This window comes from Olsenella profusa F0195, assembly GCF_000468755.1.
GTDB classification, from domain to species: Bacteria; Actinomycetota; Coriobacteriia; order Coriobacteriales; family Atopobiaceae; genus Olsenella_F; species Olsenella_F profusa.
Genome location: NZ_AWEZ01000029.1, coordinates 1 through 83,913, shown reverse-complemented (window position 1 = coordinate 83,913; position 83,913 = coordinate 1). Strand labels below are relative to the sequence as shown.

At 61.8% G+C, this 83,913-nt stretch carries 81 protein-coding genes, 1 tRNA gene and 2 pseudogenes; 11 read left to right on the top strand and 73 right to left on the bottom strand.

Features of this window, described 5'->3' with window-relative positions:
• The 5 genes and pseudogenes from HMPREF1316_RS03885 to HMPREF1316_RS03865 form a co-directional block, all read right to left on the bottom strand.
• Positions 1 to 313: pseudogene (locus HMPREF1316_RS03885) on the bottom strand (hypothetical protein); the annotation flags it as partial.
• 146 nt (positions 314 to 459) lie between these two features.
• Entirely contained in the window at positions 460 to 1,545 is a 1,086-nt protein-coding gene (locus HMPREF1316_RS03880) for a PTS fructose transporter subunit IIC (protein ID WP_021725612.1), read from the bottom strand.
• A gap of 51 nt (positions 1,546 to 1,596) precedes the next feature.
• Complete coding sequence (locus HMPREF1316_RS03875; RefSeq protein ID WP_040651256.1) at positions 1,597 to 1,911, bottom strand: PTS fructose transporter subunit IIB; 315 nt, start codon at positions 1,909 to 1,911, stop codon at positions 1,597 to 1,599.
• Between the two features lie 2 nt (positions 1,912 to 1,913).
• The gene (locus tag HMPREF1316_RS03870; RefSeq protein ID WP_040651254.1) at positions 1,914 to 2,363 is read right to left on the bottom strand and encodes a PTS sugar transporter subunit IIA; all 450 of its coding nucleotides are present in this window, start codon (positions 2,361 to 2,363) and stop codon (positions 1,914 to 1,916) included.
• A 322-nt stretch (positions 2,364 to 2,685) separates the two neighbouring features.
• Positions 2,686 to 3,564 carry an NADP-dependent phosphogluconate dehydrogenase gene (locus HMPREF1316_RS03865; protein ID WP_269594175.1) on the bottom strand — a complete coding sequence of 293 codons (879 nt, stop codon included), beginning with the start codon at positions 3,562 to 3,564 and terminating at the stop codon, positions 2,686 to 2,688.
• A 285-nt stretch (positions 3,565 to 3,849) separates the two neighbouring features.
• On the opposite strand from HMPREF1316_RS03865, the gene HMPREF1316_RS03860 reads away from it, so the two are divergent.
• Positions 3,850 to 4,644: a DeoR/GlpR family DNA-binding transcription regulator gene (locus HMPREF1316_RS03860; protein WP_021725561.1), complete on the top strand. Its 795-nt coding sequence runs from the start codon at positions 3,850 to 3,852 to the stop codon at positions 4,642 to 4,644.
• On the opposite strand, the gene HMPREF1316_RS03855 is transcribed toward HMPREF1316_RS03860, so the two are convergent.
• From HMPREF1316_RS03855 to HMPREF1316_RS03840, 4 genes are all read right to left on the bottom strand, one after another.
• On the bottom strand, positions 4,625 to 5,464 hold the full coding sequence (locus tag HMPREF1316_RS03855) for an HAD family hydrolase (RefSeq protein ID WP_021725546.1): 840 nt from the start codon (positions 5,462 to 5,464) through the stop codon (positions 4,625 to 4,627). The two genes, HMPREF1316_RS03860 and HMPREF1316_RS03855, sit on opposite strands and share 20 nt — an antisense overlap.
• Before the next feature lie 3 nt (positions 5,465 to 5,467).
• A complete protein-coding gene (locus HMPREF1316_RS03850) occupies positions 5,468 to 6,928 on the bottom strand; it encodes a citrate synthase (RefSeq protein WP_021725568.1) in 1,461 nt (486 codons plus the stop codon).
• A gap of 87 nt (positions 6,929 to 7,015) precedes the next feature.
• Positions 7,016 to 7,312, bottom strand: a complete 297-nt coding sequence (locus HMPREF1316_RS03845; RefSeq protein ID WP_021725590.1) for an ACT domain-containing protein — start codon at positions 7,310 to 7,312, stop codon at positions 7,016 to 7,018.
• A gap of 159 nt (positions 7,313 to 7,471) precedes the next feature.
• Positions 7,472 to 9,454, bottom strand: coding sequence for a subtype A tannase (locus tag HMPREF1316_RS03840; RefSeq protein WP_021725586.1), 1,983 nt, complete (start codon positions 9,452 to 9,454; stop codon positions 7,472 to 7,474).
• A 130-nt stretch (positions 9,455 to 9,584) separates the two neighbouring features.
• Between HMPREF1316_RS03840 and HMPREF1316_RS03835 the strand changes: the two genes are divergently transcribed.
• Positions 9,585 to 9,938, top strand: a complete 354-nt coding sequence (locus HMPREF1316_RS03835) for an acylphosphatase (RefSeq protein ID WP_021725595.1) — start codon at positions 9,585 to 9,587, stop codon at positions 9,936 to 9,938.
• Positions 9,939 to 9,956: 18 nt separating this feature from the next.
• On the opposite strand, the gene HMPREF1316_RS03830 is transcribed toward HMPREF1316_RS03835, so the two are convergent.
• The 3 genes from HMPREF1316_RS03830 to HMPREF1316_RS03820 all read right to left on the bottom strand — a co-directional run bounded on the left by HMPREF1316_RS03830 (position 9,957) and on the right by HMPREF1316_RS03820 (position 12,340).
• Complete coding sequence (locus tag HMPREF1316_RS03830) at positions 9,957 to 10,640, bottom strand: ATP-binding cassette domain-containing protein (RefSeq protein ID WP_232204422.1); 684 nt, start codon at positions 10,638 to 10,640, stop codon at positions 9,957 to 9,959.
• Positions 10,618 to 11,280: an ABC transporter transmembrane domain-containing protein gene (locus HMPREF1316_RS03825; protein WP_021725611.1), complete on the bottom strand. Its 663-nt coding sequence runs from the start codon at positions 11,278 to 11,280 to the stop codon at positions 10,618 to 10,620. Before HMPREF1316_RS03825 ends, HMPREF1316_RS03830 begins: the two co-directional genes overlap by 23 nt.
• Before the next feature lie 364 nt (positions 11,281 to 11,644).
• The gene (locus HMPREF1316_RS03820; protein WP_021725599.1) at positions 11,645 to 12,340 is read right to left on the bottom strand and encodes a hypothetical protein; all 696 of its coding nucleotides are present in this window, start codon (positions 12,338 to 12,340) and stop codon (positions 11,645 to 11,647) included.
• 157 nt (positions 12,341 to 12,497) lie between these two features.
• On the opposite strand from HMPREF1316_RS03820, the gene feoB reads away from it, so the two are divergent.
• Both feoB and tpx read left to right on the top strand, forming a co-directional pair.
• The gene (gene feoB, locus HMPREF1316_RS03815) at positions 12,498 to 14,876 is read left to right on the top strand and encodes a ferrous iron transport protein B (RefSeq protein WP_021725591.1); all 2,379 of its coding nucleotides are present in this window, start codon (positions 12,498 to 12,500) and stop codon (positions 14,874 to 14,876) included.
• A gap of 261 nt (positions 14,877 to 15,137) precedes the next feature.
• Positions 15,138 to 15,647, top strand: a complete 510-nt coding sequence (gene tpx, locus HMPREF1316_RS03810; RefSeq protein ID WP_021725557.1) for a thiol peroxidase — start codon at positions 15,138 to 15,140, stop codon at positions 15,645 to 15,647.
• A 72-nt stretch (positions 15,648 to 15,719) separates the two neighbouring features.
• Here the strand turns inward: tpx and HMPREF1316_RS03805 are convergent, their stop codons facing one another.
• The 3 genes from HMPREF1316_RS03805 to HMPREF1316_RS14005 are packed head-to-tail and all read right to left on the bottom strand — an operon-like array spanning position 15,720 to position 18,360.
• The gene (locus HMPREF1316_RS03805; RefSeq protein WP_232204421.1) at positions 15,720 to 16,847 is read right to left on the bottom strand and encodes an ATP-binding protein; all 1,128 of its coding nucleotides are present in this window, start codon (positions 16,845 to 16,847) and stop codon (positions 15,720 to 15,722) included.
• Between the two features lie 41 nt (positions 16,848 to 16,888).
• A complete protein-coding gene (locus HMPREF1316_RS03800; protein WP_021725578.1) occupies positions 16,889 to 17,275 on the bottom strand; it encodes a hypothetical protein in 387 nt (128 codons plus the stop codon).
• A complete protein-coding gene (locus HMPREF1316_RS14005; RefSeq protein WP_198009573.1) occupies positions 17,272 to 18,360 on the bottom strand; it encodes an XRE family transcriptional regulator in 1,089 nt (362 codons plus the stop codon). The genes HMPREF1316_RS03800 and HMPREF1316_RS14005 overlap by 4 nt, the downstream gene beginning before the upstream one ends.
• Positions 18,361 to 18,522: 162 nt before the next feature.
• On the opposite strand from HMPREF1316_RS14005, the gene HMPREF1316_RS03790 reads away from it, so the two are divergent.
• A complete protein-coding gene (locus HMPREF1316_RS03790; protein ID WP_021725624.1) occupies positions 18,523 to 20,277 on the top strand; it encodes an IS1634 family transposase in 1,755 nt (584 codons plus the stop codon).
• Between the two features lie 131 nt (positions 20,278 to 20,408).
• Positions 20,409 to 20,945, top strand: coding sequence for a nitroreductase family protein (locus HMPREF1316_RS03785; RefSeq protein ID WP_021725623.1), 537 nt, complete (start codon positions 20,409 to 20,411; stop codon positions 20,943 to 20,945).
• A 273-nt stretch (positions 20,946 to 21,218) separates the two neighbouring features.
• On the opposite strand, the gene HMPREF1316_RS03780 is transcribed toward HMPREF1316_RS03785, so the two are convergent.
• The 44 genes and pseudogenes from HMPREF1316_RS03780 to HMPREF1316_RS03570 form a co-directional block, all read right to left on the bottom strand.
• Entirely contained in the window at positions 21,219 to 22,532 is a 1,314-nt protein-coding gene (locus HMPREF1316_RS03780; RefSeq protein ID WP_198009572.1) for a helix-turn-helix domain-containing protein, read from the bottom strand.
• 201 nt (positions 22,533 to 22,733) lie between these two features.
• Positions 22,734 to 23,378 (bottom strand): L-2-amino-thiazoline-4-carboxylic acid hydrolase, encoded by a 645-nt coding sequence (locus HMPREF1316_RS03775; RefSeq protein WP_021725570.1) that lies wholly within the window; start codon positions 23,376 to 23,378, stop codon positions 22,734 to 22,736.
• 604 nt (positions 23,379 to 23,982) lie between these two features.
• Positions 23,983 to 24,615 (bottom strand): SdpI family protein, encoded by a 633-nt coding sequence (locus tag HMPREF1316_RS03765; RefSeq protein WP_198009571.1) that lies wholly within the window; start codon positions 24,613 to 24,615, stop codon positions 23,983 to 23,985.
• A gap of 34 nt (positions 24,616 to 24,649) precedes the next feature.
• Positions 24,650 to 24,934, bottom strand: coding sequence for an autorepressor SdpR family transcription factor (locus HMPREF1316_RS03760; RefSeq protein WP_021725571.1), 285 nt, complete (start codon positions 24,932 to 24,934; stop codon positions 24,650 to 24,652).
• A gap of 122 nt (positions 24,935 to 25,056) precedes the next feature.
• Positions 25,057 to 25,314, bottom strand: a pseudogene (locus HMPREF1316_RS15015) (TIGR04076 family protein); the annotation flags it as partial.
• An 82-nt stretch (positions 25,315 to 25,396) separates the two neighbouring features.
• Positions 25,397 to 26,008, bottom strand: coding sequence for a DNA-3-methyladenine glycosylase I (locus HMPREF1316_RS03755; protein WP_021725559.1), 612 nt, complete (start codon positions 26,006 to 26,008; stop codon positions 25,397 to 25,399).
• Between the two features lie 397 nt (positions 26,009 to 26,405).
• Positions 26,406 to 26,654 carry a hypothetical protein gene (locus HMPREF1316_RS03750; protein ID WP_156900988.1) on the bottom strand — a complete coding sequence of 83 codons (249 nt, stop codon included), beginning with the start codon at positions 26,652 to 26,654 and terminating at the stop codon, positions 26,406 to 26,408.
• A gap of 178 nt (positions 26,655 to 26,832) precedes the next feature.
• Positions 26,833 to 30,396, bottom strand: a complete 3,564-nt coding sequence (locus HMPREF1316_RS03745; RefSeq protein ID WP_084620840.1) for a DEAD/DEAH box helicase — start codon at positions 30,394 to 30,396, stop codon at positions 26,833 to 26,835.
• A 674-nt stretch (positions 30,397 to 31,070) separates the two neighbouring features.
• Complete coding sequence (locus HMPREF1316_RS03735) at positions 31,071 to 31,829, bottom strand: DeoR/GlpR family DNA-binding transcription regulator (protein ID WP_021725554.1); 759 nt, start codon at positions 31,827 to 31,829, stop codon at positions 31,071 to 31,073.
• A gap of 234 nt (positions 31,830 to 32,063) precedes the next feature.
• Complete coding sequence (locus HMPREF1316_RS03730; protein WP_021725606.1) at positions 32,064 to 33,434, bottom strand: dicarboxylate/amino acid:cation symporter; 1,371 nt, start codon at positions 33,432 to 33,434, stop codon at positions 32,064 to 32,066.
• 81 nt (positions 33,435 to 33,515) lie between these two features.
• On the bottom strand, positions 33,516 to 34,502 hold the full coding sequence (locus HMPREF1316_RS03725) for an aldo/keto reductase (RefSeq protein ID WP_021725587.1): 987 nt from the start codon (positions 34,500 to 34,502) through the stop codon (positions 33,516 to 33,518).
• 91 nt (positions 34,503 to 34,593) lie between these two features.
• On the bottom strand, positions 34,594 to 35,598 hold the full coding sequence (locus HMPREF1316_RS03720; RefSeq protein ID WP_021725613.1) for a carbohydrate kinase family protein: 1,005 nt from the start codon (positions 35,596 to 35,598) through the stop codon (positions 34,594 to 34,596).
• Positions 35,599 to 35,604: 6 nt separating this feature from the next.
• Positions 35,605 to 36,447 (bottom strand): ketose-bisphosphate aldolase, encoded by an 843-nt coding sequence (locus HMPREF1316_RS03715; protein WP_021725622.1) that lies wholly within the window; start codon positions 36,445 to 36,447, stop codon positions 35,605 to 35,607.
• Between the two features lie 146 nt (positions 36,448 to 36,593).
• A complete protein-coding gene (locus HMPREF1316_RS03710) occupies positions 36,594 to 37,664 on the bottom strand; it encodes an NAD(P)-dependent alcohol dehydrogenase (RefSeq protein WP_021725615.1) in 1,071 nt (356 codons plus the stop codon).
• A gap of 146 nt (positions 37,665 to 37,810) precedes the next feature.
• Positions 37,811 to 39,193: an MFS transporter gene (locus HMPREF1316_RS03705; protein ID WP_021725573.1), complete on the bottom strand. Its 1,383-nt coding sequence runs from the start codon at positions 39,191 to 39,193 to the stop codon at positions 37,811 to 37,813.
• A 47-nt stretch (positions 39,194 to 39,240) separates the two neighbouring features.
• Positions 39,241 to 40,404, bottom strand: a complete 1,164-nt coding sequence (locus HMPREF1316_RS03700) for a zinc-binding dehydrogenase (protein ID WP_021725605.1) — start codon at positions 40,402 to 40,404, stop codon at positions 39,241 to 39,243.
• A 466-nt stretch (positions 40,405 to 40,870) separates the two neighbouring features.
• The gene (locus HMPREF1316_RS03695; protein ID WP_021725592.1) at positions 40,871 to 41,707 is read right to left on the bottom strand and encodes an HAD hydrolase family protein; all 837 of its coding nucleotides are present in this window, start codon (positions 41,705 to 41,707) and stop codon (positions 40,871 to 40,873) included.
• A gap of 104 nt (positions 41,708 to 41,811) precedes the next feature.
• A complete protein-coding gene (ilvD, locus tag HMPREF1316_RS03690) occupies positions 41,812 to 43,452 on the bottom strand; it encodes a dihydroxy-acid dehydratase (protein ID WP_021725596.1) in 1,641 nt (546 codons plus the stop codon).
• An 82-nt stretch (positions 43,453 to 43,534) separates the two neighbouring features.
• Positions 43,535 to 44,911: a PTS galactitol transporter subunit IIC gene (locus HMPREF1316_RS03685; protein ID WP_021725617.1), complete on the bottom strand. Its 1,377-nt coding sequence runs from the start codon at positions 44,909 to 44,911 to the stop codon at positions 43,535 to 43,537.
• Positions 44,912 to 45,000: 89 nt separating this feature from the next.
• Complete coding sequence (locus HMPREF1316_RS03680) at positions 45,001 to 45,285, bottom strand: PTS sugar transporter subunit IIB (RefSeq protein ID WP_021725553.1); 285 nt, start codon at positions 45,283 to 45,285, stop codon at positions 45,001 to 45,003.
• A 64-nt stretch (positions 45,286 to 45,349) separates the two neighbouring features.
• The gene (locus HMPREF1316_RS03675; RefSeq protein ID WP_021725579.1) at positions 45,350 to 45,811 is read right to left on the bottom strand and encodes a PTS sugar transporter subunit IIA; all 462 of its coding nucleotides are present in this window, start codon (positions 45,809 to 45,811) and stop codon (positions 45,350 to 45,352) included.
• Between the two features lie 31 nt (positions 45,812 to 45,842).
• Positions 45,843 to 46,472 (bottom strand): bifunctional 4-hydroxy-2-oxoglutarate aldolase/2-dehydro-3-deoxy-phosphogluconate aldolase, encoded by a 630-nt coding sequence (locus HMPREF1316_RS03670; RefSeq protein ID WP_021725550.1) that lies wholly within the window; start codon positions 46,470 to 46,472, stop codon positions 45,843 to 45,845.
• Positions 46,473 to 46,850: 378 nt separating this feature from the next.
• Positions 46,851 to 47,882 (bottom strand): phosphoglycerate dehydrogenase, encoded by a 1,032-nt coding sequence (locus tag HMPREF1316_RS03665; RefSeq protein WP_021725589.1) that lies wholly within the window; start codon positions 47,880 to 47,882, stop codon positions 46,851 to 46,853.
• A gap of 812 nt (positions 47,883 to 48,694) precedes the next feature.
• The gene (locus HMPREF1316_RS15010) at positions 48,695 to 48,937 is read right to left on the bottom strand and encodes an ATP-binding protein (RefSeq protein WP_084620832.1); all 243 of its coding nucleotides are present in this window, start codon (positions 48,935 to 48,937) and stop codon (positions 48,695 to 48,697) included.
• 819 nt (positions 48,938 to 49,756) lie between these two features.
• Positions 49,757 to 50,248 (bottom strand): hypothetical protein, encoded by a 492-nt coding sequence (locus tag HMPREF1316_RS13105; protein ID WP_051332904.1) that lies wholly within the window; start codon positions 50,246 to 50,248, stop codon positions 49,757 to 49,759.
• A gap of 330 nt (positions 50,249 to 50,578) precedes the next feature.
• Positions 50,579 to 50,653: transfer RNA gene (locus HMPREF1316_RS03650), tRNA-Val, on the bottom strand.
• A gap of 214 nt (positions 50,654 to 50,867) precedes the next feature.
• Positions 50,868 to 51,068 carry a type II toxin-antitoxin system RelB/DinJ family antitoxin gene (locus tag HMPREF1316_RS03645; RefSeq protein WP_040651244.1) on the bottom strand — a complete coding sequence of 67 codons (201 nt, stop codon included), beginning with the start codon at positions 51,066 to 51,068 and terminating at the stop codon, positions 50,868 to 50,870.
• Between the two features lie 557 nt (positions 51,069 to 51,625).
• Positions 51,626 to 51,709: a hypothetical protein gene (locus HMPREF1316_RS15005; RefSeq protein WP_370873233.1), complete on the bottom strand. Its 84-nt coding sequence runs from the start codon at positions 51,707 to 51,709 to the stop codon at positions 51,626 to 51,628.
• 627 nt (positions 51,710 to 52,336) lie between these two features.
• Complete coding sequence (locus tag HMPREF1316_RS03640; RefSeq protein WP_021725620.1) at positions 52,337 to 53,266, bottom strand: ribokinase; 930 nt, start codon at positions 53,264 to 53,266, stop codon at positions 52,337 to 52,339.
• Between the two features lie 31 nt (positions 53,267 to 53,297).
• Positions 53,298 to 54,050: a type 1 glutamine amidotransferase gene (locus tag HMPREF1316_RS03635; RefSeq protein WP_021725585.1), complete on the bottom strand. Its 753-nt coding sequence runs from the start codon at positions 54,048 to 54,050 to the stop codon at positions 53,298 to 53,300.
• Positions 54,043 to 55,392 (bottom strand): MurT ligase domain-containing protein, encoded by a 1,350-nt coding sequence (locus tag HMPREF1316_RS03630; RefSeq protein ID WP_021725565.1) that lies wholly within the window; start codon positions 55,390 to 55,392, stop codon positions 54,043 to 54,045. Before HMPREF1316_RS03630 ends, HMPREF1316_RS03635 begins: the two co-directional genes overlap by 8 nt.
• A complete protein-coding gene (locus HMPREF1316_RS03625; RefSeq protein WP_021725567.1) occupies positions 55,393 to 55,944 on the bottom strand; it encodes an Asp23/Gls24 family envelope stress response protein in 552 nt (183 codons plus the stop codon).
• 18 nt (positions 55,945 to 55,962) lie between these two features.
• Complete coding sequence (locus tag HMPREF1316_RS03620) at positions 55,963 to 56,289, bottom strand: DUF2273 domain-containing protein (RefSeq protein WP_021725584.1); 327 nt, start codon at positions 56,287 to 56,289, stop codon at positions 55,963 to 55,965.
• 2 nt (positions 56,290 to 56,291) lie between these two features.
• Positions 56,292 to 57,017, bottom strand: a complete 726-nt coding sequence (gene amaP, locus HMPREF1316_RS03615; protein ID WP_021725572.1) for an alkaline shock response membrane anchor protein AmaP — start codon at positions 57,015 to 57,017, stop codon at positions 56,292 to 56,294.
• A gap of 121 nt (positions 57,018 to 57,138) precedes the next feature.
• Complete coding sequence (locus HMPREF1316_RS03610; RefSeq protein WP_021725547.1) at positions 57,139 to 58,146, bottom strand: J domain-containing protein; 1,008 nt, start codon at positions 58,144 to 58,146, stop codon at positions 57,139 to 57,141.
• Positions 58,147 to 58,268: 122 nt separating this feature from the next.
• Positions 58,269 to 59,066, bottom strand: a complete 798-nt coding sequence (locus tag HMPREF1316_RS03605; protein WP_021725562.1) for a YebC/PmpR family DNA-binding transcriptional regulator — start codon at positions 59,064 to 59,066, stop codon at positions 58,269 to 58,271.
• 137 nt (positions 59,067 to 59,203) lie between these two features.
• A complete protein-coding gene (locus HMPREF1316_RS13995) occupies positions 59,204 to 59,377 on the bottom strand; it encodes a hypothetical protein (RefSeq protein WP_021725577.1) in 174 nt (57 codons plus the stop codon).
• 63 nt (positions 59,378 to 59,440) lie between these two features.
• The gene (locus tag HMPREF1316_RS03600; RefSeq protein ID WP_198009569.1) at positions 59,441 to 60,655 is read right to left on the bottom strand and encodes an Mbeg1-like protein; all 1,215 of its coding nucleotides are present in this window, start codon (positions 60,653 to 60,655) and stop codon (positions 59,441 to 59,443) included.
• Between the two features lie 133 nt (positions 60,656 to 60,788).
• Positions 60,789 to 61,670 (bottom strand): hypothetical protein, encoded by an 882-nt coding sequence (locus HMPREF1316_RS03595; RefSeq protein WP_198009568.1) that lies wholly within the window; start codon positions 61,668 to 61,670, stop codon positions 60,789 to 60,791.
• Complete coding sequence (locus tag HMPREF1316_RS03590; RefSeq protein WP_021725603.1) at positions 61,645 to 61,929, bottom strand: hypothetical protein; 285 nt, start codon at positions 61,927 to 61,929, stop codon at positions 61,645 to 61,647. The genes HMPREF1316_RS03595 and HMPREF1316_RS03590 overlap by 26 nt, the downstream gene beginning before the upstream one ends.
• Before the next feature lie 11 nt (positions 61,930 to 61,940).
• Positions 61,941 to 62,219 carry a hypothetical protein gene (locus HMPREF1316_RS03585; protein WP_021725600.1) on the bottom strand — a complete coding sequence of 93 codons (279 nt, stop codon included), beginning with the start codon at positions 62,217 to 62,219 and terminating at the stop codon, positions 61,941 to 61,943.
• Entirely contained in the window at positions 62,216 to 62,608 is a 393-nt protein-coding gene (locus tag HMPREF1316_RS03580) for a hypothetical protein (protein ID WP_021725607.1), read from the bottom strand. The genes HMPREF1316_RS03585 and HMPREF1316_RS03580 overlap by 4 nt, the downstream gene beginning before the upstream one ends.
• Before the next feature lie 211 nt (positions 62,609 to 62,819).
• Positions 62,820 to 64,823, bottom strand: coding sequence for an excinuclease ABC subunit UvrC (gene uvrC, locus HMPREF1316_RS03575; RefSeq protein WP_021725560.1), 2,004 nt, complete (start codon positions 64,821 to 64,823; stop codon positions 62,820 to 62,822).
• 96 nt (positions 64,824 to 64,919) lie between these two features.
• Positions 64,920 to 66,149: a carboxylate--amine ligase gene (locus HMPREF1316_RS03570; RefSeq protein WP_232204420.1), complete on the bottom strand. Its 1,230-nt coding sequence runs from the start codon at positions 66,147 to 66,149 to the stop codon at positions 64,920 to 64,922.
• A gap of 182 nt (positions 66,150 to 66,331) precedes the next feature.
• Between HMPREF1316_RS03570 and cuyB the strand changes: the two genes are divergently transcribed.
• Both cuyB and HMPREF1316_RS03555 read left to right on the top strand, forming a co-directional pair.
• Positions 66,332 to 67,060, top strand: a complete 729-nt coding sequence (gene cuyB / locus HMPREF1316_RS03565) for a cysteate racemase (protein WP_021725574.1) — start codon at positions 66,332 to 66,334, stop codon at positions 67,058 to 67,060.
• Between the two features lie 387 nt (positions 67,061 to 67,447).
• On the top strand, positions 67,448 to 68,812 hold the full coding sequence (locus HMPREF1316_RS03555) for a DUF6630 family protein (RefSeq protein ID WP_021725619.1): 1,365 nt from the start codon (positions 67,448 to 67,450) through the stop codon (positions 68,810 to 68,812).
• Positions 68,813 to 68,826: 14 nt separating this feature from the next.
• On the opposite strand, the gene HMPREF1316_RS03550 is transcribed toward HMPREF1316_RS03555, so the two are convergent.
• Together HMPREF1316_RS03550 and HMPREF1316_RS03545 are read right to left on the bottom strand one after the other, a co-directional pair.
• Entirely contained in the window at positions 68,827 to 70,185 is a 1,359-nt protein-coding gene (locus HMPREF1316_RS03550; RefSeq protein ID WP_021725594.1) for a hypothetical protein, read from the bottom strand.
• Positions 70,186 to 70,295: 110 nt separating this feature from the next.
• A complete protein-coding gene (locus tag HMPREF1316_RS03545) occupies positions 70,296 to 70,943 on the bottom strand; it encodes an ABC transporter ATP-binding protein (protein ID WP_021725581.1) in 648 nt (215 codons plus the stop codon).
• 356 nt (positions 70,944 to 71,299) lie between these two features.
• Between HMPREF1316_RS03545 and HMPREF1316_RS03540 the strand changes: the two genes are divergently transcribed.
• The 3 genes from HMPREF1316_RS03540 to HMPREF1316_RS03535 all read left to right on the top strand — a co-directional run bounded on the left by HMPREF1316_RS03540 (position 71,300) and on the right by HMPREF1316_RS03535 (position 72,227).
• A complete protein-coding gene (locus tag HMPREF1316_RS03540) occupies positions 71,300 to 71,689 on the top strand; it encodes a hypothetical protein (protein ID WP_021725618.1) in 390 nt (129 codons plus the stop codon).
• A 146-nt stretch (positions 71,690 to 71,835) separates the two neighbouring features.
• A complete protein-coding gene (locus HMPREF1316_RS14835; protein ID WP_269594156.1) occupies positions 71,836 to 71,961 on the top strand; it encodes a hypothetical protein in 126 nt (41 codons plus the stop codon).
• A complete protein-coding gene (locus tag HMPREF1316_RS03535; RefSeq protein WP_021725549.1) occupies positions 71,958 to 72,227 on the top strand; it encodes an alpha/beta hydrolase in 270 nt (89 codons plus the stop codon). The genes HMPREF1316_RS14835 and HMPREF1316_RS03535 overlap by 4 nt, the downstream gene beginning before the upstream one ends.
• A 1-nt stretch (position 72,228) precedes the next feature.
• Here the strand turns inward: HMPREF1316_RS03535 and HMPREF1316_RS03530 are convergent, their stop codons facing one another.
• From HMPREF1316_RS03530 to hisG, 12 genes are all read right to left on the bottom strand, one after another.
• Positions 72,229 to 72,528 (bottom strand): hypothetical protein, encoded by a 300-nt coding sequence (locus tag HMPREF1316_RS03530; RefSeq protein ID WP_040651233.1) that lies wholly within the window; start codon positions 72,526 to 72,528, stop codon positions 72,229 to 72,231.
• Between the two features lie 15 nt (positions 72,529 to 72,543).
• Positions 72,544 to 74,175 carry a murein biosynthesis integral membrane protein MurJ gene (murJ, locus tag HMPREF1316_RS03525; protein ID WP_021725609.1) on the bottom strand — a complete coding sequence of 544 codons (1,632 nt, stop codon included), beginning with the start codon at positions 74,173 to 74,175 and terminating at the stop codon, positions 72,544 to 72,546.
• Between the two features lie 20 nt (positions 74,176 to 74,195).
• The gene (locus tag HMPREF1316_RS03520) at positions 74,196 to 75,347 is read right to left on the bottom strand and encodes a coiled-coil domain-containing protein (protein WP_021725575.1); all 1,152 of its coding nucleotides are present in this window, start codon (positions 75,345 to 75,347) and stop codon (positions 74,196 to 74,198) included.
• Positions 75,348 to 75,827: 480 nt separating this feature from the next.
• Entirely contained in the window at positions 75,828 to 76,145 is a 318-nt protein-coding gene (gene hisE / locus HMPREF1316_RS03515) for a phosphoribosyl-ATP diphosphatase (RefSeq protein ID WP_021725616.1), read from the bottom strand.
• A 2-nt stretch (positions 76,146 to 76,147) separates the two neighbouring features.
• The gene (hisI, locus tag HMPREF1316_RS03510; RefSeq protein ID WP_021725625.1) at positions 76,148 to 76,495 is read right to left on the bottom strand and encodes a phosphoribosyl-AMP cyclohydrolase; all 348 of its coding nucleotides are present in this window, start codon (positions 76,493 to 76,495) and stop codon (positions 76,148 to 76,150) included.
• 8 nt (positions 76,496 to 76,503) lie between these two features.
• Complete coding sequence (gene hisF, locus HMPREF1316_RS03505) at positions 76,504 to 77,274, bottom strand: imidazole glycerol phosphate synthase subunit HisF (RefSeq protein WP_021725544.1); 771 nt, start codon at positions 77,272 to 77,274, stop codon at positions 76,504 to 76,506.
• The gene (locus HMPREF1316_RS03500; RefSeq protein WP_021725626.1) at positions 77,256 to 78,020 is read right to left on the bottom strand and encodes a 1-(5-phosphoribosyl)-5-[(5-phosphoribosylamino)methylideneamino]imidazole-4-carboxamide isomerase; all 765 of its coding nucleotides are present in this window, start codon (positions 78,018 to 78,020) and stop codon (positions 77,256 to 77,258) included. Before HMPREF1316_RS03500 ends, hisF begins: the two co-directional genes overlap by 19 nt.
• An 8-nt stretch (positions 78,021 to 78,028) precedes the next feature.
• The gene (hisH, locus tag HMPREF1316_RS03495) at positions 78,029 to 78,697 is read right to left on the bottom strand and encodes an imidazole glycerol phosphate synthase subunit HisH (protein ID WP_021725610.1); all 669 of its coding nucleotides are present in this window, start codon (positions 78,695 to 78,697) and stop codon (positions 78,029 to 78,031) included.
• Entirely contained in the window at positions 78,697 to 79,284 is a 588-nt protein-coding gene (gene hisB, locus HMPREF1316_RS03490; RefSeq protein WP_021725548.1) for an imidazoleglycerol-phosphate dehydratase HisB, read from the bottom strand. The genes hisH and hisB overlap by 1 nt, the downstream gene beginning before the upstream one ends.
• 2 nt (positions 79,285 to 79,286) lie before the next feature.
• Entirely contained in the window at positions 79,287 to 80,375 is a 1,089-nt protein-coding gene (hisC, locus tag HMPREF1316_RS03485; protein ID WP_021725621.1) for a histidinol-phosphate transaminase, read from the bottom strand.
• Between the two features lie 2 nt (positions 80,376 to 80,377).
• Positions 80,378 to 81,775: a histidinol dehydrogenase gene (gene hisD / locus HMPREF1316_RS03480; protein WP_021725593.1), complete on the bottom strand. Its 1,398-nt coding sequence runs from the start codon at positions 81,773 to 81,775 to the stop codon at positions 80,378 to 80,380.
• Between the two features lie 9 nt (positions 81,776 to 81,784).
• Entirely contained in the window at positions 81,785 to 83,443 is a 1,659-nt protein-coding gene (gene hisG, locus HMPREF1316_RS03475; RefSeq protein WP_021725556.1) for an ATP phosphoribosyltransferase, read from the bottom strand.
• Between the last annotated feature and the right edge of the window lie 470 nt (positions 83,444 to 83,913).

Below are 83,913 nucleotides of genomic sequence, written 5' to 3'. Positions count from 1 at the left end.
CGGAGCGCCTCCAGGGGCCGTCCGCCTGGCGCGTGTAGGTGACGATCTTCGCGTCATCGGCCCCGAAGTTGGGAGAGAAGAACTTGTAGGTGGCCATGAGCTGGTCGCTGCGGCCGGGGGCCTGCATGACCGTCATGACGCCGCCGGGGCCGTCGCAGACGTCCCCCTCGGCGGTCCCGTCGAGCCTGAAGCGCCTGATGGGGCCCTCCTTCTCGGTCGCGACGACGAAGCCGTCGAAGTCGTCGCCATGGAGCATGCCGATGGCGTAGCACTTGGGCATGTCGGTCGCCAGTACCTTCTTCTCGTACCTCATGAGCTAATCTCCCTTCAGACCATCCAAGAGGAGCGAGATTGATACGCCGCATAAGCCAATCAACCTCGCTCCTCGAACATGTCCCTCCGATGAGGCCGCATCCAACACTCGCAACCTCTCTTGTCACTTATTCACGCATCAATCCATTACAGTTCGATGTCAATGTCAAGATCAGTAATCTCTTCAACCTTGTCCTCTGGCTCTTGCAACTTGGGCTTGATAATCGAAAGCAGTGTGCCCGTAATGCATGCGCCGATAAGCAGGGCAAGAGCGTATAGGAGCGGACTACTTGCCACAGGGATCGTAAAGATTCCTCCTGACAACAGGGGCACCGTAACACCCCATGACAGAATCAGACCATCAGCAATTCCCGAGCCAATAACAACACAGGGAACAACCCTCAAGGGATCTTTGAATGCGAACGGCAGTGCGCCCTCGGTCACTTGACACATGGACATGATGATGGCAGCAACAGCACTTTCCTTATCTGCTTCCTCCCACTTTTTCGGGGCAAATAGGAGCACGGAAAGAGCAACGCCCAGCGGAGGTGCCATTGCGGCAACATTCTTGCCCGCAGCAGGACCCCAAGCACCAGCAGCTGCAAAGGCGGTGACGATGGCAAAGGAGATCTTATTAACTGGGCCGCCCATATCAAAGCCCGTCATACCGCCGAGACAGAAGCCAAGCAGGAACTTTGAGCCCGTGTTCATGCCCATGAAGAAATCTGTTGCTGCGGCGGTAAGTGCCGCAAGCGGAGGTCCAACGATTTCGGCAATGAAGGCGACCTCGATCAGGCCCCCTACCATAGGAATGACCACAAGCGGGACGATTGTTCTCACGGACTTTGGCAGCGGGATACGGAGAAGCAGAATAGAGACAACACCTGCAATGAGGCCTGCAAAAATACCGCCAAGAAAACTAGACTTAACGGTGACGGATAAAAGGCCACCAAGAAAAGCAGGCGCAATGGCTGCTTTCCCTGCAATTGAATAGCCGATGCCAGCAGCCAAAACGGCTATCATGGCATTCAGTCCTGCATTTCCGGCTGTCAGCAGCCAGTATCCTACAGAACCCTCCACGTCTGTTCCGCCAATGATGCGACCGATTGCCGTACAAAATCCTGACATAATGATGACTGGAATCATGTAGGCAAGACCGGTCAGAAAATGCTTTTGGAGGTTCTGGGGGGTAAAGATTTCTTTCAGCTCTTTGCCCAAGGATTTTTCATCCATCTATCTTCCTTTCTTGCACTCTGCCCTTATGACATCCACCTCCCGGCGGGCTTACTTGGCAAGCTTCTTCTGGATAGTCAGTAGAAGACTCTTGGGATTTTGAATAGCAGTATTGGTGGGGACATGGACAAGAGGCATCTTGCCCTTAAAGCGATCCTCTCCCACCACTGCTACATCTGCAGCAATGATAGCGACATCTGCACCATTTACATTATCTTCAGTAAGGCCAAACTCAACGCCTGCGCTTCCCTGCGTCTCGACATAGCCTTCCATACCCAATTCCTTACCAGCCTCAAGTAGCTTCTCCCGAGCCATATAGGTATGGGCGATACCAACTGTACAAGAGGTAATTCCAACAAACTTCATAGCTACATGCCTCCAGCCATTTCCAATATCTCTTTGAACTTGTCACTATCGCTCTCTTCGCTCAGACGTTTCTGAATATCTGAATAGGCAAGAGCTGCTGCCAAGTGTCCTAGCATCTTGATGTATGCGGTATTACGATTCTCCGTTGGTACAACGAGCAAAAAAACCAGCGTTATGGGCTTGCCATCAAGGCTCTCCCAATCCAGGGGATTACTGGTCTTGAGAACTGCAATCCCTGCTTTAAGAGCGGCGCTTGACTCACCATGGGGAATGGCGATGCCGTTTTCCATTCCAGTGAGACCTAGGGCTTCACGCTTGTATACATCGTCGTGAAACAACTTCTTGTCTCTGATATAACCGCTCTTCTCAAGCATATCGCAGAGCTCTAGGATGGCTTCCTCCTTTGTCCTAGCCTTGGAATGCAAGTTGATATTGCTTCCTATCAAATCCATGTGCACTCACCTCCTAATCCTCTTTGTCGGGATACAGATTGTGTACGGGTGAGAAAACGAATATCTATGACCCGACTCCGTATAGGCCGAGCTATCCGTACTTATCGCAGTGAGCAGAATACGATTCCTAAACAGGTACACCCCATAAAAGAAGAAATAGCTGACAATGAATAGCAGTCCCAGGCACCATATGTTGTTTATGAGGGATACGATGCAAAAAGAGATAAGGATGATTCTTAGCCAACTACATAGGGGATTCCACTGGAAATACGTCCTTTTCCCCTCATGCCACGAATTGTAAAAGTAGAATATATGATGCGGTTTACTTTGACGGACGGTAGCCACCTATCTCCTTCCGGAGAGAGTTAATGACGCGAGCATTAAAAGAATCTCGTTGTTGAGTACCTTGGCGCATGACTTGTGCCACTTCCATCATGGGCACAGGTACATTTACATCGAGAGCCGACTTGATAGCCGTAGCACATGCGCTACTACTGTGGATGGTAGTTTCAACGTTATCCAACGTCTCGTTCTTATTAAACGCGTCAAACATGAGATCCATGAGCCAACCACGGATGACGGCAGACTTACTCCAGCCATAGGCCACGTCCTTGAGGTCATATTCAAAAGGACATGCCTGGAGAAGCTCGAATCCCTCACCTAGAATTTCAAGCTCAGAATGCAGGATGGCATTGTGGATTATTTTCAGGTAGTGACCGCTGCCCGTTCTTCCTGTATACAATAGGCCATCTTCTGCCGCTATGGCCTCAAGCAATGGCTTGAGTTCCTCGAATTTTTCGGCATCTCCGCCTGCCATAAAGCTCGCCCCATGACGAGCACCGTAAACACCACCCGACGTACCCACGTCAAAGAAGAAGACACCTTTTGCTCCGAGAAGTTCACCATTCCTTACAGAATCATGATAGTCAGAGTTTCCACCGTCGACGATCATGTCTCCCGATGTTGCATAATTGGCAAGATCCATTAAGGTTTCATTGGTAATTCTTCCAGCAGGGAGCATCACCCAGATGATCTTGACATCTTTGTCTTCGCCAATCGCGTGAAGACTGGTGATGGTTCTAAAGCCATCGTGAGCAGCTTTTGCCATAATTTCATCGCTCACATCAAAAGCGATTACATCATATCCATGTTCGCGCATGTTTAGGGCCAGGTTATAGCCCATCTTACCCATGCCAATCATATAAATCTTCATAAAGAAAATCCTCCATTCTCTCAAGAGTCGATAAACCGCACGTCCACAGTGCAGGCCAAGAACACACTTGGTTACTTATAAAAACGCTCGGTACTTGCCCTAGACCGAATTTACTAACAGATTCACACTTTGAGTATCCTCATACTGCCAATGGTAGATTTTCTGCTACAGATGGCTCTCAAATGAAAAGTATCTATATCATAACGGTCACATTATGCATAATTATCGTTAGTTTCTTTCAATCAGTCTTTCTGTACTGGTGGGGGTGTCACAATGAGTAGCTCATTTGTTGCTCGCAGACAATTTGCGATCCTTGACCTTCTAAGGAGAAAAAGTACGCTGTCCATCGCTGAGCTCGCTGAAGAATTCGGCGTTTCCGAAATCACAATTCGACGTGATATCAAGCACCTTGAGGAACGTGGGAAAGTCATACGCCGTTACGGATCCGTACGTGTCACTCAACATGACGACACCAACAGGTACCTCCAAAAGCAAGATACACAACGGCAGATAGCACAGATTGCGGCGAAGTTCATTGAGGATAACGATATTGTCTTCATTAACTCCAGCAGTACGGCCATTAAGACCCTTGCATACATCAGCGCAGCCAATGTCATGGTAATAACCAATAATGGCTCAGTGCTCAATCGGCCCTATGGCCAAAATATCAATGTCTTCCTAACCGGAGGAGCTGTCCATCCACTTAAGCATTCTCTCTCAGGCAACTCCACTCTATCCTTCCTGTCCTTAGTAAAGGCAAAGAAGTGCATCTTGGGGTGCGATGGCGTCTCTCCGGAAGGAGGCCTCACGACCAATGAATTCAGTGAGATGCAGGTTAATCGTATGATGCTCGAAAATGCGGCAAAGTCCATTGTCACCGTAACGAGCCAAAAACTAGGAGACACCGCAAGTTTTCAATATGGCTCCCTCGATCTCATCGACATAATAGTCACTGACACCAATGCAAGTAACGCACAGATCACCGCATTGAAGTTTGGAGGGATAAAAAAAGTTGTCCTTGCAGATGCAGATGCAAAGGATGACCTAACTAGCCTTGTAGACTTCTAAGAATATAGTCCCCTACCCCACCATGGTTGTTATCGAGGGATGCAACTTGGTCTGATACATCTTTGAGTGGTAAGGTCCCATTTGGCATGGCGATGCCAACGGCAGACTCAATGAGCATGTCCCTGTCATTTGCGGAATCGCCAAAGGACATCGTATGAGAGACAGCGACTCCCAACCGATTGCATACCCATTTCAAGGCATTGCCTTTTGTGGCATGCGCGTTCGTGATTTCAAGATTCTGTGGGTGCCCGACAGTCCAGATCAGCGTACGGTCACGATCTACGGCACGCGTTACCATCGATCGGTCAAAGCTCATGGGGAAGAACATGGCAACCTTATCAATTGGGGAACAGCGATGAATAATGGCGCGGGTAGACATATCCAACGTATGGCGGCTTTGGCTCAACCACTTTAAATTGCCCTCATCAATGCCAAACCCACGTATGCGTTCAAAGCGCCTGCGGTTGGTTAGGACCTTCCCCTCGGAAAAAATGTCAAAGGTGCAGGCGGCATCTTCCACTCGCTCAAAGAGCGAAAGTACGCTTGCCTTATGCATGGGAAGCGAGAACACCTTATCACCAGTGCGTACATCGATGATTGATGCCCCGTTTGTCTCAACAATAAGCTGCACAGACGGGTGTTGCACAAGACGTTTGGGGAGCGTAAGCCAAGCCCTACCTGTACAGGGAACAAAACCAATGCCATGTTCGGACAGCACATCGAGGGCCATCCAGTTGATTTGAGGCACAGACTTGTCGTCTGCCAAGAAGGTGCCATCCATATCGGAAAACACGAGCGCGTGCAGCATTCCTTCTGTCATCCCCTAGCGCTCCTCGATGGGAACATAGAAGCGCTCGTCCATATAGGTGCTGTACGCGGGACGGATGATGCGTGCCGGTCCATAGAGTTCCTCCATGCGGTGAGCCGCCCAGCCCGCGGAGCGCGCGAGTGCAAAGAGCGGCGTGTAGAGATCCTCCGGAATCCCCAGCATGGAGTATACGAAGCCCGTGTACATGTCGATGTTGGTGGAGATGGGCTTGGTGATGTGACGCACATCGCGCATGACCTTCGGCCCCAGGCGCTCTACGCGTTCGATGAGCTCGAGCTTGTCCAGCTGACCCTTCTTCTCGGCAAGCTCATGGGCATAGGTCTTCACGACCTCGGCGCGTGGGTCGGTCACGGTATAGACGGCATGGCCCAAGCCATAGATGAGGCCCGAGTGGTCGAAGGCCTCGCCCCTGAGGATGCGCGCGAGATACCCCGCCACCTCGTCGTCACTCGTCCAGTCGCGCACGTTGCCGGCGATGTCATTTATCATGGCACCGGCCTTGGCGTTGGCACCACCGTGCCGAGGCCCCTTGAGCGATCCCAGGGCCGCCGCATAGGTGCTGTAGGCATCGGTTCCCGAGGACGAGAGCACGCGGCATGAGAACGTGGAGTTGTTGCCACCACCATGCTCCGCATGCAGCATGAGCATGACGTCGAGCAGCATGGCCTCCTCGCGCGAGAAGCCCTCGTCGGCATGGATGACATCCAGGATCGTCTCGGCCATGGTGTAGCCCTCGCGTGCGGGCGGGATGCGCAGGCGCGTGCCCTCCTGCTCGGCGACATAGGCCTGATGCGCAATGGATGCGGCACGCGGCCAGCGACCCAGGAGGGAGAGTGCCACGTCGATCTCGTGTGTGGGAGCCGTGTCGTCCGGGTCGCGATCGAAGGCGTAGAGCAAAAGCGTCGCGCGCTGCAGGACGTTCATGATGGAATGGCTGTAGGTGGTGCGCGGGAAGATGTCCAGATAGCCCTCGGGCAGCTGGCGACGGGCACCGATGCGCGCGCGGAAGTCATCCATCTGCGGCCGTGTGGGGAGCGAGCCGGAAAGCAGCAGGTAAGCAACCTCCTCATAGCCAAAGCGACCCGCATCGTGCGTGCCTCGTACCAGGTCGTCAATCGTATAGCCGCGGTATCTCAGCTGTCCCTCATCCGGGACGACCCTGCCGTCCACCCTGGTGTAGCCATGGACGTCCGAGATGGTGGTGAGGCCCACCAGCACGCCCGAACCATCCGCATTGCGCAGGCCGCGCTTGACGTTGCGCTCCTCATAGAGCTGGTCGGGCACGCGATCCATGTTCTGCATGCCCTCGTAGAGCTGATCGGACTCGGGCGGGCGACCTAACCCCTCCGACGGCATGGGATAGGCGTCGGCAATGTGCGTGAGCGCAGACGTGTCCTTGCGCGTGAGAAACAGCTTGCGCTGCCTACGGCCTTCCATGGCTCTGCCAATGCTCATGAGACTACCTCCCGTGCCGCTCTTGATCCTCTGTGGACATCGCCCCTCCTCACACGCATGCCTACCCGCCGCGCCTGCGCCATGGGCCTACAGGCGGTACATGAAGTTGAACACCTCTTCGCGCTGCATGGAGATCTGCACGCCCAGCTCACCCACGAGCTGATCGAGCTCCTGCTGGATGGCCAGGAAGTCTTCGGTATGATCGCCCAGATCGGCGAGCATGGTCATGGTGAAGATGCCCTGCAGGATGGTCTGCGAGATATCGAGGATGTTCACGTCATGCCGTGCAAGCACGCCGGCCACCGCGGCCACGATGCCAGAGCGGTCGCTGCCCAAGACGGTGATGATGATACGAGACTTCGAGGTATCGGTGCTATCTGCCATGAGTGCTCCTTCGGGTACGCACACGGGACGAGGTCGCTCAGTGGGATGTCCATTGTATTCGAGCAAGGGCCTGGGCTGCCCCGTGCGCCCAGAGGTTCTTCGTGCGGAAACAGGACACCCGCATCCCACGTGGAACGACCGGCAGCCCTGACATGCAGGCTACGAGGCAGAACCGTCACTATCCTCATCGGATGGGTCAGCCGACTCATCAGCGCCGGCATTCTCCACCTGCGGGCAGCATGAGAGAATCCACGCGACAAGGTTGTCCTGGGCGTCGCCGCTGCGCTCCGCAAGCTCGAAGCCGCAACCCCACACCGGCTGATAGGCCACGCTCTGGACGCCATCATACTGCTTGAGGGCGAGGGCAAGGTTGAGCTCACCGCAGATGGCGGCATTGGTCTGGGCGAGGCCCGAGTTGATGCGCCAATAGGGTGCGACGGCAGCCTTGCCATAGCCGTCGTAATGGCCGCTCAGGGTGTAGAGCGGGTTCATGGCGCTCACACGATCCGCCATGCTTGCCTCTTCGGCGTCGATCTTCTGGAGGTCAGCCTCCCAAGCATCGGGCAGAGCCTTGTCAAAGCCCACGATCTTTGCGTACTCGTCCTGATGGTCCTTGAGGAGATCGGACACCGTCTGGTCAAAGTGGAGGGTGGACTCCTCGCCAATGCCGAAGAGCTGATTGATGCTGGAGCTGAGGTCGATCATGTCGAACGCACACACCGAGCGCGACGCCGGACGGCAGTGCGTGACGAAGTCCCACAGGCTGGAGATGCGCGCCGCACCCCTGCCCGAACTGTAGGTGATCCAGCGGTTACCGCTGTTGAGGGAGTTGAGGTAGCTGTCGATGGAATCGTAGACCGTCGAGTTCACGGATGAGACACCATTCTGCTCCTGCGGTTGCGACGAGGAGGAGCCCTCACCCTGCTGGGAGCCCTGGTTCGAGGACGTCGTGCCCTCCTCGGTGGTGGCGGCATCTGCCGCCTCGGCGCTGTCGGCCACGAGATTGGGATCGCCCGGAAAGCAGGGGTCACCCAGCTGGCTGGGCGTGTAGGTGTACGGAAAGCTCGTGCTGTTGAAGAAGTCGCTTGCCGCGTTGGTGATGACGCTGAGCACGTACTCGTAGTAGCTGCCATCAAGGTAGGTGCCATCGTTCACGGCGTTGAGCGTCAGCGCCTCTCCCCCATCGCCCCGCAGGTCCATGGTGTTGACGTAGTCGCCATAGGCAGCGGCAAGATGTGTTGAGAGCAGCTTGGTCCAGGTTCCGTCCGCGCGCGTGTCCGTGGAGGCAAATTGGCCCATCATCCATTCGTAGGCAGCATCCTGCGTGTCAAACGAGGTGAGGGGGCACCAGGTGGCGGATCCATAGACTCTGTCGGAGAGGGTATCGCCCTCGGCATCGTGCGTGGCCGCGCCGATGGCCGTAAGATACTTGGCATAGAGGTCACTGTCGCCCAGGGCGCCCAACGCCGCGCTGGCGCCACCGCCCATGCCATAGCCAAACGAGATGATGCGATCGGGGTTGAAGGGCAGTTTGCCAGCGTTATAGCGTAGGTAGCGCACGGCGGCCTTGAGATCAACGACCGGCCAGGGGGCGCCGCCCGGGTACATCTCCTTGGAGCCGCTCTCGATGCCGGCAGAACGGCCGCGGAAGCCGGCGTACACGTAGACCATGCCCGCGGAAAGGTAGCGCTCCAGCCCCGCGTAGCCGTAGGCCTCGGGACACGCCTGGGCGGAGAGGCGCACGGAGTTGATGGGCATCACGGCCGGTGCGGAGGCGGGGTTGAGCGAGCCGACCACGCCATCCTTCTTGGGCGTGCACTTGTAGGCGTCACCGGACTTCTCGGCATCGAAGTAGGCGCCCGGCACGAAGATGGCAAGCGACTCGTACTTCTCGCTCGCAGGTTTGAGGCAGTACTTGAGGCCCAGCTGGTAGTAGCAGTCGTTGTCCGTATCGTACTGCCATGAGGAGTCGTTGAGCTCGAGGTCCTTGAACTCGCTGGGGTCAACCTGCTGTTCGCTGCTGTCCGTCGAGGTATCGGCGGGCTGCTGGTCGTCCTGCTGCTGAGGCGTGCAGGCGGCAAGGCCGAGTGCCCCAAGGGCAACGCCTGTGGCGGCAAGAAAGCTTCTCCTGGTTGTGCTCATCCATCCTCCCGACACGACGCGAACCGATGGGCAAGAACGCTCACGTCCCACGCCCTCAAGGACTTAGGCTAGGTGATATTGTACGCTTAGGAGTGTTGCGTGCGAACAATAGAGGCGAATGGGGGCCGCCATGTTTGGCCTGGGCCGCAAGAAGTCCACAACCACAAAGGCCAAGAGGGAGTCACGCCCGCTGGAGCCGGGAACGAGGCGTCTCAGGATGCGCTTCCGCGGCGAGGTGCAGGGCGTGGGATTCCGCTGGACGTCGCAGCTTGTCGCGGATCGCGTGGGCTGCACCGGCTGGGTGCGCAACGAGGACGATGGCAGCGTCTCCATGGAGCTCCAGGGGACGGACGATCAGATCAGCGCCTGGTTTGGTGGGCTGTCTGGGTCGTATGCACGCTTCCCCATCGACTATCGCATAGACGAGAAGGAGGACATCGAGCCCGTGGAAGGCGAGAGCGGGTTTGCGGTCCGGTACCGGTAGGGCAATGAGGCGCGGCGATCAGGCTACCCTGTCCTCGGGAATGAGGCCACCATTGCTCATCTCGAGCACCTCGTCGTAGCGTGCGGCATGCTTCGAGTCCAGGTGATGCGTCACGGCTATGAGCGTCACCCCATCGAGTGACAGCAGGGTGTCCTCAACGTGCGCAGCGGTCTCGCCATCCAAAGCCGACGTCGCCTCATCCACAAGGAGCGTCGTCTTGCCGTAGAGGAGAGCCCGGGCGATGACCACGCGTTGGCACTCTCCACCTGAGAAGCGTGCGCCCCCCTCATGAACTGGCGTGTCAAGCCCATCGGGTAGCGACGCCACGACGCCATCCAAGCCAGCAAGGTGCACGGCGTCCCTCACCTGCTCGTCGGCAAATGGCTCTCGAAGGGTTATGTTCTCACGCAGCGTGTCATCGAACGGAAAGACATGCTGATGAACCCAGGCGACATCAGGGACGAGGTATGGGTCACCATCCACAAGGACCCTATCCGAGCTAGGGTGCAGGCGTCCTCCGAGGAGTTCCAACATGGTGGACTTCCCACAGCCACTCGCACCGGTGATGGCGAACTTCCTGCTGGCATCGAAGCGCTGCGAACAGTCGTGCAGCAGCTTGGGCATGCCAGCAGACCCGTCCAGGGCATCGTTTGCACTGCCATACGAGAAGCTCACATCGTCAAGCTCGATGGAGTGCCTCACCTCGCATATCGCGCCCATCCGCCCAACTTCCGATGCCCCCCTTCGACTCATTCGGCGCGTCAGGGAGAGGATAGGTCGACTTGAGCTTGGCAACTTTGCCTGAGAGCTCCGTCGCTGGTGATATGACGCTGCCCGAGAGCTGGGTGACGGCTATGATGCTGCCAATAGACATATATCCCCACACCGCACCCATGCCCGTCATGCCCATGATCGCAAACTGCATGATGACGCCCACGGCACTCGAGACGCTTCCGATGCACGCCGTCATCATCCCCAGGACGGCCTTTCGTCCCTGATACTGCCCAATAGCCCTGCTCATCTTGTCAAGCATGCCCTTCTCGACGTGAAACGACCGTATGACCTCAGCGCCCTGCGCGGCATCGCGCACGCGTCCGTTGTAGGTTGCGGCATCGCTGACGATCCGACGCTGTTGGTCGGACAAACGGCTGCCGAACAGATGTGGGACGAGCGTCGGCAGGGCCATGCCAACGAGGGAGACGAGAGCGACAAGGGGGTTAATCAGAACGAGCAGCACGCATCCTATGATTATTTTGAAGGCGGACTCTAAGATATCGAGCACACAGAAGCATATGAGTCTGTCGAGGCTGATGTATCGCCTGATGAGATGTGTTCCACGCATGGCAATGTGATCCTTGTGTCTTGAGGGGTGCAGGCATGTGACAAGCGGACCGCCGACAGAGGGAGGACCCCGGTCGGCGGCCATACTGCTGAAAGCTAGAGGACGACGGTAATAACCACATCCCCGTTGCCCCGCCTCATCAGATGCCCCGGCTGCTTCGCCATGAAAATCGCCTCCCTGCGTTGATGTATGCATCATTGCAGGGAGGCGACCATGACGCCATATCGATGGATGTATGTCTGAACTTTCACGAAACGACACGTGGCATGGCTCGCACGTGTCGGCATCAACGCACGTGCCAGCATCAAAGTTCTACGCCCATGTTCTCCCGGACCCACTGCCGCACCGCCTCGGCATGGTCACGCTATCCCGTCAGATCCATAGAGGGAGCAACAACCCTGAGGACATGGGGGGGTTCGTCCATCTGTCCTCTCCGATATGCGACACGTGCCCTCGCATGGAGGATGTTTGGCATGTATGTCAGGATGCCACTATCGATGGCCTCATCGTTGGCGCGGTCGAGGTAGCGGAGCGAATCCTCATAGCGTCCCTCGAACTCAAGGCTCAACGCAAGATTGAGCTCACAGCCTATCCTCTCGTCGACCCACTCCTGCGTCTTGTTGCTCTGGTTGTCCATCGACCTGACGAGCTCCTCACCCAGGCGTGACGCATCTGGGTAACGCCCCAGGTAGCACAGCGTCGGGGTCATGAGACCGATGCACGCGGCCTCGGTCAGCGACAAGAGCGTATGTCTGAAGTCGTTCAGACGGAGAGACAGCCTCGTCAGGCTGACGGACTGTTCAAGCAGGCGTAGCGCCTCGTCCAAACGCTCGCCGCGCGGAGTAACGAGCGCACGGGCACTCGTCATGAGGTAGGGCTGTCGATACGTTGGTCTCTCACGGGACGATTCGTCCACGGTGTCCAGCAGTCTGTGCGCCTCGCCCAGATCGCCCCGACGCAACGCTGCGCCGGCGCATTCGATGACCTCTGCAAACTCGTTGTCGCGCTCGGTCGTGTAGTAGACGTCACAGAGCTGTTCCCAGACGAGAGAGCATGCCATCGAGCACGGGCTTCGTGGGCATCTGCCTCCCGTTCTCGACGCGCGAGACGGTAACGGGCGAATGACCGCAGCACACGGGGCAATGCGCCGTGGGATCCGTCTTCGTCAGCGGTACGTCGCATCCTCTATCATGAACTCTTGTCAGGGAGGATCACACATGGCGCACGGCATGACGCTCAGGCAGCTTGAGATAGGCGACACGGCTCGCATCACGAGGGTGGGCGGCACAGGTGCCCTGCGCCAGCACTTCCTCGACATGGGCCTCATACCCGGCGCCACCATCACCCTGGAGAAGTATGCGCCCATGGGTGACCCCATGGAGCTGCGCATCCACGACTACCAGCTCACCCTGCGCGTGGACGATGCGGCACGGATCGACGTGGAGCCCGTGCGCCCAGGCGAGGGACGCGCCTCCCAGCCCATCTCCCCCACAGGCGTCGCGCATCCAGGCCTTGGCGAGAGGACCACGCCCTCCCACACCGACCCCCGCACGGCCGACCACAGCCACGCCCTGCCGGAGGGAGCCACGCTCACCTTTGCCCTCGCCGGCAACCAGAACAGCGGCAAGACCACCCTGTTCAACCAGCTGACGGGCGCCAACCAACATGTGGGCAACTTCCCCGGCGTGACGGTGGACCGCAAGGAGGGGGCCATCAGGGGGCACCCCGACACCAACGTCGTCGACCTGCCGGGCATCTACTCCCTCTCGCCCTACAGCCCCGAGGAGCTCGTCAGCCGACGCTTCATCCTCGACGAGCGACCCACGGGCATCATCGACATCGTGGACGCCACCAACATCGAGCGTAACCTCTACCTCACCATGCAGCTCATGGAGCTGGGGCTGCCGATGGTCCTTGCCCTCAACATGATGGACGAGGTGCAAAAGAACGGTGGCTCCGTGCACGTCAACGAGATGGAGGACCTCCTGGGCATCCCCGTGGTGCCCATCTCGGCCATCCGGGGCGAGGGCGTGGACGAGCTCGTGAGCCATGCCATCCACGTGGCGCGCTACCAGGAGCTCCCTGAGCGGCAGGACTTCTGCAGCCCCGAGGACCACGGTGGGTCCGTGCACCGCTGCCTGCACGCCATCATGCACCTCATCGAGGACCATGCCGCCCGGGCACACATCCCCATGCGCTTTGCCGCCTCCAAGCTCGTGGAGGGCGACCGGCGCGTCATCGATGCGCTCGGGCTCGACACGAACGAGCGCGAGGCCATGGAGCGCATCGTCGCGCAGATGGAGGCCGAGCGTGGGCTCGACCGTGCCGCTGCCATCGCCGACATGCGCTTCTCGTTCATACAGCGCATCGTGGACTCCTGCGTCGTCAAGCCCCGGGAGAGCCGCGAGCGGGAGCGGAGCCGCCGGGCGGACCGCTTCCTCACGGGCAGGTGGACGGCCCTCCCCGCCTTCGCGGGCATCATGGCGCTCGTCTTCTGGCTCACCTTCGCCGTGGTGGGGAGGTTCCTGGGTGACCTCGTCGACGCGGGGGTCACGTGGCTCACGGGCATCGTGGCCGCAGGACTTGTGGCGGCGGGGGCCAGCGACGTCGTGCGCTCGCTCGTGGTGGACGGCATCTTCAACGCCATCGGCACGGTGCTGCCCATCCTGCCCATCGTCGTGACGATGTTCCTCTTCCTGTCACTCCTGGAGGACACGGGCTACATGGCGCGCGTGGCCTTTGTGATGGACAAGCTGCTCCGCAGGATCGGCCTCTCGGGCCGCTCCATCGTACCCATGCTCGTGGGCTTCGGCTGCACCGTGCCGGCCGTCATGGCGGCGCGCACCCTGCCTTCGGAGCGCGACCGCAAGCTCACCATCTTCCTCACGCCGTTCATGAGCTGCTCCACCAAGCTCACCATCTATAGCTACTTCACGGCGGCATTCTTCCCCCAGAACGGCTGGCTCGTGATGTGCGGCCTGTACCTCCTGGGCATTGCGCTGGGCGTGCTGACGGGCCTCGTCACGCACAAGACGGTGGCCCGCGGCGAGGCGGTCCCCTTCGTGATGGAACTGCCCAACTACCGGCTGCCCAGCCCCAAGAGCGTGGTGAGGCTGCTGTGGATGAGGTCGAAGGACTTCCTCTCGCGCGCGTTCTCGGTGGTCCTCGTGGCGGCCGTGGTCATCTGGGCCCTGCAGACCTTCGACCCCTCCCTGCAGATGGTCAGCGACCCCAGCCAATCGATCCTCGCGCATCTCTCCCGGTGGATGGCCCCGGCCTTCTTGCCGCTCGGCTTTGGCGACTGGCGCATCGTCACGGCGCTGGTCGCAGGCTTTATGGCCAAGGAGGTCGTGGTCTCCTCGCTCTCCGTGCTGTTTGGGTCCGTCACCGAGCTGCTCGCCGTGCTGACGCCCCTCACCGCCTTTGCCCTTTTGGTCTTCTGCCTGCTCTACACGCCGTGCGTGGCGGCCATCGCCGCCATCCGACGCGAGTTGGGGGGCAGATGGGCGGCAGGCATCGTCGCCTTCCAGTGCGCGGTGGCGTGGCTCGTGGCCTGGCTGGTACGCCTGGTTGGAATGGCGCTGGGGCTGGGATAGGGCTGGGTCGTTGGCGCCACCCCCTCGCCGGCCCTGCTGCTCCCCTCGATCGTGCACGGGTGCTGCTTCATTCCGCCCCGCACGCGGACTCCGCCCCGCATGCGGACTCAAGTCGGCATGTGGGACAGGAATCGTCTGGAGACCGCGCACGATTGGGGATGGGAGTGCGCATCGCCTGCGTTCCGTCATTTGCGGGCATGTCCACCCCCTAAAAGTGCTACAACACAAGTATCGTATTTATGACCACAGAAAGGGGCTCTCATGGAAGAACGCACGGGCACTACGTTTGCCGGACAGGCCGTCACCCTTCTCGGACCCGAGGTCAAGGTGGGAGACAAGGCCCCCGACTTCACCTGCGTCAAGCCCGACCTCTCGTCCTTCTCCCTCAAGGAGGTCGAGGGCAAGGTCAAGCTCATCAGCGTCGTGCCGTCCATCGATACGGGCGTCTGCGAGCTGCAGACCGTCCGCTTCAACAAGGAGGCCTCCACGCTCAACGACACCGTCGTCATCACCATCAGCTGCGACCTGCCGTTTGCCCTGGATCGCTTCTGTGCCGCGAAGGGCATCGACAATGCCATCGTCGTGTCCGACTACAACGGCCACTCCTTCGGCGAGGGCTACGGCTTCCTCATGAAGGAGTTCATGCTCGAGAACCGCGGCATCGTGGTCATCGACAGGGATGACGTGGTGCGCTATGTGGAGTACGTGACCGACAACGGCAACCACCCCGACTACGACCGGGCCCTCGCCGCCGCGCGCGAGCTGGCATAACCACGTGCGCTGGGGACCCCGTGGCATGCCCCGGGGTCCCCAGCGCAGTATCGTTATCGCTTTCACCCCGGCCTAGAAGAGCGGCACGCCATCGAGGAGGAAGTCCTTCACGGTGCAGGCTCCTGACGCCGAGCCACCAACGACGATACGTCGTGCGTCCGGATGCCTGGCGAGGAAGGTCCCCATGCCGCTTTGCCCGGATTCCGCACCAGACTTCACCTCCACGGCCGTGAGTGCCGAACCCTTTCGCAGGACGAAGTCAACCTCCTGAACACCCTCACGCCACCACATGACCTCGAAGCCCTCGTCCGCAGAGCGCGCGAGCAGGCGCGCACCCACCGAGGACTCGACGATTCGCCCACGTATGTCAGGCTCTCCCAGCAGCCTGTCCCTCCCCTTGGGAGAGACGGCAGAGATGAGGGAGGTGTCATAGACCATGAGTCTGGGCGAGCTCTTGCGGCGAGCCAGCTCCTTGTCGGAATACTTGTCCAGCCCGCAAATCATTCCAGCCTTTGAGAGAAGGTCGAGATAATGGGCAAGCGTGACGGTGTTTCCCGCATCCTGCAGCTGGCCGAGCATCTTGGTGTACGAGAGCTCCTGCGCCGAATACGTCGCGCCCAGCCTGAACAGCGCACGCATGAGCGCGGGCTTGCGCACATCCTCGAGCGCGAGCACGTCTTGGGAGATGGTTGGCTCGATGATGGCGTCGCGCATATAGGAGCCCCATCGAAGGTCATCGCCCGCGAACCGTGCCGCCCCTGGATATCCGCCGTAATAGAGGTAATCGTCAAGCGTAAACCCGAATGCCTCGGTGCACTCCGCAAGGCTCCAGTGTGGCGAACGGATAAGCTCGTACCTTCCCATGAGCGAGTCCTCAAGCCCCTTATGGAGCAGGAGCGATGAGGATCCGCTTAGAATCACCTTAAGGGGACTCATCGTCCGCTGGTCGGCGTCATAGAGCGACTTGACAACCCGCGGCCAAGAGGGGATCTTCTGCACCTCATCCACGATCAGCACCATGGGGCTGGAGTCACGCATGGCCTCGTTGCGCGCCTGTTGCCATTCCGTCCGCAGCCACTGCTCAGAGGGAATGATGGCGTCATCGGCCGACACAAAGTGATTGCGGACGTCCGCCTTTCGCAATGCCTGGGCGATCATGGTGCTTTTGCCCGTCTGTCGTGAGCCAACCACAACCTGCATCAGTGGATTCTCTCGCTCATGCATCCTCGTAGCCATTGTGTCTACCTGAGCGCGCTCGTACATACTGCTCCTCCGCATGGTACTGAGTAATTTTGCTCATTGTACTGAGTAATTTTGCTCAGTACAATGAGCAAAATAGATACGTCTGCGGCCACGCCCTCGCCCATCGCGGAGAGGAGACGCACCAAGAGAACGGAGAGCGCCGACTGCGCGCCGCTCGCGAGCACGAGCAGGAGGGCGAGGGCGACGACGAGGGACACGTCGCCTGCGGCGAGGTCCCGGTCGATAAGCCGCTGGGTTATGAGCGCAGGCGAGACGGCGACGGTCGAGTATGCGACGAGCAGGGCGGCGGCTCCCACGAGCGCGCCCGCGCGGGCACGGACGAACGGGGCCATGAGGCGCAGCGCCACCGAGAGCGGGTCCCTCACCTCGCGCCTTGCCCGCCGTCCACGAGCGTGGCGGTAGAGGCGGCAAGCTCCCGAAAGCGCTCGTCGTCCGCAAGGCTGCCCCACGCGGGGTCGGCCACCGCGGCGACGACGGCTTCCCTCACGGCGCGGACGAGGTCGGACGCCTGGCCCTCCTTGTGCCCGGCCCACGCCTCCCCAAACCGCCCGGGGTTGGCGTCGGGAGCGATGCGGTCATAGAGCGGCGAGCTCTGGGACGAGAAGGGCACGGCGGGCGCGAGTTCCCGCGCGAGGTCGGCCGCATCCGCAAGCGCCTCGAGGGCGCCGTCCGTATCGCCCGCCCGCCAGAGCGTGCCTGCGAGCTCGAGGGCGACCGTCGCGCGGTAGCTCGGGTTAATCCCATCCAGGTCGAGCGTCCCGTGAAGCGCGCTCGCCGCCCGGGCGGCACGCCTGGCGTGCTCGGCGTCCTCCGCCATGCCGACCTCCTGCAGCAGGAGCGCCTCGACGAGCGAGGTCGAGCGCAGGCATTCCGCCTGCATGAGCTTCCAGGCGTCATCCTTGCGTCCCAGCCCCTTATAGGCCGTGACCAGGAGCATCGCCTGCGGTATCTCCTGCCGGGAGACCACAGGCTCCAAGAGCGCCACCGCCTCCGTATATGACCCCGACTGGACGAGTACCGCAGCCCTCATCTGGACTGCCTGCCGTGCTGCCACGGAATCGGAACCCTCGTCGATCACGTGGTCGAGAAGGTCGGCCGCCTCGGCCATCAACGCGCCGGAACCATCTTCGGCGGCCACGCGGGAGGTCTCGCTTCCCGCCTGCCCGAGGGGATCCAGCCCCACGGTCGCCCACTCAAAGAGCAGCGACGCCATCATGACCAGGAGCCGACCGTCCGCATAGTGATCACGGACGGTCGCGCGCAGGCAGCCGAGCGCGGCGGGCTGGTCGCGCATCGCCTCGGCGCGCAGCTCGGCATAGAGGGTCGCCAGCTCCTCCTCGGAGAGCACGGAGCGGTAATCGAACAGCTCGTCGAGCGTGAGCGAGAAGTAGGCCGGGCCGCTATGCGGGGTAGGAGCGCGACGTCGGGCATGCTCTGGCCGACCTCCCACCACGGTTTTGCAGTTTGACCCCACCCTCTGAGACTCGGACATAGCGACCTAGCTGGCCCTTCGGGGCATTTTCAATGCGATTTTGCACAATTGTTTTCTGCTACGTATTGCTACGTGTGGTATGCTGTTGGGGTGTATAACCGCAGGCGGGATGGGGTTTCGATGTACCTGAAGAGGACGCCGACGAAGGGCGGGAGGGTCAGCCTCTCGGCCGTGCAGGGCTACCGCGACGAGAGCGGCAGGAACAGGCAGAGGACCATAAGGACGTTCGGTTACGTCGACGAGCTCGCAAGGGAGTTCGACGACCCCGTCGCCCACTTCAGGGGGGTCGTGGCCGAGATGGACGCCGAGAGGCTCCGCGAGGAGGCGCCCGCGACCATCACGGTCCATCCGAGGGAGAGGGTCGACAAGAGGAAGTCGCGCGCGCTCCGCAGGCACGCCGGCGACGCGCTCGCCTGCTGGTGGCTGGACGCCCTCGGGGTGGAGACGGCGATACGCAACTCCATGAGGGGGCGCAAGGTGGGCTTCGACCTGAACGCCGCGCTCCGCCTCCTCGTCTGCGAGAGGCTCCTGGACCCGGGCTCCAAGCTCGCGGCCGTCTCCAACGCCGACAGGCACTTCTTCCGCTCCGAGCTCTCCGAGGCCGACGCCTACCGCGCGCTCACGGAGCTGGAGAGGGTCTCGGACAGGGTGGTGGGCGCCTGCAACAGGGCCATCGCGAGGAACACGGGGAGGGACGAGTCGCTCGTCTACTACGACGTCACCAACTACTTCTTCGAGTGCGACCCCGACGACGGGGAGGAGGGGCTGAGGAGGAAGGGCGTGTCGAAGGAGCACCGCCCCAACCCGATCGTGCAGATGGGGCTCCTCCAGGACGCGGACGGCGTGCCGATATCCTTCGACCTCTTCCCCGGCAACACCAACGACTGCCAGACGATGCTGCCGGTGCTCGAGGGGCGCAGGGAGAGGGGCATGGGCCGCGTCGTGGTCGTGGCCGACAGGGGCATGAACAGCTCCGCCAACATGGCGGGCGTCGTCGCCCAGGGCGACGGCTTCGTCTTCTCCCAGTCCATGCGCGGCACCAGGAGCGACGCGAGGCTGCGCGACTGGGCGCTCTCGGGGAGGGGCTACGTCTCCTCCCCGGACGGCGAGTTCAGGACCAAGGGCTCCCAGAGGCACAGGCGCGTGCACCTCGGGGACGTCGACACGCTGGACGGCGAGGCCAGGGACGTGGACGTCGAGGTCAAGGTCGTGGCCATGTGGAGCCGCAAGTACGCAGAGCGCGCGAGGCACGAGAGGGAGGCCGTGCTCGAGAGGTCGAGGCAGCTCGTGGGGAGGCCGGGCGCCTACACCAGGGCCACCCACCACGGCGCCGCCCAGTACGTGCGCGGCGTCTCCTTCGACGCGAGGACCGGGGAGGTCGTCGAGGTCCCCGGGGTCAGGCCGGAGATCGACCGGGAGGCGGGCGACCGCGCCGCCGCCCTCGACGGCCACTACCTCGTCGTCACGAGCGAGACGGACTGGGAGGACTCCCGCATACTCGACGCCTACCGCGAGCTCTGGAGGATCGAGGAGTCCTTCCGCGTCACCAAGACCGGCGGCCTCTCGTCGCGCCCCGTCTACGTCTGGACCAGGGAGCACATCAGGGCGCACTTCCTGACCTGCTACCTGGCGCTCCTGATCGTGAGACTCTCCCAGAGGGCGCTTCCCTCGCACCCCTCGGCGCAGGCGCTCCTCGACGACATGCGCGCCCTCGACTGCTCCTACGCCGACGACGGCTGGTGGCTCTTCGACCACAGGACCGACCTCACGGACGAGATCTTCGCGCTCGTCGGCGAGGAGGCCCCCAGGAGGTGGATGAGGGCGCGCGACATCAAGGCCCTCTTCGCCAAGGGGAAGACAATCGGCTGGGGCTAGCGGGACGGACGGTGTGCCGTCGGAAAACATTCAATGCAAATGAGGCCGTTTGACCAGGTGGGGTTGGTCAAACGGCCTCTCGTTACTGCTAAAGTCGGGATACTACTACTGATCGATCGGTAGGAGACCGAATGGATCTCATTGACGCCATCCGTGCCAGAAGGAGCGTGAGAACCTTTGACGGCACGTCACTGGGCCCTGCGCTACTCGGGGAGCTCAGCGACTACGCTGGCTCCCTCGAGAACCCCTTCCACATTCCCATCGAGTTCCGCGTGCTGGACGCTGACGAGCACGGGCTGTCCAGCCCCGTCATCCTTGGTGCACGCACCTACGTCGCCGCAAAGGTCGTCAGGCAGCCACATGCGGAGGAGGCGTTTGGCTACGCCTTCGAGCGCCTCATCCTGCACGCCACCTCGCTGGGGCTGGGCACGGTATGGCTTGCGGGCACCATCGACCGGCCTGCCTTCGAGCGGGCGATGGAGGTTGGAGAAGACGAGGTCATGCCAGCCGTCAGCCCGATAGGCCACGCCGCCCCCAAACGCTCCGTGCGCGAGTCGGCCATGAGAAGGGCACTGCGGTCGGATGGCAGGATGGCCTTCGGGGAGCTGTTCTTCGAGAACGACTTCTCATCTCCCCTGCCAATGAATGAAGGTGGATTGAATTTGTAAGCGCAACACTGCAAGCCGAAGCGCAACGGTTGCAGCAAGTCCTGCAAAACGTGCCGGAAGCGTTGCAGCAAGGCGTGCAATCCGTCCTTCCGGAGCATCCTGGCCGCCGGATTGCACGCCCTCCGGCCATGGAAGAATCGGCCCCCTCTCCACGATTGCATGACTGCGTGCAACGGAGGGGGCCGGACGTACATGCTGCTGCCGGCTCCGGCCGACGTATTCATATTGCCCGCTGCCGGCGGCTCCATGCCGCAGGCAGCCCATGCGGCCATGCTACCTCAGATATGCATGCGGGGCGAGCGAGGGCCTGAGCACCACGCCCCCCGCAGGGATGCGCACGATCCCGAGCCTCGCGAGCGCTCCTTCCGGCAGGAGCGATCCCAGCCCGCCGAACGGGCAGCCGCCTATCGATGCGAGTGGGTACGAGTTGACATGGCTGCAGGCGAGCGCCACGTCCCTGTCGGTGAGCGCGTCCATGCCCACATGCCCCTTGGGGAATATCCGCCTCAGCTGCTCGTGGTTGCGCTCCGCCTCGGACCTCTGGTTGGACTCCTGCGGGTCGCACCAGAAGATGCGGCATCTCCTCTCCCCGGGCTCGAGGCAGCTGCGCTCCATGCCCTCCAGGTCGTCGAACTCCGTGCCCCTGTCGAGGAGCATGATGCCGAACGCGGCCCCGAAGGCCGCGCGGGACCCCAGGGCGCGCTCGATGCGGTCGAATGCCGCGACGGTGGCTGCAGGGTCCGCATGCCTCCTCCTCGGGTAGAGCTGGAGGTGCCTCGCCACGATATGCGGGGTGAGGATGTCGCGGGCGGCCCGCTGCCTGCCGCAGACGGAGTCTCCCTGCACGACCCTCGCCCTCTCCTCCAGGGGCAGCGCCATGAAGTCGGAGTGCTCGTGGCCGGACCTGTCGATGCGCGGCTTCCCCTGATCCCTCCTCCTCTTCCTGGGCCTGAGCCTCGCCTTCCTGGGCAGCTCGACGTTGGAGATTTCCAGGATGCCGTCCGCCTGGCAGTTGCAGAGCGAGCGCAGGCAGACGCCGAGCCCGTCGCCCAGCTCGGTGCAGATCGCCTCGAAGCTCCATCCCCGCCTCACCAGCGGCGCAATCCTGGAGTTCAGCCGCTCGAGCCCGTCTGCGGTGAGGCCTATGCCCCTCCGGCTCGAGACGGGCCTCTCCTCGTGGGCGACCTGCGCCTCCTCTGCGCGGTACCTGCTCTTGGGATAGCTGCACGTCTGCCGCTTCCTGCATCCTTCGGGGCGGACATAGGGCCATCTCTCCGTCACGGGGCACATCGGCGGCTCGAGGTCCGGGCAGTGCTCTATGCAGCTCCTCGTCCTGCAGTCCCTGCAGCGTACGGCCCGGCTGCTGCATCCATCGCATGCGGAGCCCACCCTCGTGCACTCCTTCCCCCGCGCGCAGCGCACCGACAGGTTCGCGCCCGGCGTGCGCCTCTTCTCCTTGAGGGTCCTGTTCGCCTTCACCTCCCTCGTCACGGTAGAGGGGCTCGTGCCGGCCTCCCTGGCTATCTTCCGTGCGGAATCGCCTCTCCCCATGCCTTCCTCTATGATCACCCTGCTATCCTTGTCCATGTGCTTCCTCCTGCCGTCTCTCATCGCTGTCTCCCTTCCGGCGGGAGCCAGCAGCAGCAAGAGGGATGCTAGGGGAAGGCGGGGGCAGGATGGATGCGGAGCCCGTCCTGCCCCCAATCTCGTCTGCCGTCCCTGCACGACTTGATGCAACAGGATTGCTTTTCGAAATTCAATTCACCGCGAGATGTTGCATATGGCCGCCTATCGCGGGCCCTTCCCCCCATCCCCCACCATCCAGTAGTCACAGACCTTCCCGTCCAAGGCAAGCGTGTGCTCGCGACGCAGCACACCATGGGCGAGCGCACAGCTCTTGTAATCTATGTCGCACATGATGGGTAGCACGTCCAGAAGGCCGTTCTCCCGGCAGAACTGATTGATGGGACAGTAGGTGAAGTAGTACCAGACGCCATCACCTTGAGGTCCGCCGTCAAAGTTGAAGTCCCAGCTGGCGTCGATCTGATCCAGATGATCGAGGCGCCATTGCTCGTTTTGGCGGGAGTTCCTCTCGAACCTGGCGCGGGTTTGTGGCGTGTTGAGGTCATCCATCCTGCCTATGAGATGCATGAGGGGCATGTCCATGAAGTCACCCACCGCAGCTCGCAGGTCCTCCTTGGTAAGCTCTCCCCCGGACGCGCGGTACATGGCAAAGAACACGAGCGCCATGTAGATGTTATGCGCCATGGGATTCTTGGCACCAACGTTCGGCGCCTTCGCAAGCATGTCCCGATAGATGGGACGCGCGTCGTGATAGCACCGTGCCGCAAGCTTGTGACCATTGCGTTTGGCGATGTAATGCCACAGGAACGGTGCGATCAGGTTGAAGTACCTCGATCTGTACGCGAGCATGACGCCTCCCACCGTCTCGGCTGTGCCACACGCGGCCTCCTGCCATGCCGGCCATATAGTTAGCCAAGGTGACCTCCTCTCATTCTATCCAAGCAGCTCATTGAAACACGACATCACCAAGACCCTGAAGGCCTCGGCGCGAGGAGGGACGCGAGATGAGTGAGCAGGCGGCTGCTTCCTCGATGGTATTCACCAGCCATATGGGGATGATCTGCGGGACAGGCGTGAGATTCCCCACGGCATTCGGTGAGGCGCCGTCCTGACCTACCTGTGCCACGTGAGGTCGCACCCGCTGGAGTGGAGCGTTCCGACCGAGGCGCTGTTGGGTGAGAGGGACGACATGACATCCCGTGACGCCCTGCTGGCCTCCGCAGGTCGGACGGTGCAAGGCTCACGGTCACTCATGAAGGATGGCGGGCACCAGCTCCACACGGACGAGGAGACGGCGTCTCTCGACCCGTGCATGGCGTGTCACCGTGACGCGGTCCCTCTCATCGGCGGGAGACAAAGACCCACGCATCCCCATGCTCGGTATGATGTCGGCATCGATCACCAACTCATCGAGGAGCGGCATGTCCAAGGCGGCGAGCCGCACCGGGTGCGCCTAGCGCCCCTCACGTCGCCAGGCCACGTAGCTGTAGGCGCACACGATGACAATCGCGGCGAACAACGCGCTCATTGCGATCCAGAATGACACCGTGGGGGCAATGGCCGAGAACGGTATCACAACGAGCATTGCCACGCCTGCAGTCATGAAGACAGGACCGGCAAAACGATGCGTACGGCGCCAGGTGGCTTCACTCGCGAGCGTCCAGGGCGTCTGGACGCCCAACATATAGTTGGGCCTGACACGTGGCAGGTAGTTGCCGAACGCAATCATGAGCATGGCAGCACAGAGGAGAATGAGCGTGGTGACAAACGTCCTGTCCGCGGGCATGACACCAAGGGCAATGAATGGCATCGTCCACGATATGGCGGCCGTGACAAGCGGAATGGCAGCAGAAACACCCAGATAGACGCTACGGAAGTGATCGAAGTTGCGCCCCTTGGGGTCTATCCGGGGCACGAGGAACACGAGAAGCAGGATGGGCAGGGGCAGTGCCGCAGTGATGATCGTCACCCACTTGGGGCTCCATTCACCGGCCGCATCCCCCACGCTCCAGTGGATGGGAACCATCTCCGGCATGGCAGGATAGGCTACCAGCAGGTAGACAGCGAGGTGGACAAGGATCGCCACCAGAAGCACAACCCAGAAGACACGCTCGAGACGCTTAGGTTTTGAGCTCATCATTACCCTCCGACTCGGCCAAGCTATAGAACCAGGCGATGAGACTCTGCAGCACGGTAGTGTCCAGCTGATAGAGGACGCGGCGCCCTTGGCGTTCCGCCTTCACGAGACCCGCCTCGCGCAGGGCCTCGAGATGGTGGGAGAGCGTTGCCTTGCTCTGGGGAAAGTGCACCCCAATCTCGCTGGCCGTCATGTCATGCTCGCCGAGGAGCTCAAGGATACGGCGGCGCGTAGGATCCGAGAGCGCCTTGAAGCCATCGCCGACCATGCCGCCCCCTCGTTCTCCGCCATCTTCCCTGAAACCGAGTATACTCCGGTTCGTTCGATGGATGTCATACAGTTCGATATTAATCGAACTGTAGAGCCTCGCCTGGCATCTGCCTTCAGGCATCATGTGCGACGCGCACATCGCCTGTGGCCAACATGAGAGCGCTGGACTCTCCCTGTCCGCCCGACTCGACTCGTTTTGTCTGCACTGCGGGACTTGCCCTTGGGGCTCAACTGACTATAGCGGCTGATGCAGTCCCATGCCTCGGCGCAGGGGAACTTTGGGTCGCGGTCGCGCCCAAAATGCCAGAAGTCGTCATGTCCGTCCGCGCGCTCGAACAGGAACTCATCGCCCACCTCGAAGCAGGGACATGTACCGCTCTCGGGGTCTGCAAGGTACCTCTCCTGGAGCTCCGGGTAGACCCTCTTTGATGACCGTCACCTTGCACTTGTGCTTCATGGCTCAGTACACCTCCTTGTCCCGGCGCTTTGCCACGCACGGGTAGTTCTCTATGACGAAGGCGCGACGCGGACAGGCCTCGTCGTGGTCGTTCACGATGCCACATGCCTGCAGATGCGAGTAGATGGTGATGGGGCCAACGTACTTGAAGCCGCGCTTCCTCAGGTCGTGGCTGATGCGGGCGGAAAGGCCATTACTCACGGGTATTCTCGCGTCCTCCTCGCCGTGCCTGTCGTAGAGGATGGTCTTTCCGCCCGTGTAACCCCACAGGTATTCGCAGAAGGTACCGAACTCCTCGCGCACCTTCTGGTAGCACCTTGCGTTGTTGATGACGGCCTCTACCTTGCGGCGGGAGCGAATCATGCCTTCGGTGGCCAGGATGCGTTCGACGTCCTCCTCGCCATAGGCAGCGACCTTGCCGTAGTCGAAGGCATCGAAGCATTCCCGGAAGACTTCTCGCTTCTTCAGCATGAGCACCCATGACAGGCCGCATTGCAGGCTCTCCATCGTCAGGTGCTCGAACATGTGTCGGTCGTTATGTACGGGCACACCCCACTCAGCGTCGTGGTACGCCCTATCCAGCTCGTCGGCAGACGCCCATCCGCAGAATCCCATGACGTCACACGTCCTTACCCACGAGCTTCTCCACCGTACGCCTGTCGCAGCCGCCGGTGCGCAACTGCTTTGCCATCTCGGTACATCTGCCTCCGCATCGCATGCTCATACGGCAACCACCTCCTACTTTGCGTCGATGATGAGGACGTGTCCGTGGTCCCATGGTGATCTTCCAGCTGATGCCAGACTGGTGCAGGACGACGTCGTAGGCCGACAAGGACACCGCCTCGCTCGGATCGCCCGCAAAGGCAAGCGGGTTTCGAAGGCCTCCCACAGCCTGTCGATGTCTCCCTCGTCGCAACGGGCATTGTCACAGAAAGCGTAGAACGTCGCGTTGAGGTCGTTGAACACCGGGATGTCCGCGAAGTCATCCGGCAGCGGCGATCGCGCCAAACTCTCATGCCACCCCCACGGCGATCCTTTTGCGATTGGCATCGGTGATGCCCTTGTTGAAGAGGCCAAAGACCGTGAACGGGTCGATGTCCCCCGGGGCGTCATCGGAATCGAGCTCCGGCAGCTTCATGCCAACGGTCCCATAGACCGCTTGCAGCTCGGCGATGAGTGCCCGCCAGTCATTCCTACGCAAGAGCGACTTGTCCGCGAACTCCGCGTAGAAGCCCGTCCCTGTGAATTGGGTGTCTGTCATGCTCATTCCACACCTCCGCCGCTATTGCACGTCTGGCACGAAAGCGAGCTGCCGATTGATTGTCTCACTTGCATGCGAGACACCGAATGGCCATATTGGCAAACGGCCGATGTGCATGAGCATGAGCATGAGCATACCATTCTAAGTCAGACAGATTTCTCCTCGGGGCCCTGCCACATCAGCCACCAGGGTTGGCATCTTGGAGCAAGGTGACCAACTCCCCAAAGACCCTCATCGTGTACTTGCAGCGTGGTTTGCCATCATAGCTTCCACAGCTGATGCCAAGTGCACGACCCCGATCCGTCGGACGCCATCCATCATCGACCCTCTCAATCCAGCCAGCGCTCTCCAATAATCTGTTCGCGCTCGTAGAGTTCCTTATCTGTGGGCCGAGCTTATCGCGTCCAAATAGTGAGCAAGCCCTCCCCCAAGAATAGGTCTCTTGAGCTGAAGCTTGGAGAACGGCATCCGCGACCACGCCCCCAGCAGCTGTCATCGTGGAATGGCTCTCCGTTGGCTTCTTGGCTGCCTGTCCGGCACGGACATGCTCGGCACTGGCGTCACCGTCATCCAAAGGCCCACCTTGGGTTCCTCGTCCAGTAGTGCCCTCCCCAATCGAGACGTCCTCGTCCACCTTTTCGGGATGCTCCGCCTTGTACTCTCGCATCACTCTGTACGTCTCTGTCGCAACGTCACTGCCAATGCTCAAATACAACTCCTTGTCACCAATGACATAGAACTCTTCCTTGGCGCGAGTCGCGGCAACGTTCATCATATTTGGTTCTCTCACAGCCCACCCAGCAGCGCCCTTGCTCGACTGGTCCGCGCCAAGCACCATAAACACCACAGGCGCCTCCTTGCCCTGGAACGTGTGAATCGTTCCCACATTTGTGGGCCTGTCACTATCGTCATAGCGAGTAAACCCAATCTTCCATAACTTCTGGGACAGGTGCCGTGCCACATTGGCAAACGGAGTGATGACGTATACGATGTCCTTCTCGTCCTCGTCCCCGACCCTTGGATCCTTCTCCATCAGCTCCTTGATCCTTCTCGAGAGGAACTCTCCCTGTTCTCTAACGTATTTGTCATCGGCCTTGCCGGAGACGTCATACCACCCCGTCTTACCGAACCCATCCCTGTTGGCCTGAACCATGAGTCCGCCATACGAGATACGATTTGAGATGGTGAACATGGGATAGTGGCAGCGCCTGTGCACCCACAGGGGAATGCCGATCCAAGAGTCATCCGACTCGTCCTTCTCGCGATAGAAGCCATATCTGCTTGCCGAATCAACCAACGTCTGGGTAGAGGCGGAGTCCGAAAGATATCTCTCAGTGACGCCAAAGTGCTCTCCGAGCAACCCAAGCACATTGGAGTCAAGGGTGAGCACGGGCTTTATCTGCAGGGGATCGCCCACAGCCATCACATGCCTGCTCCTGAGTATCGCGCCCACGCTGGCCTGCGGGAGCGCCTGGCCGGCCTCGTCCACGAAGAGGTGCCCAAGCGAGTTTGCCCCGAGGTTCGCACACATGCGCGAGAAGCTGGCGAACGTTGAGCTAATAACAGGGATCACCATATGTATCCAGTTGAATGCCACACCTATGAGCTGCTTGTTCTTCCTTGCGCACTGTGACTGATGCTCCCAGATATTTACGGCCGCCCTCACGTTCCTCCTGTTGTCATAGAGGAACTGCTTGCGGACGCGCAGCGCCATGATGAACAGCCTTGACTGGGAAATGCGGTAATCCCTCCCAAACCATGGGTTGGACATCTGTAGGTCATCATAGGGACGGCTCATGTCGAGCGGCACAATGCCCTGGCGCCTGACAGCGCCTTCGTACGTACCAATGCGTCGCCTCACTGCAGCAATCTGCCTCTCGAGCTCGTCCATCTTGGCAGAGAAGTGTCGCTCTTGTTGTGCCTGCCTCGCATCGAAGCTCGCAGGTTCGGCGTTCAGCCTGTCGAGGGCTATCTTCTCCGCAGCCTCACGGTCGATACATGCCTGCCATTCGACATTGATTGCAGCAACCTGGTCGTTCCTGTCGGCCAATCCTCTCCGATAGTCCCCCCTGATGGCACGACCTGCAAATAGGCCAGGCCTTTGGGTAGTGAAGGCATCACGCTCTCGTCTTGCCTCGCTGAGCTTCTGCGATAGCGCCTGCTCCTGGACGCGCGTCCCCTCGAGTTCCCTTTGCAGGCCGTCTCTGCGGGCTTCCCAGTCGTCCAGCCCCCTTCGTCGTGCTTCGCCCAGCCTCCTGCGCTCGTCATCCTGCTGTGCCAGGGTGGCGATACGCTCTTCCGAAAGCTGGTCAAGACTTCTAAGATCATGCTCATGGGCAGTCGCCTTGTCTGCGAGGGCCTGCACATCACTGCGCATGGACTCGACCTGACCGTACTGTTCGAGGAAGGCCTCGTAGACATCCTCATCAGGCATATAGTCATTCTGCAGGTATTCCATCACATGCTTCACGTTGGTGACGATGTTCGTCATGTTTGTCGCTCTTCCGCCCTCAAGCGAAAACAGGCCCCAGCAACTCTCCCCCTCGTTGGTCTGGTGCACCGGCTTCTCCCGATGCCCTTCCTCTGTGCCGCCCTCCCAGTCGCGGAAGGACTTCGAGTTGGAGATTTCACGAAAGTAATCCGCCTCTCTCAGCTCTTCGAGCAGACGGTCGTCAATCTCCTTCACCAGTGGCAGCTCATTCACGATGTTCTGGACGGCTCCGTTGTTCGAGCTCGCAACCACTATCCCGCTCTCGACGACATGCCTCGGGATGACGCCAATGGACGCGTCGTTGTAGTAGCGCGTGCTTTCGGTGCCCTTGATTTGATGTCTGGGCAGTTCGGCGATGTCATGGGCCTGCTGTACGATGAGTTCGGCAAAGATGTCCTTGAGTAGTGTCGTCTTGCCTGTGCCCGGTGGGCCGTTGACGCTTCTCATCTGGCGGTCGTCATATCCCGTCGCTAGGTTCACTGCGACTTGCTGCATGAGCGAGAGGACGTGCTCGGTAGTGCTGGGAAACCTTCCGAGCGGATAGTTCTTCGGTTGGAGAATGTCTTCGAAGACATGTGGGTTGAAGTGCACAGAGTCCGATTTGCTGTCCAAGTTGACCCTTCCGGCTGCATTGCCTGCGCTCAGATAGAGGTCAAGATTATCCGTGCTGAGGCCCTTTGCCTTCTGGAGGTCATCGAGAAAGAAGGAATGGAGGTTCGTCGCATCTGACTCGAGGTTGTGTACGACTTGCAGGCAGCATTCCTCAAGGGAGACTCCAAGGTCGTCCATCACGCTGAGGATTGCCGCATTGAACGCCGATTGATCATCGGCAGTGCCATCAAACTTTTGCTTTAACTCCGTCTTGCGTTCAGCCTCATATGCGTCAAACTGGCCTATGTCCGGAACCTTTCCCCTGTTTCGCAGGATATAGCCACTCTCGGTAAGGAAGGTCTTGTCCCCATCGAGGTTCAGGTTCTTGTCAAAGTAGAGAGCGAGGTGAAATTTGTCTCCCGAGCATACGTCCTCATTGGTCTCTTTGAGGCCGTATGCTGTCCGGAGCAGGGAAGTCATTTCCTTGAATGCGAAGACGCCAACATAGGCGACTATGCCGCCATGCCGCGCTGTAGCTGCATGCCTCTTTTGCATCAGGGACTTGAAGCACGAGTAAAAGTCTCCATCTCGCAGATCCTGCAGCGTGAGAATAGCACTGGAGCGCCTCTTGATATCACCCTCGGAGAGCCGCTCGACCATGATCCAGGAGTCTAGGATTGCGTTCTTACGGTCTTTCCGCACGGCACGTCATCTCCCCGAGTAGTCAGCCCAGGCTTGTCACAACGGATGCCACGAAGCATCTGCTCATGATAGTAGCCCTGCCGCCGCACTTCTGCACACCCAAACTCCAGGTGCGCTCCCCCAGCTGAGGATGAGGGGAGTCTGAATGACGACCGGGTATGGATGCGTGGCGGCAGTCGAGCGGTACCTCGACTACGAACAGCAGCTCAATGTCTTCGGCAGAGCGATGATGGAAATCTCTGGCGACTCTGCCGCTGGTATGGTTGACGTTCATGGGGCTCCTCGCATCGAGGTAATCCCACTCACTCAGGCCTTGCCGTCCTCATCCCATGCGCCCTCACACCGATAGGCGGTGCCGAACCTCAGAGAGATCCCTTCGTCGAAATAGGGATGGGTAATGTTGCACACAAGGGCGGCACCCCCTTCTATCCCGCCGACGTGCCTTAGGGTAAGCTGCGTCCACATGCACAACGGGCTGTTCCGGCAACTCGCGGGCAGCGCGGTGGGTGACTTCTGGGTGCCTTGCCCGAAGGAGGGGAGGTTGACGGTTCGTTCCTCTACCGGCTCAGACAGAGTGGGCATCCCGACGAGCTGGCCAACATCTCCGCTGGCTCGAACTAGCCATGTGGGCATCAGTACAGGAGGCCGACGCCCGCTGTCCTGCAGAGCGACACCCATTCCTTGGATGGCTCCCTATCGGTAATGATGTAGGAGATATCTCCCAAGTCCATCAACTTGAGGAGGGCCACCTTGTCGAACTTCGTATGATCGGCCAGTATCGCGACCTTGTCTGCCTGCTCCACCATCACGCGCTTCACGACCGCTTCGCTCTCGTATGAGTCCATCACGCCAAGGTCAAGGTCAAGTGCCTTGCAGCCTAAGATGGCCAGATCGACGCGATACTTCCTGATGCTCTCCAGGGCGGACTCTCCCTGGAAGGAGAGGGACTTCCAATTGTAGATTCCGCCTGTGCAGATTAGGTTGTAGGCTGGCTCGAAGCTTCCATCACAAATCTTCGACGAGTTGGTGATCACGGTCAGCCGACGCTCGTCGCCGACGGCCTTCAGGGCCTCTAAGACTGTAGAGCTCGCATCGGCGATGATTGTCTCACAGGGATGGATGACCTCAGCAGCCTTGAGGGCGATATAGCCCTTTTCCCTTGCATTGATCTTGTGGCGTCTGACGAAATGCTCGCCTCCCGTATCGACGAAGCCATTCCAGATCGCCCCGCCATGAACCCTGGTGACTGACCCTTGGGACTCGAGCTTGTCAAGATCACGGCGAACCGTCTCCTCGGTGATGCCCCAATGCCCACTGAGCTCTGCCACGGTCACGCGGTCGGCAGCCTGGATGTACTGTTTCATCTGTTCCTGTCGCTCTGCTGCTTTCATGTCCCAACCTCAAATGCATAAGGGAAGCACCCGTCCGAAAAGGTAGTGTCGAGAGAGCTCGCGTAACAGCCACCCCAGCTGACGGCCATCATCCGGATTTCCGGTCAGCTGTTGCCTATCCTATGCCGCCTCCATCCTTGACACAAGCATCTGGGCAGCTCCGGATTGCTCCGTCTGCTGCCCAGATTGCCATGCGGTTCATGAGATATCAGAAATGCAGCCACCACTTTCCCGCTACTTCGTCCTGCCCATATACATCTCCTTGTCGAGCACGCCCTCCCTGAAGCTCACGATCACGTTTGTGGCGGCATCGCCAACCACATTCATCGGCATCACCGCCATGCCCGGCAGATAGTTCATAGCCAGGACCAGGGAGTAGCAGGTCAGGCAGGGCGGAGCGTCAAGGCCGAGGCCCAACATCACCACGTAGACGAGCGTCGTGCCGGCAGCAGGGACAGGAGGTGTCCCAAAGGCGCAGGAGATGGAGATGAGGGCTGCCACCACCAGCATGCCAGGTGTGATGTCGACGCCCGCTGCGGTCGCAATGAAGGTGACCGCGATGATCTGCATGGCAGAGGTGCCGTTCATGTGCACCGTCATCCCTGTCGGCATCACGAAGCTCGTGACCTCCTCGGGACAGCCCAACTCCTCCATGCAGGTCTTCATGTTGAGCGGCAGGGTCGCTGCGGAGGACTGGGTGGCAGCGCCGAAGAGGGCGATCTTTCCAGTCTTCCTGATGAATGGCAGAGGGCTCAGGCGTGTGGCCAGGACGATGCCGACGGGATAGATGATGAAGAGAAGGCCGATGCAGCCCAACATCGTCGTTGCCATCCATACCAGCGTCGGACGAACGTACTCGATGCCATACAGAGCAAGCCCACGTACGATCATGCAGAAGATCGCAGACGGTGCGCAGTGATTGATGACGAAGGTGAGACACGTGTCGATGATGCCATTGACGTTCTCGAGGACGTCCTTCAGCGGCTGCACCTTGCCTCCCATGCGCGACATGCAGATGCCGAGCACGATTGCCACGAAGCAGACAGCAAGGATCTGGTTATTCGACGAGAAGGCAGAGAGCATGTTCGGAGGGACGATGCCAAGGATGGTGGCAAGCGGGTTATAGGCATCGAGCGTCGCAAGCTCAGTTGCCTGCCCATTTGGGAGCGTCACGGTAAAGCCGCCTGCCATCTTGACGGAATAGGCAATCGTCGCCGCAAGGACCGCGGTCACCGCATAGAAGCACAGGAACGTAATGATGGTCTTCATAGCGATGTTGCTGAGTCTCTTGGGGTCGGTCAACCCACAGATGGCAAGGGACAGTGAGGTCAGGACCAGGGGTACGATAGCGACCTGAAGCGCATGCATGAAGAGCTGACCCGCGATGTAGAAGAGGCCGACTCCGGTGGTTCCTTCCGCAGATGTGACGTCCACAAAGAGCAGACTGTACAGGATGCTCCATGTCTGGCTCGACTCACCCAGTTGCACGCGCAGTGCCAGGCAACCGATGCCTACGATGAAGCCGAGTATCACGGCGATGAAAATCCTTCGCACTATCGAACTTCCCGCATCATTCTTCTTTGTCCCGGTCGCATTGTCGCTCATAGCGGCCTCCCCTCAGGTCCAGCTTCAGTCGACAGCGGCACAGGGACGCTTCGTGACCCCCATGCCTCGATGTGGGCGGCGCTATCCGTCCAGTCCCTCGGCCATCTTCCGCATCAGCTGCCTGTCCTCGTCAGAGAGGACGATATCTGCTGCGGGCACGTTCATGCGCACCTCGCCGGGAGACGTCGCCCCAGTAAGCAGGTTCACGGTATCGCCCTGGTTCATGATCCAGGCCAGGCAGAGCGCCGGAATGCCGCAGCGGTACTTCTCGGACAGGGGCCTCCAGGCGTCGAGCATGTCGATGACGCGCTCCATGTTGCCTGGCTGCCACCACTTCTTGTTGGCGCGGGCATTGCCCGGCTCGGGCCGGTAGTCCTTCGAGACGGTGCCCGTAAGAAGGCCTTGCTCGAGCGGCGAGTAGGCCTGCATCGTAATCCTGTTCTCCCTACAGAGTGGGATGAGCTCGTCCTCGACGGCGCGATCGAGGACGCTGTACTTGCCCTGCACCAGATCGAGCTCGCAGCAGCCCAGATACTCCTTGATCTGGGAAATGCTGACGTTGGCGGCACCGATGGCGCGAATCCTGCCCTCCTCCTTGAGCTTGTTGAGCTCTGCCGCCGTCTCGCTGATTGGTGTATAGAACGGCTCGACAGAGGGCCAGTGCGTCATATAGAGATCAATGTAGTCGGTACCGAGGCGCTCAAGCGACTCCTCGACCTCGAGACGGATCGAGGCGGGCGTCAGGTTCTTGTAGAGCTGGCGGTCGCCCACCTTGTTCCAGACCGCACCCGTGCGGTTCCATACGACGCCGCACTTTGTGACCAGGACCACCTGGGAACGGTCAAGCTTGGCAAGCGCCTTGCCGACCATGCGCTCGCTGTTGCCGAAGTTGTAGCCTGGGGCCGTATCGACCATGTTGATGCCGGATTCGACGGCCGTGACGATGGTGTCGACGGCACGGTCCTCGTCAGGGCCGCCGCTCCAGGCAGGGCCTCCACCGATGGCCCATGTGCCAAGGCCCATCTTCGATATCTGGATGCCGGAGCTGCCCAATTCCATGTAGCGCATGGCGTATTCCTTCCTGAGACATGCTGTCTCGTCCGATGGTGCAATCCTCCCGACACGCCAAGAGGGGGCGGTGAGACTCATCGATTGGCTTCTATGCCTGCTGACGTCGGTACGCTTCGAGCTGGCGCTCGAAGGACTCCCTGCTCTTCACACCGGTCGTGGCGCCGATGCTTGTGATTGCCAGGGACGCGGCGACGTTTCCATATGCTCCGCACGCGGTCAAGGGCTTCCCCTCAAGAAGGCCTGCGATGAAGCCCGAGGCGAAGTTGTCGCCCGCACCGATCGTATCGAGAGCCGTGATGCCCTTCATGGCGGGGACGGTCATTGCGGTGCCCCTGTGAGCCTTTATGAAGACGCCCGACTTGCCGATCTTGATTACGACATGCCTCACGCCGTATGCCAGGATCCTGTCGGCAACGCGCTCGATGTCCTCCTCTCCTGTCATGAGGCGTGCCTCGTCGCAGTTGGGGAAGAAGTAGTCAACATAGGAGAGCGCTTCGGCAATATCGTCGAACGTCTCGCCCAGGCGCGGCTTGATCATGTCCGCCACAATCGTCATTCCCGCAGCCCTCGCCACCTGAAAGATCTTGACAAGCGCCGCGTTGTCAAGACGTGGGTTGTTAAAGAAGCTTGCAAGCGAAAGAACCCGGGCCCGTCCCACAAGGGAAAGGTCCATGTCGTCAATCGACATCTTCCAGAGGCTGCCATTGCGGTTGGTGACGAAGGTACGCTCTCCATCTGCCGTGACAAGGCCGATATTGATCGATGTGTCGACACCTGCACGCTGGCGGACGCCTGCCGTGTCAATGCCCTCGCGGCGGCAGTGATCCAAGATGAAGTTTCCCATGATATCCTGCCCGACCATGCTCATGAGGCCGACCCTGTGTCCGAGCCTGCTGATGATGGTCGACTCGTTGATCGCATCGCCGCCGATGGTCATGCCAATTCGATCGAGCGGATAGGACTCGTGGTCGAAGATGTCCTTGCTGACCGGCCGCAGGGGAACGTCGACGATGGCCGCACCGATGCAGACCACGTCGAGGGGAGGGGCGACGATCTGCATTGTCATCTGTGCCTGATGTGAACTGGCTGTCATGATCCACTACCTCAGATCGGCCTTGTCGGCATCGCCGAAGAGCTCGATCTTGTAGAGCGCACGCTCCCTCACAGCCTGACGCACGGAGCGCTCGAGCTCGAGGAAGGACTTGTCGGTGCCCCTTTGGATGGCGGCCATGGCAGCATCGCAGAGTTCGGTATGGATGTTGATCTTTGCGATGCCAAGAGAGATGGCGGTCTTGATGTCCTCGTCGCCAATGCCCGATGCACCGTGAAGGACCAGAGGCACGCTCACGGCGTCGCGGCACCTCTCGACCACCTCGAAGTTGAGCTTTGGTGTCGCCGAGTAGTGCCCATGGACGTTGCCAATCGCAACGGCAAGGGAGTCACAGCTGGTACGCTCGACAAACTCTGCTGCCAAGGATGGGTCGGTATAGGCGTAGGCAGCGAGTGCCTCCTCATACACCGTCTCGTTACCGACATGGCCAAGCTCGGCCTCGACCGGCACGCCCAAGGGATGGAAGTAGTCGACGGCAGCCTTGATCTCCTTCATGTTCTCCCCAAACGGCAGGGCGGAGGCATCACGCATCACGGAGTTCATGCCGTGGGTGTAGGCATTCTGGATGATCTCCAAGCTGCGACCGTGATCCCAGTGCGTGATGACGGGAACCTTGGCATTCTTTGCCATCGACACCATCATCCAGCAGAAGTCCTCGAAGGAGGTGTTGCCCACGAAGCCGGTGCCGAAGGAGATGATGACCGGTGCATTGTCCTCCTCAGCTGCGTCGATGACGCCCATGAGCATCTCGGCGTTCCAGACGTTGAAATGCGGGATTGCAAACTGGCCTTCCTTTGCCTTGTTCTCCCAATACTCGATGTTTGCGAGCATGCTGTGCTTCCTTTCGTTCTTGATCCGTCAAGACAGATTGCTGGCGTGGTTCGATGGGACAAGGATGTCCATCCGATGGGACTGCGGGACTGATACGGGAAAAGGGACCCTGCCGCATCCGTCCCGCAGCCCCGTGAAGAGGGCCTCTACTCGCAGCCAGGGGTGCCCGCGACCTTCACGACACCCTTGACCATATCGACCTTCTTCTCAGGGTCGATGGCATCCGTGAAGGCCCGCTGCACGTCACGGTAGTCATAGATGTTCGTGACCATGTCCCTGACATTGAACGTGCCACTCACGATGGCCTCGATGGTGCGCGGATAGTCGTTGCAGTAGCGGAAGGAGGTTTGGATGGTGACCTCGCGGTTGATCTTGAGGAAGTCGATGGGCACCGGTTTGCTCTGGGTACCGACCATCATGATCCTTCCACCACGCGCCACCATCTGGACAGCCTGCTGCGCCAGGAAGCCAGAGCCGCCGCACTCGAAGACGAGGTCCACGCCGTGGTCGCCAAACCTCTCCGGGGAGCGGAGGTAGGCGACCGTGTCGACCTCCTTGCCATTGATGGTCTCCTTGGCACCGAGCTTCCGTGCGAGCTCGAGCTTGGAGGGGATGACGTCGACGACGGTGATGTCCGTGGCGCCAAGGCTGCGGCAGGCCTGAAGCGTCATGAGGCCGATGGTGCCACATCCCAGGATCACGATATGGCTACCCAGGGAGGCGCCACCGAGGATCGCGGCATGCATGCCGACGGCTGCGGGTTCGACGAGGGCGGCCTCGACCATGTCCATACTCTCGGGCACGGGATAGACCCAGGCTTCCGGGTGTGTCATGTACTGGCAGAGCGCACCACGGTAGTTTGGCTGTGTCGCCATGAAGTCAACGTCGGGGCAGATATTATACCGGCCGGTGCGGCAGTACTCGCACGAGCCTTCGGGTACGCCCGGCTCGACCAGGACGTGATCACCCGGCTTGAGCTTCGTGACCTCGCTGCCAACCTTCACGACCTCGCCGGACACCTCGTGGCCAAGACCGATCTCTTGCGTGGGATCCTTGGGCGGGATGAAGGGGCCAAACTCGAAGCCGTGGATGTCGGACCCGCACATGCCGACATAGCTCACCTTGATCAGCACCTCCCTGGGACCCGGCTCGGGCACCGGAGCCTCCTTGATCTCGAAGTGCTTGGGCGTGACGAGAATCGCCTTGGAGTTCCTCATGTTCTTCGCTTCCTTTGCCGTATGGAGCCTTGAGCCGCTGCAGCTTAGCTCCCTGGTAGCTGGGGGACAGTTGGTTGCCATCACCGAGTGGGTTGCCGGTAGCCACGAGAGGGTATGCACAACGCCAGATGAAAGGTGCAAGCACCCTACACATCGCCGATGACCTCGACGGATTCGCCGCGGGTCTCGATGCCGAAGAAGGCAACGGTAACGGCAATGCCGACGGCGACGACGGCCAGGAGCATGAACACGTTGCTGGAGCTCTGCGCTGCGAGCGCGGTCACGAGGAACGGGAAGAAGACGTTGCTCAGACGGCCCATCGCGTTGCAGAAGCCGGAGCCAGAAAGCTTCGCGGACGTAGGCCACATCTCGGGGACATAGACGGCAGACGCGTAGCAGACATACATGTAGATGATCGTGTTCATGATGAAGGTCAGGGCGATGAGGCCGTTCATGCCAACAAGGTTCTGAGACGTCAGGAAGCCGATGAGTAGGCCAAAGAACGCCATGCCTATGAGAAGTAAGACGCCCATCCTCTTGCGCGCGACCCTGTCCATGACGAGGGAGGCAACGAAGATGCCAAAAGGTGCACCGAAGAGCCCAAACACGGTCATGAACTGGGACTGGGACGTGTTGTATCCGAGACCGTTCAGAAGTGATGGCATCCAGGTCATGAGGGTGTACTGGATGGTGTTCATACCAATGAGCACGAGGGAGCCAACGATGGAGCGACGGAGCAGCTCACCATGGAACAGGGCGGAGTACGGCAGACGCCTTACAGGTGCAGGCTCCTCGGTGACGGGGGGCAGCGGCTTTCCCGTAGACTCCTCAATCTCCTGCTCGATCCTCGTGACAATGGCATCGGCCTCATCGACGCGGCCCTGCGTCTCAAGCCAGCGTGGAGACTCGGGGAACTTCCTCCACACCATGAGGGTCGCGATGATGGAGAGTACGGAGGGAATCATGAACTCGACGCGCCAGTTCATGCTCATCGCCATTCCCGAACCCATGAGGAGAAGCGCGATGAGGTTGCAGATCGGGTGCGCCCAGTTACCGATGAAGGAAGTCCGGCTGGACCAAGTGCCTCGATTGCGGCCGGGCACATACTCGGTGAAGCCTGCAAAGAGGACCACGAGCAGCGCGCCGAGGCCGAACCCCTGGCAGAGCCTGAAGAAGTAGAGCGCATAGACATTGGGCGCAAGCGCCGCGCCTATCATGACGGCAATGTGAATGCACTCGTACAGGATGATTGACCTCTTACGACCAATCCTATCACCGATGGGGCCACCAACGAGGGCCCCGAGGAGCTGTCCTATCGTGTAGGTCGTGCCCCAGAGGGCAAGCAGGGTGGTACCGGGCTCAAGCCAGTGGATCTCGTTGAGCAGGATGTTCTGGACGGCTCCGCTGATGCCGTTGGACCAGCAGACCAGCAGGGCAAAGGCAGTGACGAGCCACATCTTCACATGCCACCTGGAATCGGGCAGCCGATCGAGCCTGGCGCCGATATTGGCGCTCTTGGTGTTTGCCATGTTTGCTTCCTCTCCGATTGCGCTGACGTGCGCATGCACGCAGTCTCCTACTCGAAGTCATGGTCATCGGGGTAGTCAGCCTCGCCGTATGCCTTCTCGTCCTTGTCCGGCTCGTCGTAGTGGAAGATGCACTTGACGGCGGACTTGTCTGCCATCACAGCGAAGCCTTCCTTCCACTGGGAGAGGCCGAGACGATGGGTGATCATCGGCTGGACCTTGATGGCGCCAGAGGCAAGGAGGCGGATGCACTCACGCCAGGAGGTGGAGTCATAGGCCTGGTGACCGATGATGCTCTTGTTCCACTCGGTAATATTGTTGATGGAGAACTCAAGCGGCTTGAAGCCCATGCCCACACGCACGACCTCGCCGTTTGGACGCAGCATCTCAAGGGACTGCTTGAGCGCGATGTTGGCGCCGGAGCACTCGACGACCAGGCCAAGGTTGTCACGACCGCAGATCTCGAGGCAGCGCTTGACGACATCTTCGGTGGAGCCGTTCACGCAGTGGGTGGCACCGACTTCGCGGGCGATGGGGAACCTGGTCTTGACATCGTCCTGGAGGCCGACCATAACGATGTTGACGGCACCCATGACGCGGGCGACCTGGACGGCAAAAAGACCCAGCGGGCCAGTGCCGATGACAACAACGTCCTGGCCAGGCAGGAAGCTCGACTGTTGGGCGATTGCCTTGTAGGAGTTCGCGATCGGGTCGAGGACGGCTGCCTCTTCGTACTTCACGCCTTCTGGGATCTCCCAGATGGCATGGGGGTGAAGCTTCAGGATGCCACCCGGAATCTTTGCATACTTGGTGAAGCCGCCCGTCCCACCGAAGGCCTTGTAGTTGTTGTCGAGGCCAAGGCCCGTCTTGTGCTCGCAGAGCATGAAGTCGCCGCGCTCGCAGGCAGGGCACGTGCCGCAGGCCTTGCCGGCGTTGTCGGACACCACACGCTGGCCAACCTTCCAGTCGGTCACGTTCTCGCCAACCTTAACGATCACGCCGGCAAACTCATGTCCGCGGATGGAGTTGAGCTGATCCGAGGTGTTCGTGCCATCGAGGTCCGCATACCAGTGCTTCATGTCGGCGCCGCAGATGGCGGCCGCCTTCAGGCGGATGATGACGTCATCGGGCCCACACTCCGGAACGGGCATGTCGATGTAGTGATACCCTCCGAACTCGCCCTTGTCGCTGCAGTACCTTGTCAACGCTTTCATGACCTCTCCTCTACCAACGCCGTTTGACCTGTTCCAGACACATCCCCGAAGCACAGGCGATGACGCTGGACTCCCCCGCTTTGCCCTTGGGCAAAGAAGCTCCCAAAGAACGCAGATGAGGGATGGGTTCAGAGAAACTGCTGTCAAGCAATGCGATTTTTCGAATCGGTCCATAAGCCATAGTTCTCATGTGCCTGCCCAGAGTCTCACCTGCACCTTCTCTATATTTGTTATACAGAATTTATTCTGTGTTTCAAAGTTTATTTCTATGTTTTAGACTTTATTATCTGTGAACGGAAGGCTATATGACCCAAACGGTCAAGTTTTCAGATTGAGAGCTGCCATTCCGGGTGCAGGGATGGCTGCCACACCACACGTGTGGTCACAGTCGCCACGGGCATCCTATCGGCATCCGCAGCGTCCTCCTAGGACAATTCCTAGGACATGGTGTTGAATTCTCTTCTCTCTATGCGCCAAACACGTTCTGGCGCAGGAAGTCTGCCACTCCCGCCTCGTCGTTAGAGAGCCGCGTCATGTACGTGGCGTTTTCCTTGCAGATGTCGTTGCCGTTCCTCATGGCAACCGGCACGCCTGCCTCAGCGAGCATGGGAACATCATTCTCCCCGTCACCAAAGGCAGCCACGTAGAGGGGGCTCACTCCCTCCTTTTGGCACAGCCACCGCAGCGCGGTCCCCTTCGAGAAACTGCGGGATGTCACCTCAAGGCCGCATCCGTCATGCCTTGTGTAAGCAAGCTCGGACATGCTGCCCAGAATGTCGCAGATCCTGTCGCCGTCGGCATCGGTTTTGTAGTAGAGGTTCAGGCGTTCCACGCGATCTAGTTTGCCGACGAACTCAGGGATCGATACTTTGATGGGCACTCTCTGCTTGATCACGAACTGCATCATGCCAGGTTCTATGGGAAACTCCCTGATCTTGGCCAAACGCCAGTCCTCCGCATAGGACCGCCCGTTCGCGAAGATGCCAAACTCAAGGTCCATGCTGGAGATCGCCTCATAGAGCGACAGCACCGGCCCTTTGGGCATCTCCCCCTCAAATATGTTCTTAGGGCCATGGGGACCAAACTCCACAATGGTCGCCCCCATGGAACAGACGGCATACCTCACTTGTGGGGTACCGACCAAGGACTCCTGGATGCCAGAGAACATCCTTCCCGTACAGGGAACAAACGCTATGCCCCTCTCGGCCAACTCGCCCACAATCTTCTGGTTGTCAGCTGGCACGGACTTATCGGATGCGAGGTACGTTCCGTCCATGTCGCAGAAGACCATGTCAACCCGCATGGGATCCCTCCCCTCAGCCATGGAGGGTGGGGGTCGCCACGAGGACGGCCCCCGCTCACACCACGCCGCAGGCTATGGCAATGACCTGCGGAGCACAGAGGTGGCTAATCCAGGACCGCGCCCGCCTTGGCAGAGCCAACTTGCTCGGCATAGCGCTTGAGCAGATGTCCGCCATTCTCGTGAACAACGGGCTTCCAGTGGGCCTTGCGCACGGCAAGTTCCTCGTCGGGGACCTCAAGCTCGATGAGGTTCTTGGAGAGGTCGATATGGATGGTGTCACCATCCTGCACCAGCGCGATGGCACCACCGTCAAAGGCCTCGGGACAGAGATAGCCAACGGAGAGACCGCCGGACGCACCAGAGAAGCGGCCGTCGGTGATGACCGCAGAGTTGGGAATGCCCTTCATGATCTCAGTCACGCGGTGCAGCTCCTTCATGCCGGGGCCACCCTTGGGGCCCTCGTAGCACACGATGACGCCGGTGCCCGGCCTTATGGCGTGCTGGGCATAGGCAGCAAAGGCCTCCTCCTCGCTGTTGAAGACCTGTGCGCGGCCGGTCCAGATGTGCTGGTCAGCGGGGACGGCGGAGGTCTTGACCAAGGCGCCCTCGGGAGCCAGGTTGCCATAGAGCACCTGGATGCCGTTGGCAACGGATGCGGGGTCATCCTGCATGCGGATGACGGAGCGGTCCACAGGCACGTCGCGGTCCAAGTTCTGGCCCAGCATCTTGCCGGTGACGGTCATGACGGAGGTGTCGAGGTCCCCCTCGATGGTCTTGAGGACCGCGGGCACGCCGCCGGCCTTGTAGAGGTTGATGCACGAGATATCGCCATTGGGCACCACATTGCAGACAACGGGCGTATGCGAGGTGACCTCGGCAATCTGGGTCCAGGTGACCTCGAGGCCAAGCTCATGCGCGAGTGCCGGCAGGTGGACGAGGGCATTGAGGGAGCCACCGATGGAGGCGAGCAGCTTGACGGCATTGTCCAGCGCAGCCTGGGTCATGATGTCGGAAGGCCTGATGCCCTTGCGCACCAGATCGACCACGCGGGCGCCGGTCTGGCGGGCTGAGAAGCGCCGCTGGCTCGTGGAAGACGGCCACAACGCGCCGTACGGCAGCATCATACCAAGGCCCTCAGAGAGGCATGCCATGGTATTGGCGGTGCCCAGAAACGGGCAGACGCCAGGGCCGGTGTAGTACTTGAGGGTGCCCTCGATCACCTCGCGCTCCGTGGCCTCGCCACGCAGGAAGCGCGCACGCAGGGCCTTGGACTCGCTCGGCTTGATCTCGTCATAGCAGGGACCGGCGGTCACCAAGGCGGAAGGCAGGTCGATGCGCGCGGCAGCGTTGAGCATGCCGGGGATGATCTTGTCGCAGGATCCCATGTAGACCACGCCGTCAAAGACACCCTCCCCCACGATCATGGCCTCGCAGGAGTCCGTGATGAGGTCGCGGTGGGGCAGACAGTAGCGCATACCGGGATGGCCTTGGGCAATACCGTCGCACATGCCTATAGTATTGAATTCGACGGGCTCGCCGCCGGCCTCGAGCACACCCTTCTTGACCTCTTGCGCAAGCTGGTGCAGGGGTTCGTGGCCGGGGCAAACCTCGTTCCAGCTGTTTGCGATGGCAATGAGGGGCTTGTCGGGGTTCTCGAGCGAGTCGACGGAGACGCCCGCAGTCGCTAGGTGCGCCTTCGAGATGGCGCGCTGGAACGGTTCTAGCTGATCAATCTTACGTTTCATTGTATCTCTTCTCTCATAAAGAAGAGGTAGGCGCCATCGCGCCGATGACGTCTACCTCTGTTCGGGCGTGGTCCTTTCGAACCTACTCCTCGCCCTGAGAAGCGTAGGCCTCAATCTTGTCGAGGCCAATCCTCTTCTCGACGAAGTACCAAATACCTGCAAAGGCGAGCATGACAACGACAAGAGCGAGCCAAGGATTGGAGGAGATGGAGCTCCAGAACACGATGGCGGTTTGGGTCATCGAAGGACCCGCCATGGAGGCGATCTGGCCATCAAACTCGAGACCAGTGGACTGGGCAAGGCCAGTCAGATAAGGAGCGGCAAAGGTGCCACCGTAAAGAATGGCGGTCATGACGGGAATGGAGATCAAGATGGAGCGGAAAACGTTGCCGCGGCAGAGGGCTACGACCATGGCAACACGGAAAGTGACAACCGCGAGATCAGCGAGCGGCATCATATGGTTGCCAGGGAGGATGAAGGCAAGGAAGATGGTGATGGGAATCATGACGAGTGCGGTGGTGATGACGTCAGGGTTGCCCACAACGACGGCAGCGTCAAGACCGATGGTAAGCGAACGGCCACCGAAGTACTTGGAGGTCATGTTCTGAGCGGCCTCGGAGATGGGCATGAGGCCCTCGACAAACATGGCGGTCATCTTGGGCATGAGCGCCATGACGGCAGCAACGTTGACACCCGTAAGAAATGCTTGGTCAATCGGCATGAGAGCAAGAAGGCCCATGGCAAGGCCCAGGATGAAGCCCAAAATCATAGGGTCACCAAGAAAGCCGATCCTCTTCTGGAGACCCTTAATGGAGAGGTTCACGTCGCGGAGGCCGGGGATGCGATCGATGACCCAGTTGAGGGGGGCAGCTATGATAATGGAGCTCAGATAAGAGACGGTTGGCAGCGAGACGTCCGGAATGCCGAAGAAGTGCTCAACCAGGGGCTGCGTCCAGTCGCAGAGCTTGAAGGAGAGGATGGCCATGAGGCCGGAGGCGATGAGAGCGAGCACGAAGTTATTGGTGACATAGAACACGAGGATGCCGGCAATCATCATGTGGTGGTAGTTCCAGATGTCGACGTCCATGGTCTTGGTTGCCTTGAGGATGAGCATCAAGACATTGATCCCAAGGATCTCGAAGACCAGGAAAGCGACGATGGGAGAAGCCCAGGTGACGGAGGAGATAGCACCCCAGCCCACATCGGTAATATCGAGGTTCAGGCCGAAATTGGTGACCATCGCGGAAGCGGCGGGAGAAACCGCTGACTTGAGCAGGTTAACCAACAGGTTGATACCTACGAAACCACAGGTGATCGTCATACCGGACTGGAAAGCCTTGACAGGCTTGAGCCTGAAGACGAGGCCCAGGATCGTGATGATCACAGGCAGCATTACGTATGCGCCGGCGCCGAGAAACGCCTGGAACGCAGCATAAATGCCATTAGCAACTACGTCCATTCCCTATCCTTTCTATTTCGCCCGCACACTCTGGCGGACAAATACACGCCCGCTCTTTGCGGACGAAAAACGGCAATTGAAATAAGGCGCTAGTCCTTCAGTGCCTGATAAATCTGCTCCAGAGTCTTATCCGCACCAATGCCCGTAAGAAGGCTGATCGCCATGATGCAAGGGGTCTTGACGTCAGGATCGCTGAACTTGCCAGAGGTCACGATGAGGTCGTACGCATCACCCTTGTCATGAAGCTCGATCATTCTGCATTGGTTGGTCTGGACGTCCAGGCCCCTCTCCTTGCAATAATCCCTGATCTTGCTTGCAACGACGGTGGAGGTCGCCACACCATTGCCGCATGCAACGAGAACGCGCTTTGCCATTGTTAGTTCCTTCCCTTGTGCTCTTGTAGTACGACGTGTCCGCAGGCACGCCTTGTTTCTGTTGTTAGGCCAACCTCTCACCCACGAGCTGATAGACCTCATTCGTATTCGCGGCTGCCACAATCTTTGTCATGAGGCCTTGGTCTTGAATGAGAGCGACTACCTTCTGGAGCATGTCCAGATGGGCATGAGCTTCCTTGAGGGCGAGCATAATCACGAACGAGACCTTACAGGTGGCGTCCTGATCATCCATGCGGCGCCACTCGACAGGATTCTTGAGAACGCCTACGCAAATTGCTGCCCTGTTAACGTTCGAAATGTCGCAGTGAGGCATTGCCGCATTTATGCCCCCGACGTCAAGACCCGTAGGATATACAATCTCACGCTCGGCGATTGCTTGGGGATAGGAATCTTTTGCATAGCCGAGCTTAACAAGCCTGTTCGCTAGATCGCTTTCGGCCATCTGATAATCCTTCACACCATCCAGCAGGAGAATGAGTTCGGGACCAAACGCCATATCGGACATATATACCTCCTCTCCATTATGTGATAGTTGTTTACCAGCGAACCTTTGTCTCGAAGTCAGCAATGGACTGCCTGAGCCCCTCATCGTTCATCGAGACGATGTCTGCGGGTTTGAAGATGCCGGAGCCAATGCCCGCGTATGTGGCGCCAAAGTCAAAGAACTCCTGACAGTTGTCGGCGCTCACGCCACCAACCACCATGAGCGGCATGGGATTGAGAGGTGCCTGGATGTCCTTGAGATACTTGGAACCCAGAATGTCTGCGGGGAAGATCTTGACGATGTCGGCACCCATCTCAAACATGTTCCAAACCTCTGAGGGACTGAAGGCCGAGGGTACGGTCGTAAGGCCCGCAGACGCGCAAATATCAAAGATTTCCTGCGTGAAACAGATGGGAGACAGTGCGAACTTCGCCTCTGCATCAACGGCAGCTCTGGCACGCTCCGTGGAAATGACGGTGCCGGCACCGACCATGACCTCATCGCCAAACTCCGCGGCAACCTTCTTGATAGTCTCTGTCGCACCGGGAGTGTTCATGGCAACCTCGACCGCGCCGAGCTTGGTGCCAACCATGTTCTTGACCACACAGCGAACCTGCTCGTAGTTGTAGCCCCTCAGGATCACGGTAACTTTGGGGAAATGGGTAATGCTGGGATTGATCATGCCCTGCCTCTCCGTTTTTTACAGTTACACCGAAATGAATGGAATCTGTTCTTTGCGACCAGTTAATCATCTAGTCTTCATAAGTTCAATAGCAAAATAATTGTATGAGTTATTTACCTTTATATATGTATTTAATTAACCTAATAAGTGCTTTTATTATTTTTAATATGTATAATTATTTTTTACCACTTTTTTTACACATTATTCCTACATATAAATAACGTTGATATTTCCGTCATTTTCTGTAGTACAGTTAAAATGTGATGTATATAAGTTTCTAGAACTAGAATAAAATTGTTCCCATAGGCAAAAAATGGTTGAGGTGCCCACCTTTACAGTGAGCACCTCACGTGCCGGGCCGTGCAGTACGCATATGCGTTACTCATTCCTTGGCACAATAAACTTTGCGGGAGGCGTGGTCCCGCTCATGGAGATCATCGACTCATACAGGTGCTGCGGGGTCACGGGGTCAGGTGGATCCGCGCCGTCTTTCACGGCAAGGATGTTGTCCACGACGATGTTACCCATGCGGCGGCTTGCCTCGGTAGTGTTCCCCGCCACATGCGGCGTCACCAATACGTTGTCATAGTCATAGTAGGGCTGGTGCTCGGGAGGCTCCTGGCCAAAGACGTCGATGGCAAAGCCGGCAAGCCTCCCCGTCTTAAGCGCATGATCAAGTGCTCCATGACGCACGATACCGGCCCGTGCCGTGTTGATCAGAATCGCCCCAGGCTTCACGAACCTCAGCTCTCGCGCACCGATGAGGTTGCGCGTGGAGTCGTCCAGAGGCAGATGGATGGTGATGATATCGGAGCGTCTCAGCAGATCGTTCAACGTGGTGTAAACGACACCATAGACCGTCGGCTCATTACGCTGTTCGATGTCATAGCCCAGGATATCCATGCCGAAGCCCATGGCGCGGCGGGCGACAGCAGTGCCAATCTGCCCCACACCGATAATGCCGATGGTCTTGCCATAGAGACTCGTGCCCGTTATCTTGTTCCACTTGCCAGCACGCGTGTCAATGACCATCTGTGAGATGTGACGCTCGAGGTCCAGGATGAGGCCGAACGTGAAGTCCGCAGTCTCCTCCCTGTTAGCGGCGGGCGCATAGGTAACCTCGATGTCCAGGTCGCGAGCCTCGGCGATGTCCACACCATCAAAGCCCACACCATAGCGGGCAATAACCTTGAGCTTCTTGAGCTTGCGAATGACGCTTGCGGGGAGGTCATCATTACCTAGAATGAGCGCATCCGCGTCACCCGCGAACTCCAGCATCTCATCCTTGTGGAGGGGCCTGCCATAGGGGTTCAGGCGCACCTCGCACCCGGCAGCCTCAAGCCGCTCAATGGGTTCCTTCGAACGGCCAAACGTGACCGCCGTTGCACACACAATCCACTTCGAGGCCATGGCTCTCCCCCAAACATGCAGAACAATCCGATACCAGCACAGAATACGTGCGATTGCGCATCGTGGTAGGCGCATGAGGCTGCTTCACCATATATGAAGAATCGACAGCCTATCTTAGGCACTTCGGCATCTATAGTGGATAGCACAAATCAGTAGGATCTGTGCCAAGAAGAAACCAAAACCCCCAATCGTGAAAGCGGCGCATAACGCCTTGAGCAGCTCTACCCCGGCACCTTGACGATCTCGCCAGCGGCATGATGGTGCGCCATGTGTCTCCTCACAGAGGATCCTACCTCTACCATGTACGCATACCCTCCCGACTGCCCTAAGGATGGGCATGCCCACGCGACAGAATAGCCGGTGCTTCACGATACGCCCCCCAACGAAGGTGCGTGTCCCATTCAGGATGTTTCGCGCTATTGCCACCGTTGAGATAGAGTAGGGGTCCTTCGACAATCCTGTCGAGGTCGGCGCCTAAGCTCACGTCGGCGCTCGCTGAGGCAATGAGGATCCCGCAATCACCGATGCCCTGGTCAGCAGCGGAGCACGAGAACGCCAAGAACAGTAGATGTGTCCATATACGGTCCGGTCTCGCCTGCGGGCTCAAGCGCATCTACGCCACCCTCCTCATGGCAGCTGGGACCAGCCTCAAGACCATCTCGCCACTCACAGGGCACGTGAGCGTGGACCCCGACGAGAGGACGTCAGCGGCGGCGATCATAGCGCGGCAGATAGCGGCGAGGATGACAACAGTGCAGTATGAGCCGCCTGCGACCCGATGACGGGAAGGATCACCGTGATGGAGTTCTCCATCACTTCAAAGGAGGGCGCTTCCAGCTCGTCACGATAGGACTCCCGAATTCGCAAGACACCCGCCCCGAACTTCTCGATGAGCCAGGGCGGAAGAACACCTCGGCCAAAATTGGGTTCCTAAGCACGGAAACGCGCCCTGCCAGGTACTCTGCCTCAGAGAGACCGGTCGGCAGGCCACCCGGGGAAGAGACCTCGACACGATCGGGAAATTGCTGACACGCACACGAGAGTCCACGTCCCATGTCCTGTGGACCAAGGCGTTGGCAACGGCCTCCCTGAACGCCTCGCGGGGAACCAACTCCTTGAGAGTCCTCGTCATCCCCTCAATCTCCTCGATGCTCAGATGCCGACGGTACATCTCCATGGCCAACCATCAGCAATATCGCTGCAACACGTGAACGGTTGCCTATCTGACCTGGAATGATCCTTGTCACGCCCGCCAATTCCATGCAAGTGTCTGTCCAAGAAACAGGGGGGTACAGAGAGTTGCTACAACGTGAGGGGCAGCAAGAGGAGGCGTGCGCGCAGCGCCCAGAGCAAAAATTAGGGCCGAGCCACTCACGCAACCCCACCTCGTTCACAACGCATACCCTCGGTAAAGCAACCGCATGCCAGAAAGCCGCGCAGGGGAACTCACACGAAACAAGCACCTGAATGCACCTCCTTGCGGAGGTCCCACGCCACCGCTGTACACCTCAACGATATCGACGACGCCAACCTCGTGGAGTCGCTGAGAGGTACCACAACAGAGCTCTGCGATGTAAAGGCCACCATTGATGAGGCTGGATGCGAGACATCTCACCCGACCCAAAGGGCCGCATCTCACTGAAGATGCTCCACATCATCGCTGCGCAGTAGACACACGAGAGTTTCCACGACTTCGAGGTCGTGATTGTCTGCCACGACAACAGATAGGAACACGAGCCGCACGCCCATGTCACGAAGGATGTCTTCGCACACCGCGAGGCACGCAACACGGGGGCGTCGCCGACGTGGAATGGCCCGATGTCGAGGGGAGGCGCCGTCGAGAGGAGCAGGCAACTTGGGAAGGCGACCTCGAACTACGTGCCCGAGGGTTTCCGGGCGCATGGTTTCTGCATGGGGTCGAGCAGCTGCGGCGAGACCTCCTTGATAACCTGAAGATAGTCCTCGGGCGTACCGTCCTCGTCATAGGACGTTATACTCGCCACGTTCTCCATAACCCAGCCCATCCTCACGAGGTCGGAGAGGGCCACGGGCTGCGCCCTGAACTCGTCCGCGCCGTCCCGCACCTGCCAGGTGCCGCGACCCACGCGGACGTTGCCCATCGGCTCCACGTTCTTGCCCACGTACTCGTAGAGCGTCTCGACGTCGTAGCCGTGCTCCCTGGCCTTCTGCTCGTCGAACTCTATCTCGAAGCGCCACGGCCTCCTGCGCTCGACCTCCTCGGCGACGAGCGCGCGCACGTACTCGTCGAGGCCCACCCCGGCCCTCGCTGCCTGCTCGGAGGCCACCCGCGCCGTCTCGGGCGCAAGCTCGACCGTCACCGTCAGCGCCTTGTCATCACATCCCATGGCTAACACCTCCATCTTCTGGGGCCCAAGCATACCGCCAGATTCCGTTCCGATGGGGCTGGCACACCGGACGGCAGACAGTCGCGCCCGAACTGCAGGGAACATGCCGTCGTAGTGAGCCCGCCGGGAAGTATAATTGCCCGGGAATGCGCAGCCACTTTGACTCAAAGACTGTATGGGAGAGAGTGTCCTCCAGGCCAAACGAGGCTTGACATCCCGAATGGCCCACTACATCTGTCTATACTTGGACAGCCGGTTGGACGGCGCGTGGACGAGATGTCTACAGGAAAATGGCCCACCAGCAAACCAGCTGGCAGGCCATCGAGTGTGTGGTGGGCGTTAGAAGATTTGAACTTCTGACCTCTTCCGTGTCAGGGAAGCGCTCTCCCCCTGAGCTAAACGCCCGAACATGTCTGCCGCTCACGAGCAAGCGGCGGTAGCTACTATAGACGATGTCATAGGGAGGCGCAACATCAACCTGTGGCACAGGGAAATCGTGCCCAGACCTCACATCCACATGTGCCGTATGCACGCACTCGTCTGAGCCGCTCGAAAGCGCATGGTCAGAGGACACGGCACCATACGATACACGATCCTTGCCAGTCGGAGCATCAACCACTTATGTCGCATCGTGCTTCCCCACGCTTCTCCCTGCTGGCACCCCCAACTCAAAGGGAAAGGTGCCAGCCCTGTTAAACGCTGCGATAAACATCCGAATGGCGTTGGATGGGGTGGTTCCGATGCGCTCGGTTGCCTCAAAGAACAGCTCTTTCTCCTGGGGCATGACCTTGGCGACAATCGGGGTCATCTTTTCCTTCATGCAGCCCCCAGTGGTTCGTGTGTACTCGTTTATGCCTCGTTGCCCCTATGGTATTACTTCGTATCTTTTTGTAATACCACTCCATAAAAGCATCGCTTATGGGAAAAGAAGCTTCGATGTGGACGCGTTTCTTCAAATATCGTGACGCTGTTGTAGCCACGTGGTGGTGGCAATGGAACGCAATGGCCCCAAGTGCGCGCTCGAGCGTGTGCTTACGGTGCGTCGACGGCGCCCACGGATGACAAAAGCCCAGGATTGAAATTCGTAAAGGCGTCAAATGGCTCTCGATTCCTCGATGAGTCCGCCCTGCGCCTCGATGTCGGCACGCACTTGGGGCCATTTCGTTCCCTCGAGAACAATCGGTGGGAGGCGCGCCGTTATTCGATGCGCCATCCTCCCACACCACCGTGTGTACCGTTCGGTACATGCAGTTCCTAGGCTTAACGCATTTGCAGGTGACGATTGTAGAGGAAAGCCCAACCCAGCTCTGCGAACTTGCGCCGTTGAGTGTTGTGACAGATATGTAGCTTCGTGCGAATACGCTTCCAGCATTTCCACTACACATAGCAAATCTTACGCTGCAGCCACCCGTCGAGCGTGCGCGGCACCTTGCGCATGTCCGCAAGCCGAAAGTAGCCCACCCACCCATTCACCTGTACCTCGTCGAGTTCGCTACTCCGCGCACACTGTCCTACTCAGCGACTCTCTCCACCTAGGTTTGTCCCCTCCCCGTTGGCGCTCTAGGTACTATGGCCTCCGCTGGCGCCTCACAGCTCACCGTTGCTGCAGGCGACCTTGTCGCCACTGCTCCTTCTTGAGACGACTGACTCCTCTGCGTTCTTTTCCCGTCCGTGAGGCCTCCCGGGGTAAAACCAACATCTTTCGCCTCGCGTACCCGCCGCATCTACGTCCGCAGCTTCTGTGCAGCCATCGGACTTCAGCCCGTTTGGTGACCTTGTCCGCTACATCCGCCTCATACGGTTCATGATCCCCGGGTCGAAGTTATGCCTTGGGATTCCTTCAGGTTTTGCCTCACGACGGGCATCCTTGTCCCTGGCTATGCGCGTCCCGTTGCCAGGCGCACTCGGGACTTTCACCCATTAAGTGTATGCCATGCCCGACACACCAAGAGGAGCCGTCCGCATATGCGGACGGCCTTCCCAAGCCCTTGCTTCCAGCTGCCTCAAGCCATAAGAACTGTTCACGAGCAGCTGCTGGCTGACGAGCGTCCTTCATCCAGCGACAGGGCAGAGAGGGATGCCTCACCCCTACTCCTGTGCCGCCTTGAGGAAGTCCTGCGCCTGCTTCCAGCTGGGGATGGACTCTTGGGCCCCCACCTTGGTGATGGCAAGCGCCGCCGCTGCCGTGGCAAACTCCATGCTCTCCTTGAGCGGCATGTCATCGGCCAGGCATGTCGCCAGGGTGCCCGCATACGTGTCGCCAGCGCAGGAGGGGTCGACGACCTCGACCTTCCTGCCGGGAACGCGCACCATCTCACCATCCACGAGCGTCACGGAGCCACCGCCCTTGAGCGTGATGACGCACTGCCTGACGCCCCTGCCTGCAAAGAACTCAAGCGCCTTGGCGCAGGCGCCATCGTCCGTCGGCGCGATGCCACTGAGGATGCGACAGTCCGTGCGGTTGATCACCAGGAGGTCGAGCCCCGCATACGCCTCGTCGGGCAGCTTCATGCCCTCCACCACCGATGCGCGCAGGATGACGAACAGATCGTTGCGCTTGGCGCAGGCAAGCGACTGCATGGCAACGTCGATGCCCCCACCCAGGGACATGAGCAGGATGTTGCTGTGCTGCCCCAGGCCATGGATGGCCGCACGAACCTCCTCGTAGGACATCTTGGCGTTGGCGCCGGGGTCGGTGACTACGCTGCGCTCGGTGCCGCAGCGCAGCACGAGCGACACGCCCGTCTCGTCACGCGCTGTCACGCTCACGTTGTTGACGGAGACGCCATGCTCCACGAGCTCGGACGTGAGCTTGCGACCGTAGTGGTCGTTGCCCACCTTGCCCACCATGAAGGTCTCGGCACCCATGCGCGCGGCGGCCACGGCCTCGTTGCCGCCCTTGCCGCCGGGCGTTGCCACAAAGTTGCTGCCCCTCAGGCTTTCACCTGGCACGGGCAGGCGGTCGCACTCCATCGAAAGGTCCATGTTGAGGCCGCCGTAGACGATGATCTTCTTCATGAGACTCAGACTCCCTTCAGCAGACCGCACCCTAGCGAGAAGGCACGGTACCGGCCATCATCCTGTCAAACATGACCTTGTTGGCCGCATGCTCCGCAGAGTCATCCAACGGCTCGAGATCACCCTCACCATACCTGCGCTTTAGGGCACGTGACAACAGATAATCGGCGACACCGGGATTCTTGGGCAGGAGTGGCCCATGCACATAGGTGCCCACCACGTTCTTGTAGAGGCAGCCCTCATAGCCACTCTCACCGTCGTTACCGCTTCCGTAGAGCACCGTGCCCAGAGGCTCCACGTCCCGCCCCAGATGCGTGCGGCCACCATGGTTCTCGTACCCCACGATGGGCTGTGGGCTGATGCGACTCCTCACGGCCACGTTGCCGATGAGGCGTGGCTCGTCGCGATCGGTGTAGAGATCGACGAGCGCAAGCCCCTGCACGCGCTCGTCACCCATGAGATAGTAGTCCCCGAGCAGTTGGTAGCCGCCACAGACGGCGGCGAGCACGCCACCGTCCTCCACGAAGGCCGCCAGCTCCTCGCGCTCCTCGAGCAGGCTCTCGCACACGATGCGCTGCTCGCAATCGGTTCCACCGCCCACAAAGACAAGGTCGACGTCCGAGAAGCTCGGACGCTCCCCCACGTGCACCTCGCGTACCTCGCAGCCCAGGTGGCGCCAGGCCAGGCGGCTCTTGAGCACCAGGATGTTGCCAGAGTCCCCGTAGAGGTTGAGCAGCTCCGGGAAGAGGTGCGCGATGCGCACCGTATGCACACCGTCAGCCATGGCGCTCCCCCAGCCTCTCCAGCTCGGCCCGCGCGGGAAACAGCGCCGAGTAGTTGGCCAGCACATAGAGCGGGCGCTCCTTGGGGAGCGAGTCCGCCCTGCGGACAGCCTCCTCCACGCTACCCACCACCTCCGAGGGCAACCCGGCGTACTTGAGGCGCACTTGCACGTCATTGGCACGGGTGCCCCCCGTATAGAGGCGCAGGTCGTCCTCATCGCGGAAGCGCTCGAAGTCCACGTCCCAGATCCACGAGACGTCCGTGCCATCGTTGGCGTTGTCGTTGACGAGCACGAGCACGACCTTCCTGCGCGTGTCCTGCTCCAAGAGGCCGATGTTCTGGTTGAGGCCGGCCGGGTTCTTGGCCAGGTTGAGCACGGCCTCGCGCCCATCCACGTCAAAGTGCTGCAGGCGGCCGTTCTTGGGGTGGTAGGTCTTGAGCGTCTCGTTGAGGTCGCCTGCACCGGCACCACAGAGCGTGGCCGCCGCAAAGGACGCAAGCAGGTTATAGACCATGTAGGTGCCGCCGAACGAGGCGGATACCGTGGCGGAGGCGCCGTCGGGCGCCGTTGCCACAAAGCGCACGCCCTCACGGCCAACCTTCACGGCGGTCGCCGTGAAGGCGAGGTCGGGGCGGGCGAAGTCGCACCGGGGGCACGAGAAGGCGCCCAGCTGGGCATAGCTGCGGTACCCATAGGAGAGCTCCGCCCCGCAGCTGGGGCAGAAACGCGCCTCGGGCACGCGGTCGGGCACCACATCGAGCGGCTCCGCCACCCCAAAGGCCAGCACCTTCGTGCCCTCCTCATGCGCACGACGCGCGACCCATACGGACAGCGGGTCGTCCCCGTTGACCACGAGCGCTGTGGCGGGTGAGGCGGCAAGGGCGCGCACGATCACGTCCTGCACGCGATCGATCTCACCGGCACGATCGAGCTGGTCACGAAAGAGGTTGAGCAGCACCAGATAGTGAGGCTGCAGGCTCGGCAGGATGTTGATGGTCGAGAGCTCGTCCGCCTCGATGACGCCCACATCCGCAGAGCGGCCGGAAAGGAGCGCCGACACCACACCTGGCGCCATGTTGGCACCCACACGGTTGCAGAGCACCTTCCTGCCGGCATGCTCCAGCGTGCTGGCGATGATGTTGTTGGTGGTCGTCTTGCCATTGGTGCCACACGTGACCACGGAACCCCAGGTGAGCTTGTGTGCCAGCTCGCGCATGAGCATGGGGTCGATCGAGAGGGCGACGCGCCCCGGCAGCTGCGACGCACTCCTGTGCACGACATGGGACAGGCCCCAGTGGACAAGACGACCGGCACCGATGGCGATGCCCGAGCGAATGCCCATCTATGCCTCGGCCTCTGGGGAATCGGTCGCGTCCTCGTCGGCCACAGCACCGCTCTCGGCCGCGTATTCCTCGGGCGTGAGCACGTCCTCGATGCGGAGGTTGACACCGGCAACCGAGAGGCCCGTCATCCCCGTGACCTCCTTGACCACGGCCTTCTTGACATCCTCGAAGACCTGGGGCGCATAGGAACCATACGTGATGAGCACGCTGACGTTCACGCGAACGGAGGAGTCGGACGTGACCTCCACCGTGACGCCCTTGCGCGAATCGCTCGCACCAAAGGCATCCTGCACGCGGTTGAGCCAGCTGCCCTTCATGCCGATGACCCCCGGGACGTCGCGCATGGCGATGGCCACGATCTTCTCGATGACGCCATTGGAGAAGGTAAGGGAGTCCTCGGAGCTGAGATCCTCCGCGCCCTCGTCGCCAGACGCCTCCGCGTGCATGGTGACGAGGTCGTTGTCATCCGAGGTGGACAGCGAGACGTCCTGCACGGGGGCAGACGCGGCGCCCTCGGGCACGGGAACGGGAGTGGAAGTTGTGTCGGACACGATATGCCTCCCAGGGTGTTAGCGATTGTCCGAGAAGACCTTGCGCACGGCACGCACCACGCGCGGGTTGCCATCGAAGAACTGGCCGATGGCGACCCCGATGGCGACGCAGATCACGATGAACAGCGTGCGCCAGAAGCCGATGCCAAAGATGAGCAGCGCCACCACGAGCCCGCAGATGCCGCCCATGACGCTGTGCTGACGACCAGGAAACGTGGCCTTGAACCACCGGGAGGCGCTGCGCATGGTGTCGGAGAAGGTGCGCAGGGACCCCTCGGCCGGCACGTCATGCGACGCCGCATCCGAGCGAGTGTCCACCTCCGTCGTGGGGTTGTCGTCCGCCATGGCTATTCCCCTCCTCGAGCATGAGCGTCCATACCGTACCCACCATCTGAGCCCTGCGAGAGGTGCAGCGTGATCTCTGACGTGTCTGGCTGCGCCGGGGCCTGGCCGCTCGCGACGGGCGCTGCCGGTGTGGGAGCCGCAGGAGCCTCTGCGGGCGCTGCCGCCTCGTCCGCCTCGGCGTGCGAGGCCTGCTCGTCGAGGGAATCGAGGGCGGCGTATTCGTTGGCGTTAACGAACTCGATCCCCACCCTGTCCACGTTGTCGCCGCAGACGGTCCTAAGGCCCTCCACGATGCGATCGTGCAGGGCAACGCCCTCGGTGACGGTATCGATGGTACGGAGCGGCTGCACGCGACAGGACACGCACACATGGCCATACCTCTTGGCACGCACGGCCACACGGCGGGCGCGCAGCGTACCGTCCTCCTCGATGACGTGCGTGGCCTGGCTTGCGATGGCATCCCGGGTGATTGCGATCTCGTCGGCCCCGGCCCTGCCCACCACCACGACCTTGCGATTGCGCGTGAGGAGGGCCACCAGCAGGCAGACGAGCAGGCCGACGCCCGTGATGACCACCAGGACCTCGAGCGTGGCATAGTACCAGTACTCGCGGAGCATGCGCGTCATCGTGAGCGTCCAAGGACCAACCCACGGCAGCGAGAGGCATGTCAGCGACACGAGCCCTGCCAGGCTGAAGATCAGCATGCATATGCGCTTGAAGATGCCCATGCGACTCCTTCCATCCCCGTCATCGTATAGGATAGCGCAGGTGGGTGGCAACAAGGCACACGTCCCCAGAAGATGGGACGGGTCCTGCATGCATCGAGCTCATGGGCCTCGGACACCGCGGCTAGCGGCCGTGCCGGGCGCTGGCCCATTGGCCGCAGCGCTTGAGCATGTCCATACGCATGGTCACGTAGTGCTTCTCGATGAGATCGGAGAGCCAGCGCGCCGCACTCACCACGATGCCCGTGCCAAAGAAGCCCAGAAGCGCATCCACGACCAACACGCCAGCGGCGACGAAGCGGACGATCTGGCTCGTCCCCGCGACATCCATGCCGCGCACCGCAGACAGTGCCGCCAACGGAAGCTCCAGCAGGCCATACACCTGGTTGCGCACGAACCCCGAGAGCGACGAGCGATAGCTGCCCTTGCGGCGCACCTCCACATGCACGCGCGTGACGTTGGAGACGATGCCGTTGACGATCTCGCGCACGGCACCGGAGAAGCCCCCGGCAAAGATCTCGTAGAGCAGGAAGTAGCTGGGATAGACCGCTGCCATCAGCACCTCTACCAAGCTGGAGAGCGGAGCCGTGGGGCTCATGTCAAAGTTGGCGCGGTTGTCGGGCAGCAGCGGAAACGTGCGCCACCACACCAGACCGAGGAGGGTGATGAACACGAGCCGCAGCAGCGCGGGCCCCAGCAGCGTGCGGCGCAGGCCGTGGCCGGGCGCGTCGACAGCGACATTGGCCTCGTTCTCCATGACGGCGCTACGGGGGTTGCCGTTCTCGTCCCAAAACAGCGAGTCATCCAGCTGCGTCTCCACGGAACGGTCCCCGGAGGGCGCGACGTGCACGCCCACACCCCTGTTGTGGGCGGCCCCACTCACCAGGTCACGATGAATCGTCTGGGAGGGATTGGCGTCAAAGAGACGCTTGAGCGTGGCGTAGGCACGATTGACCTCGATCATGCGCTGCTGGGCAAACTGCTGTGAGATGCCGTTTCGGGCCGCGTTGTCGGGATGGTACTCCTGTGCGAGCGCCTTGAAGGCCTGACGCAGCTCGTCTGTGCCATAGCGCTCGGGAAGGTCGAGGACCTTCTCGGCCTCTGCCTGGGTCATGTCCGGTCTTCTGCTCATGGGTGATGGTCACCTTTCGGCTGAGACGTGCATGGGCGGGGTGCGCGGCACCCCATACGAGTGCGGCGACCCGTAGGTCGCCGCAACTGGTTGCCAGATGCGCACAGGCGCAGGTAAAGAGCCTACTCCTCGTCGAGCTGGGCGGCCACCTCATCGGAGATGCTCATGGTGCTGTAAACGTTCTGGACGTCATCGAGCTCCTCGAGGCGGTCGATGAGGCGCTGGACCTTCTTGGCGTCAGCAAGCCCCAGCTCGGTCGGTGTGGTGGGCACCATGGTGAGCTCGGAGCCCTTGACGTCGATGCCCTGCACCTCAAGGGCCTTCTGGACGTCCTGCATCCTGTCATAGGCGGTGTAGACGATCCACTGGTCGCCCGCATCCTCGTAGTCCTCGCCCCCGGCCTCGGCGACGGCCATCATGAACTCGTCCTCGTCGGCGGCATTCTCCTTGTCGGGGACCTTCTTGTCGTCGCTCTTGATGACCTTCTCCACGGCGATGGAACCCCTGCGCTCGAACTGGAACGCGACGGAGCCGGTGGTGCCCAGGTTGCCACCCGCATGCGTGAAGGCGGAGCGCACGTCGGCCGCGGTGCGGTTGAGGTTGTCCGTCAGACACTCCACATAGAGGGCCACACCCGCGGGGCCGTAGCCCTCGTAGGTGACCTCCTTGTACACGACGGCATCCGCCCCGGTGCCAAAGGCCTTGTCGATGGCGGCCTGGATCTTGGCATTGGGCATGGAGACCATGCGGGCACGCGCCACGGCGGCGGCAAGGGAGGCGTTGTTGTCCGGGTTGGGGTCGCCACCGTTGCGCGCGGCAACGGTGATGTTACGCGAATGCTTGGAGAAGAGCGCGGAACGCTTGGCGTCGATTGCGGCCTTCTTGTGCTTGGTAGTGGCCCACTTAGAGTGTCCGGACATGCACGTCTCCTTCTGAACGTGGTAGAAACAAACGAATGATATACGAAGGCAGACACGCCAGACAAGGACGGGCGCCTGTCTTCAAACGAGCGACATGAGCGATGGCTGGCCGGCATGCGTGGGCGGCGGGACGGCACCTACCCCTTGAGGATGCCCCCCAGGCGCCTGGCCGCACCCTGCACGGCGGGTGACATGTCTGACACCGCGCGCGCGTACTCGCCGTCATGCTCCTGCGCAGCCGCAAATGCCTGACGTATGCGTTCGGCAGACACGCCGTTCATGTCCATCTGCTTGCGCATGTAGGTCTCCATGTCATCGCGGTACTCGTCGATGTTGAGGTGTCCCGTAAGATCCTCGATGCGATACCAGACATCCTAACGCGAGAAGTCCCACCATGGCTCCGCGTCCACCTCCGCGACGATGGCGAGCAGCTCCTCCATGCGCTCATCCGACCAGTCACGTACCTCCACCTGCTTGATCTTCGAGGCCTCCTTGGCGCGGACACCGTCCTGGATGTCCTTCTGCATGTCCTCGTAACCTTCGAGGAACTCGTCGACCCATTCGGGGGTGATCTCAACGCCGAGGAGCTCTCCCAGCATCTGTGCAAACTGTGCGGCATCAATCGTCCCCTTCACGAGCTTCGCGATGATGCTGGCTATGGGGCCTGCGTCTGCCAGGGCGTCCGCCGTCGCCGGACAGCTTGCGAGCACGCAGGCCAGCGCACCCATGAGACGCGGGTTCTGCGCCATGAGGGCGGCCGTGTCCGCATTCGGTGCCATGAGCTGCCCGAGGAACTCGACGAGCCTATGCTGCATCCCCCTCGGCACGTTGTTGGCGATCCAGATGGTGAGCTGGTTGATGGCATGCCAGTACCCTGTTGGCCGGGCGCCGTCGCGCATGGTGAAGCTCTCGTCATCCGAGAAGAGGCGCGAGGGCGCATGGCTCGAGGCGAAGCCATGCAGCTTCGTGATGAGGTCCCAGAGGCTGTCGATCCGATCGGGCGGGCTTGCGCCGAAGACGAAGTGGACGTCGCCCGCAATGACATAGAGCAGGGCACTTACGAAGTCACCGCAGTAATTGTAGGCGTGGATCTTGTGCCTGTTGCGGGCGATGTCCTCCGCATGCTCCCCCAGGAAGCCGGGACCGAACCCCTGCCCATCGAAAGAGTAGGCGTCATCGACGCGCGGGTTGACGATGGCCACGTACATGGCGGAGTTTCCGCCCTTGGAGTGACCGCTCACGACGACCTTTCCCGTGGGGTTATACCGCCTCAGCATCTCGGCCACGTAGGCAGCGGCCGCCTCCTGGCTCTCTGTGTCCGTCTCAGTGAGGCCGTAGAAGTTGTCCGCCCACTCGCCCTCGCCGCCTTCCGTCCCCTCAAAGACGACGTACATGTTGCCGTCCTCATCCGTGAGCGTCATATGGCGGCTCGTCTGCCGGGCGCCTCCCATCTCCGTGCCGGGCTGCGTCACGTCGGCCACCGTCATGTTGGCAGCCTCGCCATTGCGCAGGCACTCGATGAGGTTGCGGTACTGCTCGTCGCTCGTCCATGCGTCGTGCTGACCACCATTAGAAGCATCCGCTGCCATCTTATCGAGAACTTGGCCAAGGGTGGGCCGTTCGATACGTTGCTCGCGGCACACACTTTCATATGCTTGGATAAACCCTGGCTGGTATATGAGCATGTTCAGCTGGGCGAGCTCGTCAGGACCAAGCGCCACCTCACTCGCCCCCTGGCTTCACATAAGACGTTCTCTCCCATGTGCGCCCTTCGCTGTTGCTAACGAAGTCCTCCGTGAAGGGCTGGCCGTCCAGGGGGTCAGTGACCTTGCACGTAAAAACATCTATTCTCATTCCTGAAGAGCGTAAATTCGCCACGAGCCTATCGTGGAGCTCGGAGAGTTCCTCCTCGCTCAGGGGGGAGTCCGCCGATATGAAGACGCTCACGAACCCGTCGACGTCCGCCTGCACCTCGTCCAGCGTGGTGCCCTGCACATCGGAGGGGATCGTATTGTCGTGCATCCCCACGCTGCACACCATCGTCCCCTCCGGCTGGCCCCCCATCAGGGGCTCGGCGAGGGAGCGCACGCGCGCCTCCCACTCCTCGTGCAGGGACACGTAGAGGTAGTCGTCCTCCCAGCCCTTGTCCCCCGACCTGCCGGGCCACCAGGAGACCTTCACGTCCTCGCCCTCGAAGGGGCCCTCGGCCGCCCGGCACGTGGCGTAGCTCTGCCCCGGCACGAACAGGGACTTGTCCACGAGCACACTGGTCGCCTCGAAGCGCAGGGCGTAGCGCAGGGCGAGGTAGTCCTCGGCGGCCTCGGCGCTGCGGACGTACGACATCGAGTTCTGCGAGGGCCACTCGCCCCGCTCGAGCGCGCGGACCACGTAGTCGGGGGCGCCCAGCCGGCGCGCCACCTCCACGTCGCGCTGGCTCACCTCCTGGGTGCCCATGTCCGCCCCCCTCTCGTAGCCACCGGCCCCCCGGCATCCCCCGGGCAGCGCGCAGCCTCCCCCGGAGCACGCCGGGAGGGCGAGCGCCGCGGCCAGGGCGAGCGCGGCCGCGCGGCGCGCCACCTCACTCGCCCCCCATCTGACGACCAAGCTCTTCGTCCGTCGTGACGAACTCGTCGCGCGCGGACGCGAGGAAGTCCGCCGTCCTGCCGATGGCTGCCGAGAGCGCCTGCGCATAGGCATCCATCTCCTGGCCCAAAGCCATGAGCGCATCCGCTCCCCCACCGCTCGACGCCTCGAAGGTGAGGGAGGGACGCACCCCCGCCGCCTCGTCGGCGAGCGCTCGGAGCCGTCCCACGGCATTGTCTATGCGCTCTGGCGCAACGGCGATCTGTCCACTCGTTGCCACATCTCCCCCTCTCAGTCGAAGTCGGCATCATCGGCATCAAGTGCATCGATGTACCCGTTCGTCCTCTCCACGAGCGGCCCGATCGCCTCCTGCAGGGCCACCACCGACTCGCTCATGATGGGCAGCACCGACGCCGTCGCCTGCGAGAAGCGCTCCGAGCTGATGCCCCTGCTCGTAAGCTCCTCCACGATGGCCACGTAGTCCCTGGAGATATCGACCAGACTCTCGACACCAGCGGTCATCCGGTCGGTTGCGAGGGAGAACTCCGCATCGGAGACCTTGAGGTTCATCGGGGCCTCCCCTGCGCCTGCGCATCGAGTGCGTGCATGAGGTCCATCCGCTGTGCGTGCAGCCTCTCAAGCTCGTCAGAAAGTCGCCGCTCGGCACCATCCACCTCGCAGGCGATGCCCTCAAAACCGTGCCCTATGCCCGGCATGAGCTCGTCATGCAAGGCATCGTGCACGCGCTGCGCATAGCGGGCGCCCATGCGAACGCCCGCGAGCTCGCTGGCGTGCAGGGCACTGGCATCCGTCTGAGCCACCCAACGATGGAAGTTCTCATGCGACTGTGACAACTCCCAGCGAAAGGCCCGCAGTTCCTCGAGCGCTTCCTCTATCTTCCGCATGCGCTGTGAGCACCCATCGATCTGCATCTCTATCTGCAACGTCTCACGTGCCATGCGCTTGCTCCAATGGGGTATGGTCGCGCTCGCCTGTACCTGGAATATATATGAGTAAGCACCAATCCTGTCAATGAGCCATCCGCCCAAAGGCGCCCAGCGCGGGGGTGACGGACGAGGTCGGGCCCCGTTTCCCTACGGGAGCTGCAACAGGGACGGTCCGACGCATCCCAAACCATGGGCAGGCGAACCAAACGGAAGGGTGCGGAGGCTATGCCTGCTCCCGTAGCGCTTGCCTGCCCGCCTCGTCGCGCTCCTCGTCCCAGGCACGCAGCGTGTCGTACACCTCGCGCGCGACAGCCTCGGGCACGCCCTTGACCTCGGCGATGTCCTCCATGCTCGCCGCACGCAGCCGCCTCATGGAGCCAAAGTGGCGCATGAGGGCACGCTTGCGCTTGGCCCCCACGCCCGACACGTCATCCAGGATGGAGACGCTCTGCGCCTTGGTGCGCAGCTCACGGTGGAACGTGATGGCAAAGCGGTGGCTCTCGTCGCGCACCTGCTTGATGAGGTAGAGCGAGGGCGAACCCGTGGGCAGCACCACGGGCGTCTCGTCCCAGGGGACGAAGACCTCCTCGTCCGACTTGGCGAGGCCGCAGCAGGGAATGTCCAGCCCCAGTGCCTCGAGTTGCCCGATGGCAGCCGTGAGCTGCGGCTTGCCGCCATCCACCACCAGCAGGTCGGGCGCGGCCTTCGCAAACTCGGCGTCGGCCATGTTCTTGGCCCCATAGCGGCGTCCCAGCACCTCGCTCATGGACGCGAAGTCGTTGGCCTCGTCGAGCTCAGCGCGGATCCTGAAGCGTCGGTACTGCCCCCTGTCGGGCCGACCGTTGGTGAAGACCACCATCGAGGCAACCGTGAAGGTCCCATGAAGGGTGGAGATGTCGAAGCACTCGATGCGCAGGGGCGGGCGGTCGAGCGCCAGGGCACTCTCCAGCTGGAGCAGGGCCTTGTTGGTGCGCTCGTCGGCGTAGCCCGTGCGCACCATGTAGCGGTTGAGCGCATGGTGGGCGTTGCGCTCGGCCATGTCCAGGAGGTGCGCCTTCTCGCCGCGCTGGGGCACATGCAGGTGACACATGTGGCCGCGCTTCTCCGTGAGCCACTCGCCCAGAAGCTCCGCATCGGGCAGAGCCTGGGCCACGTCCACCTCGGTGGGGATGTCGGCCGTCTCGTCGTAGTAGCGCTTGAGGAAGCCCGCGGCGAGCTCCACCTCGTCCACGTCGGCGCCCTTGTTGAGGATGAACTCGCTGGAGCGCACCGTGCGGCCCTCGCGCACCACGAAGACGCAGGCGCAGCTGATGGTCTCCTCGCGGTAGAAACCGATGAGGTCCAGGCTCACGTCCGAGGAGAACATGACCTCCTGGTGGTCGTCGAGACCCTCGATCACCTCGAGGCGGCGCTTGATGCGTCCGGCCCGCTCGAACTCCAGGTTGGCCGCGGCGTCGCGCATCTGGCCCTCGAGCTCGCCCACGATGGCCGAGCGCCTGCCCGCGAGGAACTGCTCCACCTGGCGGACGTGCTTGGCATAGTCCACGGTGCTGATGGCACCACAGCACACGCCGGGGCCACGCTCCACATGGTAGTCGAAGCAGGGGCGGCCGCGGTCGGCGAACACCATGTTGGCGACGGCCGCATCCGTGGGATGGCCCTTGAGGTAGCGACGGCAGCGCTTCCACTCCGCGCAGGTGGCGATGCAGATGGGCACGGCCTTACGCAGTGTGTCGATGGTCTCGCGGGCGGCCTGGGCATCGGTGTAGGGACCGAAGTAGCGCGTGCCCTTGCGGTGGCGCTCGCGGGTGTACTTGATGGCTGGGTACACGTCGCCCATCGTGAGGGCGATGTAGGGATAGCTCTTGTCGTCCTTGAAGTCCACGTTGAAGTAGGGATGGTACTGCTCGATGAGGTTGCGCTCCAGCACGAGGGCCTCGTGCTCGGAGCCCACCACGAGGTAGTCGAAGCTGCGCACCACCTGCATCATGAGGGGTATCTTGGCGCGGTCGTCCGTGAGGTTCACGTACTGCAGCATGCGGCTGCGCAGGTTCTTGGCCTTCCCCACGTAGATGACGTCACCCTTGGCGTCCTTCCACAGGTAGCAGCCGGGGTCGGTGGGCACCTGCGCCACCTGCTCGGCAATGGAGGGCAGCCCACCGTCCTCGGGACGCGGAGCCGCGAGGTCGAAGTCGGGGACGTGCGTTGTGGGGTCCTTGATGCTCATGCCCGTAAGGCTACCCCTTTTGCAGGCCCGCATGCACGCAGCGCAAGTTGCCGCGGGCCATCCCCACCCCGCTGGGTACACCCACCGATGCCCGCCCTACGCGCCGCGACGCTCCTCGTCGGCCTGGAAGTACCGCCTGAACTTGCCGATCTGGTGATAATAGTTGACGTTCGCCCAGAACCTCTGGCACAGGGAGTCCTTGCTCCAGTGCAGGGCGAAGCAGGCGGTGCCATCCTTGAAGGCGGCAAGCACCTGCCGCCTGATGGCCTCGTCGCTCACGTAGTCGCGCACCACCTGGGGCGGCACGGTCACATAGGCGAAGGGCCTGTCGCCCGCGACGAAGTCCAGGTGCTTGTGCAAGACGATGTCATCCACCTGCACCTTGGCAAAGTTGACGCCCGCGAGGTAGGGAAAGAGCGAGCTGCGACCCGGGCGGGTGTTGATCTCGAAGAACTTGAACCGGCCGTCGGTGGCATCGTACTTGACGTCGAAGTTGGCCATGCCGTGATAGCCCACGCGGCGCATGAACGTGACGGCATCGTCCATCACCTGCTGGTCGCGCTCGGGAATGATGACGGCGGGGTTGCCGATGGCAGTGGGGGCGTGGTCCTGCAGCACAACGCGGCCTCCCACGGCAAAGATGGGATCCTGGTTGGCATCGGTGTAGATGGAGAGGATGCGCTCCTGCGTGTCGTCCCCGCCGATGAGCTCCTGCACGATGAGGCTCTTGTCGTAGCCGGATGACTGGAGGCTCCCGAAGATGGCCTCGAGCTCCGCACGGTCCCTGACGAAGAAGACCTTCTTCTTGTTGGGAATCTCCGCATAGTGGTAGGCGGCCGAGTTGGAGGGCTTGGCCACGAGCGGGTACGTGAAGCCGGTGTCATCCACCTGGGCGGCAGGGTCCGCGCAGTCGAGGAAGCGCGTCTTGGGATAGGGAATGCCCACCTCGTCGCAGATCCGGTAGAAGTTCTCCTTCTGCGTGATGGTGTCGAGCAGGTCGAAGTCGATGTAGGGCACGTAGTACCACTGCTCGAGGAGGGGCTTGTTCTTGGAGACGATGCGGGCGTAGAAGTCGCCACAACCCACGAGGAAGGGCAGCTTGCCTGCCTCGACGAGCCGGCTCCCCAGGGTCTCGAGCGTCTCGAGGAGGACGTCCTCCCGATCCAGCCCCGCGACGGTGCGGTACGTGGAGAACTTGCTGCGCGAGATGGACTTGATGTCATCGGAGCCCAGCTCGATGGGCTTCACGCGATAGGCGTCCCAGAAGCAGCGGATGTAGGCGTAGGCGGCAAAGTCCGCGCCGAGGATCACGGGTTGGAGCCTCATGGGAAGCTCCTCCTCACGGGAAACGACCGGTCTCATACGGGGAACCCCTCCACATCCTCCCGGCCCTCACATGGGACATGGCCGGGGCATCACCACAAAAACGGAACCATGGTAGCAACGCGACCGCGACAGGGGCGGTAGAATGGACACCTACCACAGACAAGACAGACGGCGGAGGGCGCATGAACAAGCCCATTCTTGGCATCATAGGCGGCGTGGGACCCCTGGCCACGGCCTACTTCATGGAGGCTCTCATCAAGAAGACCCCTGCGAGGACCGACCAGGAGCAGATGCCCATGATCGTCTTCAACGACCCGCAGATTCCCGACCGCACGGCCCACATCCTCGACCACGACAAGCCCAACCCACAGCCCGAGATGGCCAAGGTCGCCCGCTGGCTTGAGGATGCCGGGGCGGACTACATCGCCATAGCCTGCAACACGGCACACTACTTCTATGACGCCATCGTCGAGGCCGTCACCATTCCCGTGGTCAACATCATGCAGGAGACGGCACACAACATCGCGGCACAGGTGAGCCATGGGGCCACCATAGGCCTCATGGCCACGGACGGCACCATCGAATCGGGCGTGTTCCAGAGCTACTTCGAACGCATGGGCCTCAGGACCCTGGCCCCAACCGATGAGGATCGCACGATCGTCATGCACCTCATCTATGACTGCGTGAAGGCCAACGCACCCTATGACGTGGACGCGTTCCTAGGCATCGCCCGACGGCTCCACGAGAGCGGGTGCGACGCCGTGGTGGTGGGCTGCACCGAGCTTTCCGTCATCTACCAAGACCTGCCCGAGCGCCCGCCCTACCTGTACGATTCCCTGGACATCCTGGCCGACCGCTGCGTGAACCTGTACCAGTGGGCCCGCCAGGCCGGCGGGGACATCAAGATGTAGGCCGCACAGACTCCACATCCGCCTGACGGGCCACAGCTGATTGCAATGGATGCGCCATGACATGAGGAGATCTCAGAGAATCCCAGATTTGCCAGCACGCGCTTCATCCGTTACCACATGATGCCGAAACCAAAAGTGAGAGGAACATTCGTCATGACGGCCAAGGCAAGGGCACGCGCGCGGAGTGAGAACACCCTGCGGAGAATCAAGAGGGTGTGGATCCTTTCCTGGATCGCCCTTGCCCTCCTCATCATCCTGAACACTATGTTAGATTCCCCAGCAAATCCCTCTAGCTCGGACTACCGCACGGTTACGGTCACTGTCGTCAGCGCGTAGGAGACCCAGGTCTCATTTTGCTGGATAAACGATTACACCAGTACCGTCATCGTGAGGTACAACGGCAGCAACTACGAGCTTCGCAATACGGGTCATGCCTCCCACTACTTCCCAGGAGAGCAGATTCCTGCCTATCTTTATATGAACGAACTCTATGCAGGCATGAACGGCGTGATCAAGCCAACGCCACTCGGCACAGTCTACCAAGCCTGCAAGATTGCCACATTCTTCATGCTCATCGCTTCCCTATCGATGCCAATCCTGTTCCTCATGCACACATACCCACACGGGGTGCGAGTGACGAGAGAACGCAAGGGAGAGGAGGTGACACGGCTGCCGGCAAAGCCAACCATGTTAGCAGCCCCCGTTACCGACGGCACTCATGTGCACAGGTATGCCTGGAAGTACTTTGAATGTGACAAGGCCGAATGGCAGTATGACAGCTGTGCTCAAGCGTACTGTAGGGCGCATCATAAGACGATAGATACCATGACCAGCAAGGACGAGGCACGCGTATGGGTCTCCGCCGGTCTGCTCATAGGCTACTTTGTCTACTGGCTCATATGTCACGATGCGTTGACGCCCGACGGAATGGCAGATGATCCCCAGGATGAGGAGAACCAGGCGCTCGTGCGTGGAGATGAGCTCTCACCCATCGACTACATCCGCGATACCACGGACTTCACCCTCGCCCGTAGCGACATTCGTCAAAGCACACTTGACTTCGTCGATCGCTACTATGAGTCCTCCTACTATCAGGATGTGTTAGATGTCATTGGCGTCGACCGCGACATCTTCCGCATGGAGTTTGACTGGGAGACCTGTCACGAGGTGAGCACGGCAATAGACCATGCCCATATGGCTTGGCTTGAAGACAAGAAGTCCTACCTGCGCATCGCCCGCATCATCTCTGGCGGAGACACAAACGCCATGAGCGAGTTCTCGGGGAGTTTCGAGGAACCAGACGCATATGGCACGGTGCATGTCGACCATCTGTATGACTGGGGCCTCGAAGACGAGAACGATGTAAATCGCTTTGCGCACGACCACTGGATGGTGCTGGTGGACATCCTTGAACGCAATGGGTGTGTCTGCCTTTGTGACTGGAAGCAGCCCGCAGATGAATTCCTGCCCCTTGTCGGCTTGACACGACGTGCCGCCGCAGAAGGCATAGACTTTGCCTCGGTGGTAGGTACATCCGGCCAAGGAGACGTTGGACTTGCCGACTGGTGGGAGGGAAACGCTTGCCTCGACCTCCCTGAACTTTCAGAGAAGTCACTGCTCATAGCGAACATGGATATAGATAGTGATGCCTACGTGCTCTTTGTGTGCTCCGAAGGTGAGTACCGACGTATCCGCTCGCTTGCAAAATCCTTAGGAAGAATCATCAATCAAGCGAAGCAAGGGAAGTCCTAACGCGGCCATCACCCTCACACGCCGGCATCGCGCCCGAGGGCGATGGCCACGCCGCCCGCAAGGACAAGGGCCGCGAGCACCGCGGCGACGAACGTCCACGCCCCCGTGAGCGAGACGAGGCACGCCACGACGACCATCGCAAGGAATGCGAGCTCGAAGCTCACACGCCTGTACACCACAGGGAGCATCACGCGTGAGAGCCCGCCGCACACGACCGTTGCGACATCAAGGAGAGCGGCGATGACACATGCCTGGAGTCCCTGAGATCCCAGCGTCACGGCGCACACGAGGCATGACATCAGAATCGCCAGTGACAACGCCGGCAGGGAGTCCGCCACGAGGAGCTGCAGGGACCCAAAGGGCAGGAGCGGGCGCACGAGGCGGTTGTCCTCGTCCGCGCAGAAGACGCGCACGAGCTCGCGCGCCGCGCGGTAGTTGAGGGTCACCGCCGCCGCGCAGGGAACCATCAGCTGGCCGTCCAGCGTCCCCAAGCACAACGCGCACAGCAGGGGCACGGAGACACCCGCATAGAGCAGGATGTCCCCCAGTCCCTCGAAGCGGCGCAGGTGCACGAGGGCGGCACGCGACGCAAGCGTCCGCCAGCCACGATGGCCCAGCGGCAGGGTGGGAAGCCATCTCCTCCGTGCGAGGCGCGCATCCCTGGTCAGTTCCCGATACCTGTCGCGGTTCGTGAGGCGCAGCCACCTGCTTGCGTCGGATTCCGTGCCGAGCACCGCCTCGCACGCGAGGGCAGGCATGCAGACCCTACGCCCCAGCAGCGAGAGAGTCACGATGAGCAGGCACGCCAGGAGGAGAAGGGGCACCGTCGCTCTGGCAAACCCCCAGGGTGGCGCCACGGCGATGCCCATCACGCACACGGCAACGACGGCCGACGCAGGTGCGACGACGACAGAAACGTCCCGTCTCCCCCGCGCAAGCCTGGCCTCGGCGACGACGCAGGGAAGGAGCGCCGCACAGAGGCCCGCGAGCGCGGAGGACAGTGCAGCCTCCCTGCGCATGAGGGCCCCCATGCCACTTGTGGCGAGAAGCCCCGCCAGCACACCGACCAGGCAGGTGCCCACGCACCTGAGGGTGACGTCCGAGAAGACCATGGTTGCGAGCGCGGGTCTGCTTCCCGAGAGCCACGAGACGTCTGCCGCACCCAGGCGGAAGGGAGACCTCCAAAGCGCCCTCAGCGCGCGAACGAGCGCCACCGTGCACCAGGCGACCAACACGACCGCAAGCGGTGCGCGCACAAGCGAGACGGGCACCTGCGCCAGCAGTCCCGCAAGGAAGTGTTCCAGCGCAGCCCACGAGAACAGCGCCCATAGGATACCAAACGCCAGAATGTATGCCAGGTATCCTGCGCCCATGAGTCTCTTTGAGTCACCAGCGCTCGTACCGGCCACTCAGAGCAGCCAGTCAAGGTTGCGGCACACATGGCGCACCCGCACGCGAAGCGTGGCCTCGATACGGCCGTCCATCAGGGCGTCTCCTCGCTGAGGCCGTCCGTGCCCAACCGAAGCGTACGGGTGGGGGAACAGGCAGGCACGTCCCCATGGACGCTCAGGAGCACGGCAGAGCCCGCTTTCGCAAGCGCGGACAACTCCCTGCCAAGCACCCCTGCCGCATCGTCATCGATGGGGGCAAACGGCTCATCCAACAGAAGCGCCTGCGGACGCATGGCAAGGACGAGCGTGAGGGCGAGCTTGTAGCGCATGCCGCGCGAAAGCGCCGAGGGAAGCGCACCCAGCGCGTCTGTCATGTGGAACCTCCCCGCAAGGACATGCCCGCGCCGCTCCGCCCCCTCGTCCCCGTTGGCGCGCGCGACCAGCTCCAGGTGCTCGTGACCAGTGAGGTCATCATAGAGCGCAGGCACATCCGGCACCAGGGAGAGGCCGGCCAAATCCTCTTGCTCCAACGAGAACAGCGCCCGCCCCAGGAAGCAAACCTCGCCCTCGCGCGGCCGCAGCTGTCCCGCAAGGCAGCGCAGGAGGGTCGACTTCCCCGAACCGTTGACGCCGCGCAGGGACACGACCTCCCCGCTGACAAGCGACAGGCCGAGACCCTCCCATACCGTCTTCCTGCCATAGGAAAAGGACAGATCCTGTGCCTCAAGCAGCGTAGCCATTGGAGGGTTCCCTTCGGTTGCGGCCATGCTAGCACGGGCGCAACCGACGGACAACCAGGCGGGCGGAGCAGGTCAGCGCCATCACAGACAAGCCCATACGTGAGGAGCGGTCTGCAGGCAGGATGGCAGGGGCTGGCCCGCATGCCCCTGAGGCTGGCTGCCACCCATCAGACGACCCCAAGCAAGATGTTGCATTCTCCACAAATATTTCCCCCGTGTTTCGATGGCTGTGGGAGGGTCCAGATGCGGGCCCAGGTGTTCAGAATGCGCTGCATGGCGGCAATGTGGGGGTGGCAGGGCTCACGAGAGCAAGATGCCGTCCCTGACCGAGGACCAACGAACCTGGGAGGAACATCATGGCCGAAAACGAGGGCACCTGGCAGTTCTGGTGTGGAGGCATGCACATCGTCCAGGGACTCAGGCAGCGCGCGACCAATGGCTTCATGGGCATCGACGCCGCATCCACGCTCGTCCTGTACGACAACAAGGGCAACGAGTTCGACCATGCGCCCATCATGCAGGTGGAGGCAAAGCTCAAGGGCTTCAACGGTAACGTCATCAGGATGAACGGCAACAAGTACCGCCTTCAGTTTGCCCCTCTGGGACGCACCGCGGCAGGGTCTGCCTTCGGGCTCGTCGGTGGCCTGGTGACGAACATGATGACGTCAAGAGGCGAGGACAAGCGCAGCCCTCGCCAGAAGGAGGACGAGTTCGCCGAGGTCGTGCATAGGCTGCAGGGCAACTAGGCACAACCAACGGCAAGCAAGCGTACCTGTTGGCACCCCGAGTCATGCGTGACCCGGGGTGCCGTTCCGTCATGTGAAGCAACCGGGGGATGCTGGGTACACTGCCCACGTCCTGATGGCATGAAGACGTCGAGGCAGCTGCTCATATGGCCCTCAAGGTTCTCCTGACGCCCGCAACGACACTGGTCTGCGTCCTCGTGGTGGACGTGGCCGTCCCCGCCATCCCCTACCTGGGAACCATAGGGTCCTTCTATGATGTCCATCGCCTATGACCTCTCCAGCGACGCACCACACGGCGGACGTCAACGAGCGCGAGGTCGCCCAGGCGCTCGCGTGGACGCAACGGCATGCCGCTCAGTTTGGTGGCGATGGCTCGCGGGTGGCCCTGGTGGGCGACCCTGCCGGCGGCAACCTCGCCCTTGAGGTCGCCCTCAAGCGCACGACGGAGCTTGACCAGGTGGATGGGGTGGCAGACGCCCAGGGCGATGCCGCGGACACGGCGAGCTACCCACTCGCCCCCTCGCTTCCCTCTCCGTGAGCTACCCCATCGTCGACCTCGAGAGCTTCGCGTCCAACGACAATCCATCGGCAGAGGCCTCTCGGCCCTCTCGGCACGCTCCTATCTCGGCGAGCAGGGCATGACCGAGGCCACACGCACGGCGTCCCTGAGCCCACTTGCCAACCTCGGGCAGGCGGACCTCTCGTCCCTGCCTCCCATCCAGGTCATCCTGGGCGATGCGGATGCCATCATCCCACCTGCGGCCACCTACCGGTTCACGGACCGGCTCAGGACAGGGGGCGTCATCACCAAGCTCGTCGTGGTGCCACGCGCCAGCCATGTCGACGGCGTCCCGTCAGCGGTGCAGCAGGCGGCCGCCCAGGCGCCTGATGACGGCCGTCTCGGGCACCTTGAACAGGATTGCCGCCCCATAGGTGACGAAGAGCGCCGTGAGGCCACCGATCACCACGGAGAGGAGGGCGTGCATGATGGAGGGCGTGTCCGCCAGATGCGCGAGCGGCGTGAAGGTGAGCAGCGCATAGCTGGCGGCAACGCCCAGGGCGCCAAAGACGAGCGACCGCAGCGTGGAGACGGCGATGCCCCTGAGTCCCACGTGGCCCAGCTCGTGTCTGAGCATCGCGAACGTCACCACATCGACCGCCGTGAAGTACAGAAACGACGAGAACGCCACCATCCACAGGCCCGTGAGCGGTGTGAGGTAGATGCAGGCCAGCACCTGCACGACGGCCGCCACGACGTTGGCCGCCGCATAGAGCCCCATCCTGCGCAGGGACGAGCACACCTTCTGCAGATACATGCAGACGGCATAGACGGGCAGGCTCACGGCGAGTGCTGACAGGTACTGCGCCGTGAGCACAATCTGCGGCTGCGTGAACCTTCCCGCCGCCAGGATGGTGATGAGGACGACGGAGAACTCGATGAGATACAGGGCGAAGGGCACCATGAAGAACATGATGTTGCTGGTGCCCGAGGTGATGCCATGCCGATAGGAGGCCATGTCGCCACGGGCGACGTCGTCGGAGAGCTCCGTGAACATGGCCGTGGTGATGGGCACCGCCAGGATGGCGTAGGGCAGCGTGTACCACAGGCGCGCATAGTACGAGATGGAGGCACCCTCCGCCGTGACGGAGAGGGCGGAGCTCGTCTGCACGGAGACCGTCACGAACGAGCAGACCATGACAAGCAGCGACGGGATGCCGATGGAGAGCGTGTCCTTGATGGCCGGATCATGTAGGTCTATGTGCAGGCGCAGGCGGATGCCGTGCCTGTACAGCATCGGGAGCTGGACGGTCGCCTGGACGAGGACGCCCAGGGGGTTGCCCACCGCAAGGATCAGGAGCGCAAGCCGCGGGTTCGTGGGCACCAGGAAGGCGTAGGCAAAGAACGACGCCGTGGTCACGAAGTTGTTGAAGATGGGGGCGGCACTGCTCCAGAAGTAGTCGCGCTCCGCGTTGAGGACGCCCGAGAAGATGGAGTCGAGCGAGTACAGCACGACCTCGATGACGAAGAAGCGGAAGAAGTAGACGGCCAGGTCGGAGTCGAAGTCACTGTTTGCCGAGAACGACTGCGTGAAGACCACCTGATAGGCGAAGACCAGGCCCAGCACCGTGACCGCGCCCATGATGACGAGGACGAGCGTCACGAGGTTGGAGGTGTAGTCACTGGCCCCCTTGGTACCCAGGCGCTTCTTGACGGAGAGGTAGACGGGCAGGAACGCCGTCACGAGCATGCCACCCACCACGAGCTCATAAAGCTGGTTGGGCAGGTTGTTGGCCACCGAGTAGCAGCTTGCCGTCACCGTGACACCCAGGGCATAGGCCTGGCCCCAGGTGCGGAAGAACCCCGTCAGACGGCTGATGATGACGAGCACGCTCATCATCGCCGCGGAGCGGCCGACCTGGCTGGTCTTGGCGTTCCCATCCTGCCGCTCGCTCGACGAGGCGAACTCGCTATCCTCCTGCGCCATTCACGCTCCCCGTTTCCTGGCTAGGCAGCTGGCGAGCCGCAGGCGCTGAACCTACCGACCGTGCCAAACGTGATGCCAAGCTGGGGATCCCTGGCTTCGATGGTCTTGCCGTCTCCGATGTAGATGCCCACATGGCCAGGCTTCCAGACGATGTCGCCCGGCTGGGCCTGGGAGATGGGCTTGGTGCAGTAGGAATGCTGTGCCTCGGAGTAGTGCGGCAGGTTGTAGCCTGCCTGCGCATAGCAGTAGGCCACAAGGCCGGAGCAATCGAATGTGCGGCTGCCGGGGCTGTAGGCCCCATAGACGTAGGTGCCGCCCACCATGGAGTACGCGGCGGACACGACGGTGTTGCGCCACCCGGAGCTGTTGCTGTTGCTGGGAGGTGCGGGGGTGGAGCCATTGCTGCCGGGGGTCGAGGTGTTCGTGGTGGTGTTGGTGCCGCCTTCGTCGGTCGCTGAGCCATTGGGAGCGCTGTCGTCAACGTAGGAGCCACCGTTGTTGGCAGCAGCCCGGGCTGCGGCGGCGGCCTCCTCCTCGGCCTGCCTCTGGGCGGCGGCCTGCTCGGCGGCGAGGGCCTGCTGCACCTCCTCGCTCAGGGAGTCGACGTACCCCTGGGCATCCCTGGTCTTCTGCTCCAGGTCTGCTTGCTGGGACTTCTGGGACTCAAGCAGTTGGCTCTGCTCGGATTCCTGCTGGTCGAGCTGGTCCTTCTGGTTCTGGAGCTCATTTTGGATGGCCTTGGCATCCTGAATGGAGCTGCGCTGGCTCTCGGAGACCCTATTGGCATAGAAGATGTTGCTCACGAGGTCCTGCACGCTTGAGGAGTTGACGACGATGTCAAGGATGCTGACGCTGCCGCCCTTGTAGTCGTTCACCACCAGTGCGGAGAGGGTGCCTTGGACCTTGTCCAGCTCCGCCTGCTCATCGTCGATCTTGCCCTTGGTGTCCTCAATCTGACTCTTGGTGTCCTCGAGCTTTGCCTCGGTCTCGTTGACCGCCTCGGAGGCCTGCTCGGCCTGGTCGTTCAAATCCTCGAGCTGCTGCTTGGCCGCATCGAGCTTGGTCTGCAGCTCCGCGGAGGTCTCTGCGGAGGCGCTGACGCCCGGTGACGTGAGAACCATGCTTGCCGAGAGGAGCACGGCAAGCGGTGCCTTGTACCATAGTCCCTTCACGTTACCCTCCTTTGGTGGGGAGTTGACAGGGTCAGATGTGGTGCGAGCAGTATACCCCCGCAGCCTTGACTGCCTGAGATTTAGGAACGAGCGGCACGTGGATGGTGCGGCCGGCACATCGTCTGTACCTGCACACTCATATGCTTGTGACGCTTCCATGAACCAGGCGGAAGAGCGGGACGAGCCCTCACCCTCAACGTGAGCTTGAGGGGGATGCCATAGGACAGGGGCGTCCACCCCCATCCTGTGGGCATCCCTGTGCCGCAACGGCAAGCGTGTGGGTGCCTTTCGCTTGCATGTGGGTGCTGATTGAGCCGTGTGGGTGCCTTTCTCCCGAAGGGCGCCGACAAAGTCCCAGGTCGACAGCGACGACACCATGCGATTGGCACCCACAGGGAGAGAAAGGCACCCACACGTAGCGATTGGCACCCACAGGAAGAGGGACCCGTCACCGCGGACGCACCGCCACGCGCTGGCCCGCTACCTCATGCGGGCATCGAGCTCACCGGCGAGCTCGGGCAGGGAGACGTGCCAGCGCTCGGCCGTCACCAGCAGGTGGTAGACGAGGTCGCCCATCTCGTAGCGGATGTGGTCGTGGTCATCCTCCTTGCAGGCCATGATGACCTCGCTCGCCTCCTCGGCAAGCTTCTTGAGCAGCTCGTCCTCCTCGCCCGTGAGGAGGCGGGCGGTATATGACCCCTGGGGATCGTGGTCCCAGCGGCCATGCAGCGTCGCCGCAAGGGACTCCAGCGTCTCTCCGATGCTGCCGTTCTCGACGTGTGCCGTGCGTACGCCCATGCCTAGCCCTCCTCGTCCACAACGAGCTCACGGAAGAAGCAGCTGCGCCGTCCGGTGTGGCAGGCGGGACCCGGGGAGTCAACCACATAGATGAGCGTATCCGCATCGCAGTCCACGAGCACGTGCCTCACCTGCTGCACGTTGCCGCTGGTGGCCCCCTTGTTCCAGAGCTCCTGGCGGCTGCGGCTCCAGAACCAGCTCGTGCCCGTGGCAAGCGTGCGCCGCAGCGCCTCCTCGCTTGCCCATGCCACCATGAGCACCTCGCCCGTGCCCTCCTGCTGCACGACCACGGTGATGAGTCCGCGCTCGTCGAACGCGAGCGCCACCTCGTCAAGCGCGACCTGCTCCATATGCCCTCCTAGAAGTCCAGCCGCACGGGGATGCCCTGGCTCGCCAGGTATTCCTTCACCTGGCGAATCGAGAACGTGCCAAAGTGGAACACGCTCGCGGCCAGTACCGCATCGGCCTCGCCCACGATGACGCCCTCGGCAAAGTGCTCGAGCGTGCCCACACCACCCGAGGCGATGACGGGGATGCTCACCGCACGGGCCACCGCACGCGTGAGGGCCAGATCGAACCCCTCCTTCGTGCCATCGCGATCCATGCTCGTGAGCAGGATCTCACCCGCACCGCGACGGCAGGCCTCCTCTGCCCAGGCGACGGCATCGATGCCGGTGGGCGTGCGACCGCCAGCGAGGTAGACCTCCCACCGGTCGCCCGCACCCTCGACACGGCGCGCATCGATGGCACAGATGACGGCCTGGCTGCCAAAGGCCGCGGCGGCCGCGCTGATGAGCGACGGATCACGCACGGCGGCGGAGTTGACGGAGACCTTGTCGGCGCCTGCGGAGATCATCTGGTTCATGCCCGCCACATCGCGGAAGCCACCGCCCACGGTGTAGGGGATGTGCAGCTCCTGCGCCGCACGGGAGGCGAGGTCGATGGTGGTGGAGCGGTCGTCAGAGGTGGCCGTGATGTCCAGGAACACCACCTCGTCGGCGCCCTCGCGGTCATAGGCGCTCGCCAACTCCACAGGATCGCCTGCGTCGCGCAGGTCAACGAAGTTCACGCCCTTCACCACGCGTCCGTCGCGGACGTCCAGGCAGGGTATCACGCGCTTGGTGAGCATGTCTCCTCCTTGTGGCCCGCCGCGGCCAAAGCCTCGGAGAGCGTGAAGTTCCCCTCGTACAGGGCACGCCCACAGATGGCCCCCTCGACGGCCGAGGACCCCAGCGCGGCGAGCGCGCGGATGTCGTCCAGGCGCGCGATGCCCCCCGAGGCCACCACGGGAAAGCCTGCGACTGCGGCGACGTGCGCATACGCCGCCGCATCGACGCCCACCTGCATGCCATCGCGCGCCACATCCGTGAACACGAGGCGCCGAAAGCCCATGTCCGCCAAGTCGCGTACGAGTTCGTCCGCAGAGATGCCCGTGCCATCGCGCCAGCCATTCACGCGCACGACGCCGCCCTGGGCTGCCACATCGGCGACGAGCAGGTCCCCAAAGCGGGCCGCCGCCTCGCGCGCCAGCGTGCGGTCGCGCACGAGGGCCGTGCCCATCGCGATGCGCCTGGCCCCGAGATCGGCGAGGCGCTCCACGGCCTCAAGGCTGCGCACGCCTCCGCCCACGTCCACGGAGATGCCCTCCACGCCGCAGATGCCCTCGATGGCGCGACGGTTGGCGGCGAGCGCCCGCCCGTCCTCCCCGAAGGTCGCGGAGAGGTCCACCACGTGGATCCAGTGGGCACCGGCACGCGCGAAGTCGCGCGCCACGGCGACGGGGTCGCTGGCGTAGACGTCCATCTGGCTGCGCTCGCCACACCGCAGGCGCACCACCTGCCCGGCAACGAGATCTATCGCGGGAAACAGGATCACGGCTCCCCCTATCCGTTCACGATGCGGACGAAGTTGGAGAGGACCCGTATGCCCGTCCCCGAGGACTTCTCGGGATGGAACTGCACCCCAAAGACGTTGTCCCGCCACACGACGGAGGCGAAGCTTCGCACGTAGTGCGTCGTGCCACAGATGACGTCCTGCGGGATGTCGTCATCGAGCGCATACGAATGCGTGAAGTAGACGTTGGCGCCCTCGGGCACGTCCACGAGCAGGGGGCACTGCACGCCCAGCGCGCTCAGATGGAGCTGGTCCCACCCGACATGGGGCACCTTGAGCCGTGCGGACTCCAGCCTGGTGACGGATCCCTCGAGGACGCCCAGCCCCGGCACCCAGCGGCCGCCCCAGCATGAGGGCGCGCCATCGGCGGCAGAGCGCTCGTCCCCCTTGGCAACGAGCAGCTGCATGCCCAGGCACACGCCCAGGAAGGGGACGCCGCGCCCGATGGAGGCGAGCACCGCATCCGCCTCGCCACTCTCGCGCAGGTACAGCATGGCGTCCTCGAAGGCGCCCACGCCGGGAAGCACCACGCCGGATGCGGCGGCGATGCGCGCGGGATCATCGCTCACCGCAACCATGCCGCCCGCCGCATCGAGGCCGCGCACCATGCTCTGCAGGTTGCCGCGATGATAGTCCACCACCACGATCTCGTCGCGCATCAGAGGCTCCCCTTCGTCGAGGGCACGCCCCTCACGCGCGGATCCACCTGGCAGGCGAGGCGCAGGGCACGTGCGGCCGCCTTGAACGTGCATTCCAGGACGTGATGGGCGTTCTCGCCGGCAAGCTCGCGCAGGTGCAGGGTCACACCGGCATCGCGCGCAAGGCCCGCAAAGAACTCGCGTCCCAGCTCGGTATCGAACGTGCCCACCTTCTGCGTGGCGATGGGCACGTCCCAGAAGAGCTCGCCGCGACCGGAGACGTCCACGGCCGCCAGCACGAGCGCCTCGTCCATGGGCACGCAGGCGTCGGCAAAGCGCGCAATGCCCGCCTTGTCCCCCAGCGCCCGGGCGAGGGCCTGACCCGTCACGATGCCCACGTCCTCGACGGTGTGGTGGTCATCCACCCAGGTGTCGCCCTCGGCATGCACCGTGAGGTCGCACAGGCTGTGACGGCCAAAGGCCCTAAGCATGTGATCGAAGAAGCCCACGCCCGTGGAGATGTCACAGGTGCCACTGCCATCCAGGTCAAGCGACACCGTTATGTCGGTCTCGCCGGTCGTGCGGCTCACCGTCGCGCTTCTGCTCATGGCTACCTCCCAGTGATGACGGACAGGGAATCGATGACGGCGTCGTTTTCCTGCGGCATGCCCACGGTGATGCGCAGGCAGTCGGCAAGCCCTGGGGCCTGGGAGAAGTCGCGCACGAGGATGGAGAACTCGTCGCGCAGGCGGGCGCGCGCCTCATGTGCGCCGGGCAGGCGGACGCACAGGAAGTTGGCAGAGCTGGGCCACACCCGCACGTCCGGCAGCGCGGCCAGGGCCGTGGAGAGCCGCCCGCGCTCGGAGACGATGCGTCCGATGATGGGTTCGAAGGCCTCCCGATTGCGCACCACGGTGAGGGCCGCGGCCTGCGAGAGGACGTTCACGGAGTAGGGCTGGCGCACGGCCTGCAGCGCGGCGATGATGGAGGGGTTGCCCAGCACGTAGCCGATGCGCGCACCAGCCAGGCAGAAGGCCTTGGAGAGCGTGTGCAGCACCACGAGGTTGGGGTACGCCGCAAGCAGCCCCTCCACGGAGGTGCCCTCACCCGCAAACTCGATGTACGCCTCGTCCGCGAGCACGATGCCGGGACAGGCCTCGCATAGCCGCTCGATGCACCCGGCAGGGACGAGGTCGCCCGTGGGGTTGTTGGGCGAGGTCACGAACACGAGGCGTGCCGTGCGGGCGGCTTCGACCAGCCCGTCGACATCAGGCACGAACGTCTCGGCATCGCGCGGCACGTCCATGACGGGCGTCTCCAAGAGCTCGGCATAGAGGCGGTAGACGGAGAACGTGGGCGGGCAACTGACCAGCGCATGGCCCGCGCCGCCAAAGGCGAGCAGCAGGTTGAAGAGCAGCTCGTCGCCACCATTGCCCACACAGACCTGCCCGGGCGTGACGCCATGCCACAGTGCCAGCTCCGCGCGGAGCTCGTCGGAGAGCGGGTACGGATAGCGGTTGGTGGCGACGGCGGCCAGGGCCTCACTCACCTCGGCACGCACCTCGGCAGGCATGCCATAGGTGTTCTCGTTGGCCGAGAGGTTGATGCGCGCCGGCGAGAAGGCCGGGTCATAGGGCTCGAGGGCCGCGGCGGAGGGGCGCATGAGGCCGCGCACGTCTGGGGGGATCCGCACGGCCATGGCTATGCCTCGTGACCGAACAGCTTGGGCACGCCCGGCACGTCGAGCGTGTGCGGCCAGGCCGTGGCGCCGGCGTCCTCACAGGCGGCATGGGGGTCGGCGAAGGTCCGCGCGCCCTCCCCCACCAGCTTGCGGCGCAGACCCACGGAGAGGGCGTGCGCCCAGAGGCCCTCGGCCTGGGCCAGCGTCTGCACGGCAGGGCCATCGGCCGCCAGCCCCTCGGGACTGTAGGAGATGACGCTCGAGCGCTTCTGGAAGTCGTACACGCCCAGGGGGTTGGAGAAGAGCGCGGTGCCGCCCGTCGGCAGCGTGTGGTTGGGGCCGGCGACGTAGTCGCCCAGGGGCTCCGAGCTCCAGGGGCCCACGAAGATGGCGCCCGCGTTCTCGATCCTGCCCACCAGGCCGAAGGCATCCGCACAGTGGAGCTCGAGGTGCTCTGGGGCGATGAGGTTGACGGCGTCGACGGCGGCGTCGAGGCTCGTCGTCGAGACCACCAGGCCGTGCGCAAGCGACGCACGGGTGATCTCCTCGCGCGGGCTCTGGCCCACGAGCAGCTCGATGGCATCCTCCACCTGGGCGACGAGCTCGGGCGCGTCGCACACCAGGTAGCAGGTGGCCAAGGGGTCGTGCTCGGCCTGGGCCATGAGGTCGGCCGCCACGAGGGCGGGGTCCGCCGTCCCGTCCGCGAGCACGCACACCTCGGAGGGGCCGGCGACCATGTCGATGCCCACGTCGCCCGAGACGTAGCGCTTGGCGGCCGCCACATAGGCGTTGCCCGGCCCTACGATCTTGGCGACCTTGGGGATGGACTGCGTGCCGTACGCGACGGCGGCGATGGCCTGGGCGCCGCCCACGGCATAGACCTCGTCGACCCCCGCGACCGCGGCGGCGGCCAGCGTATAGGCCGAGAGGCTGCCGTCACGCTGCGGTGGGGTGACCATCACCACGCGCGGCACGCCGGCGACCTTGGCGGGCACGGTGTCCATGAGCACGGTGGAGGGGTACTGCGCGCGGCCCCCCGGCACGTAGACGGCCACGCTCGGCACCGGCGTCATCTTCACGCCGAGGATGGTGCCATCGGCGCGCGTGGTGAACCAGGACTGCTCGCGCTCGCGCTCGTGGAAGTCGCGGATCTGCGCATGCGCCCGCTCGAGCGCCGCAAGGAACGCGGGGTCCACCATGCCGGGCGCGCCCTGGACGAGCTCGTCCGGCACGAGGAAGCCCTGGGGGCAGGCGCCGTCAAAGCGCTCGCAGTAGGTCCGCACGGCGTCATCACCCCGGGCCCGCACGCCATCCACGATGGCCTGCGCGGCGTCCATGATCTCGCGCGGGAGGGCTCCCGAGCGCTGGAGGTCGTCTTGCGTGAGGGCCTGTCCCGGCCCGAGGGTGATGGTTCTCATGTGAGGCTCCTAGGGTTGGGTCACCGCCTTGAGGCGGCGGGCGAGGTCACGAATGCGGGCGTCACAGCGGTAGGCCGCCGGCCCCGCAAAGAAGCGCGCCGCGCATTCCATGACGTCGTCCACGACGACGAGGTCGTTCTCCGCGAGCGTGGTGCCCGTGGCCGTGATGTCCACGATGCGGTCGGTCATGCCCACGATGGGGCCGAGCTCGATGTTGCCATGCAGCTGCACGATGTCAACCTGTTGGCCCAGCGCGTCGTAGTAGCGCCGCGTGATGCGCGGGTACTTGGTGGCCACCCGCACGGTGCCGCGCCACCCATAGGCACGGTCCGCCTCGCCCGCCTTGGCGCGGGGCTCGGCCACCACGAAGCGACAGGCGCCAAAGCCCAAATCGACAAGCTGGAGCAGGTCGACACCCGCCTCGATGATGGAGTCGTTGCCGCAGATGCCGCAGTCCGCGCCGCCATGCGCCACGAAGATGGGCGCGTCCTGGGCGCGCACGATGACGTACTCGTAGTCGCCCTCGCGGATGACGAGCTTGCGGCCAACGTCGCGCAGATCCGCCACGGGCAGACCCGCCGCCTCGAGCACGCGGATCGTGTCATCCTTGAGGGACCCCTTGGGAACGGCGATACGCAGGGGGCGCGCGTCCAGGCGCACGCCCGGCGTCACCACACCCGACGCTCCCTGCTCGCCCAGGATCTCCTGCAGGCGCTCGAGCGAGCACATGAAGCCGCAGGCGGAGACACCGGAGCGGTCGAGGTTGGCCAGGACGGCATCGTAGCGACCCCCCGAGGCGATCGAGGCAGCGATGCCCTCGGAATAGGCCTTGAAGATGATGCCCGTGTAGTAGTCGAACGAGTTGATGATGGAGAAGTCAAGGCTCAGACGGCCCGCCTCCACAAGCTCCGCCAGGCCGTTGACCAGGGCGCGCAGCTCGGAGGTGCCACGGCCCCGCACGGGCACGGACGCCTCGTCGAGCAGGGCGTCAATCTGGTCGATGACCTCGACGCCACCTTCGAGGCGCACGATCCGGGCAAGGGCACAGGCCGCCTGCGGGCGCAGCGCGTCGGTGTGGGCGACGAGGTCGTCCAGCCCCACGAGGTCCGACTCGTGCACCAGGCGCAGGACCTGCCCCGTGAACTCCTGCGAGGGCGAGCACGCGGCAAGCAGCGCCGTCAGCGGGGAGACGGAGCCACAGACGATGCGCCAGGCCGGGACATCGAGTCGACCGAGGGTCTCGGCGAGCAGCGAGACCGTCTCGACCTCGGGCTCCTCGTCCCGTGTGCCAAAGCGCTCCACGCCCAGCTGCGTGAACTGACGCGGCTGGCCCTTGAGCGAGGACTCCTCGCGCACGACCGGCGCGCAGTAGCGCAGGCGCAGCGGAAGCTGGCTGTCGTCGAAGCGGGTGGCCACCAGGCGTGCGACGGGCAACGTGAGGTCGGGCCGCAGCACCAGCAGGCTACGGTCGGTGTCGAAGAGCTGGAAGGGGGAATCGGCGAGCCTGCCACCGCCCTCGAGCGAGCCGCGATCCTCGAGCAGGGGCGTCTCTATGGGCAGGTAACCCCGCTCGCCGAAGCAGGCACGAACGGTGTCTGTGATGCGCTCACGTGCGAGTGCCTCCGTCGGCAGGATGTCACGAAAGCCACGGGGGGTTCCTACGAGCACTTGCTTCCCTTTCGTCCGGGGGTCACATCCAAGGCCACCAAATCTGCATCCCCGTCCCCTCGCAGGGAAAAGTCGGAAGCCATGGGTTCGGCATTTATTCTGCCTTCGTGACGCGATTTCAATGACGCTACTCTAGCGCAGCAAAGTAGCCCGAAGGCCGACGGCGTCAGAGGGTAACGCATCCGAAATGCCTTGCTCGATGCGCCAAAGACATCCTGTCTGAGGGCATTCAATCACTGCTTGTTATCGCCCAGTCTGCTATTTCGCTCTCGGATACAACCCCCTGGTTGAATCTCCCTCCCCGAAAAGCTAACTCCCCTAACCCATCAATATACAAGCAGAGGAGATGACGTCATGACTACCATTGAGGTGAAGCCAGTAGAGGAGGTCTCAACGACCTGCCATGTTGATCAGCACTGCTAGATCAACAGTGAGTCCGGGATTTCCATTGTTTTTCGCGCGGGAATCCC

Bases quoted from the DNA above. Each gene is read 5' to 3' on its own strand.
- HMPREF1316_RS03880 (WP_021725612.1), bottom strand. From the start codon at position 1,545: ATGGATGAAAAATCCTTGGGCAAAGAGCTGAAAGAAATCTTTACCCCC.
- HMPREF1316_RS03875 (WP_040651256.1), bottom strand. From the start codon at position 1,911: ATGAAGTTTGTTGGAATTACCTCTTGTACAGTTGGTATCGCCCATACC.
- HMPREF1316_RS03870 (WP_040651254.1), bottom strand. From the start codon at position 2,363: ATGGATTTGATAGGAAGCAATATCAACTTGCATTCCAAGGCTAGGACA.
- HMPREF1316_RS03865 (WP_269594175.1), bottom strand. From the start codon at position 3,564: ATGATTGGCATGGGTAAGATGGGCTATAACCTGGCCCTAAACATGCGC.
- HMPREF1316_RS03860 (WP_021725561.1), top strand. From the start codon at position 3,850: ATGAGTAGCTCATTTGTTGCTCGCAGACAATTTGCGATCCTTGACCTT.
- HMPREF1316_RS03855 (WP_021725546.1), bottom strand. From the start codon at position 5,464: ATGACAGAAGGAATGCTGCACGCGCTCGTGTTTTCCGATATGGATGGC.
- HMPREF1316_RS03850 (WP_021725568.1), bottom strand. From the start codon at position 6,928: ATGAGCATTGGCAGAGCCATGGAAGGCCGTAGGCAGCGCAAGCTGTTT.
- HMPREF1316_RS03845 (WP_021725590.1), bottom strand. From the start codon at position 7,312: ATGGCAGATAGCACCGATACCTCGAAGTCTCGTATCATCATCACCGTC.
- HMPREF1316_RS03840 (WP_021725586.1), bottom strand. From the start codon at position 9,454: ATGAGCACAACCAGGAGAAGCTTTCTTGCCGCCACAGGCGTTGCCCTT.
- HMPREF1316_RS03835 (WP_021725595.1), top strand. From the start codon at position 9,585: ATGTTTGGCCTGGGCCGCAAGAAGTCCACAACCACAAAGGCCAAGAGG.
- HMPREF1316_RS03825 (WP_021725611.1), bottom strand. From the start codon at position 11,280: ATGCGTGGAACACATCTCATCAGGCGATACATCAGCCTCGACAGACTC.
- HMPREF1316_RS03820 (WP_021725599.1), bottom strand. From the start codon at position 12,340: ATGGCATGCTCTCTCGTCTGGGAACAGCTCTGTGACGTCTACTACACG.
- feoB (WP_021725591.1), top strand. From the start codon at position 12,498: ATGGCGCACGGCATGACGCTCAGGCAGCTTGAGATAGGCGACACGGCT.
- tpx (WP_021725557.1), top strand. From the start codon at position 15,138: ATGGAAGAACGCACGGGCACTACGTTTGCCGGACAGGCCGTCACCCTT.
- HMPREF1316_RS03805 (WP_232204421.1), bottom strand. From the start codon at position 16,847: ATGCAGGTTGTGGTTGGCTCACGACAGACGGGCAAAAGCACCATGATC.
- HMPREF1316_RS03790 (WP_021725624.1), top strand. From the start codon at position 18,523: ATGTACCTGAAGAGGACGCCGACGAAGGGCGGGAGGGTCAGCCTCTCG.
- HMPREF1316_RS03785 (WP_021725623.1), top strand. From the start codon at position 20,409: ATGGATCTCATTGACGCCATCCGTGCCAGAAGGAGCGTGAGAACCTTT.
- HMPREF1316_RS03780 (WP_198009572.1), bottom strand. From the start codon at position 22,532: ATGGACAAGGATAGCAGGGTGATCATAGAGGAAGGCATGGGGAGAGGC.
- HMPREF1316_RS03775 (WP_021725570.1), bottom strand. From the start codon at position 23,378: ATGCTCGCGTACAGATCGAGGTACTTCAACCTGATCGCACCGTTCCTG.
- HMPREF1316_RS03760 (WP_021725571.1), bottom strand. From the start codon at position 24,934: ATGGTCGGCGATGGCTTCAAGGCGCTCTCGGATCCTACGCGCCGCCGT.
- HMPREF1316_RS03755 (WP_021725559.1), bottom strand. From the start codon at position 26,008: ATGGGATTCTGCGGATGGGCGTCTGCCGACGAGCTGGATAGGGCGTAC.
- HMPREF1316_RS03750 (WP_156900988.1), bottom strand. From the start codon at position 26,654: ATGACAGACACCCAATTCACAGGGACGGGCTTCTACGCGGAGTTCGCG.
- HMPREF1316_RS03745 (WP_084620840.1), bottom strand. From the start codon at position 30,396: ATGGTCGAGCGGCTCTCCGAGGGTGATATCAAGAGGCGCTCCAGTGCT.
- HMPREF1316_RS03735 (WP_021725554.1), bottom strand. From the start codon at position 31,829: ATGAAAGCAGCAGAGCGACAGGAACAGATGAAACAGTACATCCAGGCT.
- HMPREF1316_RS03730 (WP_021725606.1), bottom strand. From the start codon at position 33,434: ATGAGCGACAATGCGACCGGGACAAAGAAGAATGATGCGGGAAGTTCG.
- HMPREF1316_RS03725 (WP_021725587.1), bottom strand. From the start codon at position 34,502: ATGCGCTACATGGAATTGGGCAGCTCCGGCATCCAGATATCGAAGATG.
- HMPREF1316_RS03720 (WP_021725613.1), bottom strand. From the start codon at position 35,598: ATGACAGCCAGTTCACATCAGGCACAGATGACAATGCAGATCGTCGCC.
- HMPREF1316_RS03715 (WP_021725622.1), bottom strand. From the start codon at position 36,447: ATGCTCGCAAACATCGAGTATTGGGAGAACAAGGCAAAGGAAGGCCAG.
- HMPREF1316_RS03710 (WP_021725615.1), bottom strand. From the start codon at position 37,664: ATGAGGAACTCCAAGGCGATTCTCGTCACGCCCAAGCACTTCGAGATC.
- HMPREF1316_RS03705 (WP_021725573.1), bottom strand. From the start codon at position 39,193: ATGGCAAACACCAAGAGCGCCAATATCGGCGCCAGGCTCGATCGGCTG.
- HMPREF1316_RS03700 (WP_021725605.1), bottom strand. From the start codon at position 40,404: ATGAAAGCGTTGACAAGGTACTGCAGCGACAAGGGCGAGTTCGGAGGG.
- HMPREF1316_RS03695 (WP_021725592.1), bottom strand. From the start codon at position 41,707: ATGCGGGTTGACATGGTCTTCTGCGACATGGACGGAACGTACCTCGCA.
- ilvD (WP_021725596.1), bottom strand. From the start codon at position 43,452: ATGAAACGTAAGATTGATCAGCTAGAACCGTTCCAGCGCGCCATCTCG.
- HMPREF1316_RS03685 (WP_021725617.1), bottom strand. From the start codon at position 44,911: ATGGACGTAGTTGCTAATGGCATTTATGCTGCGTTCCAGGCGTTTCTC.
- HMPREF1316_RS03680 (WP_021725553.1), bottom strand. From the start codon at position 45,285: ATGGCAAAGCGCGTTCTCGTTGCATGCGGCAATGGTGTGGCGACCTCC.
- HMPREF1316_RS03675 (WP_021725579.1), bottom strand. From the start codon at position 45,811: ATGTCCGATATGGCGTTTGGTCCCGAACTCATTCTCCTGCTGGATGGT.
- HMPREF1316_RS03670 (WP_021725550.1), bottom strand. From the start codon at position 46,472: ATGATCAATCCCAGCATTACCCATTTCCCCAAAGTTACCGTGATCCTG.
- HMPREF1316_RS03665 (WP_021725589.1), bottom strand. From the start codon at position 47,882: ATGGCCTCGAAGTGGATTGTGTGTGCAACGGCGGTCACGTTTGGCCGT.
- HMPREF1316_RS15010 (WP_084620832.1), bottom strand. From the start codon at position 48,937: ATGGGACGTGGACTCTCGTGTGCGTGTCAGCAATTTCCCGATCGTGTC.
- HMPREF1316_RS13105 (WP_051332904.1), bottom strand. From the start codon at position 50,248: ATGGGATGTGATGACAAGGCGCTGACGGTGACGGTCGAGCTTGCGCCC.
- HMPREF1316_RS03645 (WP_040651244.1), bottom strand. From the start codon at position 51,068: ATGAAGGAAAAGATGACCCCGATTGTCGCCAAGGTCATGCCCCAGGAG.
- HMPREF1316_RS03640 (WP_021725620.1), bottom strand. From the start codon at position 53,266: ATGAAGAAGATCATCGTCTACGGCGGCCTCAACATGGACCTTTCGATG.
- HMPREF1316_RS03635 (WP_021725585.1), bottom strand. From the start codon at position 54,050: ATGGCTGACGGTGTGCATACGGTGCGCATCGCGCACCTCTTCCCGGAG.
- HMPREF1316_RS03630 (WP_021725565.1), bottom strand. From the start codon at position 55,392: ATGGGCATTCGCTCGGGCATCGCCATCGGTGCCGGTCGTCTTGTCCAC.
- HMPREF1316_RS03620 (WP_021725584.1), bottom strand. From the start codon at position 56,289: ATGGCGGACGACAACCCCACGACGGAGGTGGACACTCGCTCGGATGCG.
- amaP (WP_021725572.1), bottom strand. From the start codon at position 57,017: ATGGGCATCTTCAAGCGCATATGCATGCTGATCTTCAGCCTGGCAGGG.
- HMPREF1316_RS03610 (WP_021725547.1), bottom strand. From the start codon at position 58,146: ATGAGCAGAAGACCGGACATGACCCAGGCAGAGGCCGAGAAGGTCCTC.
- HMPREF1316_RS03605 (WP_021725562.1), bottom strand. From the start codon at position 59,066: ATGTCCGGACACTCTAAGTGGGCCACTACCAAGCACAAGAAGGCCGCA.
- HMPREF1316_RS13995 (WP_021725577.1), bottom strand. From the start codon at position 59,377: ATGGAGACCTACATGCGCAAGCAGATGGACATGAACGGCGTGTCTGCC.
- HMPREF1316_RS03600 (WP_198009569.1), bottom strand. From the start codon at position 60,655: ATGGCAGCGGATGCTTCTAATGGTGGTCAGCACGACGCATGGACGAGC.
- HMPREF1316_RS03585 (WP_021725600.1), bottom strand. From the start codon at position 62,219: ATGAACCTCAAGGTCTCCGATGCGGAGTTCTCCCTCGCAACCGACCGG.
- HMPREF1316_RS03580 (WP_021725607.1), bottom strand. From the start codon at position 62,608: ATGGCACGTGAGACGTTGCAGATAGAGATGCAGATCGATGGGTGCTCA.
- uvrC (WP_021725560.1), bottom strand. From the start codon at position 64,823: ATGAGCATCAAGGACCCCACAACGCACGTCCCCGACTTCGACCTCGCG.
- HMPREF1316_RS03570 (WP_232204420.1), bottom strand. From the start codon at position 66,149: ATGAGGCTCCAACCCGTGATCCTCGGCGCGGACTTTGCCGCCTACGCC.
- cuyB (WP_021725574.1), top strand. From the start codon at position 66,332: ATGAACAAGCCCATTCTTGGCATCATAGGCGGCGTGGGACCCCTGGCC.
- HMPREF1316_RS03550 (WP_021725594.1), bottom strand. From the start codon at position 70,185: ATGGGCGCAGGATACCTGGCATACATTCTGGCGTTTGGTATCCTATGG.
- HMPREF1316_RS03545 (WP_021725581.1), bottom strand. From the start codon at position 70,943: ATGGCTACGCTGCTTGAGGCACAGGATCTGTCCTTTTCCTATGGCAGG.
- HMPREF1316_RS03540 (WP_021725618.1), top strand. From the start codon at position 71,300: ATGGCCGAAAACGAGGGCACCTGGCAGTTCTGGTGTGGAGGCATGCAC.
- HMPREF1316_RS14835 (WP_269594156.1), top strand. From the start codon at position 71,836: ATGGCCCTCAAGGTTCTCCTGACGCCCGCAACGACACTGGTCTGCGTC.
- HMPREF1316_RS03535 (WP_021725549.1), top strand. From the start codon at position 71,958: ATGACCTCTCCAGCGACGCACCACACGGCGGACGTCAACGAGCGCGAG.
- HMPREF1316_RS03530 (WP_040651233.1), bottom strand. From the start codon at position 72,528: ATGGCTGGCGCGTGGCACCACGACGAGCTTGGTGATGACGCCCCCTGT.
- murJ (WP_021725609.1), bottom strand. From the start codon at position 74,175: ATGGCGCAGGAGGATAGCGAGTTCGCCTCGTCGAGCGAGCGGCAGGAT.
- hisE (WP_021725616.1), bottom strand. From the start codon at position 76,145: ATGGGCGTACGCACGGCACACGTCGAGAACGGCAGCATCGGAGAGACG.
- hisI (WP_021725625.1), bottom strand. From the start codon at position 76,495: ATGGAGCAGGTCGCGCTTGACGAGGTGGCGCTCGCGTTCGACGAGCGC.
- hisF (WP_021725544.1), bottom strand. From the start codon at position 77,274: ATGCTCACCAAGCGCGTGATACCCTGCCTGGACGTCCGCGACGGACGC.
- hisH (WP_021725610.1), bottom strand. From the start codon at position 78,697: ATGCGCGACGAGATCGTGGTGGTGGACTATCATCGCGGCAACCTGCAG.
- hisB (WP_021725548.1), bottom strand. From the start codon at position 79,284: ATGAGCAGAAGCGCGACGGTGAGCCGCACGACCGGCGAGACCGACATA.
- hisC (WP_021725621.1), bottom strand. From the start codon at position 80,375: ATGGCCGTGCGGATCCCCCCAGACGTGCGCGGCCTCATGCGCCCCTCC.
- hisD (WP_021725593.1), bottom strand. From the start codon at position 81,775: ATGAGAACCATCACCCTCGGGCCGGGACAGGCCCTCACGCAAGACGAC.